General features: G+C 69.1%; 103 protein-coding genes and 1 pseudogene (1 of these 104 running past the window's edge). 54 read left to right on the plus strand and 50 right to left on the minus strand.

Features of this window, described 5'->3' with window-relative positions; genetic code table 11:
• Positions 1 to 8 precede the first annotated feature (8 nt).
• The 9 genes from OF380_RS03600 to OF380_RS03640 all read left to right on the plus strand — a co-directional run bounded on the left by OF380_RS03600 (position 9) and on the right by OF380_RS03640 (position 9,227).
• Positions 9 to 278 carry a YiaA/YiaB family inner membrane protein gene (locus OF380_RS03600; RefSeq protein WP_264049423.1) on the plus strand — a complete coding sequence of 90 codons (270 nt, stop codon included), beginning with the start codon at positions 9 to 11 and terminating at the stop codon, positions 276 to 278.
• A gap of 62 nt (positions 279 to 340) precedes the next feature.
• Entirely contained in the window at positions 341 to 1,267 is a 927-nt protein-coding gene (hemF, locus tag OF380_RS03605) for an oxygen-dependent coproporphyrinogen oxidase (protein WP_404810533.1), read from the plus strand.
• Entirely contained in the window at positions 1,264 to 1,851 is a 588-nt protein-coding gene (locus OF380_RS03610) for a suppressor of fused domain protein (RefSeq protein WP_264049425.1), read from the plus strand. Before hemF ends, OF380_RS03610 begins: the two co-directional genes overlap by 4 nt.
• Complete coding sequence (locus tag OF380_RS03615) at positions 1,851 to 2,975, plus strand: ATP-dependent DNA helicase (protein WP_264049426.1); 1,125 nt, start codon at positions 1,851 to 1,853, stop codon at positions 2,973 to 2,975. Before OF380_RS03610 ends, OF380_RS03615 begins: the two co-directional genes overlap by 1 nt.
• Before the next feature lie 28 nt (positions 2,976 to 3,003).
• Positions 3,004 to 3,399 (plus strand): GFA family protein, encoded by a 396-nt coding sequence (locus OF380_RS03620; RefSeq protein WP_264049427.1) that lies wholly within the window; start codon positions 3,004 to 3,006, stop codon positions 3,397 to 3,399.
• A gap of 100 nt (positions 3,400 to 3,499) precedes the next feature.
• Positions 3,500 to 4,036 carry an ATP-dependent protease subunit HslV gene (gene hslV, locus OF380_RS03625; protein ID WP_264051173.1) on the plus strand — a complete coding sequence of 179 codons (537 nt, stop codon included), beginning with the start codon at positions 3,500 to 3,502 and terminating at the stop codon, positions 4,034 to 4,036.
• A 79-nt stretch (positions 4,037 to 4,115) separates the two neighbouring features.
• Positions 4,116 to 5,786, plus strand: coding sequence for a methyl-accepting chemotaxis protein (locus OF380_RS03630; protein WP_264049428.1), 1,671 nt, complete (start codon positions 4,116 to 4,118; stop codon positions 5,784 to 5,786).
• Positions 5,787 to 6,146: 360 nt separating this feature from the next.
• On the plus strand, positions 6,147 to 7,460 hold the full coding sequence (hslU, locus tag OF380_RS03635) for an ATP-dependent protease ATPase subunit HslU (RefSeq protein WP_264049429.1): 1,314 nt from the start codon (positions 6,147 to 6,149) through the stop codon (positions 7,458 to 7,460).
• A 348-nt stretch (positions 7,461 to 7,808) separates the two neighbouring features.
• Positions 7,809 to 9,227 (plus strand): alpha/beta hydrolase family protein, encoded by a 1,419-nt coding sequence (locus OF380_RS03640; protein ID WP_264049430.1) that lies wholly within the window; start codon positions 7,809 to 7,811, stop codon positions 9,225 to 9,227.
• 6 nt (positions 9,228 to 9,233) lie between these two features.
• On the opposite strand, the gene OF380_RS03645 is transcribed toward OF380_RS03640, so the two are convergent.
• The 3 genes from OF380_RS03645 to OF380_RS03655 all read right to left on the minus strand — a co-directional run bounded on the left by OF380_RS03645 (position 9,234) and on the right by OF380_RS03655 (position 12,451).
• A complete protein-coding gene (locus tag OF380_RS03645; RefSeq protein WP_264049431.1) occupies positions 9,234 to 10,310 on the minus strand; it encodes an MBL fold metallo-hydrolase in 1,077 nt (358 codons plus the stop codon).
• A gap of 61 nt (positions 10,311 to 10,371) precedes the next feature.
• Positions 10,372 to 11,457 (minus strand): aromatic ring-hydroxylating oxygenase subunit alpha, encoded by a 1,086-nt coding sequence (locus OF380_RS03650; RefSeq protein ID WP_264049432.1) that lies wholly within the window; start codon positions 11,455 to 11,457, stop codon positions 10,372 to 10,374.
• Positions 11,458 to 11,869: 412 nt separating this feature from the next.
• Positions 11,870 to 12,451: a hypothetical protein gene (locus OF380_RS03655; RefSeq protein WP_264049433.1), complete on the minus strand. Its 582-nt coding sequence runs from the start codon at positions 12,449 to 12,451 to the stop codon at positions 11,870 to 11,872.
• A 144-nt stretch (positions 12,452 to 12,595) separates the two neighbouring features.
• On the opposite strand from OF380_RS03655, the gene pgeF reads away from it, so the two are divergent.
• From pgeF to OF380_RS03670, 3 genes are all read left to right on the plus strand, one after another.
• Positions 12,596 to 13,459 (plus strand): peptidoglycan editing factor PgeF, encoded by an 864-nt coding sequence (gene pgeF / locus OF380_RS03660; protein ID WP_264049434.1) that lies wholly within the window; start codon positions 12,596 to 12,598, stop codon positions 13,457 to 13,459.
• Between the two features lie 253 nt (positions 13,460 to 13,712).
• Positions 13,713 to 14,591 (plus strand): outer membrane protein, encoded by an 879-nt coding sequence (locus tag OF380_RS03665; RefSeq protein WP_264049435.1) that lies wholly within the window; start codon positions 13,713 to 13,715, stop codon positions 14,589 to 14,591.
• A 249-nt stretch (positions 14,592 to 14,840) separates the two neighbouring features.
• A complete protein-coding gene (locus tag OF380_RS03670; RefSeq protein WP_264049436.1) occupies positions 14,841 to 15,560 on the plus strand; it encodes a DUF2076 domain-containing protein in 720 nt (239 codons plus the stop codon).
• 77 nt (positions 15,561 to 15,637) lie between these two features.
• On the opposite strand, the pseudogene OF380_RS03675 reads toward OF380_RS03670, so the two are convergent.
• Together OF380_RS03675 and OF380_RS03680 are read right to left on the minus strand one after the other, a co-directional pair.
• Positions 15,638 to 16,337: pseudogene (locus OF380_RS03675) on the minus strand (IS5 family transposase); the annotation flags it as partial.
• Positions 16,338 to 16,402: 65 nt separating this feature from the next.
• Positions 16,403 to 16,594, minus strand: coding sequence for a hypothetical protein (locus OF380_RS03680; protein ID WP_264049437.1), 192 nt, complete (start codon positions 16,592 to 16,594; stop codon positions 16,403 to 16,405).
• 250 nt (positions 16,595 to 16,844) lie between these two features.
• On the opposite strand from OF380_RS03680, the gene OF380_RS03685 reads away from it, so the two are divergent.
• A complete protein-coding gene (locus tag OF380_RS03685) occupies positions 16,845 to 17,087 on the plus strand; it encodes a hypothetical protein (protein ID WP_264049438.1) in 243 nt (80 codons plus the stop codon).
• A gap of 234 nt (positions 17,088 to 17,321) precedes the next feature.
• On the opposite strand, the gene OF380_RS03690 is transcribed toward OF380_RS03685, so the two are convergent.
• Positions 17,322 to 17,504, minus strand: a complete 183-nt coding sequence (locus tag OF380_RS03690) for a hypothetical protein (RefSeq protein WP_264049439.1) — start codon at positions 17,502 to 17,504, stop codon at positions 17,322 to 17,324.
• A gap of 201 nt (positions 17,505 to 17,705) precedes the next feature.
• Here OF380_RS03690 and OF380_RS03695 point away from each other — a divergent pair, with 201 nt between their 5' ends.
• From OF380_RS03695 to OF380_RS03710, 4 genes are all read left to right on the plus strand, one after another.
• Complete coding sequence (locus tag OF380_RS03695) at positions 17,706 to 17,915, plus strand: hypothetical protein (protein WP_264049440.1); 210 nt, start codon at positions 17,706 to 17,708, stop codon at positions 17,913 to 17,915.
• A 1-nt stretch (position 17,916) separates the two neighbouring features.
• On the plus strand, positions 17,917 to 18,183 hold the full coding sequence (locus OF380_RS03700) for a hypothetical protein (RefSeq protein ID WP_264049441.1): 267 nt from the start codon (positions 17,917 to 17,919) through the stop codon (positions 18,181 to 18,183).
• 164 nt (positions 18,184 to 18,347) lie between these two features.
• Positions 18,348 to 18,602 (plus strand): hypothetical protein, encoded by a 255-nt coding sequence (locus tag OF380_RS03705; protein ID WP_264049442.1) that lies wholly within the window; start codon positions 18,348 to 18,350, stop codon positions 18,600 to 18,602.
• Between the two features lie 266 nt (positions 18,603 to 18,868).
• Entirely contained in the window at positions 18,869 to 19,321 is a 453-nt protein-coding gene (locus OF380_RS03710) for a BLUF domain-containing protein (RefSeq protein WP_264049443.1), read from the plus strand.
• A 542-nt stretch (positions 19,322 to 19,863) separates the two neighbouring features.
• Here OF380_RS03710 and OF380_RS03715 read toward each other — a convergent pair.
• From OF380_RS03715 to OF380_RS03755, 9 genes are all read right to left on the minus strand, one after another.
• Entirely contained in the window at positions 19,864 to 20,616 is a 753-nt protein-coding gene (locus tag OF380_RS03715) for a TerC family protein (RefSeq protein ID WP_264049444.1), read from the minus strand.
• Between the two features lie 149 nt (positions 20,617 to 20,765).
• Positions 20,766 to 21,737, minus strand: coding sequence for a tripartite tricarboxylate transporter substrate-binding protein (locus OF380_RS03720; protein ID WP_264049445.1), 972 nt, complete (start codon positions 21,735 to 21,737; stop codon positions 20,766 to 20,768).
• A gap of 66 nt (positions 21,738 to 21,803) precedes the next feature.
• Entirely contained in the window at positions 21,804 to 23,309 is a 1,506-nt protein-coding gene (locus tag OF380_RS03725; RefSeq protein ID WP_264049446.1) for a tripartite tricarboxylate transporter permease, read from the minus strand.
• Positions 23,310 to 23,324: 15 nt separating this feature from the next.
• The gene (locus OF380_RS03730) at positions 23,325 to 23,990 is read right to left on the minus strand and encodes a tripartite tricarboxylate transporter TctB family protein (RefSeq protein WP_264049447.1); all 666 of its coding nucleotides are present in this window, start codon (positions 23,988 to 23,990) and stop codon (positions 23,325 to 23,327) included.
• 648 nt (positions 23,991 to 24,638) lie between these two features.
• Positions 24,639 to 26,624 (minus strand): methyl-accepting chemotaxis protein, encoded by a 1,986-nt coding sequence (locus tag OF380_RS03735; protein WP_264049448.1) that lies wholly within the window; start codon positions 26,622 to 26,624, stop codon positions 24,639 to 24,641.
• Between the two features lie 20 nt (positions 26,625 to 26,644).
• A complete protein-coding gene (locus OF380_RS03740; RefSeq protein ID WP_264049449.1) occupies positions 26,645 to 27,628 on the minus strand; it encodes a DctP family TRAP transporter solute-binding subunit in 984 nt (327 codons plus the stop codon).
• Between the two features lie 254 nt (positions 27,629 to 27,882).
• Complete coding sequence (locus OF380_RS03745; protein WP_264049450.1) at positions 27,883 to 28,452, minus strand: c-type cytochrome; 570 nt, start codon at positions 28,450 to 28,452, stop codon at positions 27,883 to 27,885.
• Positions 28,449 to 29,696 (minus strand): PQQ-dependent sugar dehydrogenase, encoded by a 1,248-nt coding sequence (locus OF380_RS03750; RefSeq protein WP_264049451.1) that lies wholly within the window; start codon positions 29,694 to 29,696, stop codon positions 28,449 to 28,451. Before OF380_RS03750 ends, OF380_RS03745 begins: the two co-directional genes overlap by 4 nt.
• A 407-nt stretch (positions 29,697 to 30,103) precedes the next feature.
• Positions 30,104 to 30,811, minus strand: coding sequence for a TetR/AcrR family transcriptional regulator (locus OF380_RS03755; protein WP_264049452.1), 708 nt, complete (start codon positions 30,809 to 30,811; stop codon positions 30,104 to 30,106).
• Positions 30,812 to 30,926: 115 nt separating this feature from the next.
• Here OF380_RS03755 and OF380_RS03760 point away from each other — a divergent pair, with 115 nt between their 5' ends.
• The 12 genes from OF380_RS03760 (at position 30,927) to OF380_RS03815 (ending at position 48,375) form a co-directional block, all read left to right on the plus strand.
• Complete coding sequence (locus OF380_RS03760) at positions 30,927 to 31,805, plus strand: FAD binding domain-containing protein (RefSeq protein ID WP_264049453.1); 879 nt, start codon at positions 30,927 to 30,929, stop codon at positions 31,803 to 31,805.
• Entirely contained in the window at positions 31,802 to 32,305 is a 504-nt protein-coding gene (locus tag OF380_RS03765) for a (2Fe-2S)-binding protein (RefSeq protein ID WP_264049454.1), read from the plus strand. Before OF380_RS03760 ends, OF380_RS03765 begins: the two co-directional genes overlap by 4 nt.
• A complete protein-coding gene (locus OF380_RS03770) occupies positions 32,302 to 34,668 on the plus strand; it encodes a xanthine dehydrogenase family protein molybdopterin-binding subunit (RefSeq protein WP_264049455.1) in 2,367 nt (788 codons plus the stop codon). Before OF380_RS03765 ends, OF380_RS03770 begins: the two co-directional genes overlap by 4 nt.
• A gap of 66 nt (positions 34,669 to 34,734) precedes the next feature.
• On the plus strand, positions 34,735 to 35,982 hold the full coding sequence (locus OF380_RS03775) for an ABC transporter substrate-binding protein (protein ID WP_264049456.1): 1,248 nt from the start codon (positions 34,735 to 34,737) through the stop codon (positions 35,980 to 35,982).
• Between the two features lie 27 nt (positions 35,983 to 36,009).
• Positions 36,010 to 36,900, plus strand: a complete 891-nt coding sequence (locus OF380_RS03780; RefSeq protein WP_264049457.1) for a branched-chain amino acid ABC transporter permease — start codon at positions 36,010 to 36,012, stop codon at positions 36,898 to 36,900.
• A gap of 12 nt (positions 36,901 to 36,912) precedes the next feature.
• Positions 36,913 to 37,932: a branched-chain amino acid ABC transporter permease gene (locus tag OF380_RS03785; protein ID WP_264049458.1), complete on the plus strand. Its 1,020-nt coding sequence runs from the start codon at positions 36,913 to 36,915 to the stop codon at positions 37,930 to 37,932.
• Complete coding sequence (locus OF380_RS03790; protein ID WP_264049459.1) at positions 37,929 to 38,702, plus strand: ABC transporter ATP-binding protein; 774 nt, start codon at positions 37,929 to 37,931, stop codon at positions 38,700 to 38,702. The genes OF380_RS03785 and OF380_RS03790 overlap by 4 nt, the downstream gene beginning before the upstream one ends.
• Complete coding sequence (locus OF380_RS03795) at positions 38,695 to 39,399, plus strand: ABC transporter ATP-binding protein (RefSeq protein WP_264049460.1); 705 nt, start codon at positions 38,695 to 38,697, stop codon at positions 39,397 to 39,399. Before OF380_RS03790 ends, OF380_RS03795 begins: the two co-directional genes overlap by 8 nt.
• A gap of 75 nt (positions 39,400 to 39,474) precedes the next feature.
• Positions 39,475 to 39,948 (plus strand): SRPBCC family protein, encoded by a 474-nt coding sequence (locus OF380_RS03800; protein WP_264049461.1) that lies wholly within the window; start codon positions 39,475 to 39,477, stop codon positions 39,946 to 39,948.
• A gap of 93 nt (positions 39,949 to 40,041) precedes the next feature.
• Positions 40,042 to 40,206, plus strand: a complete 165-nt coding sequence (locus OF380_RS03805) for a hypothetical protein (protein ID WP_264049462.1) — start codon at positions 40,042 to 40,044, stop codon at positions 40,204 to 40,206.
• Between the two features lie 277 nt (positions 40,207 to 40,483).
• Positions 40,484 to 46,297: a HAMP domain-containing protein gene (locus OF380_RS03810; protein WP_264049463.1), complete on the plus strand. Its 5,814-nt coding sequence runs from the start codon at positions 40,484 to 40,486 to the stop codon at positions 46,295 to 46,297.
• Positions 46,298 to 46,344: 47 nt separating this feature from the next.
• Entirely contained in the window at positions 46,345 to 48,375 is a 2,031-nt protein-coding gene (locus tag OF380_RS03815; protein WP_318784663.1) for a response regulator, read from the plus strand.
• 350 nt (positions 48,376 to 48,725) lie between these two features.
• Here the strand turns inward: OF380_RS03815 and OF380_RS03820 are convergent, their stop codons facing one another.
• On the minus strand, positions 48,726 to 49,553 hold the full coding sequence (locus OF380_RS03820) for a L,D-transpeptidase (protein WP_264049465.1): 828 nt from the start codon (positions 49,551 to 49,553) through the stop codon (positions 48,726 to 48,728).
• A gap of 246 nt (positions 49,554 to 49,799) precedes the next feature.
• Here OF380_RS03820 and OF380_RS03825 point away from each other — a divergent pair, with 246 nt between their 5' ends.
• From OF380_RS03825 to moaD, 4 genes are read left to right on the plus strand one after another with little or no spacing between them, the layout of a single operon-like run.
• A complete protein-coding gene (locus tag OF380_RS03825) occupies positions 49,800 to 50,534 on the plus strand; it encodes a protein phosphatase CheZ (protein WP_264049466.1) in 735 nt (244 codons plus the stop codon).
• A gap of 56 nt (positions 50,535 to 50,590) precedes the next feature.
• Positions 50,591 to 52,732 (plus strand): excinuclease ABC subunit UvrC, encoded by a 2,142-nt coding sequence (gene uvrC, locus OF380_RS03830; protein ID WP_264049467.1) that lies wholly within the window; start codon positions 50,591 to 50,593, stop codon positions 52,730 to 52,732.
• Between the two features lie 58 nt (positions 52,733 to 52,790).
• On the plus strand, positions 52,791 to 53,390 hold the full coding sequence (gene pgsA / locus OF380_RS03835) for a CDP-diacylglycerol--glycerol-3-phosphate 3-phosphatidyltransferase (RefSeq protein WP_264051174.1): 600 nt from the start codon (positions 52,791 to 52,793) through the stop codon (positions 53,388 to 53,390).
• A gap of 14 nt (positions 53,391 to 53,404) precedes the next feature.
• Positions 53,405 to 53,656 carry a molybdopterin converting factor subunit 1 gene (moaD, locus tag OF380_RS03840; RefSeq protein ID WP_264049468.1) on the plus strand — a complete coding sequence of 84 codons (252 nt, stop codon included), beginning with the start codon at positions 53,405 to 53,407 and terminating at the stop codon, positions 53,654 to 53,656.
• A 24-nt stretch (positions 53,657 to 53,680) separates the two neighbouring features.
• Here moaD and OF380_RS03845 read toward each other — a convergent pair whose 3' ends face one another.
• The gene (locus OF380_RS03845; protein ID WP_264049469.1) at positions 53,681 to 54,607 is read right to left on the minus strand and encodes a metal ABC transporter substrate-binding protein; all 927 of its coding nucleotides are present in this window, start codon (positions 54,605 to 54,607) and stop codon (positions 53,681 to 53,683) included.
• A 234-nt stretch (positions 54,608 to 54,841) separates the two neighbouring features.
• On the opposite strand from OF380_RS03845, the gene OF380_RS03850 reads away from it, so the two are divergent.
• Complete coding sequence (locus OF380_RS03850) at positions 54,842 to 56,635, plus strand: ABC transporter ATP-binding protein (protein ID WP_264049470.1); 1,794 nt, start codon at positions 54,842 to 54,844, stop codon at positions 56,633 to 56,635.
• 71 nt (positions 56,636 to 56,706) lie between these two features.
• On the opposite strand, the gene OF380_RS03855 is transcribed toward OF380_RS03850, so the two are convergent.
• Positions 56,707 to 56,910: a hypothetical protein gene (locus tag OF380_RS03855; protein WP_264049471.1), complete on the minus strand. Its 204-nt coding sequence runs from the start codon at positions 56,908 to 56,910 to the stop codon at positions 56,707 to 56,709.
• Between the two features lie 382 nt (positions 56,911 to 57,292).
• On the opposite strand from OF380_RS03855, the gene OF380_RS03860 reads away from it, so the two are divergent.
• The gene (locus OF380_RS03860; RefSeq protein WP_264049472.1) at positions 57,293 to 58,372 is read left to right on the plus strand and encodes a helix-turn-helix transcriptional regulator; all 1,080 of its coding nucleotides are present in this window, start codon (positions 57,293 to 57,295) and stop codon (positions 58,370 to 58,372) included.
• A gap of 42 nt (positions 58,373 to 58,414) precedes the next feature.
• Here the strand turns inward: OF380_RS03860 and OF380_RS03865 are convergent, their stop codons facing one another.
• Complete coding sequence (locus tag OF380_RS03865; protein WP_264049473.1) at positions 58,415 to 59,350, minus strand: ribokinase; 936 nt, start codon at positions 59,348 to 59,350, stop codon at positions 58,415 to 58,417.
• A 158-nt stretch (positions 59,351 to 59,508) separates the two neighbouring features.
• Here OF380_RS03865 and OF380_RS03870 point away from each other — a divergent pair, with 158 nt between their 5' ends.
• The 3 genes from OF380_RS03870 to OF380_RS03880 all read left to right on the plus strand — a co-directional run bounded on the left by OF380_RS03870 (position 59,509) and on the right by OF380_RS03880 (position 61,671).
• Positions 59,509 to 60,213, plus strand: coding sequence for a GntR family transcriptional regulator (locus OF380_RS03870; RefSeq protein WP_264051175.1), 705 nt, complete (start codon positions 59,509 to 59,511; stop codon positions 60,211 to 60,213).
• Positions 60,214 to 60,313: 100 nt separating this feature from the next.
• On the plus strand, positions 60,314 to 61,354 hold the full coding sequence (locus OF380_RS03875) for an aldose epimerase family protein (protein ID WP_264049474.1): 1,041 nt from the start codon (positions 60,314 to 60,316) through the stop codon (positions 61,352 to 61,354).
• Positions 61,351 to 61,671: a YnfA family protein gene (locus OF380_RS03880; protein ID WP_264049475.1), complete on the plus strand. Its 321-nt coding sequence runs from the start codon at positions 61,351 to 61,353 to the stop codon at positions 61,669 to 61,671. Before OF380_RS03875 ends, OF380_RS03880 begins: the two co-directional genes overlap by 4 nt.
• 3 nt (positions 61,672 to 61,674) lie before the next feature.
• Here the strand turns inward: OF380_RS03880 and OF380_RS03885 are convergent, their stop codons facing one another.
• The 5 genes from OF380_RS03885 to OF380_RS03905 form a co-directional block, all read right to left on the minus strand.
• On the minus strand, positions 61,675 to 64,335 hold the full coding sequence (locus OF380_RS03885; RefSeq protein WP_264049476.1) for a DNA translocase FtsK: 2,661 nt from the start codon (positions 64,333 to 64,335) through the stop codon (positions 61,675 to 61,677).
• Between the two features lie 595 nt (positions 64,336 to 64,930).
• On the minus strand, positions 64,931 to 66,436 hold the full coding sequence (locus OF380_RS03890) for an ammonium transporter (RefSeq protein WP_264049477.1): 1,506 nt from the start codon (positions 66,434 to 66,436) through the stop codon (positions 64,931 to 64,933).
• Between the two features lie 83 nt (positions 66,437 to 66,519).
• A complete protein-coding gene (locus OF380_RS03895; RefSeq protein ID WP_056179837.1) occupies positions 66,520 to 66,858 on the minus strand; it encodes a P-II family nitrogen regulator in 339 nt (112 codons plus the stop codon).
• Positions 66,859 to 67,251: 393 nt separating this feature from the next.
• Positions 67,252 to 68,130 (minus strand): acyl-CoA thioesterase II, encoded by an 879-nt coding sequence (gene tesB, locus OF380_RS03900; protein WP_264049479.1) that lies wholly within the window; start codon positions 68,128 to 68,130, stop codon positions 67,252 to 67,254.
• A gap of 143 nt (positions 68,131 to 68,273) precedes the next feature.
• The gene (locus tag OF380_RS03905) at positions 68,274 to 68,879 is read right to left on the minus strand and encodes a pyridoxamine 5'-phosphate oxidase family protein (RefSeq protein WP_264049480.1); all 606 of its coding nucleotides are present in this window, start codon (positions 68,877 to 68,879) and stop codon (positions 68,274 to 68,276) included.
• Positions 68,880 to 69,071: 192 nt separating this feature from the next.
• Here OF380_RS03905 and OF380_RS03910 point away from each other — a divergent pair, with 192 nt between their 5' ends.
• Positions 69,072 to 70,349 carry an FAD-dependent monooxygenase gene (locus OF380_RS03910; RefSeq protein ID WP_264049481.1) on the plus strand — a complete coding sequence of 426 codons (1,278 nt, stop codon included), beginning with the start codon at positions 69,072 to 69,074 and terminating at the stop codon, positions 70,347 to 70,349.
• Between the two features lie 135 nt (positions 70,350 to 70,484).
• Here OF380_RS03910 and ppa read toward each other — a convergent pair whose 3' ends face one another.
• The 3 genes from ppa to OF380_RS03925 all read right to left on the minus strand — a co-directional run bounded on the left by ppa (position 70,485) and on the right by OF380_RS03925 (position 72,048).
• Positions 70,485 to 71,033, minus strand: coding sequence for an inorganic diphosphatase (gene ppa, locus OF380_RS03915; RefSeq protein ID WP_264049482.1), 549 nt, complete (start codon positions 71,031 to 71,033; stop codon positions 70,485 to 70,487).
• Between the two features lie 124 nt (positions 71,034 to 71,157).
• Positions 71,158 to 71,487 (minus strand): hypothetical protein, encoded by a 330-nt coding sequence (locus tag OF380_RS03920; protein WP_264049483.1) that lies wholly within the window; start codon positions 71,485 to 71,487, stop codon positions 71,158 to 71,160.
• 54 nt (positions 71,488 to 71,541) lie between these two features.
• A complete protein-coding gene (locus OF380_RS03925) occupies positions 71,542 to 72,048 on the minus strand; it encodes a GNAT family N-acetyltransferase (protein ID WP_264049484.1) in 507 nt (168 codons plus the stop codon).
• Positions 72,049 to 72,272: 224 nt separating this feature from the next.
• Between OF380_RS03925 and OF380_RS03930 the strand changes: the two genes are divergently transcribed.
• A complete protein-coding gene (locus tag OF380_RS03930) occupies positions 72,273 to 72,998 on the plus strand; it encodes a fused DSP-PTPase phosphatase/NAD kinase-like protein (RefSeq protein WP_264049485.1) in 726 nt (241 codons plus the stop codon).
• 102 nt (positions 72,999 to 73,100) lie between these two features.
• Here the strand turns inward: OF380_RS03930 and OF380_RS03935 are convergent, their stop codons facing one another.
• The 5 genes from OF380_RS03935 to OF380_RS03955 all read right to left on the minus strand — a co-directional run bounded on the left by OF380_RS03935 (position 73,101) and on the right by OF380_RS03955 (position 76,943).
• The gene (locus tag OF380_RS03935) at positions 73,101 to 73,259 is read right to left on the minus strand and encodes a hypothetical protein (RefSeq protein ID WP_264049486.1); all 159 of its coding nucleotides are present in this window, start codon (positions 73,257 to 73,259) and stop codon (positions 73,101 to 73,103) included.
• A gap of 224 nt (positions 73,260 to 73,483) precedes the next feature.
• Positions 73,484 to 73,684 (minus strand): hypothetical protein, encoded by a 201-nt coding sequence (locus OF380_RS03940; protein ID WP_264049487.1) that lies wholly within the window; start codon positions 73,682 to 73,684, stop codon positions 73,484 to 73,486.
• Between the two features lie 21 nt (positions 73,685 to 73,705).
• Positions 73,706 to 75,004, minus strand: a complete 1,299-nt coding sequence (gene oxlT / locus OF380_RS03945; protein WP_264049488.1) for an oxalate/formate MFS antiporter — start codon at positions 75,002 to 75,004, stop codon at positions 73,706 to 73,708.
• Positions 75,005 to 75,303: 299 nt separating this feature from the next.
• Positions 75,304 to 76,161, minus strand: a complete 858-nt coding sequence (locus OF380_RS03950) for a prephenate dehydratase (RefSeq protein ID WP_264051176.1) — start codon at positions 76,159 to 76,161, stop codon at positions 75,304 to 75,306.
• Positions 76,162 to 76,199: 38 nt separating this feature from the next.
• Entirely contained in the window at positions 76,200 to 76,943 is a 744-nt protein-coding gene (locus OF380_RS03955) for a 3-deoxy-manno-octulosonate cytidylyltransferase (RefSeq protein WP_264049489.1), read from the minus strand.
• A gap of 335 nt (positions 76,944 to 77,278) precedes the next feature.
• On the opposite strand from OF380_RS03955, the gene OF380_RS03960 reads away from it, so the two are divergent.
• The 8 genes from OF380_RS03960 to OF380_RS03995 all read left to right on the plus strand — a co-directional run bounded on the left by OF380_RS03960 (position 77,279) and on the right by OF380_RS03995 (position 87,613).
• Positions 77,279 to 78,154, plus strand: a complete 876-nt coding sequence (locus OF380_RS03960) for a c-type cytochrome (RefSeq protein ID WP_264049490.1) — start codon at positions 77,279 to 77,281, stop codon at positions 78,152 to 78,154.
• A 345-nt stretch (positions 78,155 to 78,499) separates the two neighbouring features.
• Positions 78,500 to 80,230 (plus strand): putative bifunctional diguanylate cyclase/phosphodiesterase, encoded by a 1,731-nt coding sequence (locus tag OF380_RS03965; RefSeq protein ID WP_404810534.1) that lies wholly within the window; start codon positions 78,500 to 78,502, stop codon positions 80,228 to 80,230.
• Between the two features lie 30 nt (positions 80,231 to 80,260).
• Positions 80,261 to 81,166, plus strand: coding sequence for a BLUF domain-containing protein (locus OF380_RS03970; protein ID WP_264049491.1), 906 nt, complete (start codon positions 80,261 to 80,263; stop codon positions 81,164 to 81,166).
• Positions 81,167 to 81,305: 139 nt separating this feature from the next.
• Entirely contained in the window at positions 81,306 to 83,177 is a 1,872-nt protein-coding gene (locus tag OF380_RS03975; protein WP_404810596.1) for an extracellular solute-binding protein, read from the plus strand.
• Positions 83,174 to 85,033, plus strand: coding sequence for an extracellular solute-binding protein (locus OF380_RS03980; RefSeq protein WP_264049493.1), 1,860 nt, complete (start codon positions 83,174 to 83,176; stop codon positions 85,031 to 85,033). The genes OF380_RS03975 and OF380_RS03980 overlap by 4 nt, the downstream gene beginning before the upstream one ends.
• 9 nt (positions 85,034 to 85,042) lie before the next feature.
• Positions 85,043 to 86,143 (plus strand): microcin C ABC transporter permease YejB, encoded by a 1,101-nt coding sequence (locus tag OF380_RS03985; protein ID WP_264049494.1) that lies wholly within the window; start codon positions 85,043 to 85,045, stop codon positions 86,141 to 86,143.
• Complete coding sequence (locus tag OF380_RS03990; RefSeq protein ID WP_264049495.1) at positions 86,140 to 86,643, plus strand: GNAT family N-acetyltransferase; 504 nt, start codon at positions 86,140 to 86,142, stop codon at positions 86,641 to 86,643. Before OF380_RS03985 ends, OF380_RS03990 begins: the two co-directional genes overlap by 4 nt.
• A gap of 37 nt (positions 86,644 to 86,680) precedes the next feature.
• Complete coding sequence (locus OF380_RS03995) at positions 86,681 to 87,613, plus strand: alpha/beta fold hydrolase (RefSeq protein ID WP_264049497.1); 933 nt, start codon at positions 86,681 to 86,683, stop codon at positions 87,611 to 87,613.
• 1,068 nt (positions 87,614 to 88,681) lie between these two features.
• Here OF380_RS03995 and OF380_RS04000 read toward each other — a convergent pair.
• From OF380_RS04000 to OF380_RS04025, 6 genes are all read right to left on the minus strand, one after another.
• The gene (locus OF380_RS04000) at positions 88,682 to 90,766 is read right to left on the minus strand and encodes a hypothetical protein (RefSeq protein WP_264049498.1); all 2,085 of its coding nucleotides are present in this window, start codon (positions 90,764 to 90,766) and stop codon (positions 88,682 to 88,684) included.
• Between the two features lie 25 nt (positions 90,767 to 90,791).
• A complete protein-coding gene (locus OF380_RS04005) occupies positions 90,792 to 91,121 on the minus strand; it encodes a type II toxin-antitoxin system HicB family antitoxin (RefSeq protein ID WP_264049499.1) in 330 nt (109 codons plus the stop codon).
• Positions 91,118 to 91,378, minus strand: a complete 261-nt coding sequence (locus tag OF380_RS04010) for a type II toxin-antitoxin system HicA family toxin (RefSeq protein WP_264049500.1) — start codon at positions 91,376 to 91,378, stop codon at positions 91,118 to 91,120. The genes OF380_RS04005 and OF380_RS04010 overlap by 4 nt, the downstream gene beginning before the upstream one ends.
• 73 nt (positions 91,379 to 91,451) lie before the next feature.
• Positions 91,452 to 94,271, minus strand: coding sequence for a DUF4159 domain-containing protein (locus tag OF380_RS04015; RefSeq protein ID WP_264049501.1), 2,820 nt, complete (start codon positions 94,269 to 94,271; stop codon positions 91,452 to 91,454).
• 10 nt (positions 94,272 to 94,281) lie between these two features.
• Positions 94,282 to 95,217 carry a DUF58 domain-containing protein gene (locus OF380_RS04020; RefSeq protein WP_264049502.1) on the minus strand — a complete coding sequence of 312 codons (936 nt, stop codon included), beginning with the start codon at positions 95,215 to 95,217 and terminating at the stop codon, positions 94,282 to 94,284.
• A gap of 3 nt (positions 95,218 to 95,220) precedes the next feature.
• On the minus strand, positions 95,221 to 96,225 hold the full coding sequence (locus OF380_RS04025) for an AAA family ATPase (RefSeq protein ID WP_264049503.1): 1,005 nt from the start codon (positions 96,223 to 96,225) through the stop codon (positions 95,221 to 95,223).
• Between the two features lie 1,268 nt (positions 96,226 to 97,493).
• On the opposite strand from OF380_RS04025, the gene OF380_RS04030 reads away from it, so the two are divergent.
• Genes OF380_RS04030 through OF380_RS04045 form a run of 4 tightly spaced genes read left to right on the plus strand, consistent with a single transcriptional unit; the run spans position 97,494 to position 100,258 of the window.
• A complete protein-coding gene (locus OF380_RS04030; protein ID WP_264049504.1) occupies positions 97,494 to 98,075 on the plus strand; it encodes a DUF1285 domain-containing protein in 582 nt (193 codons plus the stop codon).
• Positions 98,072 to 98,725 carry a CoA pyrophosphatase gene (locus tag OF380_RS04035; protein ID WP_264049505.1) on the plus strand — a complete coding sequence of 218 codons (654 nt, stop codon included), beginning with the start codon at positions 98,072 to 98,074 and terminating at the stop codon, positions 98,723 to 98,725. Before OF380_RS04030 ends, OF380_RS04035 begins: the two co-directional genes overlap by 4 nt.
• A 37-nt stretch (positions 98,726 to 98,762) precedes the next feature.
• Entirely contained in the window at positions 98,763 to 99,020 is a 258-nt protein-coding gene (locus tag OF380_RS04040; protein ID WP_264049506.1) for a DUF6111 family protein, read from the plus strand.
• A complete protein-coding gene (locus OF380_RS04045) occupies positions 99,017 to 100,258 on the plus strand; it encodes a CCA tRNA nucleotidyltransferase (protein WP_264049507.1) in 1,242 nt (413 codons plus the stop codon). The genes OF380_RS04040 and OF380_RS04045 overlap by 4 nt, the downstream gene beginning before the upstream one ends.
• A gap of 4 nt (positions 100,259 to 100,262) precedes the next feature.
• On the opposite strand, the gene atpC is transcribed toward OF380_RS04045, so the two are convergent.
• The 8 genes from atpC to OF380_RS04085 form a co-directional block, all read right to left on the minus strand.
• Positions 100,263 to 100,664, minus strand: a complete 402-nt coding sequence (gene atpC, locus OF380_RS04050; RefSeq protein WP_264049508.1) for an ATP synthase F1 subunit epsilon — start codon at positions 100,662 to 100,664, stop codon at positions 100,263 to 100,265.
• Positions 100,665 to 100,747: 83 nt separating this feature from the next.
• A complete protein-coding gene (locus OF380_RS04055; protein WP_264049509.1) occupies positions 100,748 to 100,996 on the minus strand; it encodes a hypothetical protein in 249 nt (82 codons plus the stop codon).
• Positions 100,997 to 101,000: 4 nt separating this feature from the next.
• The gene (gene atpD / locus OF380_RS04060) at positions 101,001 to 102,461 is read right to left on the minus strand and encodes a F0F1 ATP synthase subunit beta (protein WP_264049510.1); all 1,461 of its coding nucleotides are present in this window, start codon (positions 102,459 to 102,461) and stop codon (positions 101,001 to 101,003) included.
• Positions 102,462 to 102,507: 46 nt separating this feature from the next.
• The gene (locus OF380_RS04065; RefSeq protein WP_264049511.1) at positions 102,508 to 103,383 is read right to left on the minus strand and encodes a F0F1 ATP synthase subunit gamma; all 876 of its coding nucleotides are present in this window, start codon (positions 103,381 to 103,383) and stop codon (positions 102,508 to 102,510) included.
• A 118-nt stretch (positions 103,384 to 103,501) separates the two neighbouring features.
• A complete protein-coding gene (atpA, locus tag OF380_RS04070; protein ID WP_055948223.1) occupies positions 103,502 to 105,031 on the minus strand; it encodes a F0F1 ATP synthase subunit alpha in 1,530 nt (509 codons plus the stop codon).
• 69 nt (positions 105,032 to 105,100) lie between these two features.
• Entirely contained in the window at positions 105,101 to 105,673 is a 573-nt protein-coding gene (locus OF380_RS04075; protein WP_264049512.1) for a F0F1 ATP synthase subunit delta, read from the minus strand.
• A 287-nt stretch (positions 105,674 to 105,960) separates the two neighbouring features.
• Entirely contained in the window at positions 105,961 to 106,647 is a 687-nt protein-coding gene (locus OF380_RS04080; RefSeq protein WP_264051178.1) for a DsbA family protein, read from the minus strand.
• Between the two features lie 99 nt (positions 106,648 to 106,746).
• Positions 106,747 to 107,376 (minus strand): 2-hydroxychromene-2-carboxylate isomerase, encoded by a 630-nt coding sequence (locus OF380_RS04085; protein WP_264049513.1) that lies wholly within the window; start codon positions 107,374 to 107,376, stop codon positions 106,747 to 106,749.
• A 180-nt stretch (positions 107,377 to 107,556) separates the two neighbouring features.
• Here OF380_RS04085 and OF380_RS04090 point away from each other — a divergent pair, with 180 nt between their 5' ends.
• Entirely contained in the window at positions 107,557 to 108,798 is a 1,242-nt protein-coding gene (locus OF380_RS04090; protein ID WP_264049514.1) for an argininosuccinate synthase, read from the plus strand.
• Between the two features lie 54 nt (positions 108,799 to 108,852).
• Here OF380_RS04090 and OF380_RS04095 read toward each other — a convergent pair whose 3' ends face one another.
• The 4 genes from OF380_RS04095 to mtgA all read right to left on the minus strand — a co-directional run bounded on the left by OF380_RS04095 (position 108,853) and on the right by mtgA (position 111,920).
• Positions 108,853 to 109,743 carry an NAD(P)H-hydrate dehydratase gene (locus OF380_RS04095; protein WP_264049515.1) on the minus strand — a complete coding sequence of 297 codons (891 nt, stop codon included), beginning with the start codon at positions 109,741 to 109,743 and terminating at the stop codon, positions 108,853 to 108,855.
• Positions 109,740 to 110,504, minus strand: a complete 765-nt coding sequence (locus OF380_RS04100) for a histidine phosphatase family protein (RefSeq protein ID WP_264049516.1) — start codon at positions 110,502 to 110,504, stop codon at positions 109,740 to 109,742. Before OF380_RS04100 ends, OF380_RS04095 begins: the two co-directional genes overlap by 4 nt.
• A gap of 87 nt (positions 110,505 to 110,591) precedes the next feature.
• The gene (locus OF380_RS04105) at positions 110,592 to 111,158 is read right to left on the minus strand and encodes a hypothetical protein (RefSeq protein ID WP_264049517.1); all 567 of its coding nucleotides are present in this window, start codon (positions 111,156 to 111,158) and stop codon (positions 110,592 to 110,594) included.
• Positions 111,159 to 111,257: 99 nt separating this feature from the next.
• Complete coding sequence (gene mtgA, locus OF380_RS04110) at positions 111,258 to 111,920, minus strand: monofunctional biosynthetic peptidoglycan transglycosylase (protein WP_264049518.1); 663 nt, start codon at positions 111,918 to 111,920, stop codon at positions 111,258 to 111,260.
• Positions 111,921 to 112,072: 152 nt separating this feature from the next.
• On the opposite strand from mtgA, the gene OF380_RS04115 reads away from it, so the two are divergent.
• Positions 112,073 to 112,508: the 5' end (the start) of a polyprenyl synthetase family protein gene (locus OF380_RS04115; RefSeq protein WP_264049519.1), read on the plus strand. 527 nt of this gene lie beyond the right edge of the window; the window shows 436 of its 963 coding nt (coding positions 1–436); it begins with the start codon at positions 112,073 to 112,075; the stop codon falls past the right edge of the window.

Here is a 112,508-nt window from a genome sequence, read left to right on the forward strand (position 1 = left end):
GAACAGCCATGACCAACGAGACCACGCAGCATTCCGGCGCCTGGGTCGCCTTCACCTACGCCTCGTTCCTCGGCTCCGCCGCCATGGTAGCCCTGGGGATCCTGTTCATGCCGATGGACATCTGGATCAAGGGCTACCTCGCCATGGGCACGATCATGCTCGTGCAGTCCTGCATCACCGCCACCAAGACGATCCGCGACGTCCACGAGGGCCGGCGCATGGTCAACCGGATCGAGGACGCCAAGACCGAGCGCCTGCTCATGTCCGTCAAGGATTGAGGCGGGGCCGGCGGCCGGCTTGCCGAATTGACGGCCGGGCGGCGGGATGGGACATCCCCGGGATGACGATGCCCGAATCCGCCGTTCCCCCGCTGCCCGAGGCCGAGCGCGACGCCCTGAAGGCCGAGGCGACGGCGTGGTTCACGACCCTGCGCGACCGGATCGTGTCCGCCTTCGAGGCGATCGAGGCGGAGGCCACGGGCCCCTTCCATCCCGACACCCCGACCGCGCCGGGACGCTTCGAGAAGACGCCCTGGCAGCGCACCGACCATTCCGGCGCGCCGGGCGGCGGCGGCACGATGGCGATGATCAAGGGCCGGGTCTTCGAGAAGGCCGGCGTCCACGTCTCGGCGGTGCACGGCGAGTTCGCCCCGGAATTCCGCGCCCAGATGCCGGGCGCGGCCGAGGATCCGCGCTTCTTCGCCACCGGCATCTCGCTGATCGCGCATCCGTGGAATCCCAACGTGCCCACGGTGCACATGAACACCCGCTTCGTGGCGACCACGAAGACCTGGTTCGGCGGCGGCGCCGACCTGACGCCGGTGCTCGACCGCCGCCGCACGCAGGAGGACCCGGATTCGCAGGCCTTCCACGCCGCCATGAAGGCCGCCTGCGACGCGCACGCGCCGGCCGCCGATTACGGGCGCTACAAGGCCTGGTGCGAGGAGTATTTCCACCTCAAGCACCGCAACGAGCCGCGCGGCATCGGCGGCATCTTCTACGATTACCACTGGACCGGCGACCCGGCCGCCGACCTCGCTTTCACCCGCGACGTGGGCGGCGCCTTCCTGAAGGCGTATCCCGCCATCGTGCGGGCCAATCTCGAGACCCCCTGGACCGAGGCGGACCGGCTGGAGCAGCAGGTCCGGCGCGGGCGCTACGTGGAGTTCAACCTGCTCTACGATCGCGGCACGATCTTCGGGCTGAAGACCGGCGGCAACGTCGCCTCGATCCTGTCCTCGCTGCCGCCCACGGTGCGCTGGCCGTGAGCGCGCCCCCGACGGACATCACGCAGACCAACCGCGCGGTGGCGCGGATGCTGGCCGGCGCGTTCGGCGGCGCGCCCTCGGTCGCCCGCCACCGCGACGAGACGGGGCGCAGCCACGTCGACATCCTGACCTGCCGCGACGCGCCCCGGGCCGGCCTCACGGCCTACGCCACGGTGACGCTGGCCAACCACCCCCTCTACCAGGAGGGGATCGAATTCCCCGGGCGCTGCGAGATCCTCGGGGTCAGCGACGCGCCGGGCTTCGCGCAGGTCCTGGCGACCTGCGCCTTCCAGGTCATCGAGGCCCGCTGGTTCCTCGCCCCCGGCATCGTCTTTCCCGGCCTCCTCGCGGGTTCGGGCCTGTCGGAGACGCTGGCCCACGTCCTGTTCGTGCCGCCGGTCGCCTTCGAGGCCCGGCTGCAGACGATGCAGGCCCCCGACGCGAACCTCGCCTTTCTCCAGGCGGTGCCGATCTCGGAGGCCGAGTACGTCTTCGCGCAAGAGTCCGGCGGCGATGCCCTCGAAGACCTGTTCGCGGAGCGCGGCACCGACCTCTTCGCCAGCACCCGGCCCTCGGTGCTCTGATGGCCGAGACCGACCTTCCCACCCGCTTCGCCCCTCAGCAGGACGCGGCCCTGCAGGCCATCGCCGCGTGGCGCAAGGACGGCGGGGCCCAGGTGTTCCGGCTGTTCGGCTATGCCGGCACGGGCAAGACGACGCTCGCACGCCGCATCGCCGACGACGTCACCGAAGGCCCGGTGGTGTTCGGCGCCTTCACGGGCAAGGCGGCCTCCGTCATGCGCCAGAAGGGCTGCCACGACGCCGCGACCATCCACAGCCTGATCTACCGCACCAAGGAGACGGAGGACGGTGGCCCCGCCTTCACCCTGAACCGTACCGGCCCGGTCTCGAAGGCGGAACTCATCATCATCGACGAGTGCTCGATGGTGGATTCCGACCTCGGCAACGACCTCCTGTCCTTCGACAAGCCGGTCCTGGTGCTCGGCGACCCGGCGCAGCTGCCCCCCGTGCGCGGCGGCGGCTTCTTCACCGAGGCCGAGCCCGACGTGATGCTCACCGACGTCCACCGCCAGGCTGCCGACGACCCCATCGTGCGCATGGCGATGACCGTGCGCGAGGGCGGGCGCCTTGCCATCGGCGAGTACGGCGAAAGCCGCATCGTCTCGCGCCGCGCCATCGACCCCAACGTGGTGCTCCAGGCCGATCAGGTGCTGGTCGGCATGAACAAGACGCGCCGCCTCTACAACAACCGCCTGCGCGAGCTTGCCGGCCATACCGATCCGATGCCGGCGGTGGGCGAGAAGCTCGTCTGCCTGCGCAACGACCGCACCAAGGGGCTGCTCAACGGCTCCACCTGGACGGTGCACGCCCAGCGTTCCTCGCCGCGCTCCGACACGGTCCGCCTCGACGTGGTGCCCGAGGACGACCCGGCCCTGCGGCGGCGGCCCACGGACATCAAGGTCCTCAAGGCCGTGATGTCGGGCTCGGAGGAGGAGATCCCCGCCTTCCTCAAGCGCGAGACCGACGAGTTCACCTACGGCTACGCCCTCACCGTTCACAAGGCGCAGGGTTCGCAATGGGACGACGTGGTCCTGTTCGACGAATCCTTCGCGTTCCGCGAGCACCGGGCGCGCTGGCTCTATACGGGGCTGACACGCGCGGCCAAGCGCATCACCGTGGTGGTGTAGGACGACCTCAAACGAACGGAGTTTTCCCATGGCCCTGACCGGACGCTGCCGCTGCGGCGCGATCTCCTTCACCGCCGAGGGCGAGCCGAGCCACAGCGCCCTCTGCCACTGCGCGGATTGCCGGCGTTCCTCGGGCGCCCCCGTGGTGGGCTTCGCGCTGTTCCCGAACGAGCGGGTCGCGATCTCCGGCACCCCGAATGCCTACGAATCCTCGCCCGGTGTCATCCGGCAGTTCTGCGGCACCTGCGGGACCGGCCTGTTCTACCGCAACGAGGCGGTGTTTCCCGGTCAGGTCGACATCCACACGGCCGCCCTCGACGATCCCGACGCCCTGCCGCCCTCGATCCGCATCCAGGTCGCGGAGGCCCCAGCATGGTTCGGCGATTTCGCCGCGCTGCCGGCCTTTCCGCGCTATCCGGGATAGGCCGGCGCTTGGAGCGGGCCCGGCGAGCGACTACGTGACCCTCGCCAGAATCGAACCGGAGCCCGACGTGTCCCATTCCGAAGCCGGCGGTCCGCCGCAGATGCACGCCACCACGATCCTCATGGTCCGCAAGGGCGGCCGGGTGGTGATCGGCGGCGACGGGCAGGTCAGCCTCGGCCAGACCATCGTGAAGGGCAATGCCCGCAAGGTCCGGCGGCTGGCCAAGGGCTCGGTGATCGGCGGCTTCGCGGGCGCGACGGCGGACGCCTTCACGCTGTTCGAGCGGCTGGAGGCCAAGCTCGAGCAGTATCCGGGGCAGCTCACCCGCGCCTGCGTCGAACTCACCAAGGACTGGCGCACGGACCGCTACCTGCGGCGCCTCGAGGCCATGATGCTGGTGGCCGACAAGGAGGTCAGCCTGCTGCTCTCCGGCGCCGGCGACGTCCTGGAACCCGAGAGCGGCGTCATGGCCATCGGTTCGGGCGGTAATTACGCCTTCGCGGCGGCACGCGCCCTGGAAGACAGCAATCATGACGCAGAAGAAATGGTGCGCCGCGCCATGCGGATCGCGGCCGAGATCTGCGTATATACAAATGATAGTCTCGTGATCGAGAGCCTGGAAACGAGCGAAGACTGAGGCCACGCCGGGCCATTAACGAAAGTTTTCCAGAAATTGGCGACAACTCCGGGCTGCGCGCTCGGGGTTGGTTCGACACATGAAGATCAAGACGAAGATCCTGGCGTTGATCCTGGCCTGCGGGGCCATCACGCTCGGTGTCGCCGGGCTGGGGATCGCCACGCTGTCCCGCTTCAACGGCGCGATGGAGGAATCCCGCTACGCGGCACAGGGCGCCCTGGATGCCGCGAACCTCAACCGGCTGGTGACGAACGTCGTCCTCGAATCCCGGGGCGTCTACGCCGCCGCCGACACCGCCGACGCCCGGAAATACGCCGACCGGCTGCGCGGAAACCTCACCGCCATGAACGCGCTCCTGACCGCGTGGGGCCGGCGCATTCCCGCCGAAGAGCAGGCGATGTACGCGCGCGTGACGCAAGGAGCGGCCGCCTTCACGACCTTGCGCCAGGAGATCGCCCGGCTCGGGACCGAGGTGGCGCCGAAGGCCGCGGCCGAGCAGGGCTTCAACGAGACCAACCGGGCCAACCGGCAGGCCTTCCAGGATTCGATCGACGCGCTCGTCAGCAGCGGGCAGGCGCGAGTCGCCGCCATCGATGCCGCCGCCGACGCCCTCTACGCCGAGCGCCTGACGCTCCTCGTCGCCCTGGCGGTCGGCGGTACCCTCGGGTGCCTGCTCATCGGCGGCCTCGTCGGCCACCGGCAGGTCGCGGCGCCCCTCTCCGGGGTCACGGCGGCGATCCGGCGCCTGTCGCAGGGCGACCTCACCCTGCCGGCCCACGAGGCGCGCCGCGACGAGATCGGCGAGATCTGGCAGAGCATGGCGGTCTTCGCCCAGTCCATGCGCGAGACCGAGACCCTGCGGGCGAGCCAGGAAGCGGCGGCGGGCCTCGCCGGCACCCAGCGCCGCGCGGAGCGGGTCGAACTCGCGGACCGGTTCCAGGGCAGCGTCGGCGGCCTCATCGGCGATCTCTCGGGCGCCGCGACCGAACTGGAGCGCACGGCGCGCCAGATGTCCGAGCATGCCGAGCGGACCAGCCGGCAATCCGCCGCCGTGATGCGGGCCGCCAGCGAGACCGCGCAGAACGTCCAGGCGGTGGCCGCCGCCACCGAGGAACTCGCGGTCACCGCCAACGAGATCGGCCAGCAGGTCGGCCGGACCTCGGCCGCCGCCGCGAGCGCGGTCGAGAGCAGCCGCCGCACCCATGCCCGCGTCGAAGCGCTCGCCGACGGCGCCGCGCGGATCGGCGACGTCGTGGCGCTGATCTCCAGCATCGCCGGGCAGACCAACCTGCTGGCGCTGAACGCGACCATCGAGGCGGCCCGCGCCGGCGAGGCCGGCCGGGGCTTCGCCGTGGTCGCGGCCGAGGTGAAGGGCCTCGCCGCTCAGACCGCGCGGGCCACCGACGAGATCACCGCGCAGATCACCATGATCCAGGACGCTACCCGCGAGACCGTGGCGGCCATCAACGAGATCGGCTCCACCATCGGCAGCGTGCACAGCATCGCGCTCGGCGTCGCGGCGGCGGTCGAGGAGCAGCAGGTCGCCACCCAGGAGATCGCCCGCAGCGTCGCCGACGCCGCGCGCGGCACCCAGGCCGTCACCGGCACCATGGCGGAGGTCGAGGGCGGGGCGGTGAATGTCGGCGCGGGGGCCGCGCAGGTGCTGGCCTCCGCCACGGAGTTCGCCCGCCGCTCCGACGCCCTGCGGGGCGAGGTCACGCATTTCGTCGGTTCGATCCGCGCCGCCTGAGAGCGAGCGTCTGGCAAACCGGGTCCGGCGCGCCTAAATCCGGGGCGTGCGCCAGACCCCACCCCTTTCCGCCCCGAGGGCGTTCTCCGCCGAGGTGGCTGCGGGTTCGGCGAGCGCGCCGCGCCGCAACGCGGGCGAGGGCAGCCCGCGCGACATCCCTCCGACCCTCCGAAGCGGGATCCCGCGCGCCGCCAGCCCGATGCGGACGCGTGCGCATCCCCACAGGGGCGAGTTCCCGGAGCAGCCTCGGCACGGTCGCATCGCGGGTCCGGCCCGCTTCCTGCCTTTCCCGGGCGCGTCGCACCCGCGCGCCCTCCCCCGCATTCGGGCAGCCCGGCTGCCGCACCCGATCGGAGCGTGATGACAACCTTCTCTCCCCGCGAGATCGTCTCGGAACTCGACCGCTTCATCGTCGGACAGGCCGATGCCAAGCGGGCGGTCGCCATCGCGCTGCGCAACCGTTGGCGCCGGCAGCAGCTCAGCGGCCCCCTGCGCGAGGAGGTGGCCCCGAAGAACATCCTGATGATCGGCCCCACCGGCTGCGGCAAGACCGAGATCGCCCGCCGCCTCGCGCGCCTCGCCGGGGCGCCCTTCCTCAAGATCGAGGCCACGAAGTTCACCGAGGTCGGCTATGTCGGCCGCGACGTGGAGCAGATCGTGCGCGACCTCGTGGAGGTCGGCATCGGCCTCAAGCGCGAGGAGAAGCGCCGCTCGGTCAAGGCGAAGGCCGAGGCGGCGGCCGAGGCCCGCATCCTCGACGCCCTCGTCGGGCCGACCTCCAGCCAGGCGACCCGCGACAGCTTCCGAAAGAAGCTGCGCGCGAGCGAACTCGACGACAAGGAGGTGGAGATCGAACTGTCCGGCGGGCCGGCCGGCGGCCTGCCGATGTTCGAGATTCCCGGCATGCCCGGCGCCTCGATGGGCGCGGTCAATCTGGGCGACATGCTCGGCAAGGCCCTGGGCGGCCAGAAGGGCAAGCCGCGCCGGATGACGGTCAAGGACGCCTACGCGCCGCTGCTGGCGGAGGAATCCGACAAGCTCGTGGATGCCGAATCGCTGACCCAGGAGGCCATTCGCGAGGTGGAGGACAACGGCATCGTGTTCCTCGACGAGATCGACAAGATCTGCGCCCGCGAGGGGCGCTCCTCGGCCGACGTCTCCCGCGAGGGTGTGCAGCGCGACCTGCTTCCGCTGATCGAGGGCACCACGGTGGCGACCAAGCACGGGCCGGTGAAGACGGACCACATCCTGTTCATCGCGTCGGGCGCCTTCCACGTCTCGAAGCCCTCCGACCTCCTGCCCGAGCTGCAGGGCCGCCTGCCGATCCGCGTCGAACTGCAACCCCTCACGGTGGAGGATTTCCGCCAGATCCTGACCTCGACGGAGGCGAGCCTGCTGAAGCAGACCGTGGCGCTGATGCAGACCGAGGGCGTCACCCTGGAGTTCAGCGAGGACGCGGTGGACGCGCTGGCCCGCGTCGCCGTCGACGTGAACAACTCCGTGGAGAACATCGGCGCCCGCCGCCTGCAGACGGTGCTGGAGCGGGTGATCGACGAGATCTCCTTCACGGCGACCGACCGTTCCGGCGAGACCGTGCCGATCGATGCCGCCTACGTGCGGTCGCGGGTAGAAAGTCTGGCGGCCAATGCGGATCTGAGCCGATACATCCTGTAATTGGACAATCCGGGTGAAGGTCGGCGGCGGAGAAGGACGAGAATTCTCCGCCGTTGCCTCGAGAAACGAAGCAGCCGAAAGCGTGTTCGAATCGCGCGATCATTCGCGACGGCCTTGGAATGGCCGGCAGACGAAGCATCATTCGGCTGTGTGGCGCCACGAATTGCTCGTGATCTTTGAATTTATCCACGATATCTGAAGCATATCCGATAAAGCGAATGACGCAGCGAGGACCTCTGGTTCTTTACACTCTTTGACGGACGTCATCCTGGCCACTGGCTTGCGATACGGCGACGCTCTAGCCTGACCTCGAGCTTGGCTGGCATAGGCTTCTGGATCTCCCGTATCGTGTCTCTCCGAACTCTCCTCAGCGCGCTGTTCGTTCTCGCTGCGCTCCATCAGGCCGCCGGCGAGACGGCAGGACCGGCTTACTTCGGTCCGGACACGCCCATTGAGCGGCTGCGTCTCACGTATCGCGGCGACCCGAAACGGCCGGTTGCCATGAACATGACCCTGATTCTCCCGGAAGGACCAGGACCCTTCCCCCTGGTGGTCCTCAATCATGGATCAAGTTTAAAAAAGAGCGAGAACGATCTGAAGGATTTCGATCGTCACTTGCTGATCTATTACTTTTTGGGACGGGGCTATGCCGTCGCTCTTCCATTCATGAGAGGATACGGAGGCTCCAGCGGCAAGCTGACTCACCCAAATACCTGTCGGCTGGATGCGATGGCGCAGGACAATGCTCAAGATATCATGGCAGCCGTCGATCATCTCGCAAAGTTTCCGCGGGTCGATACAAGCCGCGTTATCATGGTGGGAGGCAGCTTGGGAGGCTGGAACGCGCTCGCCGTCGGCAGCTTGAACGATCCGCGCGTGAAGGTGATCGTCAATTTCTATGGCGGCATTCGCTATTCAGGTTGTCACGCGGGCGACGAAGCCTTGCGTCAGGGCGCGCGACAGTTCGGCAGGACAAGCCGAACACCCTCGATCTGGTTCTACGGGGACAACGATCAGATTTTCCCCAAACCCGTGTTCGAGGCGATGTACCGGGCTTACGTGGACGAAGGCGGTCAAGCTGAAAGGGTCGCGTACGGACCCTTCGGCGCCGATTCACACCTTCTGTTGAGCGATCCCGATGCGGCTCGGGTCTACGCGCCACGCCTTGAAGCCTTTCTCAGTCAGCGGGGACTTCCGACCCGAATCACCCACCCGCAATACGTGCCGCTCCCACCGCCCCCCGCCACGCACTATGCGGCGATTGAGGACGTGGACGCGGTACCCTTTCTGGATGCCAAGAACCGGGATGCCTACCGAGCGTTCCTGAAGGCGCCTCTGCCCCGTGCTTTCTTCATCATCGGACACAAAGGAAGCATCGCCTTGGATAAGGGCTACGACCCTTTGGCGCGGGGCTATAAGATCTGTCGAGAGAACGGCCTGGAATGCTGGCTCTATGCCGTCAACGACACCGTCGTCTGGTCCGATCCGAGACCGCGACTACCGGCAACGGCTTTTGCACACTACGATGACGCGTCGGCGATTCCCTATATCGATGGCAAGGGTCGGGCGGGATACGAAGCGTTCTTGAAACTGCCGCGTCCGAAAGCTTTTGTGATCGCGCCGAACGGGGCGTGGATGCTGGCATCAGGCGAAAGGGATGCGGTCGGCGTGGCGATGGAGCGCTGCAGCCGGGGACAATCCGGCTGCAAACCCTATGCGGTGGATGGCAGTGTCGTCTGGCCTGAGAAGGCCTCGACGCTGCATTGAGGCCCCTTACCCCTCCCAGACCTGCCCCGGCCGCATCGCGAGGAACCGCTCCGGCGGGATGCCGGCCTCGGCGCAGGCCCGCGCCAGGGCCTCGGGCGGCTCCTCGATACCCTCGTCGGTGAGCTGGAACGTGCCCCAATGGTGGCCGAGCATCTGGTCGGCCCCGAGCATCAGGGCGGCCTCCACCGCCTCGGCCGGGTTCATGTGCTGGTCGGTCATGAACCAGCGCGGCTCGTAGGCCCCGATCGGCAGGGTGGCGAGGCGGGGCGGCCCGAAGCGCGCGCGGGCCTCGCGGAAGATGGCGCCGTCGCGCAGGCCGGTATCGCCCGAATGGTAGTGGACGCCCACCGGCGTGGTCAGCACGAAGGAGCACCACAGGGCCATGCGCCGGTCGTTGAGCCCGCGCGCCGACCAGTGATTGGCGGGGGTGAGGTGCACCGTGAGGCCGCCGCCGAGGTCGACGGATTCGCCCCAGTCGCGCGTCTCCACGTGCATGGTGTCGTCGTAGGCGCGCAGGACCGCGTCGTTGCCCAGCGGCGCGACGACCAGGGGCTGCTGCGCCTGCCAGAGCCGCGCCACGGTCGGCCCGTCGAGGTGGTCGTAATGGTTGTGGGTGATCAGCACCACGTCGATGGGTGGCAGGTTCTCGTAGGCGATCCCCGGCGGGTTCACCCGCTTGGGACCGGCGAAGCGCACGGGACTGACCCGGCGGGCATAGACCGGATCGACCAGGATGTTGCGCCCCGCCACCTGGAACAGGTAGCTCGCATGGCCGATGAGGGTGACGCGCAGGCCGTCCACCCGCGCGGGCGGCACGGCACCGGCATAGGGGCTGGGGTGGAAGGCCGGCCAGGCCTGGCGCACGGGGGCATCGACCCCGCGCCGGGAGCGCCACCGGCGGATGTCGGCCAGCGTCTTGTCCGGCGGCTGATCGGGGCCGGAAAAGCGCAACCCGTCGAAGTGATCGTTCGGGAGCCCGCGATAATACGGGTTGCGCCCGCGCCGATGGGCGGCATAGCCGACGCCGCCGAGGGTCATCACCGTGGCGGCGCTCAGCGCCGCGATCAAACTGTGCCGTTTCATGCATCCGAGATGGCGGCGCGCCCGCCGCGATCAAGCGGCGCGACCACGCATCACGGCCGGTTCACGAACGCCAGCGCAGTTCCTGCGTCGCCAGCGGGTTCGCGAAGGGCCGCCCCTCGCGGGCTGCCTGCAGCGCCTCGCGCTTGAGGCGGAAATACCATTGCGAGGGGAGATCGCCCTGGCCGAACAGCACCATGGTGGGCTTGCGGTCGAGGCCCGCCTGGGCGTGCTGCAGCACCTGCTGGTCCTGGGTCAGGAACTGGCGCATCAGCGGGCGCGCCACCGGCTTGAGCAGGTTCAGGGCCGGCATGTTCCAGTAGAGCGCGTTGGTGAGCAGGGTGCGGTTCTGGGTCAGCGGCGTCGCGAAGGTGTAGTTCGCCACCCGCTTCGCCCCGGCCTCGATCCGCTCCAGGCGCACGCCGGGCAGGCGGAACTCGATCTCCACGGAGGGCACGCCGCCGAGCAGCCGGTAGACCGGCGAACTTGTGGTGGTGGCGTGGCTCGTCATGGTGAAGCCATGGGGCGTGGGCGTGAAGGTCTTCACCTTCTCGCGCAGCTCCTTGGAGGGCCGGAACCACCAGGAATCGTGGACGAAGGCCACGTGGCCGGGATCGACGAGGCTCAAGGTCGTGAGGTCGAACGAGGCCTCGACCACGAGTTCCACCACCAGGGAGCCCGCGGCGGCGAAGCCGAGTTCGGGCAGGGCCGGCGGGGGCGAGCCGGTCTCGGCCCCAAGATAGGAATTGACCCAGACGAAGCCCGCGCTCTCCCGGATGGGGAAGCGCTGGACGGCGATGCGCGAGAAATCGGCGGTGTCGGAGGACGACAGCGTCGGCACGTCGCGGCAGCGCCCGTCGGTGCCGAAGCGCCAGCCGTGGAAGGGACAGGTGAGCTCGGCCCCGTCGTAGCGCCCCTTCGACAGGGCCATGCCCCGGTGCGGGCAGCGGTCGCGCAGGGCGAAGGGCGCGCCCGAGGCCTCGCGCCCGAGCACGATCTGCTCGCCGTTGAGCTCGACGGCGCGCAGGGCACCGGACTTCAGGGTGTCCGAACGCCCGACGCAGTACCAGGCGTCGGGCAGCGGCTGGCGCATGGCATCCGGGTCGAGGGCGGCCTCGTCGGGCGCCGGCATGCGCTGGGCAATGGACATGGGGGTGTCGCGGGTCCGGGCCGAGGAGTGAACCACGGGGCGCCCGTGGGCCTCACAGAGGATGAGGCCCCGCCCCTTTAGACCCCACGGGATAGCGTGGCCAGCCGAACCCGGGCGGCGGTGGGGGAGTCGAGAACGGGCGCGGCGGATGGGCGCGGCGGAGGCCCTTTTCAAAGCCGTTCGGGCTGCCTAACTTTGGTTCACCCGCAACGAACGAAAGGAGGTGATCCAGTGTCTCATTGTCAACAGCCGCTTACCCCGGCCTCCCGGACCTGGACCGTCGCCTCCGGCGCAGCCTTCTAGCGCTAGACGCGTACGCAACAGTTTCGGCCGGACATCAAGCGGTTCGGCAATGGAAGGGTCGCCCCATCGGGGCGGCCCTTCGTCGTTTCAGCATGCGTGGCGGGTCGAATCAGACGGTGCCGCGCTTCTGGAAGATCGGCTGGGCCAGCGCCTCGGCGCGGGCCGCCCAGAGGTCGCGCTCGCCGCGCATCTCGTTCAGGACGACGGCGTCGGCGGCGATCTTGCCGCGCAGGTCGCGCAGGTCCTGTTCGAGGCCGGCCTGGGACGCGAGCAGGCTGTCCCGCTCCGCCCGCACGGTGTCCAGCTCCTGCATCTCCTCTTCCACGTGAGCGCGCAGGTTGCGCAGCTCGCGGGCGATGACGCCCTGCAGGGCGTCGTAGCGGTCGTTCTCGACCTTGAGCTTGGCCTTGAGCATGATGTTCTCGGCCATGAGGTCGGAGACATCGGACAGCTCGGCCCCGGCCGGGACCGGCTCCGGTGCGACGACGCGCGGCACCCAGGTGCCGGCCGGCTCGGCGACGCGTGCTTCCACCGATTCGGCGACCCGCGTGCGGACGGGGCCCGCCTCGGCGGCCTCGGGCGCGGACGGCGTCGTCGCCGCCTTCATCGCCGCCAGCCAATCGCGCAGCGGCCCGGGCTGAGGCCGGGACGCGGGTTCCGGCTGGGCATAATGACGGGCGGGATCGGACATGGGTGAATCCTCGACTCTTCCGAGCATCCGAACAAAACATGCTTAATGAAGCGTAAAGATCCGCGGCGTCAGGGTTCGCTGCACGCGGTTCCCGCCACCCCACGGCAGGGGTGAGGCCGCCCTTTTTCCAGGATGACGAGTGCCATGCCTCCTGACTCGACCCCTCCCGACGGCTTGCCCCCGGACACCTTGCCCCCGGACGCCGTGACGCAGAGCACCCTGCATCGTGACGCGCCCGCGTTCCTCGAAGCCCCCGACCTCGCCGGCCTCGCCGGCATCCGGCACGCCTTCTTCACCCGACGCGGCGGGGTTTCGGAGGGGATCTACGCCGCCCTCAACGGCGGGCTCGGCTCGGGCGACGCCGCGGAGCGGGTCGCGGAGAACCGGCGCCGGATGTGCGGGCATCTCGGCATCGCGGAGGGGCACCTCGTCAGCCTGTATCAGGTGCACTCGCCCGAGGTCGTCGTGGTGGAGGCCCCCTTCCCCATGGCGGAGCGCCCGAAGGCCGACGCCATGGTGACGCGCGTGCCCGGTCTGGCGCTCGGGATCGCCACGGCCGATTGCGGCCCGATCCTGTTCGCGGATCCCGAGAACCGCGTGGTCGGCGCAGCGCATGCGGGCTGGAAGGGCGCCCTCACGGGCGTGATCGCGGCGACGATCGGCGCGATGGAGCGCCTCGGTGCCAGGCGCGACCGCATCGTCGCGGTGCTTGGGCCGACCATCGCCCAGCCGGCCTACGAGGTCGGGCCGGATTTCATCGCCCGGTTCCGGGCGGAGGCCCCCGGCTTCGAGCGCTTCCTCGGGCCCGGCACGCGGGCGGACCACGCCCAGTTCGACCTGCCGGGCTTCATCCTGGCGCGCCTCGGCGACGCGGGACTCGCGGGCGCCACGCAGCTCGGACGCTGCACCTATGCGGAGGCCGATTTGTTCTACAGCTATCGCCGCACGACCCACCGGGCGGAGCCGGATTATGGCCGCCTCATCTCGGCCATCGGGCTCACGGCCTGAGCCGTCCAGACCCATGCGACATTTCGCACATAAAAAAATGCGCGCCTGAGCGAACCTTGGCCGTTCGCGCGCGTTTGAGGTGCAAGTAGCCGAAATGGCCGACCGAGTATCGCCACAAAGGGGCCGCCTTCGATGCGGCTGGCGTGATCGCAAGGCCACAGCTTCTTGCGCTCGGCTGACTTAAAGACGGGGAACTGCAGCGGATGACTCCAGCTAACGGAGCGGCGCTGCCTGTATGTGAGAGGACCAGATCATGAAATCCTTCCTTCGCAGCGCCACCGCGCTCGCCGGCATCGCCTTGGCCGGTTCCGCTTTCGCCGCCGACCTTCCGCGCCGCGCCGCGCCGCCGCCGGTCTTCGTGCCGGTGCCGGTCTTCACCTGGACGGGCTTCTACGCCGGTATCAACGCCGGCTACGGCTTCGGCACGGGCAGCGACAACAACCGCACCACCACGGTGCTGGCCACGTCCCCCGTGTTCGCGCCCGGCGCCGTCGGCGCCGTCGCCTTCAACAACCGCGACAGCAACGAAGGCTTCGTCGGCGGTGGTCAGATCGGCTACAACTACCAGTTCACCCCGGGCTCCGGTGTCGTGATCGGTGTCGAGGCCGACGCCCAGTACGTCGACTTCGGTTCGCAGCGTAACAACGCCGTGCTTATCGGCGCTGCCAACGTCAACAACCTCACCTTCGTGAACCCGAACGGCCTGTCGGGCCTCGACTACTTCGGCACCGTCCGTGGTCGCCTCGGCTACGCCTTCGACCGCACCCTCGTGTACGGCACCGGCGGCTTCGCCTACGGCGGCGGCGGCGGCAACGATTTCGGCCTGCCCAACAGCAGCCGCAACGACTTCCGCACCGGCTGGACCGCCGGCGGCGGCATCGAGTACGCCCTGCCGACCGACTCGTTCCTGAACTTCTTCAAGTCCTCGGCCGTTACCCTGAAGGTCGAAGGCCTGTACGTGAACCTCGACCGCGACAACGCCAACAACGGCGTGTTCGCCTACTCGGCCGCCACCGGCTCGACCTTCAACGTCAACACCGCCGGCGTCGTCGCCACGGGCTACAACAACCGTCGCTCCGACGAGTTCGTCGTCGTCCGCGCCGGCCTGAACTACAAGTTCGGCTCGTACTAAGCCGACCGCTCCGGCACTTCGCGCGATCCCTCGGGTCGCGCGAGGGCCTGTTCGACCCTGAAAAAGCCCGGCCTCGCAGCCGGGCTTTTTTTCGTTTCCGGGTGGCATCCGACGCCTTCTCGTCCCCCGGAGATGCATCCGGAACGGCAAAGTTTGCGTTGGACCCCTGACAAAGGCCGGCGGCACCCCCATCTTTCAGCCGCCAACGCGGGTGGTTCACCCGCCGGCTTGCCCCAGGAGGACAACTCCATGAACAGCGAAGAACGCGACGTCATCGGCGGCATTTTCCAGCGCCTGGAGCAGGCTTCGAGCCAGCCCAGGGACGCGGAAGCCGAGCGCTTCATTGCCGACAAGATCCGGGCCCAGCCCTACGCGCCCTACGCCATGGCGCAGCTCATCTACGTGCAGGAAGAGGCGATCAAGAGCCTGAACGAGCAGCTCGAGCAGCTGCGCAGCGCCAGCCAGCAACAGCCCCAGGGCGGCGGCGGGTTCCTGTCGAGCATCTTCGGCGGCGGCGCCTCCCGCCAGCCCGAGCCGCAGCGGCAGGGTGGAGCCTGGGGCAACCAGGGCGGTCCGCAGCCGGGCTACGGCCAGCAGCAGCCCGGTTACGGCCAGCAACCGGGTTACGGCGGTCCCCAGCAGGGCGGCCCCTGGGCTGGCCAGCAGGCGGCGCCGGCACGTGGCGGCGGCTTCCTCGCCACCGCCCTGCCGATGGCGGCGGGTGCGGCGGGCGGCATGCTCCTCGGTAGCGCTCTCTCCAACGCCTTTGCGGGCGGTCACTCGGCGCTGGGCAGCGCTGCCGCGGCGGGCCTTGGCGGCGCAACGGGCGCCGGCGCGCTCGGCGGCAACGACGACCTCGGCGCGGCCCTCGGCGGCGGCAACGACTTCCAGGACGCCTCGTTCACGGAAGATTCCGGCGGCGATTTCGGGGGTGACCTCGGCGGCGGCGGCGACGACGACTGGGTCTGAGCGTCGGATCGGGGCGCCGTCGCTCGCGGCGGCGCCCTCCCCTGACCCGGCGCGTGCGGATATGCGAGCGCGGGAAGCGTGTCGGCCCAGTCTCCGCTAAGCGATCGATATTGCTTGGTACGGCTTTTCCAGAGCCGCTCGACTGGGTTGCGGTTGTTGTCGATCCAGGCCGCGCAGGTGACAGGCGCCTCGTGGCGCTGAAGTGGGCTCGCTGGCCGCGCACCGATGTCCGGAATGTGCTCGGAGGAGACGTGGCTGGTGTCGCCGCGATCGCCGAAAATCCACTCGGGCCCACGCGGAAGCTGCTCGACGAGTCACACCGCGTGCGGCAGTTCCTGGGCGGGACCAGGTGCCAGCCGGAAGGCAACGGGGCGGCCCAAGTCTATGCGCGATCACGCCAGCCTTGGTGCCATAGCCACCACGTGAGCGGCCAAGAGCTTCACGAGGATCTTGCTCGGCCGCGGGTCGGTCATCGCGGCATCCTCTGCCGCCTTTTGGTGCGCCCGCAGTTCGTGCCGTCGAGGAACACCATGCCGCGTTGAACAGCTCGCTCCGGCACGTGGCCGAGCAGGCGCTCTCAGACGCCGGCACGGGACCAGCGGATGCCCCGAAGGACCGCGCCAGCGAACATCTGCGGGGCGCGCCACCTGAACCCTTCTGGTTCCGGCAGAGGATGCCTGAGAGCGTGCGCCTGAGATCCTATGGTGGTGTCTCGGCCTTGCGTCGGCACGCCACGACCCGCGGCTCCGGTTCGAACCATTGCGCGTCGTTCAGCATCGACCCGCCTGCCTCAGGCGAGACAGAGCGCAAGACAAGCCAATCCGTTCAGGCGACGAGGGGCCCTAGTCCCAGTCAATCTCCAGAGACCGCTCGAAGGCAACAGCTCCGAGCTCTCGGCCCTTCGGGTCGAGGACCATGATGTCCCGGAAGCCACGCCGCTTCAGTTCCCACGTCTTTTCCATCGCCTGCTCGTCCGTCCCGCAGGCGAAGGTCATGGCCCTGCCGGTCGGATCAATCCCCTTCACTGTGAACACGACATGCTCTCCACTCTTGGCAGAGATATGGGAATGACGGCTGAGTGGCCGTACCCCTGCGCGGCTCGTGGATCAATCGGAACACCCAGACCCGCGAACGATTGCTCACATGCGCTCGCCGGGTGGATGCCTTCGAGGATCACGCGGGGAGCGGGTTCCTGCAAGGTCTCAGCTTCGATGAGAACGACCGCCCTTGCTGTTCGTTTCTCCCGCCCTCGATGAGGACAGAGATCATCCAAGGAGGCTGGAAATGACGAAGCTGTTCATCGCCAACATCAGAACGACCACGGGACCAAAGCCGCTAGTGACCGTGCGGGCTGCGGGTGAAGGCGAGGCGCGCTTGTTCCTTGAGGCGGCCTATCCGGAAGACGAGATTGTGGACGTCACGGAGCCCAGTGGTTGGACGAGCGATGCTGACACAGGGAGCAAGGCCGGGGACATCCGCGAACATGCGGGCGTGGACTGGCAGGCTCCGTCCAGCCACGCCGGTTGACACCCGTTCAGATCAAAGGGGCAGGACGCAGTAGAAGCTGCGTCTTCGGTTTATGCCGACTTGTAAACGTGTAGGATCACCGACGGACAGACGGCTCGGAGTACGGCTCCGAGCCCCAGAGTGACGACCTCCGATCATAAGGCTTACTCTTGTCTACTGAGGGGTCTGCTTGGCAACCGCCTTCGTGATCGCGATGTGTCGGCAGGTGTTGGCATTCCGCTCGGTCATACGGGGCTACATGTTTTCCCCGGGTTCGGAGCTGGCCACGAGTTGCTCGGCCTCAATGGTCGTGTACCCCTCCAGCCAGTCCGCGCTTTCCTGCGATCCCGCCGGATAGGGGTTGGCGGTGACAGGCTGTCCCTCGCTCCGTGCGGTACTTCCCTCAAGCCAGATCTTGTTCGAGACGACGACGGTCATGAGTGCACCTCCTATCGCGTGAAACCCGCTCTCGGCGCGATGGTTCACGCCAAGTCGCGGCCCCGCGCTGCGAGGCAGCGTCACGCTCCCCCCGGCAAAAGATTTCTGCCGCCTGTCCCCGGTCTACACAGGTCATCCACAAAGCGTTTGACCCTCGGCGACGAACGTTGTTCCTCGTTTGTACTCACGGGGGCTTAAGCCATGACCGCAGCACAGACCGCCGAGATGGCGTCCATGAGCGAGGCCGAAACGATCGCCCTGGCCTACGAAGAAGCAGCGGGTGGTGACGCGCGCCGTGCGCTCCAGCAGGCCATCGAAGACGTCTTGATCCTCGAAGCAAAACTCGCAATCGCCGAGCGGATGGTCTCACATGGCTATACCCGCGGAGGCCTATCCGGCGGAGGCGCCTGACATGGAGCGCTTATGCGATCTCCGGGCGGACCGCCTCCTGATCCTGTGCAGCTCCTGCGAGCGACGCGGGTCCTACCGGATCGATCGGCTGCGTCAGCGCTTCGGAGCGCATGCCTCGGTCCTGGACGTGTACCTGGCCCTCACACAGACCTGCCGCTTCCAGCGGGAGGTCGGGAGCCGGACGCCCAACGTCTACGGCATGATGTGCCGGGCCAAGCTCGACACAACGGGTGGCCCCACCATGGCGGGCCTGCCGTCGAAGACCTGAGCCAAGTGCGACCTCTACAGGCTCGTGACGCCCCGGGCCGAAATCCGCGCCTCGTTTAGGGTGTTGGCGAACCTCATAGGCAACCTGACATCGCTGCCGGCATCCTCCCCGATCAGCGCGCACCCATCGTGCGCGTGACCACGGACGGTGAGCGCGTCCGGAAGATGCTCCGCTGGGACATCCCGAGCCCCAAACAGGTCGGCGAGCGCCCGGTCATCAACGTCCGCACCGTGCAGAGTCCGCACTGGCGGCCCTGGGCGGAGGTGCGCGGCACGGAAGCCGAGAACCCCGACCGCATCGCGGAGGAGCACCGGCTGTTCTCATTTCTTACCTGCGAGGGAAACGACATGGTCGGCCCGGTTCGCCCGAAAGCCATGCCGGTCCTGCTCATATCCTCGAGGATTGGAGCGCACGGCTGAGCGGCCCGACTGAGATCGCACCGGAGCTTCAACGACCCCTGCCGATGCGTTGGCGGGGATCGTAGTGGGAGCGAATCGAAAAGACTCATCGGTGTAAACGCTCAGACAGCGCATCATATTCGCAGCTTATGGTTTGATTAACTCAGCAATCAAACAGGCAACCCGACCGACAAACAAAAGCCCACGCGCCGCGTTACATATCCGCCCAGCCGTGAGAGATAGGAATCTACTCGCGCTCCGCTTGTTGGTAGAAGTGAAAATCTGTGATGATCCACCAGCTTGTTTACTACAGCCGCAACGTCGTCCTTGGTAACGACCGCGCAATGCTCACAAATTTGCGAGAGATCGTCTCAGCCTCACAGCGCAACAACAGCCGAGACGGGATCACCGGATTTCTTATTTTCGACAAGACCTGGTTCATCCAGATCCTGGAGGGTGAGCAAGCTCAGGTGAGCTCCACTTACACCCGTATTGCCCGTGATCCGCGACACACGACGGCAACGATCATGGATGCACGCAATGCCCAGAGCCGTTCCTTCCCCAACTGGACGATGGGCGGCGCGATGCGGACGCCCGAGGTGGAAGAGGTCTATCTGCAGCATGGCATCGGCAGCGCGATCGAGCCTGCACGCCTGAAGAGCGCGCAGATCATCAGTCTCGCCCTCGATCTCCAGGCCTTCGATGCGGCCAAGCGTCAGGCGCAGCGTCTCGCCAGCTAGGCGCGGCGGATCGCTATCCCGCCACTTGCGCATCGACCATGGAGACGGCGTTGTGTCCAAAGGTCACGACGCCGTTCGTTTAATCCGCCTGCGGGCGTCAGCAACTGCTTTCGCGATGCGCCATGTCCAACCCGAAGGATGCGGGTCGCCGTGGTGTTGACGAGCCATGGGTCCGACAGCCTCGGCAACCATCTGCACCGCACGCTCAGGGTCTTCGGGCTCCGCAGCAGCGATCGGCTGGTGAAGGGCGTGAACGCAAGGACAGTCGAAGCACGGGGACCCCGGCGTCGAGATCTCGCACGAGGATGTCGCCTCTATGGGGTGGAAGCCGACAGACCGATCTTGACCCAACGTAGTCGTAGAAGCTTCGACCGCACCGTGCCCAGGAGAAGATGCCGGGCACGCCGCAGAGGACCGATCGGTCCGACGACGCCGACGTTCAGGCGCTGTCCCGGCCAATGGTTTCAGACGGCTCGGCAAAGCGGCCCCGCCTTTCCGGGTGGGGCTTTCCTTTCGTCTGAGCCTGCATCCACGAAGCCGGATCAGCCGCCGAGCACGTCGGCCTCGGCCCTGCTCACCGCATCGGCCTGCTGATGTGCGACCGCCTTGTCCGATCGGCGCTTGAGAAAGCTCCCGATGCCGACGACGAGGGCGGCGCAGAGGGCGCCGATCGCGTGGGGTACGCTGCCTTGCAGGCTCGTGGGCAGCACCTCGATCATCTGCTGCAGCACGAGGCGATCCGTGGCGATCATCTCGCCGGCCACCCAGCCCAGCAGCCCGCCGCCGAACCAGATCAGGATCGGGAACCGGTCGATCAGCCGGGTGATCAGGCTGGCGCCGACCACGAGCAGCGGAACCGACAGGGCGAGGCCGATGATGAAGAGCTCATCATGTCCCTTCGCGGCGCCCGCCACCGCGACCACATTGTCGAAGCTCATGACGGCGTCGGCCACCACGATGGTCCAGATGGCCTTGGGCAGGCTGGAATGCTCCTTGATCGCGCTTTCGTCCTCCTCCTCGCCGCGCACGAGCTTGACGGCGATGTGCAGGAGGATGAGCCCTCCGGCCACCTTGAGCAGCGGCACCGCCAGCAATTGCGAGATGATGACGGCGAAGAAGATCCGCAGCAGGGCCGCCACGAAGGCGCCCGCGAAGACGCCGATCCTCCGCTGCCGCTCGGGCAGACCTCGGCAGGCCATGGCGATGACCACCGCATTGTCGCCCGACAGGATGATGTCGATCCAGACGATCTGCAGGAGCGACAGCAGGAAGGAAGAGGTGAGGTAGGATTCCACGTGCAAACGCCTCCGCTGCTCCGGCTCGGCGAAGCGCTCGACCACTTGGCAGGTGCCGGTCGCCCTGTCTGCACCTGCGCGGACAGGGACCTTGGATTGTCGTCAGAGCCGGCACGCTCCTCGGGGAGATGCCGGCACTGAACCCGGGGTCAGGGATTGGCTTCGACGGCGGAGCGAAGCACCGGCGTCCACCGCGCGACCTCGCGCTCGACGAGGGCCTGCAGGGCAGCCGGCCCGGCTTCGGCCTCCTTCGGCACCGTGCCGCCGAGCTCCAGAATGCGCTTCGTCGTACCCGGATCCTTGAGCGCCGTGTCGAGGGCCGCGACGAGCTTGGCCCGGACATCCGCCGGCAGGCCCTTCGGCGCGAACACGGCGTTCCAGGCGCTGACCTCGTAGCCGGGCAGGCCGGCCTCCTTCGTCGTCGGCACGTCGGGTAGGCTCGGAGAGCGCTCGGGCGTCGCGACGGCGTAGGCCTTGATCGTGCCGCCGGCGATCTGCGGAGCGACGTTGACGATCTGGTCGGTCATGAAGTCGACCTGGTCCGCCATCAGGTCGTTCAGCGCAGGCCCCGTGCCGCGGTAGACGACGAGCGTGGGCTTGGCGCCGGTCAGTGAATTGAACAGCACCCCGGTCGAATGCGAGACGGACCCGACGCCGGCATGGGCCTGGTTGATGGCGGGGCCACGCGCCTTCAGCGCCTCGATGAACCCCTTGAGATCCTGGGCCGGAAAGCTCTTCTTGGCGACGATGACGATCGGCGTGCCGGCGGCGAGGCCGATGGGGTCGAAGCTCTTGGCCGGATCGTATTTCAGGCCCTTGAACAGGGCCGGTGCCGCGCCGTGCGTGCCCATGTGGCCCATCATGATGGTGTAGCCGTCGGGTGAGGCCTGCGAGGCGCGGGTGATGCCAGTGGTTCCGCCCGCCCCGGTGACGTTCTCGATGACGACCTGCTGGCCCAGCGCGCGTGACATGGGTTCGGCGACGATCCGCGCCACCACGTCGGTCGGACCGCCGGCCGCGAAGGGCACCACCATGGTGATCGGACGCTGGGGGTAGGTGTCGGCTGCAGCACCGACGGCGGCGAGCGCCGACAGGAGGCCGATGGCGAGAGCCCTTCTCATGTTCCTCATCCTCTTCGTTTCTGGTTTTCGTGTCCGCTGCCGCAGGACGCCGGGGCGCGTGCGCCTTCAGGCTTCCGTGAACACCTCGTCGCGACTTCGCCGCAGCGACGGCAGCAACGCCGCCGCCAGGATCGTGAAGGCGACGAGGAACAGCACCGCGCTCACCGGACGCTCGAGGAAGACCAGTGCGTCGCCGCGCGACAGGGTGAGCGCACGGCGCAGGTATTCCTCCATCAGCTTGCCCAGCACGAAGCCCAGCAGGAGCGGCGCGGGCTCGAAGCCGAACTTGATCAGTCCGTATCCGAACACCCCGAAGGCGGCGATCAGCATGACGTCGGTGGGCAGCGAATTGATCGAGTAGATCCCGATCGAGCAGAACATCAGGATCGCGGGAAACATCAGCCGGTAAGGTACCTTCAGCAGGCGCACCCAGATGCCGACGAGCGGCAGGTTGATGACGAGCAGCATGAGGTTGCCGATCCACATCGACGCGATCATGCCCCAGAACAGATTGGGGTTCTTGGTCATCACGCCGGGGCCCGGAACGATGCCGTGGATCGTCATCGCGCCGACCATCAGCGCCATCACGGCGTTCGGCGGAATGCCGAGGGTGAGGAGCGGGATGAAGGCCGTCTGCGCGCCGGCATTGTTGGCGCTCTCCGGCCCGGCGACCCCCTCGATGGCGCCGCGTCCGAAGCGGCTCGGATCGCGGGCGAGCCGCTTCTCGATCGTATAGGCGGCGAAGGGGCCGAGCACGGCGCCGTTGCCGGGCAGGATGCCCAGGATGGACCCGATCGCCGTCCCGCGCAGGGCAGAGGGTGCCGCCTGCCGAAGATCCGCGAGACTGGGAAGCAGGCGGCCGATCCGCGCCCGGGCGATCTCACGGGTCTCGGTCTGATCGAGGTTGCGCAGGATCTCGGCGACCCCGAACAGACCCATCGCCAGGACCGAGAAATCGACGCCGTCGGTAAGGAAGGCGAGGCCGAAGGTCATGCGCTCCTGGCCGGTCTCGAGGTCGGTGCCCACGGTGGCGAGCAGGATGCCGACCAGGATCATGGCCACGGCCTTGAGCACGGAGCCGTGCGCGAGGACGACGGCGAAGGCGAGCCCCATCACCATCAGGGCGAAATACTCCGCAGGCCCGAAGATCAGCGCAAGGCGCGTCAGCGGTGCGCCGAGCGCCGCGATCAGCAGCGTGGCGACGGTACCGGCAAAGAACGAGCCGATGGCGGCGATGCCGAGCGCCACCCCGGCCCGGCCCTGGCGGGCCATCTGGTGACCGTCGAGGGTGGTGACGACCGAGGTCGCCTCGCCTGGGATGTTGACGAGGATCGCCGTGGTGGAGCCACCATACTGCGCCCCGTAATAGATCCCCGCGAGCATGATCAGGGCGCCGACGGGATCGAGCCCGAAGGTGATCGGCAGGAGCATGGCGATGGTGGCGATCGGCCCGACGCCGGGCAGCACGCCGATCAGGGTGCCGACGAGGCAGCCCAGGAAGCAGAGCGTCACGTTCTGCAGGCTCAGCGCGACGGCAAAGCCGAGGCCGAGATTGGCGAGGAGATCCGTCACGTGCCGCGCTCCCGATCAGGTCGTCATCGCGTGCGGCGCGACGTCGGTCCGGCCCCGGCGTGTGGAGCGGCGCTCCAGGGCGAGCAGGCCCAGGCCCGCCAGGGCGAGCGCACCGGCCGCGAGCCGCAGCAGCACGCGCGACGGAATCGTGCCGCTCGCCGCCTCGATCAGGGCGGTGGGGAAGATCGGGATGGGCAGGTTGAGCAGGTCGCCGAACAGCAGCATGCATCCGGCGGTGAGGAGCAGGGCCAGGATCAGGAGTTCACGGAAGCGCGCCTCGGGCGTCGCATAGCCTCCGATGATCACCGCGAGCGGTCCCGCGACGATGAGGCCGAGGCCCGGACTGGCGAAGGGGCCGAGGGCGAAGGGCCGGATCGTCACCGCGAAGGCCAGGATCGCCAGCACGACGATGAGCGGGCCGCGCAGGCCGGAGGTCTGAAGGCCTGCCTCTTCGCGGACGAGGCCCGTCACGGCGAGCACGCCACCGCAGGCCGCGACACCGATCGCCACCCAGTGCGGCAGCATGCCCGGCCCCATGGACCCCAGTGTCCCCCGCGGCAGGTCGCTCGCGGCCCACATCCCGAACATCCCGAGCAGGACCAGCACGATGCCGGCCACGAAGCTCTGCGGCGCGCGCACGATGGACCGTGTCCGCCGCGCGCCGTCGGATGCGTCGCTCATCGTTTCCCCCTACGAGCCCCGCCTTCGTTTCTCGGGCGTTTGGCACGGCGATGTTCAGTTTCAGATTCGTTCCGACGGAACGAATCTCTCAGGATGGCCTAAGCGCTGCCTTGGCCGTCAGCGCCTCTGTCCACCCGGACGGATGCAGCCTGATGGATGAAGTTCGTCCTAGGTTGTTACTGAGAACCTATGCCGTAAATCGAAGTCTCTACAAGAGCCTGCATGCGCGCAGTCAACCGATTTCAAGTTCGGATCCGGGGATGCACAGATACGTGGCACGGCACGCTTTAATCCTTGTCCTCCGAAGGATCTTGCGTGCGCAGGTTTTCCTCGAAAGCAGCCGCTTCCCGCCGTGATTGCTTGACGAAGACCACGCTGCGTCCAGATTGCTGGAAGCCATCGTCGGGTTGCCCAGAAACCAAGGTGGCAGTTCTCGCTCCCCCGCCCGCCCGACGGGATCCGCACGGCCCCGCCTCGTCCCACTGTTCAGCATGATCATGCCGTGTCGGACCGAGCCGGGTCATGCGCCTTCCGGATGGACCATACCGGCGAACCAGGTTGCTTGCGGAAGGCGATGGACCGATCGTCGACGCCCGGATGCGCGCGATGACCGTCGTTCTCCCGGACGTCCGACGCTGTCCGGTCGTCTCAGGCGGCCTTCACAGCCATCAGGAACGTGCCGACTTCGCGACGAAGGCTCTCCGAGTGGTGTGAGAGCTCCTGTGCCGCGCCCAGCACCTGGGTCGCAGCATTGCCGGTGGAATCGGCGCCCAGGCGCACATCATCGATGCTGCCGACGACCTGCCCGGTTCCATTCGCCGCCTGCTGCACGTTTCGGGCGATCTCCTGTGTCGCGGCGCCCTGCTGCTCCATGGCGGCTGCGATGGCGTTCGAGGCCGCCGCCATCTGCCCGATCGTGCTGCCGATGGCCTGGATGGCCGTGACGGAGGCCTGCGTGACGTCCTGGATGGACGCGATATGCCCAGCGATCTCCTCGGTCGCCCGCGTGGTCTGACCCGCGAGTTCCTTCACCTCGGAGGCCACGACGGCAAAGCCCCGTCCGGCCTCGCCCGCCCGGGCCGCTTCGATGGTCGCATTCAGCGCCAGGAGATTCGTGTGCCCGGCAATCTTGTTGATCATCGCCACGACGGTATCGATCCGCTCGGCAGCGCTGGCGAGTTGCCGGACCAGCCCATCCGTCCGGCGGGCCTCGTCGGCCGCCTGTTGCGCGATGCGGGCCGACTGGCCGGCCTGCTGCGTGATCTCCTGAATGGACGCGGACATCTCCTCGGTCGCCGCAGCGACCGTCTGCACATTTGCCGAGGTGTGTTCGGCCGCCCGCATCGCACTGGTGGATTGGCGGGTCGTCTGCTCCGCGGTGCCTGCCATACCCTGGGCCGTGGCCTCCATCTCGGTGGCGGCGCCGGCCAGACCCTGCGTGAGGACGGAGACATTCGATTCGAACGCCTTCGTCAGGGCGTCGAGCTGGTCGGCACGCCGCATCTTCGCGTCCGCCTCCTCGGCCGCCGCGGCGTCCGCCTGCGCCTTGGCGATGAGCGCATCCTTGAAGACCTGCACCGCCCGCGCCATGGCGCCGAGTTCGTCGGACCTCCGGGCACCCGGGACCGCGACCCCATGGTCGCCTGCGGCGAGGCGCTGCATCGCCCCGGTCATCGCCGTCACCGGTTGGGAAACGCCGCGGCCGACGCGCCAGGCGAGGAGCCCACCGATGACAAGAGCGACGCCACCGATCCCGATGACGCGTTGCCTCAGTGCGCCCGCATCCTCGGTCATCTCGGCCATGATCTGCCGCTGTTCCCGGACCGCCCGCTCGCGGGTCTCCTTGCCCAGGCCGATCAGGACGTCGCCCGTCTGCTTCAAGCTCTGATACGCGGTCTCGATCTCGGAAGCCCCCTTCAGGACCCCGTCGAGGGCTGTCCGGAAGGCGGCGACCTTCGCGTTCGCCACCTTCAGGGAGGCCTGGAGCAGGCCTGCCTCGTCGAGCCGCGACAGGGCCAGGAGTTCCCGGGTGTAGCGCCCGAACTCGACCGTGGCGGTGCTGGCATCCGCCGGGTTGTTGCTGAATCGGAACAGGTAGACCGCGCTCATGCTGGCTTGAAGCGCCCGGTCGGCCCGGAAGGCCGCGGCCGCGAGCGCCGGCTCCTGTGCGGCGAGCTGGGCCATCGCGTAGCCCGCGTTCGAGAGCGCGGCACCGAGCTTCACCAGATCGCCGAGGGCGGCTTTCCGCTTCTGCATCACGCCGATGAGCGCATCGGTGCCGGTGACGTAGTCGAGCGCCCGGCTTCTGACCGCCGCGTCCTGACCGTCCGATGCCTGGCCGGCGCTCTCCGCCTTGAGGGCGGCGAGGCCTGTCCTGAGGTCGCTCAGCATCTCGCCCTGTTCGGTGCGCATGTAGTTGAGCACGAGGCGCCGCGTTCCGTTGAAGAGCAGTTCGAGGGCGCTTGCCTCCTCGGCTGCCTGCATGCGGGTGCCGGTGTTCTCGATCTCGGCGTTCAGCATGCTGACGCTTCGGAATGTGACGAGTGCGGATACGGTGAGGAGAAGCAGCACCACGCCGAAGCCGGCCAGAATGCGCTGGGAGACCGAAAGGCGGTCGAGACGGAGGGTGGACATGGGCGGGAGCCTCGAAGACCTTAGCGGACGGACTTGATCTGGCGGATCGTCTCGGCGCCGAATCGGGCGCTGAATCCGGCGGTCGCGGATTGCAGGCTCTGTTCGAAGGCCGTGCGATCGACCGAGGCGACCACCTTCATCCCGGCCTTGCGCAGTTCGTCCACGCCCTCGCGTTCGGCGCGTCCGGCCGCCTCGCGGGAGACCTGACCCGCCGCCCGAGCAGCCTCGGTGAAGGCCTTCTGTTCAGCAGGACCCAGGGCGTCCCAGGCCGGCTTCGACATGACCATGACGGCCCAGGAATAGACGTGACCACTGAGGGTCAGGTGCCGCTGGACCTTCTCGAAACGCGAGGCTGAGATCACCGCGATCGGGTTCTCCTGGCCGTCGAACTGCCCGGATTGCAGTGCGCCGTAGAGTGCCGGGAAGGCCAGGGGCTCCGCCTTCACGCCGAGGCTTCGAAAGCCCGTGAGCATGATGTCCGATTGCGGCACACGCATCGAAAGACCCTTGAGATCCTCCGGTTTCGTGACCGGATGCTTGGAGTTGGTGATGTGGCGCATGCCGTTCTCGCCCCAGGCGAGCGCGATCATGCCTTTCTGCTGGAACTTCTTCAGGTAATCCTGCCCGACCGCGCCGTCGAAGACGCCGTGCGCGTGGCTCGCGTCGCGGAACAGGAACGGAATGTCGAAGACCCCGAATTCGGGGATGATGCTGGAGAAGGGCGCACTCGTGATGAAGGCGATGTCGAGGTGCCCGAGGCGAAGTTCCTCCGCCATCTCGACCTCACCACCGACGGCGCCGTTCGGATACAGTTCGACGCGATACGCATTGCCGGTGCGCTTGGCGACGTCCTTGGCGAAGCGCTCTGCCCCTGCCCCGAGCTGCGAATTCTCGGCGAAGAGGTAGCCGAGCCTGAGGACGCGCTCCTGTGCCTGCGCGTGCGTGATGGCTAAAATCGAGCATAGCCCGACGATCGTCGCTGCAACTCTGAGACGTCCAAGCACCGAAGTATCCTATGCGATAGTCGCACGGTGTTTAGACGCATGTACTTAAAAGAGCCTTGACGGCTCAGGAGGCGAGCCTTGGCTCTCGTGCACTCTCAGACATCTCGGGGCGCGAGCGATCCGCTACTTTCGAAGCCCATCCCTGGGACAACTGCTCTTGCCGAAAGCCTCGGAGGGCTGGCGCGGCGCAAGACACATGCGGCGAGACACTCTGGGCATGTCGGCATACCCGGCATGTCGTGAGGCGCCTCCGCTCAGAGGCGCGAGATGTAGGCTGCGAGATCGCGGATCTCATCGTCCTTCAGGCCCTGCGCCGCCTCGTTCATGGCCGGGTCGTAGCCGGGCCGGGCGTTCGACCGATAGCCGGTGAGAGCGGCGGCCAGGTATTCCTCGCGCTGGCCGCGGATGCGCGGGATGCTGTCGCGCCCCGTCAGATCCGCCGTGTGGCAGGAATTGCATTGGTGCTTCGCGATCAGTGCCTGCGCGCGCGTCGTCAGTGCCGCGTCCGGCGCTCCACCCGTGGCGACCGGCGCGGGCAGCGCCCCGAGTGCGTCCGAGTAGCTGCGCAGATCGTCGTCGGAGAGGCCGGCGGCCATCTCGTTCATCGGCGGAGCCTGGCGCTGCCCCTCCCGGAACTGGAAGAGCTGCGTGACGATGTAGTCGGGCATCTGGGCGCCGAGCGAGGGCACCCCCGCCGTCTCCGAGGTGCCACCCGCGCCGTGACAGGCGAGGCACGGGGCGAGCCGCTCCCCTAGCGGGGCGGCCGACGCCGTCCCGATGAGGAGGGTTGCGAGCAGGGCGCCGAGGTTGTGACGCGGTCTCATTTCGTGGTGCTGATCCGGTAGATCGCGCCGTTGTAATCGTCCGACACGAGTAGCGCACCGTCGTTGGCGACGAGCACGTCGACGGGGCGGCCGGCATACTTGTTGTCCTGCAGGAAGCCGGTCAGGAAAGGTTCGAGCGAGGACACCTTTCCATCGGGCCCGAGCTTGGCCACCACCACGTCGCCCCCGAGCTTCGTCGTGCGGTTCCAGGAGCCGTGATGCGCGATGAACATGGCGTTCCGGTACGCGGCCGGAAACATCGCGCCGGTGTAGAAGCGCAGGCCCAGCGCGGCGGTGTGCGCGCCGAGGAGTGCGGCCGGCCCCGAGAACTCGGTGCAGGAACGGCCCCATCCGTATTCTGGGTCGGTGAATGTGCCCTGGTGACAGAACGGGAAACCGAAATGTTGTTTGCCGGGCTCGGCGAGGACGTTGAGCTCGTCGTTCGGGATGTCCTCGGACACCCAGTCGCGGCCGTTATCCGTGAACCAGAGCTGCTTCGTCGTCGGGTTCCAGTCGAAGCCGACGGTGTTGCGGACGCCCCGGGCGATCACCTCGACATTCTTACCGTCGAGGTCCATCCGCCGGATCTGGGCGTGGGTCTCGGGTGGCATGGTGATGTTGCCGGGCGCGCCGATCGGTACGTAGAGCTTGTCGTCGGGCCCGATGGCGATGAACTTCCAGCCATGCGCCTCGTCCTTGGGGAGGTCGTCGTAGACCAGCGTCGGCTTCGGAACGTCGTCGAGATGCTTCTCGATGCCGTCGTAGCGCCAGATCTTCGACAGTTCGGCGACGTAGAGCGACCCATCGTGGAACGCGAGCCCGTTGGGCCGATGCAGGCCGGTGGCGATGGTCTTGACCTGACGCTTCCCGTCCGCGTCGCGCTTCTCGGGGATCGCATAGACCTTGCCGACCGTCCGGGTGCCGACGAAGAGCGTGCCGTCCGGGCCCTGGCGCATGGACCGACCGTTCGCGAGTCCGCTGGCATAGACTTCGATCTCGAAGCCGTCCGGCACCTTGAGCTTGTCGAGCGGCAGCTTTGCCAGCGGCGTCGCGAGAGGGGGGCCGGCGATGGGTGCGAGTTTGGCGGCGTCCCCGCCCTCCGGACGACCATACAGCGCAGAGCCCCGATCGACAGGTTGCGCTGCCCCCGCGGGTAAGCTCGCGGGCTGCTGCGCAGCAACACCCTGCAGCGTGAGCGAGCCGAGTAGGATCACAGCGAGACTTCGTGTCAGGGCAACACTCACGAGCGCTCTCTCCGGTGGACATGCCGAGCGCGGACACCGTTCATCCGGCTCTTTGTTGGATACGTTATTCACTGTCACGGCGCGGAACGCGAGCGGCATCTTCGCGCCTGCCCCAACGAGAGGTGCGCTTTGTCAGGCGCGCTACGACCAGGAAGATCTCAAACCTGCAGGGTGTCGCCATCGCTTTCGCGCTAGGCGTGGCAACACTGCAGGATCTCCTGCGCCCTTATGTTCTTGAAGCGGCCCGTCCCAGAGCCACTCAACCGAACCGGAGAGCGCACGGCCGGATCGTGTCCCAGCCGTGTCGTAGGACTTCCTCGACGTCCTCTGCCGTGGACGCCGTTCATTACGGCCAGGACCCCGCATAGAGTCCAAACTTGTGCTTACAGACCTATACTCCGTAGAATTCAAGATTTTGCGGCATCCTTGACACTATCGATGAAGATCGGCGCCGCGCCCTTCAAGAATGCCCCGACGTCGTCGGCGATGACCTGTGAGAGGTCATCGGGGATTGGCCAGCCATAGACGAACTTACGGATGGCCAGGTAGAAGATTTTCCCGTGCAGTGCCCAGGCGGCCTCGGTCTCGCGCTCGGTCAGGGGCACGATCTCGGGAGTGGGAAGGTTCAAGTCTTCCCGCATCTCCGCGCAGATGGGGTGGATCACCCGGTCGCGGATGATGGCGAGGTAGCGGGGGGCGATGTCGTAGCCCTTCAGGCCCGAGAACACGAAGATCCGCACCCAGACGTAATCGAAGATCTTCTCGGCGTATTCTCGATAGAACCGCAGGATGCGCGTCTCGAGCGCCTGCGACCGGTCCTGCACCAAGCCGCCCCAGGCCGGGTTCCAGCGCTGGACGTAGACATGCTCGTAGACCCGATCGAGCAACGCTTCCTTCGTGGGGAAGTAGCGAAAGATCGCCGAATGCGTGATGCCGATCTCACGGGCCAGTTCGCGCGTCTGCCCGGCTAGGCCGTGCTCCGCGAAGAACTGTGCCGCCGCCTCGACGATCTGCTGCTCGCGCTGCGCGGCGGGCAAGCGTCGCCTGACGGCGGGCGCGGCCGCCTTCGCTTCATCGACGAACACTTCCGAGGCGCGGGCATCGGGAAGATCCATGCTTCGTGACCGCTTGGTTATTTCGCTTGACGACACCTTGGAACCCTGGATAGCTTGTAACCAACTGGTCAACAACGAGTGACCGGACCAAGATGCGGCCTTTGGGAGGACGCTGATGAAGGCTCGTGCCTTCGATTACCGCCGCGTGGCAAGCGTGGCGGAGGCGCTCGACGCCTATGCGGCCTGTTCCGGCGAGGCGCGCTACCTCGCCGGCGGCCAAAGCCTGCTGCCGGCTCTGAACCTGCGCCTCGACGCCCCGGATCTCCTCATCGACATCGGACGGATCGAGGCGTTGCGCGGCATCGCCATCGACGGGGAATCCCTGCGGATCGGCGCCCTGACCCGCCATGCGGAGACCCTGGCATCCCCCCTCATCGGCGCCCACGCACCAATCCTGACCCAGGCCGCTGCCTACATGGCGCACCCGGCGATCCGTAATCTCGGCACGATGGGCGGCAGCCTCTCGCTGGCCGATCCCGCCTCCGAACTGCCGGCCTGCATGCGCGCCCTCGGTGCCACCCTGGAGATCACCGGGCCCGACGGTGTTCGCGCCGTGGCGGCAGACGACTTCTTCCGGGATCTGTACGAGACGGCCCTGGTTCCGGGCGAACTTCTGACGGCGGTCCGTGTGCCGCTCGCCGCACCCGGGTCGCGGATGCACTTCTCCGAGATCGCCCGCCGTCGCGGCGACTACGCCATGGTGGGGCTCGCGGCGAACCTCGTGCTGGCGGACGGGATCGTGACCTCGGCCCGGTTCGGTTTCTGCTCGGTGGGGCCGACCCCCATGCGGGCCCCCGCGACGGAGGCGATGCTCACGGGACGCCCGCTCGACCCCGACGCCATCGCGGCGGCCCGCGCGGCCCTGGCGGAAGACCTCTCGCCGGACGACGACGACAGTCTCTCGGGAGCGGCCCGGATGCATCTCGCCCGCGTCCTGCTCGGCCGGGTTCTGGCGACCCTCGGTGACGGCCGCGTCGAGGCGGTGGCCGCATGATCGCGCCGCAGCCCCTCGCCGTGACCGTCAACGGATCCCCGGTCCGGCGCTTCGTGGAGCCGCGCCTGTCACTGGCCGATTTCCTGCGGGGCGACCTCGGCCTCACCGGCACACATCTCGGCTGCGAGAGCGGCGCCTGCGGCGCCTGCATCGTCAACCTCGACGGGCAGCCGGTCCATGCCTGCCTCATGCTCGCGGTGCAGGTGGATGGGATGCGGGTCGATACCATCGAGGGCCTGTCGGATGCCGGCGTCCTCGCCGATCTGCAGGCCGCGTTCCATGCGCGCAACGCACTGCAATGTGGGTTCTGCAGCCCCGGCATCCTGGTGGTCGCGCACGATTGCCTCGCGAGCTGGGACGCATCCGGCACGGTCCCGTCCCGGGAGGCGATCCGCGACGCGCTGTCGGGGAATTACTGCCGGTGCACCGGCTACGAGGCCATCGTCGACGCCATCGAGAGTACGGCCAGGGCCCGCCGCAACAGGGGGGTGGCGGCATGAGTGCCGTGGCCGACAGCCCGGGTGCGGGCCGCTACATCGGGCGTGGCCTGCCGCGCCCCGGCGCGAAACGTCTGCTCGCTGGACGGGGCCGCTACACGGACGACGTGGTGCTGCCCCGCATGCTCCACGCAGCCTTCCTGCGCAGCCCCTACGCTCATGCCCGGCTCGGTGCCATCGACGTGTCCGCCGCAGCCGTGATGCCGGGTGTCCACCGGGTGCTGACCGGTGCGGACTTCGCGCTCCTCTGCACACCCTGGGTCGGCACGCTCAGCCACTTCAAGGGACTGCGCTCGGCGCCCCAGCGCCCCCTGCCCACCGACAAGGTGGTCTGGGCCGGCCAGCCGGTGGTGATGGTCATCGCCGAGACCCGCGCCGAGGCCGAGGATGCCCTTGAGGTGATCGAGATCGACTTCGAGGAACGCGAGCCGATCGTGGACCTCGACGCCGCCCGCGCACCCGATGCCCCCCGCATCGACGCGGACGCACCCGACAACGTCCTGTTCCGCACCCGCATCGAGGCTGGCTCGGTCGCCGACGCCTTTGCGGAGGCTGAGATCGTCTCCGTGGACCTACGCTTCGGCCGTCACACCGCGGTGACGATGGAGCCGCGCGCGGTGCTCGCCGATTTCGACCCGAGCGAGCAGCGTCTCACGGTTCATCAATCGACGCAGACGCCCTACCAGTTCCAGGATCTCTACGCCCGCCATTTCGGCCTCTCGGAGGCCCGCGTGCGGGTGATCGCCCCGGATGTCGGCGGCTCCTTCGGGATGAAGCTGCACCTCTACCACGAGGACATGGCGGTGGTGGGCGCGAGCCTGCTCCTGAAGCGGCCGGTGAAGTTCACCGCAGACCGGATGGAGGCCTTCGCCAGCGACATCCACGCCCGCGACCACCGCGTGCGCGCCCGGCTCGCGGTGGGGCCGGACGGCATCCTCAGGGCGATCGAAGTGGACGACGTGACGGGCGTCGGCCCGTTCTCGGCCTATCCGCGCACGAGCGCGGTGGAGGGCAATCAGGTCGTGCGCCTGATCGGCGCGCCGTATCGGCTGACCGAATACCGCGCCGACCTGACGGTGGTGGCCCAGAACAAGGTGCAGATGAGCCAGTACCGGGCGGTCGGCCATCCGATCGCCTGCGCGGTGACGGAACGCCTCGTGGACCTCGCGGCCGACCGGCTCGGCCTCGATCCGTTCGAGATCCGGCGGCGCAACTACGTGACCGACGACATGTACCCGCACACCACCCCGAGCGGGTACCGGTTCGAGAAGCTCTCCCTCGCCACCTGCCTGGAGAAGCTCCACGACCTGATGGACTATCCGGGCCTGCGTGCGGAGCAGGCCGCGTTACGCGAACGGGGTATCCACCGCGGCATCGGCATCGCCACCTACGTGGAGATCACCAACCCGACGCCGGCGTTCTACGGGGTCGGGGGGGCCCACATCTCGGCGCAGGACGGATGCGTCCTTAAGCTGACGCCCGCCGGCGAGGTGAGTTGCGCGATCAGCATCACCGAACAGGGCCAGGGCAGCGAGGCGATCATCGGCCAGATCGTCGCCGAAGGCCTCGGCGTCGACCGCGATCACGTCCGGGTTCTGACCGGCGACACCGAAACCACGCCCTCCGGCGGGGCGACCTGGGCCTGCCGGGGCGCCGGTATCGGCGGCGAGACGGCCCTCCAGGCGAGCCGCAAGCTGAAGGGTCGTATCCTGGAGATCGCCGCCGCGATCCTGCAGGCGGAGCCCGGCACCCTCGACATCCGCGACGACGCGGTGACGGACGCGGACGGCACGCCCCGCATGACCCTGCGGGAGGTCGCCAACCTCGCCTATTACCGCTCGGACCTGCTGCCGCCGGACGTCTCCCCGGCCCTGACGGTGGCGCACCACTTCGCGCCGCGCGGCTATCCGTTCGCCTTCACCAACGGCATCCATGGCAGCCTCGTCGAGGTCGACGTCGAGACCGGCTTCGTGACGATCCTGAAGCACTGGGTCGTGGAGGATTGCGGGCGCGTCATCAACCCGCTCCTCGTCGACGAGCAGATCCGCGGTGGCGTGGTGCAGGGGCTCGGGGCGGCCTTCTACGAGGAGTGCCGCTACAGCGAAACGGGCCAGCTCCTGAATGGGTCGATGGGCGATTACCTCGTGCCGATGGCCTGCGAGATGCCCGACATCGTGATCGCCCATGTGGAGACGCCGACCCTCGACACCGAACTGGGTGCCAAGGGCTGCGGCGAGGCGGGCACCGCCGCCTCCAGCGGCGCGGCCCTGAACGCGGTCAACGACGCCCTTCGTCCCCTCGGCGCCGGCATCTCACAGCTTCCCATGACGCCCGAACGCATCCTGAGGGCGCTCGACGTGATCTGATCCATCCCACCCGGATTTCGCGACGCGGGCCACCTTCACGAGCCCGCGCGACGACAGGAGGAAACCATGATCGAACAGGGATCGCGACACGGCTCCGTCTCCCGCCGGACGCTGGTGCGTGGGCTGGCCGCCACGGGCACGCTCGCGGGCATCGGGATGCCCTTCGTCGCGCGCGCCGCTGAGGCGATCCGGATCGGTTTCCCGACGCCGGTCACCGGCCCGTTCGGCGCCGAGGCCAAAGATCAGATCCGCTCGGCCGAACTCGCCGTGAAGCAGTTCAACGAGGCCGGCGGCTTGAACGGCCGGATGGCCGAACTCCTGGTCCGTGACGACAAGCTCAACCCCGGCGAGGCCGCGACCCGGACGCTGGAACTCATCGAAAAAGACAAAGCACACTTCATCGTCGGTGCCTTGTCGAGCGCGGTTCAGCTCTCGGTCAACGAGATCACCCGTTCGCGAAAGGTCCTCTACGTGTCGATCAGCCAGTCCGACACGATCAACGAGGCCAGGGATTTCAGCCGCTACACCTTCCACGAGGCGCTGAACCCGCACATGACCACGGCGGCCGTGGCGAAACATGCCTTCAAGAAGGGGACCCGGGTGGCGTACCTCGCCGCCGACTACGCCTATGGCCACGAGATGCTGCGCGGATTCAAGCGCGCGGCGGCCGCCATCGGCGCCGAGACGGCGGGCGAGATCCTGCACCCGTTCGGCGCGCCCGATTACTCGACCTTCATGCCGCGCCTGCGCTCCATGCGCCCCGACATCCTGTGCATCTGCAATTTCGGGCGCGACCAGGCCAACAGCATCAAGCAGGCGAATGATTTCGGGCTGAAGAAGGCAGCCCGGATCGTGGTGCCGGTGCTGCTGCACAACCAGCGCCTCGCGGGCGGGGCCGACGCCTTCGAGGGCGTGGTGGGCGCGAGCAACTATTACTGGCGCCTCGAGGAGACCGTTCCCTCGGCGAAAGCCTTCAACGACGCGTTCCGGGCGGCCTACGCCAACGCGGTCCCGACGGATTACGGCGCCTACGGCTACACGGCCGTCCGCTCCCTGCTGATGGCCGTGAAGGCGGCCGGCGACACCGATACGGACAAGGTCGTCGCGGCCCTCGAAGGCCTGACCTACGACGTGGCCAAGGGGCCGGAGCGCTACCGCGCCTGCGACCACCAGGCGATCCAGTCCGTGCTCATCACGGAATCGAAGAAGAAGTCGGAGATGCAGGGCGAGGCGGACCTGTTCCGCATCCTGGAGGCCGAGGCCGGCTCCGAGGCCGCGCTGCGCACCTGCGACGAACTCGGCCACCGCGCCTGACCGGGTGCCCATGAGCAGGATCCGGCCATGACCCTCGCCTCCCTGGACCTCGAACTGATCGCGATGCAGCTGTTCTCGGGCGTGGCGCTCGGCGCCGTGTTCGTGATGCTGGCGCTCGGCCTGTCGATCATCTTCGGCATGCTCGGCATCGTGAACTTCGCCCACGGCAACTTCTTCATGGTCGGCGCCTACGCGGGCGTCTTCGTCATGGAGCGCACGGGCAGCTTCTGGGCGGCCCTGCTGGTCGGCCCGCTGATGGTCGGGGCGCTCGGCCTCCTGATCCAGCGGTATCTGATCCGCCCGCTGGCCGGCCGCTCGCCGGACGATCCCCTGCTGCTCACCTTCGGCCTCGGCTACGTGCTGGTGGAGGGCGTGCGCATCCTGTTCGGCTCGGACGGCCTGCCCTTCGCGACCCCGGAGGAACTGTCCGGCGTGGCCGATCTCGGGATCGGCTACTTCCCGATCTACCGGCTCTTCGTCGTGGGGGTGGTGGCGCTGGTGCTCGCGGCTCTCTGGTACGGGCTGGAGCGGACGCGGCTCGGGCTGATCGTGCGGGCCGGGGCCCGCGACCCGGAAATCCTGCGGGTCCTCGGCGTCGACATCCAGCGGCTCTGGCTCTGGGTCTTCGGCCTCGGGATCGCCCTCGCGGCCCTCGGCGGCGTCCTCGCCGCGCCGATGCGCTCCGTCAATCCGGAGATGGGCACCCTGGTGCTCGGCGAAGCCTTCGCCGTCACGGTGATCGGCGGGATGGGCTCGCTGATGGGATCGGTCGTCGCCGGCCTCCTTGTCGGAATCGTGGTCTCCATGACCGCGCTGGTCGCCCCCGAGATGGCCAGCATCGCGATGTTCGCCTTCATGGCCCTGGTTCTGCTGATCCGGCCGCAAGGCCTGTTCGGCAAGCCCGGCCTCGGCGTCTGAGGGAGGCCGGACATGCAGACCCTCGACCAGACCGTCGTCGTTGCATCCCCGGGCGCGGCCGAGCCGCGCCGCACGCCCCTCGCCCTCGAGGGCGCCTCGCGCTGGCGGGCACCGCTCTCGATCCTCGCGCTCGTGACCCTGCCGTTCCTGCTCCCCTCGCAGGCGCTCGCCGTCAACGTGCTGATCTACGGGCTCTACGCCGTCGGCTACAACCTGCTCTACGGCTATACCGGCCTGCTCTCCTTCGGACACGCGGCCTTCTTCGGCACCGGCGCCTACGTCACCGGGATCGCCATCGGCGCCTACGGCCTGCATCCGCTCCTGGCGATGGGTCTCGGCATCGTCACGGCCAGCGGATTGGCCCTGGCGGTCGGAACGGTCTCGATCCGCTCGCGCGGCATCTACTTCGCCATGGTGACCCTGGCGCTCGCCCAGCTTGTCTACTACGCGGCGCTCCAGGCCTCGTCGTGGACCGGCGGCGAGAACGGCCTGCGCGGCTTCACGGTCTCGACCATCGGCCTCGGCCCCGTCTCGCTCGACATCCTCGACCCGCAGGTCAAATACCTCTTCGTCCTCGCCTTCGTGGGCGTGGCCTTGGCGCTGATCTCGCGCATCCTGGCCTCGCCCTTCGGCGCGGCCATCGAGGCGATCCGGGAGAACGAGACCCGCGCCCGCGCCTGCGGCTTCGACGTGGAGCGCTCGAAGCTCCTGGCCTTCGTGCTCTCCGGCCTCTTCTGTGGCCTGAGCGGCGCGCTCTCGGCGATCCACCTCTCGATCGTGCCCCTCGACAGCCTCGCCTATCACACCTCCGGCATGGCGGTGGTGATGACGCTGGTCGGCGGCGCCGGGACCTTTTTCGGGCCCTTCGTCGGTGCCCTGGTGGTGCTCGTGCTGGAGGATGTGTTCAGCCTCTGGACGCCACACTGGCAGCTCGCCCTCGGGACCGTGTTCATCCTGTTCGTGCTCTTCCTGCCCCGTGGCCTCTGGGGCTCGGCCCTGGCGCGGCTCTCCTCCCGCCGGGGGCACTCATGAATCCGGGTCCGCAAGCTCCGATCCTCGAAGTCGAGGCGCTCGGTCGACGCTTCGGCGCCTTCACCGCCCTCGAGGATGTCAGCGCCGTCTTCGGCAAGGAGCGCATCACCGCCATCATCGGCCCGAACGGGGCCGGCAAGAGCACCCTGTTCAACCTGCTCTCGGGCGCCCTTGCGCCGACGGCGGGCCGCCTCCGCTTCGGCGGCCGCGACATGACGCGGGTGCCCCAGGCCCGCTTCGCCCATCTCGGCATCGCGCGTTCCTACCAGATCACCAACGTCTTCCCGCGCCTCACCGCGCACGAGAACCTGCGCACGGCAATGCAGGCGCGGACGCGCCGCTACGATTTCTGGAGCCGGCGCGACGCCCTCGCGGGCCTGGCCGAACGGGCGGACGCGCTGCTCGCCGATATCGGCCTCGCGAACCGCCGCGACCGCCCCGCCGCCGCCCTCGCCCATGGCGAGCAGCGCGCCCTGGAGATCGGCATCGCGCTGGCGAGCGACCCGAAGCTCCTGCTCCTCGACGAGCCCACCGCCGGGATGGGCCCCGAGGAGACGAAGGAGATGGTCGCCCTCCTGCGGCGCCTGGGCGAGACGCGCACGATCCTGCTCGTGGAGCACAAGATGAAGATGATCCTCGGTCTCTCCGAGCGGATCCTCGTGCTGCATCACGGCCGGCTCATCGCCGACGGCAGCCCCGCCGAGATCCAGGCCGACCGCGAGGTACGCCGCGTCTATCTCGGCCAGAGCAGCGGGTACGGGCATGCTTGAGATCCGGGGCCTCGACGCGTGGTACGGCCCGAGCCACGTCCTGCACGGCCTCTCCCTCGATGTCCGCGCGGGAGAGATCCTGGCCCTGGTCGGCCGCAACGGCGCGGGCAAGACCACGACCATGAAGGCCGTGATGGGCCTGATCCCGAAGGTCGGGGGCAGCGTGCGCTTCCTCGGCACGGAGCTGCTCGGCCGCCCGGCCCATGCGCGCTTTCCCTCGGGCCTCGCCTACGTTCCGGAGGACCGGCGCATCGTCCCGGGGCTGACCGTGCGGGAGAACCTGAAGCTCGGCCTCCTGCGGGCCCCGAAGACGATCAAGGAGGGCGTGGCGATCGCCGAGATCGCCGAGACCTTCCCGCGGCTGGCCGAGCGCCTCGACCAGGTCGCGGTGACGATGTCGGGCGGCGAGCAGCAGATGCTCGCCATCGCGCGCGCGATGATCGCGCGCCCCAAGCTCATCCTGCTCGACGAGCCCTCGGAGGGCATCATGCCGGTGCTGGTCGAGGAGATGGGCCGCCTGTTCGTATCCCTGCGCGCCCGGGGCGTCACGCTGCTCCTCGTCGAGCAGAACGTCGAGTGGGCCCTCAACCTCGCCGACCGCGCCGTCATCATCGACCAGGGCGCGGTCGTGCACGAGAGTTCGGCCGCCGCCCTGCGCGCCGACACCGAGATTCAGGATCGCTACTGCGCGGTCTGAGCGACCGTGCGGCACATCGCAGAGGCCGGAGCGCGCGGACCGCGGGCGCGACGTGTGCCAGCAGGGGAGGAACACATGGACATCACCGGCGAGTACAGGATCACGGCGCCCCGCGAGGCCGTCTGGGCCGCTCTCAACGACCCGGCGGTGCTGGCGCTCTGCATTCCCGGGTGCAAGGAACTCACCCGGGCCTCGCCCGAGGAACTCGCAGCCAAGGTCGCCCTGAAGGTCGGCCCGGTCTCGGCCACCTTCGCCGGCACGGTCCGCCTGGAGGATATCCGGGCCCCCGAGGGCTACACCCTAGTCGGCCAGGGCAATGGCGGCATGGCCGGCTTCGCCAAGGGGCGCGCCGTGGTGAACCTCGCGGAGGATGGCCCGGACACCATCCTGCGCTACGAGGCGAAGGCCGAGATCGGGGGCAAGATCGCGTCCCTCGGCGGTCGCCTGATCCAGGCCACCTCCCGCAAGCTCGCCGACGAATTCTTCGGCAAGTTCGCCAACCGCCTCGGCGTGCCCGACCCCGAGCCCGTAGCCCCTGCCCTTTCCTGATACGGGTGTGGCGACGACCCGTCGAAGGCGCGTCGCCGTCGATTCGCCGGTTCGCGGATTCGCGGATTTGGTGGAGCGGGACACGAAACAGCCGTGCCCACCGCAATCCACCAACTCATCGGCGGGCCGGTGCCAGGCACCGGCCTGCGCACCGCCCTCGCCGAGAACCCCGCCACCAGCAAGGAGACCGGCCGGAGCCGCCGTGCCGACGGCACGCATTCCCCGGCCTGGACTTCGAGCCAGGACCGAGCCCCATAAGTTGCTGTTCACGGAATCGTGCCAAAAAATAGAACTTAGAGTAGTTTTCTCTTTTTGCGTCGCAAAATTTTTTGACCAAGATATCCGTGAGTAGCGGTGGCTGTTCTCGGTACCCCTAATTCGCTCGCTTTTGCCCGTTCAAGCGATTATGTCGCGGCTCAACCTGAGGCCCGGTTCGGAGGTAGTTCAAAATCCGATGCCGTCTTGAGGTTGCAGAGTTACGGGGCCGCCAGCCGGATTGTCCGGTCTCAGGCCCTTGCGCCGAAGGTATTCCCGAATGACGCTGACCACGTCGCAGCTCGAGCCGAAACTCCTCCTCAAAAGCCTGCGGGCCTTCCGCAAGGGCGATTTCACAACCCGCCTTCCGCTGGACCTGACCGGAATCGACGGCGAGATCGCGGAGGCCTTCAACGACATCGTCGACTTGAACCAGGGTCTGTCGCGCGAACTCGACCGGGTCGCACGGGCCGTCGGTAAGGATGGTCGAATCGGGGAGCGCGGCAAGCTGCCGGCCGCGACGGGCGGCTGGAACGATTGCGTGGACTCGGTCAACACGATGATCGGCGACCTCGTCCAGCCCACGACCGAGGTCGCGCGCGTGATCGGCGCCGTCGCCAAGGGCGATCTCAACCAGACCATGCAGCTCGAGATCGAGGGGCGCCCCCTGCGGGGTGAGTTCCTGCGCATCGGCAAGGTGGTCAACACCATGGTGGACCAGCTCAACTCCTTCGCATCCGAAGTGACCCGCGTGGCGCGCGAGGTCGGCTCGGAGGGCAAGCTCGGCGGTCAGGCCCAGGTCAAGGGTGTCGGTGGCACCTGGAAGGACCTCACCGACAACGTGAACCTCATGGCGGCCAACCTCACCGGTCAGGTCCGCAACATCGCCGAAGTCACCACGGCAGTGGCAAATGGCGATCTCTCCAAGAAGATCACCGTCGACGTTAAGGGCGAGATCCTCGACCTCAAATCCACCTTCAACACCATGGTGGACCAGCTCAACTCCTTCGCGTCCGAAGTGACCCGCGTGGCCAAGGAGGTGGGCTCCGAGGGCAAGCTCGGCGGTCAGGCCCAGGTCAAGGGTGTCGGTGGTGTCTGGAAGGATCTCACCGACAACGTCAACATGATGGCCGAGAACCTCACCGGCCAGGTCCGCAACATCGCCGAGGTGACCACGGCCGTGGCGCGAGGCGACCTCTCGAAGAAGATCACGGTGGACGTGAAGGGGGAGATTCTCGCCCTGAAGCTGACCATCAACACCATGGTGGACCAGCTGAACTCCTTCGCGTCCGAAGTGACCCGCGTCGCGCGCGAGGTGGGCACGGAAGGCAAGCTCGGCGGTCAGGCGCAGGTCGAAGGGGTCGGCGGCACCTGGAAGGACCTCACCGACAACGTGAACATGATGGCGGCCAACCTCACCGGTCAGGTCCGCAACATCGCCGACGTCACCACCGCGGTGGCGAACGGCGATCTCTCCAAGAAGATCACCGTGGACGTGCGGGGCGAGATCCTGGAGCTGAAGATTACCATCAACACCATGGTGGACCAGCTCAACTCCTTCGCGTCCGAAGTGACCCGCGTGGCGCGCGAGGTGGGCTCCGAGGGCAAGCTCGGGGGTCAGGCGCAGGTTCGCGGCGTGGCCGGCACCTGGGCCGATCTCACCGACAACGTGAACCTCATGGCGGCCAACCTCACGGGCCAGGTCCGCAACATCGCGGACGTCACCACGGCGGTGGCGAATGGTGATCTCTCCAAGAAGATCACCGTGGATGTGCGGGGCGAGATCCTGGAGTTGAAGAATACCATCAACACCATGGTGGACCAGCTCAACTCCTTTGCCTCGGAAGTCACGCGCGTCGCCAAGGAAGTGGGTTCGGAGGGCAAGCTCGGAGGTCAGGCGCGGGTGGAAGGCGTCGCCGGCACCTGGGCCGATCTCACCAACAACGTGAACCTGATGGCGGAGAACCTGACCGGTCAGGTCCGCAACATCGCCGACGTCACGACGGCGGTGGCGAACGGCGATCTCTCGAAGAAGATCACCGTCGACGTGAAGGGCGAGATCCTCGAGCTCAAATCCACCATCAACACGATGGTGGACCAGCTGAACTCCTTCGCGTCCGAAGTGACGCGCGTGGCGCGCGAAGTGGGCACCGAGGGCAAGCTCGGCGGACAAGCCGAGGTGAAGGGCGTCGGTGGTGTCTGGAAGGGGCTGACCGACAATGTGAACATGATGGCGGCCAACCTCACGGGTCAGGTCCGCAACATCGCCGAGGTCACCACGGCGGTGGCGAACGGCGATCTGTCCAAGAAGATCACCGTGGCGGTCGAGGGTGAGATCCTGGAGCTCAAATCCACCATCAACACCATGGTGGACCAGCTCAACTCCTTTGCCTCGGAGGTCGTGCGGGTGGCGCGCGAGGTGGGCATCGAGGGCAAGCTCGGCGGTCAGGCGCAGGTTCGCGGCGTCGGCGGCACCTGGAAGGATCTCACCGACAACGTGAACATGATGGCGGCCAACCTCACCGGCCAGGTCCGCAACATCGCCGACGTCACCACCGCGGTGGCGAACGGCGATCTCTCCAAGAAGATCACCGTGGATGTCAGCGGCGAGATCCTGGAGCTCAAATCCACCATCAACACCATGGTGGACCAGCTCAACTCCTTCGCCTCCGAAGTGACCCGCGTGGCGCGCGAGGTCGGCTCCGAGGGCAAGCTCGGCGGTCAGGCGCAGGTTCGCGGCGTCGGCGGCACCTGGAAGGACCTCACCGACAACGTGAACATGATGGCGGCCAACCTCACCGGCCAGGTGCGCGGCATCGCTGACGTGGTGACGGCGGTGGCTCAGGGCGATCTCAAGCGCAAGCTTTCGGTCGATGCCAAGGGCGAGATCGCGGCCCTCGCGGACACCGTGAACAAGATGATCGAGACCCTGGCCACCTTCGCAGACCAGGTCACCAACGTCGCACGCGAAGTGGGTGTCGAGGGCAAGCTCGGTGGGCAAGCCCGGGTCCCAGGCGCGGCCGGCCTCTGGCGCGACCTGACCGACAACGTGAACCAGCTTGCCGCGAATCTGACGACCCAGGTGCGCGCCATCGCCGAGGTGGCCACCGCGGTGACCAAGGGCGATCTCGCCCGCTCGATCTCGGTGGAAGCCTCGGGCGAAGTGGCCTCCCTGAAGGACAACATCAACGAGATGATCCGCAACCTGCGGGACACGACCCTGAAGAACGCGGAACAGGATTGGCTGAAGACGAACCTGGCGAAGTTCACGCGGATGCTGCAGGGCGAGCGCGACCTCGCCACCGTCTCGAACCTGATCCTGTCCGAGATCGCGTCCCTGGTGAACGCCCAGCGCGGCGTCTTCTACATGGTGGAGAACGACGCCGGAGAGCCCGTCCTCGACCTGATGGCGAGCTACGCCTTCACCGAGCGCAAGAATCTCTCGAATCGCTACCGCATGCGGCAGGGCCTCGTCGGCCAGTGCGCCTTCGAGAAGAAGCGCATCCTGCTCACTAACGTGCCCGGCGACTACATCACCATCGGCTCCGCCCTCGGCGAGGCCGCGCCCCTCAACATCATCGTGCTGCCGGTGCTCTTCGAGCAGGAGGTCAAGGCGGTGATCGAGCTCGCCTCGTTCAGCCGCTTCAGCGAGACCCACCAATCCTTCCTCGACCAGCTCACCGAGTCGATCGGCATCGTGCTGAACACTATCGCCGCCAACATGCAGACCGAGGGCCTGCTCAAGCAGTCGCAGCTGCTGACCGGAGAGCTGCAGAGCCGGCAGGACGAGCTCAAGAAGACCAACGACCGGCTCGAACTGCAGGCCGCCTCCCTGCAGCAATCTGAGGACCTCCTCAAGAATCAGCGTGAGCGCCTGCAGACGACGAACGAGGAGCTGGAGGAGAAGGCCCGCCTGCTCGAGATCCAGAAGAAGGAAGTCGAGGGCAAGAACCGCGAGGTTTCCATCGCCAAGACGGCGCTCGAGGAGAAAGCCGAGCAGCTCTCGCTCACGTCGCGCTACAAGTCGCAGTTCCTCGCCAACATGAGCCACGAGCTGCGCACGCCGCTCAACAGCCTGCTGATCCTGTCGAAGCTCCTCTCCGAGAACAAGGACGGGAACCTGAGCGACAAGCAGCGCGAATTCGCCAAGACCATCAACGCGGCCGGCTCAGACCTGCTGTCCCTCATCAACGACATCCTCGACCTCTCCAAGATCGAGTCGGGGACCGTATCCCTCGAGCTCGGCAACGTCGCCGTGCAGGATCTCGTCGATCACCTCGACCGCACCTTCCGGCAGGTCGCCGAGGAGCGCGGGCTCGGCTTCACGATTCAGGTCGCGCCGGGCCTGCCGACGACGGTGCGCACCGATTCCAAGCGCCTGCAGCAGGTGCTGCGCAACCTGCTCTCGAACGCCTTCAAGTTCACCGAGGCCGGCAGCGTGACCCTCCAGATCGGATCGGCCGAGGGCTCGCCGCTGCGCGCCGGCAGCCAGTGGATGGCGTTCTCGGTGCGCGATACGGGGATTGGCATCCCGGAGGAGAAGCAGCGCATCGTCTTCGAGGCGTTTCAGCAGGCGGATGGAACCACCAGCCGGAAATACGGCGGAACGGGCCTCGGACTGGCGATCAGCCGCGAGATCGCCCGGCTGCTGGGAGGCGAAATCGTCCTGGAAAGCCGCCCTGGACAGGGCAGCACCTTCACCCTGTTCCTACCCTTCGAACCCCCGGCTTCCACCGGCGCGAACGCCCCGGTGGAAGCGGGCGAAGCCAGCGCGTCGCTGCCTCCGCACAACCGTCAGCCCTCCGCCGCGATGGCGCTGTCGGCCTCGGCCGACGACCGGCACATCATCTACCAGGGAGATCACATCGTCCTGATCGTGGAAGACGACGCGATGTTCGCCTCGGTCCTCCTCGAACTCGCCCGCGAGCGGGGCTTCAAGGGCCTGATCGCCCAGGACGGGGCCGGGGCCCTGGCCCTCGCCCACCGCTACAAGCCGCACGCCATCACCCTCGACATCGGATTGCCCGACATGGATGGCTGGGCCCTGCTCGACCTCCTCAAGAACGATCCCCGCACGCGACACATTCCGATCCACGTCATCTCGGTGAACGACGAGAAGAAGCGCGGGCTCAAGGCGGGCGCCTTCGGCTTCCTCGAGAAGCCGGTGGACCGCGAAGGCCTGCTCAAGGCCTTGGAGCGCTCGAAGGAGTTCATCACCCGCCCGGTCCGGAACCTCCTTCTCGTGGAGGACGACGATAACCAGCGCGCCAGCATCACGGCCCTGCTCGGCGTGGAGGACGTGAAGGTTTTCGGGGTCGGCACCGCGGCGGCCGCCCTCGAGGCGGTGAATGGCGGTCGCTTCGATTGCGCGATCGTCGATCTCGGCCTGCCCGACATGAACGGCTCGGATCTCATCCAGCGGATCCGCGAACTGCAGGGTGGCGATGAGCTTCCGATCATCGTCTATACGGGCCGGGAACTGACCGCCGCGGAGGAGCACCAGCTCAAGCAGACCGCCTCGACCATCATCCTGAAGGACACCCTTTCGTCCGAGAGGCTCCTGGACGAGACGGCCCTGTTCCTGCACCGCGCCATCGGCAACGTCCCCGTCCACGACCCCATCGTCGTGGAGCGGCGCGAGCCGGCCTCGCTGGAAGGATGCCGGGTCATCCTCGTCGACGACGACCTGCGCAACATCTTCTCGCTGACCAGTGCCCTCGAGGAGTATGGTCTGACCGTCCTGTTCGCAGAGAACGGCCGCGATGGCATCGAACTCCTGAAGGCGCATCCCAACGTCGACGCGATGCTGGTCGACATCATGATGCCGGGCATGGACGGCTACGAGACGATGCGCGCGGTTCGCAGCCACCATGCCTTCCGGGCCCTGCCGCTGATCGCCGTCACGGCGAAGGCCATGAAGGGCGACCGGGAGAAGTGCCTGGAGGCCGGTGCCTCGGACTACGTGTCGAAGCCCATCGACATGGACCAGCTCCTCGCCGTGCTGCGGGTCCAGCTGGAACAGCGCGCCTCTGCGGCTGAGCGGGACGGATCCGGTCTGAACGGAGCGGCGCCGGTGCCGGGACCCTCCCGATGATGGATCTCCCCCAGCATCCTCTGCCGGGCTCCGAGCCCCCGGACGGGATGGCGGAGATCGGGAACCTGCCCCTCATCCGCGCGAAGATCCTCATCGTCGACGATGACCGGCGCAACCTGCTCGCCGCCTCGGAGGTGCTCGACGAGGCGGGCCTCGACCTCGTCCTCGTGGATTCGCCGGAGGAGGCCCTGCGGCGGAGCCTGCGCGAGGACTTCGCCCTGATTCTCCTCGACGTGCAGATGCCCCGCATGGACGGTTACGAGGTCGCGGCGTTGATCCGGAGCCGCCCGAGGACGTCCGGGGTCCCGATCCTGTTCCTGACCGCCCACAACAAGGACGACATCCACATCTTCCGGGGCTACTCGGCGGGCGCGGTCGATTACGTCTTCAAGCCGATCCAGCCCCTGATCCTGAAATCGAAGGTCGGCGTCTTCGTCGACCTGTACCGAAAGACCGAGGAGATCCGTCAGAAGGCCGCCGCCGAGAAGCAGCTGCTCCTCGACAATCTGCGGGTGCGCGGCGAAAAGCTCGAGGCCGAGCGGGCCCTGCGCCGGGGCGAACAGCATCAGGCCGCCGTCCTCCGCAGCCTCCCCATCGCGCTCTACACGGCCTCCCTGGACGACATCGACCGAAGCCTGCAGTTTACGAGCGACAGCATCGAGCGCATCACCGGCTTTCCCCGGCAGGCGTTTCGGGAGCCGGGCCACTGGCAGGCGCAGCTGAATGCGGAGGACCGGGGCCACGTCCTCGACGCGCTCCGGTCGGTCGCCGAGACCGGCACGGCGGCGCTGGAATACCGCTGGCGTCATGCCGACGGGACCGAGCGGCACATCCTCGATCAGATCGTCGTCAACCGCAGCGACGACGGCACGGCCTCGGACGTGTTCGGGATGTGGTTCGATGTGACCGAACGCAAGGAGCTGGAACTCAGCCTGCTCCATGCCTCGAAGCTGGAGGCCGTCGGGCGGCTCACGGGCGGCATCGCGCACGACTTCAACAACATGCTGAGCATCGTCATCGGCAACCTGGATCTGCTGCAGGGCTCCGTCCGTGCCGACGAGAAGGCCCATCGGCGCGTCCAGAACGCGATCGAGGGCGCGCAGCGCTGCGTCGAACTCACGAGCCGGCTGCTGACCTTCTCGCGGCGTTCGCCCCTGCAGCCCACCGCCCTGGATTTCACCGTCTTCATGCCGGGGCTGATCAAGCTTCTGAACCGGACGTTGGGTGAGCGTGTCAGCCTGTCCCTGACGATGGACGAGGCGCTGCCGACGATCTGCGTCGACCATGCGCAGCTGGAAGCGGCCCTGATCAACCTCGCCGTCAATGCCCGCGATGCCATGCCGGAGGGCGGCAGCCTGACCATAGCGGTCCGGCTCCGGGACGACGTCGGACACCAGGACGACACCTCTGGAGAACGTTCGGAGGGCAGGCTTGTCGCGATCACGGTCTCGGATACGGGAACCGGAATGTCGCCCTCGATCCTGGCTCGGGTCTTCGAGCCCTTCTTCACCACCAAGGAGGCAGGCAAGGGTACGGGCCTCGGCCTCAGCATGGTGCATGGCTTCGTTCAACAGAGCGGAGGTTCGATCGCGGCCGAGAGCGTGATTGGGCAGGGCACCAGCATCACGCTCTCCTTGCCGGCGGCCGACAACCAAGACCGGGATCGAGGCGAACCGCCGCTCACGGATCCTTTCGAAACCCTGGAGGGTGGTGGCCGGCTGGTCCTCGTCGTCGAGGATGACGAGCATGTGCGACGGACCGCGGTCGCGGCCCTGGAAGCCCTCGCCTTCGAAGTGCGCGAAGCCGGAACCGGGGATGAAGCCCTTCGCCTCCTGGAGCAGGAGCCGGGGATCAGCCTGGTGTTCAGTGACGTGAACATGCCAGGTTCGCTGAACGGCCTGGATTTAGGAAATCTCGTTCGAAAGAAATGGCCCCATATCCATGTGCTTCTTACCTCTGGGTATCTGAGGGCGGAGCAGGATGCGAGCGCGTTCGAGCTTCTGCAGAAGCCCTATCGTGTCACGGAACTCGTCTCCAAGTTGAGAGAAAATCTACTTTCTCACTCTGAAGCTCAGTAAGCAGCCGCTTGCCTGTATAACAGATGAAAAATCGCGGTCGCATTGTTGATTGCGAAATGGAAATTCGCAGCCGTGAGCTGCGGGTATTCAATCCTGACCGATGCAGTAACGTGACGTCCGAGCTCATTGCCTGATCGCGGCCTTGGCGATTCGCAGGCGCCACGCTGCCGCACCTGACGAACGCCGTTCCAAGACTCGTCGATGGCTTTGGCGACCGACATTTCTCCGCCGGCTTGGCCCCCACTCTGCCCCGATCAGGATGGCTCGGCGACCACCGAACCATCCATCACCCTTCGTGTCTCCCGAGGCTTTCGACCGAACCGACAAACGACCCGCTCTCGCAGACGCGTTCAGAGCACCTCGACGCGCGTGCCCACCGGCGTGCGCTCGTAGAGATCGATGACATCCTCGTTCATCATCCGGATGCATCCGGACGAGACGTTCTGGCCGATCGTGTGCGGTTCGTTCGTCCCGTGGATCCGGTAGAGCGACGAGCCGAGATAGAGCGCGCGGGCGCCGAGCGGGTTGCCGGGTCCGCCCGCCATGTGGCGCGGCAGGTCCGGGCGACGCCGGATCATCTCGGCCGGCGGCGTCCAGTCCGGCCATTCGCGCTTCTGGCTGATCGACTTCAGGCCCGACCAGGCGAAGCCCGGGCGCCCGACGCCGATCCCGTAGCGGATCGCCTGTCCGCCCGGCTGGACGAGGTAGAGGAACTTCGCGGGCGTATCGACCACGATGGTGCCGGGCCGCTGCGGCCCGTCATAGGCCACCACCTGGCGGCCGTAGCGGGGATCGGGGGCCCGCGCGATCGTCTCCACGGCCGGTTCGACGGCGCGGGACTGCGGGAGGGCCGCGAGCCGCACCGGCACCCGGACGGGCTCTTCGACGAAGCGGGCCTCGGGCTCCGCCGGCACGCGATCGCCGGAATGGAGGGCGCGCGAACTTACCGCGCCGCCGTAAACGGAGGCGGCGACCTGGCGCGGCACGACGCCGTCATCGTAGAGCGGCGCGCGCACGGCCCGCGCCGGCATTGCCCCGCGCGGCGGCGAATCGCTCATCAGGAACTCGATGAAGCCGCCGCCATACGCGCCCGCGCGGGCCGGGGATTGCGCCTGCGCCGCCTGTCCCCACGACCCCGCCGCCAGGCAGGCGACCGCCACGCACCAATCGAACCGCATGCCCGTCAACGCTCCAGTCCCGTTCGATCCCGTCCGGGGATCGACGCCCGACAAGGATCGGGGACGGCAGCAAGGACGCGGTGAAGGAACGTGGTGAATCGTTCGCGATCGCGCGCCTTGGAGGCCCTCGAACGAAGTCAGCGTGAACGGGCGGTAAAGGTTGGCGAACCGTGCCGGCGTTGAAGAAATTGCAATCAGTTCGGCACATCCTCAGGGGGCTTCCCTCCTGACGGCTGATCACAACCGATGACCACGAAACGTTACCGCATCGAGGACAGCCTCGGACTCGCGAGCGCACCGATCGCGGCCCCGGCCGTCGTTTCGGCCGAAGCCGCGAACCTCAACGAGAAGCGCCTGGACGAGATCCTGGCGGCGATCCAGACCCTTCAGAAGGTCACGCAGTCGAGCACCCTCGAGACCATCGATGCCTGCCGGCGCGAGTTAAACGAAGCGTTCGCCATGCGCTCCGAACTCGACGTGATGAAGGAGGCCATCACCCGCACCAAGCAGGAGATCGCGACGCTCTACCGCTCCGAGAACACCGGCAAGGGCATGCGCCGGGTGGCGGGCGAGCTCGATGCGGTGGTCGATTCCACCGAGCGGGCCACCAGCACGATCCTCGGCGCGATCGAGGAGATCGAGACCAATGCCAGCATGCTGCGCGCCATGACCACCACCATGGCCGGCCGCGAGAACATCGATGCGATCCTGGAGCGCGTGGTCATCGCCTTCGAGGCCTGCAACTTCCAGGACCTCACCGGTCAGCGCATCAACAAGATCGTCGGCGTGCTGAAGTTCATCGAGGAGCACCTCGACCGGATGATCGAGGCCTGGGGCGGCCTCGACAACTTCAGTGAGATCCTCGGCGTCACCCAGGCCAAGGTCGACATCGACGACGAGAGCTCGCTCCTCAACGGGCCCAAGCTCGCCGACGACATCGGCCACGTGGACCAGGGCGACATCGACGCGCTGTTCGACTGACCGGAGGCCGCCGCCCGCCCCTTCCCTCTCCGATCCCCGAGGCTTAAGTCAGCGGCATGAGCCGCCCGCCCGCGAAAGACCGATCGCCTCGAGGGGGATCCTCGGGAGACCTGCGCCGATCCTCCGGAGACCTGCCCCCGGACGGGTTCGATGACGGCGGCGCGTTCCGGGAGGAGGCCTCGGTCGGGCCCGAGGACGCCGACGAGGAGCCGTCGCAGGCCGACGACGCCCCCGAGATCGACTTCGATTTCGAGGATGGCGCGGTCAAGGCCGGCACCGAGGTGATCCGGCGGTTCTGGACCACCCTGCCGACCTCGCCGGGCGTCTACCGGATGTTCGACGACAAGGGCGACGTGCTCTATGTCGGCAAGGCCAAGAACCTGAAGGCGCGGGTCGGCTCCTACGCGCGCGGACAGGCGCATTCCAACCGTATCGCCCGCATGATCTCGCAGACGGCGGCGATGGAGTTCGTCACCACCGCCACCGAGACCGAGGCGCTGCTCCTCGAAGCCAACCTGATCAAGCAGTTGAAGCCGCGCTTCAACGTGCTGATGCGGGACGACAAGTCGTTTCCCTACATCCTGGTCACGGCCGATTCGGAAGCGCCGCAAATCATCAAGCACCGCGGTGCCCGCCGCCGCAAGGGCAGCTATTACGGCCCCTTCGCCAGCGTCTGGGCGGTGAACCGCACCGTGAACGCCCTGCAGCGCGCCTTCCTGCTGCGCACCTGCACGGACAGCTATTACGAGAACCGCACGCGGCCCTGCCTGCTCTTCCAGATCAAGCGCTGCTCGGGCCCCTGCACCGGCGAGATCGACCTCGACGATTACCGGGGCCTCGCCGAGAGCGCGAAGAGCTTCCTCGCGGGCAAGTCGAACGCGGTGAAGGACCGCATGCGCGAGGAGATGCAGGACGCCTCGGAAAAGATGGAGTTCGAGCGCGCGGCGCGCTTCCGCGACCGCATCGCGGCGCTCTCGGCGATCCAGGGCACGCAAGGGGTGAACACCCAGGGCGTGGAGGAGGCCGACGTCTTCGCCCTCGACGAGCAGGCGGGCCAGTTCTGCATCGAGGTGTTCTTCTTCCGCAACTTCCAGAACTGGGGCAACCGCGCCTACTTCCCCAAGGCCGACCGCACCATGACGCCGGACGAGGTGCTGGCCTCGTTCATCGGCCAGTTCTACGACGACAAGCCGGCCCCGCGCCTCGTCCTGGTCTCGCACGTCATCGAGGATGCCGAATTGCTGGCCGCAGCCCTGTCGAGCCGCACCGAGTACCGCGTCGACATCCACCAGCCCCAGCGCGGCGAGCGCAAGAACCTCGTGGACTACGCCCAGCGCAACGCGAAGGAGGCCCTCGGCCGGCGCCTCGCCGACACCGCCTCGCAGGGCAAGCTCCTCGTGGCGCTGGGGCAGTCCTTCGGCCTGCCGGCCGCGCCCCGGCGCATCGAGGTCTACGACAACTCGCACATCATGGGCACGAACGCGGTGGGCGGCATGATCGTGGCCGGCCCGGCCGGGTTCGCCAAGACGCATTACCGGACCTTCAACATCAAGTCGGAGGAGCTGACGCCGGGCGACGATTACGGGATGATGCGCGAGGTGCTGCAGCGGCGCTTCAAGCGCCTCGTCAAGGAGAACCCGCGCACGCCGCGCGAGGCCGCCCTGGCGGCGCGCGAGGGCGGCGCGTCCGAACCCGTGCCCGAGGCGCCGCCGGAGAGCGACACCCTGCCGAGCGATACCCTGCCGGCTTGGCCGGACCTCGTGCTCATCGACGGCGGCAAGGGGCAGCTCGACGCTGCCCGCACGGCCCTGGAGGAGATCGGCGTCACCGACGTGGCGCTGGTGGGCATCGCCAAGGGCCGGGACCGCGACGCGGGCCGCGAGACCTTCTTCGTGCCGGGCCGCCCGCCCTTCAAGCTGCCGCCGCGCGACCCCACCCTCTACTTCGTGCAGCGCCTGCGCGACGAGGCCCACCGCTTCGCGATCGGCACGCACCGGGCCAAGCGCAAGCGCGAGATGATCAAGAACCCCCTCGACGAGATCGTGGGAATCGGCCCGAGCCGGAAGCGGGCCCTGCTTCACCATTTCGGGACCGTGAAGGCGATCCAGCGCGCCGCCTTCGAGGATCTGGCCAAGACGCCGGGGGTCAACGCCGCCACCGCGCGGGCCGTCTATGACTTCTTCCACACCCATGCATGAGGACGACGCGGCTTCGGGACGGTTGACCCCCACCACCGCGCATGGTTTCACGCCTGCGATGAATCCCGCCCTGCCCCGACGCCGCTCGCCCGCCTGGACGCTGGCGAATTGCCTGACCTACGGGCGCCTCGTGGCGGTCCCCGTGGTGGTGGCCCTGCTGTTCTGGCCGAACGAGGCCGGCGCGCGCTTCGGCGCCCTCGGCGTCTACATCCTGGCCGCCATCACCGATTACCTCGATGGCTACGTGGCCCGAACCTACGACCAGAGTTCGGCGCTGGGGCGAATGCTCGATCCCATCGCCGACAAGCTGCTGGTCGCCGCCTGCCTGCTGATGCTGTCGGCGGACAACACCATCCACGGCTGGACCCTCTGGGCCGCCATCGTGATCCTGTGCCGGGAGATCCTGGTCTCGGGCTTGCGGGAATATCTCGCCGAGTTGAAGGTCGGCGTCCCCGTGAGCAAGGTCGCCAAATGGAAGACCACGCTTCAGCTCGTGGCCATCGGCTTCCTGGTGGCGGGCTCGGCCGGCGAGGCGGTCCTGCCGGGGACGATCTGGACGGGCAGCGCGCTCCTGTGGGTCGCGGCCGCGCTCACGCTCTATACCGGCTGGGACTACATGCGGGCGGGTATCAAGCACGTCATCGACGACCCGCGCTGAAGGACGCACACGCGATGAAGCTCGTCTATTTCGCCTGGGTGCGCGAGCGCATCGGCAAGGCCGAGGAGACCGTCGAGCTGCCCGCCGGCCTCGTCAGCGTGGCGGACCTCGTGGACTGGCTGCGCGGGCGCGGCGAGGAATACGCCTACGCCTTCGAGACGGACGCCATCGTCCGGGCCGCCATCGACCGGGTCCACGCCAAGCCCGACGCCCCCATCGCGGGCGCCTCGGAGATCGCGTTCTTCCCGCCCATGACGGGGGGATAATATGACCGGTGGCGTGGGCGCGCTTCAGCGCGCCTGCAGGGCCGCCGTGAAGGCCGCGAGGTTGTTGCGCATCATCGCCACGTAGGTCGGCGCCGGGCCGTCCGGACCCGAGAGCGCGTCGGAGAAGACCTTGCCGCCGATCGCCGCGCCGCTCTCGCGGGCGATCTGCTGCATCAGGCGCGGATCGGCGATGTTTTCCAGGAACACGGCCGGGATCGTCTCCTGGCGGATCTGGCGGATGATCCGGCCGACGTCGCGGGGGCTCGCCTCACTGTCCGTAGAGACGCCCTGCGGCGCGATGAAGGCCATCCCGTAGGCGGCGGTGAAGTAGCCGAAGGCATCGTGCGTGGTGATCACCCGGCGCCGGGCCTTCGGGATCGCGGAGATCGCCGTGCGCACCTCCCCGTCGAGGGCGTCCAGGGTGGCGAGGTAGGCCTTGGCGTTCTCGGCATAGGTCGCCGCATGGTCGGGATCGATCCGCGCGAGGGCGTCGCGGATATTGGACACATAGACCTTCGCGTTGGCGACGTTCTGCCAGGCATGGGGATCGGCGTGGTGGCCATGCGCGTGCCCGTGGCCGTGATCGTCCACCTCGGCCTCGATCGCCTTGACCCCGGTGGCGGCGACGACGACTGGCGCCTTGGTCCCGGATGCCTTGATCAGCCGGTCGATCCAGCCCTCCAGCCCCAGCCCGTTGACGACGACGAGCCGTGCATCGGCCAGGGTGCGGGCATCGCTCGGGACGGGCGTGTAGCCGTGCGCGTCGGCGTTCGGCTGCACCAGTGTGGTGACGGCGACCCGGTCCCCGCCGACCTGCGCCACGAGGTCGCCCAGGATCGAGAAGGTCGCCACCGCGCGCAGCTTCGCGTCCGCCGCACGCACAGGTCCCGCGAGGGTGAAAACGAGCGCGAGGGCGAGCGGCAGGGACGAGGACAGGCGCCAGGACGGCATCGGGCAGGATCCTTTCGAAGGGCCCGCCAGCCCATACTGTAACATTATCACATTTCCAAGTCTTACAACCATGGCTCGCGGCCAAGGCTCGCGTCCGAGGCTCGGGTTTGCGTGTGGTGGCTGTACCTTGGCGGCTTTCGCTTGATCTCGCGTCGGCGGGGACGCAAACACCCTGACCGTCGCGGCCCGGGGCCGTTCGGCGGTTCACACGGCACGGAAAGAACGGGCGAGACGATGGCGCGACGGGCGCTTCCCAAGGGCGACATGCTCCCCCTCCTGCGCCGGGTCTGGCAGATCTGGCTGCGGCCGCACCGGGCGACGCTGGCGCTGGTGCTGGTGCTCATCACCATCGTGGGGGCGGCCACCGGCCTCTACCCGACCCTGATCAAGCTCGCCTTCGACGCCTTCGAGCGCAAGGATCTCGGCGCCCTCGCCTACGCGCCCCTCGTCGTCATCGCCGTCACCTCGGTCCGGGGCTTCGCGCTGTTCGGCCAGACGGTGCTGACCAACCGGGTCGTCACCCGGGTCGAGGCCGACATGCAGGCCGCACTCTACGGGCACCTCATCGAATCCGACCTCGCCCAGCTCGGGCGTGAGAGCCCGGCGGCGTTCACGCAGCGCTTCACCACGGACTTCGCCTTCATCAAGGAGGGGCTGACCCGCATCTCCACGGTGCTCCTGCGCGACGTGGTCATGCTGATCGCCCTGGTGGCCGCCCTGCTCTGGATGGACCCGATCCTCACCCTGGTGGCGGGCGTGGTGGTGCCCTTCGTCGCCGGCCCCATCGGGCGGGTCGGCAAGAAGCTGCGCCGGGTCTCCACGAGCACGCAGGAGCGCATGGGCCTGACCGCGAGCCTCATCACGGAGAGCCTGCAGGGCGCGCGCATCGCCAAGACCTACGCGCTGGAGGGCTACCTCAAGGGCCGGGCCGAGGGCGCCTTCGAGGAGGTGCGGCGCCTCAAGATGAAGGCCGCCAACGCGCGCGGGCGCCTCGATCCGCTCCTGGAGATCGGCGGCGGCTTCGCGGTGGCCGCCGTGCTGGCGCTCGTCGGGCAGCGGGTGACCTCCGGCGACCGCACGGTGGGCGACTTCACCGGCTACGTCACCGCCCTGCTGCTGGCCTCGCAGCCGATCCGCACCCTCGGCTCCCTCAACGCGATCCTGCAGGAGGCGGGCTCCGCGCTCCAGCGCTACTTCGCCCTGATGGACGAGGCCGCGGAAATCCGCCAGCGCCCGGACGCGGCGCCGCTCCGGGTGACGGGGGGCGAGATCCGCTTCACCGACGTACGGTTCCGCTACCGCGCCGACGCGCCCGCCCTGGAGGGCATCGACCTCACCGTCCGGGCCGGGACGACGGTGGCGCTGGTCGGGCGCTCGGGCTCCGGCAAGTCCTCGCTCCTCAACCTCGTGCCGCGCCTCTACGACGTGACCGGGGGCGCGGTCAGCATCGACGGGCAGGACATCCGCGCGGTCACCCTGGCGTCGCTGCGCGCCGCCGTGGCGGTGGTCTCGCAGGACGTGGTGCTGTTCGACGACACGATCGCGGCCAATATCGGCTTCGGACGCCCGGGAGCGACCCGCGCCGAGATCGAGGCGGCGGCCGAGGCGGCCGCCGCGCACGGCTTCATCAGCCGCCTGCCCGAGGGCTACGACTTCGCCGTCGGACCCTCCGGCGGACGCCTCTCGGGGGGCGAGCGCCAGCGCATCTCGCTCGCCCGCGCGTTCCTCAAGGACGCGCCCATCCTCCTCCTCGACGAGGCGACGAGCGCCCTCGATTCCGAATCCGAGCGCCTGGTCCAGGCGGCGCTGCTCCGCCTGATGGCGGGGCGCACCACCCTGGTGATCGCCCACCGCCTTTCGACCGTGCGCGACGCCGATTGCATCGTCGTGATGGAGGGCGGCCGGATCGTCGAGACCGGCACCCACGACGCGCTCCTGGCCTCGGGGGCGGCCTATGCCCGCCTGCACCGGATGCAGGGATCCGGCGATTTCGCGGAGGCTGAATCCGCACCCGAGGCCCGCGCCTGACGCCGGGCCATCGCGGAGGCCAGGAGCGTGCCCCTGGCCGATTCGCAGCTCATGCCGCCGCCGGCCGCTCCCTAATCGTCCTCGGACCGGTCGAGGGGTGAGGTCTCCTGCCGGCTCCGCATCGGGGTGAGGTTCGTCTCGGCGCAGCCGAGCTGCACCCGCTCCAGCTCCGAGGATGCCCGGGCGCAGGCAAGATCCGGCATGTCGTTCAGTTCGTCCGCGCGAGACGAAACACAGGTTATCATCAACATCATTCCGGCGATCACTGTTTTCATGGACCTGTCCTCCCAACGAAAGACAGTCTAGAAGGGAGGCGGATTCCGGCATCCATCAACCGTCGGAGGTTGCGGCGAGCGCCGTCCGGCGGGGGATTCACCGGTATCGCCCACCCGCCGGCGGCTGGGCCGGGATCCGGATCGGATCGGGAAAGCTGCGGATCGTCAGGCACTTGCGCCGAATCCGGCGACGGGCGGTGCGGACGACCCGCCGGAACGGCAGCCGCGATGTCCCCGGGCGTCGGCGGCCCGACGCAGCGGCGGCGACCCTCTGAAAGTCCGCCGTCGCGACCGCATCCCTCATATGGCGGATGCGCCTGCCGCGTTTGGACTGATATTGGTCTTATCAGAATCGGCCGGTCAAATATTCAGGAGCAGGACGTTGCTCGAATCCCTCATCGACCGGATCTACGAGGCCGCGGGGACGCCCGAACTCTGGCCGAACGTGCTCGATTGCTTGGGCGATTACGCGGCGTCGGACGGGTCGGTACTCATGGTGCTGCCGCCGACCGGGACACCGCGCTGGATCGCTTCACCCGGCCTCGAAGAGCGCCTGGCCCATTACACGGCCTCGTCCTCCTGGCGGAGCAGCGGACGCACGGCGCAGTGGCGCACGCTGGCCCATACCGGCTTCGTCCGCGACGTCGACCTTCTGTCGGCGTCCCGGGGGATCCCTCCCTGCCGTATCGACGAGCCCTTCTGGCAGGTCGGGACGACGATCCCGCTTCCGACGGGCGATGTCGCGATCGTCACCGCCGAGCGCCGCGCGGATCACGGCCCGCACGATCCGGGGATCCTGCCGAGGCTCGATGCCCTGAGACCGCACCTCGTGCGAGCCTGCCAGCTCAGCGCCCGGTTCGGCGCCGAGCGCGCGCGAGTCACGACGGCGGCGCTGAACCGCATCGGGCTTCCGGCCGCCGTGCTGACGGCCTCGGGGCGCGTGCTGACCATGAACAGCCACCTGCAGGAGCGCGACGAGATCCTGCCCTGCGGCACGCAGAGCGGCCACATGTTCAAGAACCTCGTCAACGTGAAGCTGCTGCAGGACGCGATCGGCAACGTGATCGGCGGGCGCAGCGCGGCGCAGACCATGCCGGTGCGCACGTTCACCGATCACCGCGCCCTGATCGCCCACGTGCTGCGCTTCGGCGGAGGCGCCGACGATGTCTTCGACGCGGCCGCGATCCTGCTCATCCTGGCGCAGGTCGGCGCGCCGGCGGCACCGGACAACGGCCTCCTGCACGTCCTGTTCGACCTGACTCCGGCGGAGGCGCGGCTGCTGCGGGCGCTCGCGGGCGGATCGCGCCTGCAATCCTACGCGGCGAGCGTCGGCGTCCAGCCCAGTACCGTGCGCACCCAGCTCACATCGATCTTCAACAAGACCGGTACGAAGCGCCAGGCGGAGCTTCTCAGCATCGTCGCGTCGATCTCGATGTTCAACGGGCAGGCCGCGCCCTGCTGAGGATCGCGGCGCCGAAACGTGAGGCAGGGGTGGCCGGACGCCTCAGCGCAACGCAGGATTTTCGGCCAGGAACGCCGCGAGCGCCGCCGCGGTCGGGAAAGCCTCGAACGCGCCGAACCGGCAGGTGGTGAGGCCCCCGCAGGCGGCCGCCTCGCGTAGGGCATCCGCGAACGGACGGCCCTTCAGGAGGCCCGCGATCAGCCCCGCCGCGAAGGCGTCCCCCGCCCCCACCGTGTCGATCGCCGCGACCGCGAAGGCCGGCTGGCGCTGCGGCGCGCCCGCGCGGCGGAACGCCACCGCGCCGCGTTCTCCGAGGGTCACCACGAGGCATTCGAGGCCGTCGTCGAGCAGCCGGCGGATCGCGGGCGTGGCGATGGTTGCCTCGGTGATCGCGCGCAGTGTGCCGAGGCCGAGGGCATCGGCCTCCACCGCGTTGACGACGAGGATCGCGGTGTCCGCCAGGAGGGCCGGGTCGAGGGGGCGCACGGGGGACGGGTTCAGCAGCGTTGGGATGCCGCGCGCCCGGGCCAGGGCGAAGGCCTCGCGGATGGGGGCGTCCGGCGATTCGAAGGTCGCGGCCACGAGGTCCGACCGGCGCAGGCGGTCCGCGAAGGGGCCGAGATCCTGCGCGCCGAGGGCGAGGTTGGCGCCGAGGCAGACCGCGAGGCAGTTCTCCCCGGCCGGATCGACGAAGGCGACCCCGGCCCCCGTCGAGCCGGCATGGTGCACCAGCATCTCGGGCGAGAACCCGACCTGCGCGAAGGTCGAGTGGACCACCGGGGAGAACACGTCCTCCCCCACCGCGAAGATCCCGTCGACGCCGATTCCGAGCCGGCTCGCGGCCAGCGCCAGGTTGAAGCCCTTTCCGCCGGGCTCCGCCAGGAAGGCGGAGCCGCTCAACGACTCTCCCGCCTGCGGTAACCGTGCTACCTTGACGGAGCAGGCGATGACGAAGCTCCCGACAACGAAGACCTGCATGGGATATCCCGGCTTGGTTCGGTTCGCGGAATAGTACCGGAGGTCGGGTGGACGCGCGCTCGGGAAATCGGACGGGACACGACAATCGCGAGGCGGGGTCCGCGCTGGGCGACCGCCCCTCCGTGCTGTCCCTGCTGCGGCTGCGCGGCGATACCGCGATGCCGCTCTATCGTCAGATCGAGGAGCAACTGCGCGCGCTGATCCTGTCGGGCTCGCTGCCGCCCGGGGTCATCCTGCCGGCGGAGCGCCAGCTGGCCGATCGCCTCGGCGTCAGCCGCGTCACGGTCCAGCGCGCCTACGCGGAACTGCGCGACGACGACCTGCTGGTGCCCCGGGGGCGTTCGGGGTTCCTGGTCCGCCGCCACCCCGAGCCGGTGCGGCCGGGCATGGATCGCCTGAAGGGGTTCACGGAGGAGATGCGGGAACTGGGAAAGATCCCGTCCTCGCGCATTCTGGAGCGGGTGGTGGCGCAGGACCGCTCGATCGCCTCGATCTTCGGAATGCCCTCGACGGCGCCGTTCCTGCGGCTGACGCGCGTGCGCTCCGGTGACGGCGTCCCGATGTCCCGCGAGGTCGCCTGGTACAACATCCGGGCCGTCCCGGCCCTGGAGACCGGCGACCTCTCGGGCTCCGTCTACGCCTTCCTCGCCCAGCAGGAGGGCGGTCGGCTGGTGCGCTGCGACCAGACCGTGGAGGCGACCCTGCCGACCACGGCGGAATGCGAGATCTTCGGTTTCGAGACGCCGCTTCCCTGCCTGCTGATCAAGCGGCACAGCTACAACCAGAACGGCGCCATGATCGAGTACGTGGAAGGCCTGTTCCGGGGGGACGCCTACCGGTACAGGCTGAACCTCAGCACCTGACGGCGACCGGGCGGGCGCGAGGAGACGCGGCCATCGGCCCGAGGGGACCGAGCCTCGCCCCGCGCGTTGGTGCGGCGCGACGCTCAGGAGAATCGGACCCATGCAGGCTGCGCCCTTCGGCCGGACCCGGACGGGGGAGGCCGTGACCGCCTACACCCTCGCGCACGGCACCCTGCGGGTCGAGATCCTCGATTACGGCGGGATCGTCCGGCGGATCGAGGCGCCGGACCGGGCGGGCCGGGTCGCGAACGTCGTGCTCGGCGCGGCGGATCTCCCCGGCTACGAGGCCAGCGACGCGCATTTCGGCGCGATCATCGGGCGCTACGCCAACCGCATCGCCGGCGGACGCTTCCACCTCGACGGCCGGGATTTCCAATTGCCGGCGAACGAGGGCCGCAACACCATGCATGGCGGTCCGGAGGGCTTCGACCGCCGGGTCTGGCGGGTGGCGGAGGCCGGGGCCGACCGCCTCGTGCTCGCCTACCGCTCCCCGGACGGGGAGCAGGGTTTCCCGGGCAACCTCGACGTCACCGTCACCTACCGCCTGGAGGCGGAGGGTACGCTCGCCATCGACTACGCCGCCGTCACCGACCGGCCGACTCCCCTCAACCTGACCAACCACAGCTACGTCAATCTCGCCGGCGAGGACGCGGGCGACGTGCTCGGCCACGTGGTCCGCATCGCGGCCGATGCCGTGCTGGCGACCGATGCCGAGCAGATCCCGACCGGCGCGCTCGCGCCCGTGGCCGGCACGCCCTTCGACTTCCGAAACCCGACCGCCCTCGGGGCGCGCATCCGCGCGGCGCACCCGCAGCTCGCCCTGGCGCATGGCTACGACCACACCTACGTGCTCGGCGGCGACGGGACCCTGCGGGCGGTGGCCTGGGCCCGCGACCCGACGAGCGGACGCTGCCTCACCGTGGCGACGACGCAGCCCGGGCTGCAGCTCTACACCGCCAATATGCTCGACGGGACGGTGACGGGATCGGGCGGCGGGCTCTACCGGGCGGGCGATGCGGTCTGCTTCGAGGCGCAGGGCTTCCCGGACGCGCCGAACCATCTGGGATTCCCCAACACGGTGCTGCGCCCGGACGAGGCGTTCCGGGCCACCACCACCTACCGGTTCTCGGTCGAACCATGACGCTCGCCGTCTACGCCGCCGCCGCGCTGGCGGAGATCGGCGGCTGCTTCGCCTTCTGGGCCTGGGCGCGCCTCGGGCGCTCGGCCTTGTGGCTCCTGCCGGGCCTCGTGGCGCTCGCCCTCTTCGCCGGCCTCCTCACCCGCGTCGAGAGCGCGGCGGCGGGCCGGGCCTACGCGGCCTATGGCGGGGTCTACATCGCCGCGTCGCTGCTCTGGCTCTGGCTGGTGGAGGGCGCGCGACCCGACCGCTGGGACCTGAGCGGCGCCGCGATCTGCCTCGCCGGCGCGGCCCTCATCCTGTATGGGCCGCGCGGCTGATCCTCAGGCCTGGTCCGCCTCGATCAGGATCTCGCGCTTGCCGGCATGGTTGGCCGGGCCGACGATGCCCTCGATCTCCATCTTCTCCATCAGCGAGGCGGCGCGGTTGTAGCCGATCTGGAGCCGGCGCTGGATGTAGGAAGTCGAGGCCTTCTTGTCGCGCAGCACCACCTGGACGGCCTGGTTGTAGAGGTCGCCCCCGGCCTCGCCGAACTGGCCCTGGTCGAAGACCGCGCCGTCCACCTCGATCTCGTCCGACGCGCCCTTGCCCGGCGAACCGCCCTCCTCGTCGGCCGTGACGGCCTCGAGATAGGAGGGCCGGCCCTGGCGCTTGAGGTGGGCGACCACGCTTTCCACCTCGGTATCGGAGCAGAACGGCCCGTGCACGCGGGTGGTGCGCCCGCCGCCGGCCATGAACAGCATGTCGCCCTGGCCCAGCAGCTGCTCGGCGCCCATCTCGCCGAGGATCGTGCGGCTGTCGATCTTGCTCGTCACCTGGAAGGAGATCCGGGTCGGGAAGTTCGCCTTGATCGTGCCCGTGATGACGTCGACGGACGGGCGCTGCGTCGCCATGATCAGGTGGATGCCGGCCGCGCGCGCCATCTGGGCCAGACGCTGGATCGCGCCCTCGATGTCCTTGCCCGCCACCATCATCAGGTCGGCCATCTCGTCGACCACGATCACGATGTAGGGGAGCGGGGACAGGTCCATCTCCTCGGTCTCGTAGACCGCCTCGCCGGTCTCGCGGTCGAAGCCCGTCTGCACGGTCCGGGTCAGGATCTCGCCGCGCCCGCGCGCTTCCGCCAGCCGCGCGTTGAAGCCGTCGATGTTGCGCACACCGACCTTCGACATCTTCTTGTAGCGCTCCTCCATCTCGCGCACGGCCCATTTCAGGGCGATGACCGCCTTCTTGGGGTCCGTGACCACGGGCGAGAGCAGGTGCGGGATGCCGTCGTAGACGGAGAGCTCCAGCATCTTCGGGTCCACCATGATCAGGCGGCACTCCTCCGGCTTCATCCGGTAGAGCAGCGACAGGATCATGGTGTTGATCGCCACCGACTTGCCCGAGCCCGTGGTGCCGGCGACCAGCAGGTGGGGCATCTTGGCGAGATCGGCGATGATCGGCTCGCCACCGATGTTCTTGCCGAGACACAGGGCGAGGCTCTGCTTCGTCTCGGCGAAGTCGGCGGACGCCAGCAACTCGCGGAGATACACGGTTTCGCGCCGGGCGTTGGGCAGCTCGATGCCGATGGCGTTGCGGCCGGGCACCACGGCGACGCGGGCCGAGACCGCCGACATCGAGCGGGCGATGTCGTCGGCGAGGGAGATCACGCGGCTCGACTTGGTGCCGGGGGCCGGCTCCAGTTCGTAGAGGGTGACCACGGGGCCCGGGCGCACCGCGAGGATGTCGCCGCGCACGCCGAAATCGCTGAGCGTGGCTTCGAGCAGGGTGGCGTTCTGCTCCAGGGCCTCCGACGAGATCTGGGCGGAGGCCGGCAGGCGCGGGGCGTCGGCGAGCAGTTCCAGGGCGGGGTGGCGGTAATCCGTCCGGTCCTGCGGCGGGGGCGGCGCCGCCCGGCGGGTCGCGGCGGGCGCCGGGGGGGCCGGCGGCGGCGCGACGCGCGAGCGCGCAGGCGCCGGGGCCTCGCTCGGCATCGGCCCGCCATGCCCGTCCGCGTCGTCGGCATCCTCGTCGTCATGCACGACGGGCGCGGGGCGGCGCGGCTGCGCCGAGGGCGCGGCCTCGAAGACCGGCTCGCGCCGGCCATCGGACGGGCCGGCGCCGGCGGCGGGGCTCTGCGTCGCCCAGGGAGCATCCTCGGGGGCCGCGAAGGCGCGCTGCGCGGCGAGCGCCGGCGAGGCGCCGGAATAAGCGAGCGCGGTCGCGGCGGCGGCCCGGTCGGCGCGCCAATCGTCGATGCGGGCGGCGAGCGCGGCACGGCCGCCCATCACCGCCTGCGCCATGGCGCCGAGGGAGACGATGCCGAGGCTCGGCTCGTCGTCCTCCTCGCGCCCGTCCCGGTTGTCGGGGCGTCCGCGTCCGCTGGGGCGGACCGGCACGGGCGGCGCGTCGTAGCTCTCCATCTCCTCATCGGCCTCGCCGACGCGGCAGGCCCCGGTGAGGCACAGGATGGCGACGCCCGCGAACAGGAAGCCCGCGAAGGCGAGGAGCGGCGTGGCGACGATGCCGAGCATCGTGCGGGCGGCGTGCATCAGGGCATCGCCCGCGACCCCGCCGAGCCCGGTGGGCAGGGGCCAGCGCGCCGTGGAGGGCAGCGCGCTCGCCACCGCGCTCGCGGCGAAGAAGCCGATGATCCACAGGGTCAGGCGCAGGCCCCCGCGCGGCAGGGCCCGCGAGCGCATCAGCTGGATGCCCCAGAGGGCGGGCGGCAGCACGAAGGCCAGGGATCCGAGCCCGAGGAGTTGCATCGCCAGGTCGGAGACCACGGCCCCGCCGGTGCCGAGCACGTTGTGGGCCGCGTGGTCGGTGGCGTGGTTGAGGCTCGGGTCGTCGATCGACCACGTCGCCAGGGCGACCGTCAGCGCGGTGGCACCGGCAAACAGCACGAGACCGCCCAACTCCGTCATCCGCTTGGCCAGGAACGGGCGAAAGCTGTCGACGAAGGTGTCGTAGGGCGATGCAGAACGGCGAAGCGAGCGCATGCGGAACCAGACGCAATAAGGAACTGTCCGGTAACGCTAACGTCCGTGAAGTTAACGGCTGGCTAAGGTTGATACGGCGTCGGGTTGATCACCTCGGTCGTCGCGCTCGCTGTCTGCTGCCTCTCCTTCGGGAGAGACTTCGTGGTGGGGTGTTGTCCATCTCCGGAAAACGCACGCACCTCACCCTGTCCCTCTCCTTCCAGGAGAGGGGACCCGCGGGCCCCCCGAGCGGTGGGGCCGGCGAGAGCCCTCCGGGAGAACTATGGGATGCGCGCCATCCCGGTTCGGTCGTGCAGCGCCAACGCGCTCCCTCTCCTGAAAGGAGAGGGTTGGGGTGAGGTGTGGTCCACTCGCGGAGAATCCGCATACCTCACCGTCTCCTGAAGAGGACGGAACCCGCACCACCACCCGAGCGATTCGGTTCGAAACCGAATGAGACTTTGCGCATCCGCGCGAAGCCCACCGGGCCGCCACCGCGGGCGGGCTTCTGGCCGGAACGACGGCGCCAGCGCCATGACCGAGCGGCGCGCAAGAAAAAGGCCCCGGTCGTGGACCGGGGCCTTCCTTCAGGACATCCGACTGCGTGTCGCGGGTGTCAGTAGTTGTAGGCGCGCTCGCCGTGATCGGCGATGTCGAGGCCCTCGCGCTCCTCGTCCTGGGTCACGCGCAGGCCGATGGCGAGATCGACGAGCTTGTACAGGATGGCGGAGCCGATGCCGGACCACAGGATGGTGAAGCCGACCGCCTTGAGCTGGCTCAGCACGGCAGCGGACGTCTCGTAGGCACCCACCGCGAGTTCGCCGGGCTTCGAGGTGTAGTCGGGCAGGCCGACGCCGCCGAAGTCGGGGTTCACGAGGAGACCGGTGCCGATGGCACCCAGGATGCCGCCGATGCAGTGCACGCCGAAGACGTCGAGGGAGTCGTCGTAGCCGAGCGCGTTCTTCACCGTGGAGCACATGATGAAGCAGACGGCGCCGGCGACGAGGCCGAGGACGATCGAGCCCATCGGGCCGGCGAAACCGGCGGCCGGGGTGACGGCCACGAGGCCCGCGATGGCGCCCGAGAGCATGCCGAGCAGCGAGGGCTTGCCCTTCAGCATCCACTCCACGAACAGCCAGGAGAGGGCGGCGGCGGCGGTGGCGACGAAGGTGTTGAGCATCGCCATGGCGGCGGTGCCGTTGGACTCGAGGTTCGAGCCGGCGTTGAAGCCGAACCAGCCGACCCAGAGCAGCGAGGCGCCGATCGAGGTCATGGTCAGGGAGTGCGGGGCGAGCAGGTCACGGCCGTAGCCGATGCGCTTGCCGAGCATGAGGCAGCCGACGAAGCCGGCGATGCCCGCATTGATGTGCACCACGGTGCCGCCGGCGAAGTCGAGGGCGCCCCACTTGAAGAGCAGGCCGGCATCGGCGTTCACCGCGTCGAGGGCCGCCTGCGCGGTCGCCTTCGAGGCATCGTCGGTGGCGGCGGCCAGCGCCTTGGCGGCGTCGCCGACCACGTCCGGGCCGCCCCAGTACCAGACCATGTGCGCCATCGGGAAGTAGATCAGCGTGGTCCAGAGGATCATGAACACGACCAGCGCCGAGAACTTCATCCGCTCGGCGAAGGCGCCGACGATGAGGGCCGGGGTGATCATCGCGAACGTCATCTGGAAGCAGATGTAGACGTATTCGGGGATCACGACGCCGTTCGAGAAGGTGGCGACGGTGGAGTTCGCGTCGATGCCCTTGAGGAAGGCCTTCGAGAAGCCGCCGACGAAGTCGTTGAGGCCGCCGCCGTTGGTGAAGGCGAGGCTGTAGCCGAAGATCACGAACAGCAGGGAGGAGATGCAGGCGATGGCGAAGACCTGCGTCAGCACCGAGAGCATGTTCTTGGTGCGCACGAGACCGCCGTAGAACAGGGCGAGGCCGGGCACGACCATCAGCAGCACCAGGGCGCTGGAGATGAGCATCCAGGCGGTATCGCCCTTGTTCGGGACGGGCGCGGCGCTGGCGGCCGCAGGCACGGCCTGGGTCGTCGGCGTCTGCGCGAGGGATGGCTCGATGAACAGGAGCGCCAGCGCGGCGCCTCCCAGCCCGAGCGCCAGGGCATTGCGAAGCTTCATGGAAACGGGACTCCCGGTCGCGGTGGGATGCTGATGTGGAAGGAGGGTGTGCTGGGGTCGGACTCGTGCGGGCGGGGATCGCCTCAGAGGGCGTCCACGTCGGTCTCGCCCGTGCGGATGCGGACGGCCTTCTCCAGGGGGACGACGAAGATCTTGCCGTCGCCGATCTGGCCGGTGCGCGCGGCGGCGGCGATGGCGTCGATGACGCTGCCGGTCAGGTCGGAGGCGACAGCGACCTCGATCTTCAGCTTGGGCAGGAAGCTGACGGCGTACTCGGCGCCGCGATAGATCTCGGTATGGCCCTTCTGGCGGCCGTAGCCCTTGACCTCGGTGACGGTGAGGCCGTGAACGCCGATGCCGGTGAGCGCGTCGCGGACCTCCTCCAGCTTGAACGGCTTGATGATGGCCATCACGATTTTCATGGGCGACGCCCCCTTCGGCTGACGGGTGAACTGGCTTTGGACGAACTGGGCTCGGGGACCCGAGCGGGACGAACGGCCCCCGTCCGGTGCGCTCTGCGTCGCGACACGGTCGATGGCCGGTGCACCCGGATCCCTTCGGACCCGTGCGCTCGGCCTCGTTATTCAAGGACTATGCCAGCAGGAACTTTCTTGCGTCCCGGCGTTCTGCCCAAGAAATGTCCCGGGCCTGTCGCGCGACGCGGCGGTTTTGCCGCCAAGTTTGCCGTCCAGACGAGCATATTGTCCATAAGTTGGGCAAAATGCCTGGACGAACGCGGGTCGAGGCCCGTTCGCGCATGTCATTCGACGTCCGCGCACAGTCGCGCGGCGGGCCGAGATCGGCGACGCGCCGGCTCAGCCCTCGGCGCGCCGGGGACGGATCATGCCTTCCTGGGCGACCGAGGCGACGAGACGACCGTCCCGCGTGAAGATCTGGCCGCGCGCGAAGCCGCGTGCGCCCTCCGCGCTCGGACTGTCCTGGGCGTAGAGCAGCCACTCGTCGGCCCGGAACGGGCGGTGGAACCAGAGGGCGTGGTCGAGGCTGGCGGACTGGATCTCGGGATCGAACACGGTCTGCCCGTGCGGGACCAGGGTGGCGTCCAGCAGCGTCATGTCGGAGGCATAGGCCAACACCGTCCGGTGGATCGCCGGATCGTCCGGCAGGCGGTCCACGGCGCGCATCCAGACGTGGAAGCGCGGCTCGCGCGGGGCGCGCCGGAGGTAGCGCTCGATCTCGACGGGGCGCAGCTCGATGGGCCGGGTCCGGCCGAAATAGGACAGGATCGGCGCGGGAACGCTGAGTCCGAGCCGCGCGGCCTCGGCGGTGGCGGCGGGCGCCTCGGGGACGTCCTCGGGGGGCGGCACCACGGGCATCGCCGCCGCATGCGAGGCCCCGTCTTCCGCGTCGTGATAGGAGACCGACATCGCGAAGATGGGCCGGTCGTGCTGGTGCGCCACCACCCGGCGGGTGCTGAAGCTGCGCCCGTCGCGGATGCGCTCCACCACGTAGTCGATGGGCGCCTTGGGGTCGCCGCCGAGGAGGAAATAGGCGTGCAGGGAATGCGGCGGACGGGTCTCCGGCACCGTGCGCGAGGCCGCCACCAGGGCCTGCGCCACCACCTGACCGCCGAACACCCGGAACCAGCCCGTCTGCAGGCTCGTCCCCCGGAACCGGTCCGCCTCGAGGGGTTCGAGGTCGAGGATGTCGAGGAGTTCGGTGACGATGCCTGCCATGCGGACTTCCTGCCAGATCGGGTGCCGACGGGCGGCGCGTGGGATCCTTCACATGTGAACCATCGCGAAGGCAAGGTGGCGGCGATGCCCCCTCGGGGCCCGGTTTCCGCCGCCGGCTGAGGGCCGTGAGGCCGAGAACTCCGTCAGTACAGCGTGGCCTTGATGTGCTCCGGCAGCACCCGGTCGTAGGCGTCGCCGTCGAAGCTGCCGTCGCTCAGGCGCTGGTGCATCGCCCCCGGGCTGGGGAGCGCCGCCCGCTCGACGTGGCGCGCCGGATCCCAGAGTCCGGACCGGATGGCGGCCTTGGCGCAGTGGAAGTACACGGACTCGATATCGACCCGGATGACGGATCGCGGCGGCTTCCCCTCGACCGCGAAGGACGCGAGCAGGTCGGGCTCGAGGGAGATCGAGGCCCGGCCATTGACCCGCAGGGTCTCGCCGATCCCGGGCACCAGGAACAGGAGCGAGACCCGAGGATCGGTGACGATGTTCCTCAGGTTGTCGATGCGGTTGTTGCCGCGCCGGTCTGGAATCGCGAGGGTTCGCGGATCGAGGATCCGGACGAATCCCGGCGCATCGCCCTTCGGCGAGCAATCCGTCCCGTCCGGGCCCACGGACGACATGACGACGAAGGGCGATGCCGTGACGAAGGCCTGGTAATCCGCGTTCAGGTACGTGATTTCCTTGCGCATGGCGCGCTCCGGGGGCTGTCCGTAGACCGCCTCCAGCTCGTCGATCGTCGTCGGCATCGGCCTCTCCACAATCCAGGCGTGCACCCGTAGGCCTTGGATGCGGTCCTTGTAAATCGCCACACCCGCGCGCGGAAGCGCCGCCGCACCCGCGCGGAAGCGCCGCCGGACCGGAAGCGGGGCTGACGCGTTGCTCCCGCGCGCCGGGAGTGGCACTCCGGCGCCGACAGCGGAAGCGGCGGGATTCGGGTCATGAGCGAAGCAGTGCGGCGGGCGAGCCAGCGCAACGTGGTCGTGGCCGGGGCGGGCATTCCCGGCCTGACCCTCGCCCTCGCGCTGGCCCAGGCGAACGGACCCGCCCTGCGGGTGACCCTGTGCGATCCGGGCCTCGCGGCCGGGGCGGCCCGCCATGCCGGGCGCGCCTACGCGGTAGCCGCCGGGGGCCGGCGCATGTTCGAGCGCCTCGGCATCTGGGAGGCCGTACGCGGGGCCGCCCAGCCCATCCGCGACATGGTTGTGAGCGACAGCCGCCTCGCCGACCCGGTGCGCCCGGTCTTCCTCACCTTCGCGCAGGATTCGGATTCGGACGCGACGGCGGACCGGGACGACGCCCCCTTCGCCCATATGGTGGAGGCGGAACCCCTGGTCGCCGCCCTGCTGGCGGCGGCGCGGGCCGCCGGCATCGTGTTCGAGGCCCACGGCATCGTCGAGGCGGTGCCGGAGGCGCGGGCGACCCGCATCGTCCTCGACGACCGGCGATCTTTCGATGCGGCGCTCCTCGTGGCCGCCGACGGTGCACGCTCGCGCCTGCGCGAGGCCGCCAAGATCGGTTGGGTCGGCTGGTCCTATCCGCAGATGGGGCTGGTCGCCACGATCGGGCACGCGCGCGACCATGGTGGCCGGGCCTACGAGCACTTCCTGCCGAGCGGCCCCTTCGCGATCCTGCCGCTGGTGGATGGGGGCGCCCTCGGCCACCGCTCCTCCATCGTCTGGACGGAGCGGGCGGCCGACGTGCCGGCCCTGACCGGCGGAGGTCCGGAGGAGACGCTGAGGGAGATCGAGCGGCGCTTCGGCCTCAACCTCGGGGAGCTCGTCCTGGAGCGGGGGCCGAGCGCGCATCCCCTCGCCTTCGGGCTCGCCCGCAGCTATTGCGCCGAGCGCCTGGCCCTGCTCGGCGACGCGGCGCACGTGATCCATCCCATCGCCGGCCAGGGCCTGAACCTCGGCCTGGCGGGAGCCGCCGCCCTGGCGGAGGCGGTGACGGACGCCCTGCGCCTCGGCCTCGATCCGGGCAGCCGCGACGTGCTGCTTCGCTACGAGCGCGCGCGCCGGTTCGACACCCTGGCGATGGGCGCGATGACGGACGGGCTGAACCGCCTGTTCTCCAACGACGTGCTGCCCCTGCGGCTCGCCCGCGACCTCGGCCTCGGCCTCGTGGACCGGCTGCCCGCCCTCAAGCGCCTGTTCATCGGCGAAGCGGCGGCCGCGCGCGGTTCGCTGCCCCGCCTCCTGCGGGGCGAGGCGCTCTGAAACGATGCGGCGAACCCGCCCGTCCGGGAAGGTTCGCCGCCGCATGAGCCCCGGTGAGGGGATCGCCGGATCGGTCGTGAAGGCTGACTCGGCCCTGTGGGCCGACTCGGCCGGTGGGCTGTCTCGGCCTTGTGCTTACTTGCCCTTGCTGGCCTTGTGAGCCTTCTCGCGCTCGATGCCTTCGAGGATCAGGCGGTGGGCCTCGTCCTTGCCGCCCCAGCGCTTGATCTTGACCCACTTGCCGGGCTCCAGATCCTTGTAGTGCTCGAAGAAGTGCTGGATCTGGTGGATCGTGATGTCGGGCAGGTCGGTGTAGTCCTCGATGCGGTCGTAGCGCATCGTGAGGTGGCGCGAGGGCACCGCGATGATCTTCTCGTCCTCGCCGGAATTGTCCTCCATCACGAGGACGCCGATCGGACGGGCGCTGATGATCGCGCCGGGCGCGATGGCGCGGGTGTTGGCCACCAGCACGTCGCAGGGGTCGCCGTCGCCCGACAGGGTGTGCGGGATGAAGCCGTAATTGCCCGGATAATGCATCGCGGTGTAGAGGAAACGGTCGACCACGAGGGCGCCGGCTTCCTTGTCCATCTCGTACTTGATCGGGTCGCCGCCGATCGGCACCTCGATGATGACGTTGACGTCGTCCGGCGGGTTCTTGCCGATCGAGACAGCATCGATGATCATGTCTTAAGCTCCGGAGGTCTGGGCGCTACAGTCCCGCTGTGGCGTCTCTTACGGCCCTTCCGCCCGGAAGGGAATCGCCCCCTCGGTGGGGGCGCTACGTATGCACGGAAATGTCGGGGTCGCCCTAAGCGTCGTTGCCGGGTCCGAAGCGCCGGCGCCATGCCGCGACAACCTTCGCCCAGGTCCGCTCGACCCAGCGCGCCGCGTGCTCCAGGGGCACCTTCAGGGCCGGCACGTCCTGGCTCAGCAGCGCGAGCCCCACCGGCAGCATCCACAGGCCGAGCACGGGCAGGATCGCGAAGACGCCGCCGAGGATGAACAGCAGCGCGGCGCCGAGGCGGACCCAGAACCGCGAGGGCTCGCGCAGCCAGTCGAGCGCCCGCCGCAGCCCGTCCGGCAGCTTCGCGCTGAGCGCGTCGACGCGTCTGTCCCAATCCTGCGCGGTGACATTCATGGTGGCGTCAATGCCGAACCGACGGCCGGGGTTCCCCCGCCCCGTCGGCGGGGATCAGCCGAACCGGTAGCCGACCTTCGGCAGGACCGCCCCGGTCCAGCGATCCACCGAGCGCGCGGCCTCGACCCCGCCGAGTCCCGTATAGAAGGCGCGGGCCCGCTCGTTCTCCTCCAGCGCCCAGACGCCGATGACGGGCAGGCCGTGGTCGGCGAGGTCGTTGCGCAGGGCCCGGAACAGGCGCCGGCCGAGGCCCAGCCCCTGGTGGTCCGGACGGATGTAGAGTTCGTCGATCTCGCCCGAGGTCTGGAGCAGGCCGCCGCGGGTGGGCCCGTAGACCGCGTAGCCCACCACGGCGTCACCGGTCTCGACCACCACGAGGGGCCGGCTGCGCTGGGTGGCGCCGAGCCACCATTGCGGGCTGCGCTGCGAGATCGCCCGCTCGAGGGCGACGCCCGGGATGATCCCGCGATAGGCCTCGCGCCAGGTCTCGTCGAACAGGTCGGCCAGGGGGTCCGCGTCGTCCGCTCGGGCGCGGCGGATGCTGATGGTGCTCGTACGCATGACGGATCCCCGCGCTGGAAGAAACGAATGACGGCTCGCATCGATGTCGGGCCGGATCGGACGATACGATCCGGGCGAAGACAAGGCGGAGAGCCAACGCAAGGTCGGTGCCGAAGGGTCCGTGACGCGGGAGACGTGGCGTGTCCGACGCCTCCGGTTTGCCGCGACGGCGGCCCGCTGGTAGAGGCGGACCCATCCTCACGAGCCCCGGTTCCGACGCCCCCGTGTTCAAGCGCCACCTCACCTCCGAGATCCGCGACGCGCGCCGCATGGCGCGGATCGCCCTCTTCGAGCGGCCGATCGCCGGTCCGGTCTCGCGGGTGCGGGCCTGGGCCAACATGCTGCTGGTGGATCACGGGGTGTTCCGCCTCGCCTACCTGAACCGCCACCGGGTCGGTCAGGGCAAGATCTGGCGCTCGGCCCAGCCGACGCCGCACCAGCTGGCCTGGTTCAAGCGGCAGGGCGTGCGCACGGTGATCTCCCTGCGCGGCGGGCGCGAGCACGGCTCCTGGCCCCTGCAGCGCGAGGCCTGCGAACGGCAGGGCCTGACCCTGGTGGAATTCGTGCTGCGCTCGCGGGAGGCGCCCTCGCGGGAGACGATCCTAGCGGCGCGGGACTTCTTCGCGGGCATCGCCTACCCGGCGATGATGCATTGCAAGTCGGGGGCGGACCGGGCCGGGCTCGCCGCCGCGCTCTACCTGATCCTGCACGAGAACCGGCCGGTGGCCGAGGCGATGGGCCAGCTCTCGGCGCGCTACGGCCATTTCCGGTTCGCCAAGACCGGCATCCTCGACGCGTTCTTCGCGCTCTACCTGCGCGAGGGCGAGGCGAAGGGCCTCGACTTCCTGACCTGGGTGGAGACCGAGTACGACCCGGAGGCGCTCAAGCGCGGGTTCCGCGCCGGCTTCTGGTCGGACCTCGTGGTGGACCGGCTGATCCGGCGGGAATAGCGCACGGAAAAGCCCGCCTCGGCGGGAACCGGGCGGGCGGATCGGGACGGGCCAGGGGCGGAGGAGCCAGGTTCGAACGAGCCAGGCCCCTGCCGAGAGGCGTCAGGCGGCGATGCGTGCGGCCGACGGGGCGTTCTCGTTGCCTGCGATGAAGCGGCCGGAGCTCGAGAGCGGGCCGTTCTTCGGCGTCAGCGCGTTCGCGGCGACGAAGACCAGCGAGACGTTCAGGGCGACGGCGGCAAGGACGAGAAGAGCGATCATCGGACGGTGTCCCGGTGCAAGTGCGATGACCCGGATATGGCACCGCACCATTGTCATTGGTATACCAAATTCTACACACCAGTCATGCGGCGGCGTCGGGTCTCGTGCCGTCGCGGGCCGTATTCGCCCGACCGCCCGGCGATGCCGGAGTGGCTCGGGCGCGCCGGGGACATGGGGAATGCGGCCCCCTCTCCCACCCACCGCACCGCACCGCAGGGCACGGATCAGTCCAGCGTCAGCGCCTCGGTGATCGCGCGGAGGTCGGCGGGCGCCATGGCGGCGTCCCCCACCACGGCGATCAGGGTCAGCACGAGACCGAGGGCACTGAGGTAGAGGACCGCGAAGAGGTCGCGGTTCTCGCTCCGGGCGAAGACGAGCCCGGCGAAGGGCAGGCTCTGCAGGGCGAGTGTGGTGGAGAGGATCATGGGGGCCTCGAACCGGTTCGGTCAGGCGAGCTGGGCCGGGCGGACCACGGCGGGCTCGGCCTCCCTGTCCTCCGCCAAGTCCTCTGCGAGGTAGCGCCCGCGCAGGGGTTTGAGCACGAACAGCGCCAGGATCGCCGCCACCACGTTCAGGACGATGATGATCGTGAACACGGCCGACCAGCCGTAGGCCGCCGAGATCATGCTGGCGATGGGGACGAGGAACGAGGCGGTGCCCTTCGCGGTATAGAGGAGCCCGGCATTGGTGGTGGCGAACTTCGAGCCGAAGGTGTCGCCGCAGGTGGCCGGGAACAGCGAGTAGATCTCGCCGAACACCCCGAAATAGATCGCCGTGGCGAAGACGAAGACCAGCGGATGCGTGCCGTAGGTCAGCAGCAGGACGATCGCCGCCGCTGCGATCGAGAAGGCGAGGAACATGGTGTTCTCGCGGCCGAGATTGTCCGAGACGTAGCCGAAGAAGGGCCGGCCGAAGCCGTCGAAGATCCGGTCCAGCGAGATCGCGAAGGTGAGTGCGGCCATCTGCAGGCCGAACAGGCTCACGGGTACGTCCGCCACCTTGAAGTCGTGGGCGATGGGGGCGATCTGCGCCGCCGCCATGAGGCCGCCCGAGGCGACCATCACGAAGATCGCGTACATCAGCCAGAACACGGGGGTGCGCACCACCTCGCGGGGCGTGCGGTCGACCTTGGCCTGGGGCAGGCGCAGGGTCTTGCGCTGCACCGGCACCGCCCGCGAAGGCTTGCGCAGCAGGAAGGAGAGCGCGACCACGACCGCGCCCTGGCCGAGACCGAAGACCAGGAAGGCGTCCTGGTAGCCGCTGGTGGCGATCATCTTCGCGATCGGGATGACGGTGACGGCGGCGCCCGCCCCGAAGCCCGCCGCCGTGGCGCCGGCGGCGAGACCGCGCCGGTCCGGGAACCACTTCAGGGCGTTGCCGACGCAGGTGCCGTAGACCGAACCGGCACCGATGCCGCCGACGACGGCGGCGCCGTAGAGCAGCGCCAGGGAATCGGCATGCGCGTTGATGAACCAGGCGAGCGCGATCATCACGCCGCCGAAGCAGACCACGATGCGCGGGCCGTAGCGGTCCACGAACCAGGCCTCCACCGGGACGAGCCAGGTCTCGGTGGCGACGAAGATGGTGAAGGCGAACTGGATCGCCGCGCGGCCCCAGTGATACCGCGCGTCGATGGGGTCGACGAAGAGGGTCCAGCCGTATTGGAGGTTGGCGATCATGGCCATGCAGAGCACGCCGAAGCCGAGCTGCCACCATTTGGCGGACGGTGAGTCCTGACGTTCCATCCCGGTATCCTTCTCGATCGGTTGTTCGGCACCGACCGGGACAGCATGCATCAAATTTCTTTGTATGCAATATACCAGGGATGAGAATGCGCCCCCGGACGTGCAGGCCGCGAACATGGCACCAGCTGGGGTCCGGACCCGGCACGATGGTGCAACGCCCGCGCGGGCGTTCGGGCTCACGCTGACCTCGGAATTTCCGGTCGGACCCCGGCGCCCGGACGGACGGACGCTCTCGACCGCGCACGCGAAGGCGCCCGCGGGCGCCGGAATCCGAAGACGGGAGGGCCGACGCCCCGGGCCTACTCGGCCGCGACGCGGCTCGCCTCGCGGTAGGGATGCGCCGGGTAGGTGCCGATGATGCGGACCTCCCGCGAGAAGAAGCCGAGTTCGGCGAGCGCGCGGGCGAGGCCCGGCTCCTCGGGATGGCCGTCGACCTCCGCGTAGAACTGGGTCGCGGAGAACTGGCCCTCGACCATGTAGCTCTCGAGCTTCGACATGTTCACGCCGTTGGTGGCAAAGCCCCCCAGCGCCTTGTAGAGGGCCGCCGGGATGTTGCGGACCCGGAAGATGAAGCTCGTGACGACGGCGGCCGCATCCGGCCGGACCGGTTCGGGCTCGGGCGCGAACACCACGAAGCGCGTGGTGTTGTGGCTCTCGTCCTCGACGTCGCGGGCGAGGATCTCAAGGCCGTAGACCTCGGCCGCCAGGGCGGGCGCCAGGGCGCCCCGGCTCGGGTCGCCGGCCTCCGCCACCTCGCGGGCGGCCCCGGCGGTGTCGCCCGCCACCACGGCCCGCAAGCCGAGGCGCCGGATGATCTTGCGGCACTGCCCCAGCGCGTGGACGTGGCTGTGCACGCTGGTCAGGGCCTGAACGGGGGTGCCCGGCAGGGCCATGAGCTGGAAATGGATCGGCAGGAAGTGCTCGGCCACGATGTGCAGGCCCGAGGTCGGGATGAGGTGGTGGATGTCCGCGACGCGGCCGGCGATCGAGTTCTCGATGGGGATCATCGCGCGGTCGGCGCGCCCCTCCTTCACCGCCGCGAAGGCGTCCTCGAAGGTCGGGCAGGGCAGCGAGGTCCAGTCCGGATAGGCCTGGGCGCAGAGGATGTGGGAATTCGCGCCGGGCTCGCCCTGATAGGAGATGGTGCGCGGGGACAGGCTGCCCTGGGACATGGACGATCGGTCTTTCCGGGAACTCAGTTCAGGCGGCGGGCCGTCAGGATGGCGCGGGCGCGCTCGAGGTCGGCGGGGGTGTCGACGCCGAGGGGCAGGTCGTCCACCACGATCGCGTCGATGCGCATGCCGGCCTCCAGGGCGCGCAGCTGCTCCAGCTTCTCGCGGGTCTCCAGCTCGCCCGGCGGCAGGGCCATGAAGCGCGCCAGCGACTTCCGGCGATACGCGTAGAGGCCGATGTGGTGGTAGAGCGGCCCCTCCCCCCAGGGCGCCTCGGCCCGGGTGAAGTAGAGGGCGCGCAGGCGCCGGGTGCCGACGCTGTGGCCGACGAGCTTGACCACGTTGGGGTCGCGCCGCTCGGCCTCGTGGGTGATGACGGCGCAGAGTGTGGCGATGTCCACCGTCCGGTCGGCCAGCGGCAGGATCGCGGCGCCGATGATGCCCGGATCGATGGTGGGCAGGTCCCCCTGGACGTTCACGACGACGTCGTGCTTGCCCTGCGGGTCGATGATCTCCAGGGCTTCGGCGAGGCGGTCGGAGCCCGAGGGGTGGTCGACCCGGGTCAGCACCGCGAGGCCGCCCACGGCCTCCACGGCCTCCACGATGGCGGGCGTGTCGGTGGCCACCACCACCGGTCCGATGCCGGCCTCGACGGCGCGGCGCCAGACATGGACGATCATGGGTTCGCCGGCCAGATCCGCCATCGGCTTGTTCGGCAGCCGAGTCGCGGCCATGCGGGCGGGGATGAGGACGAGGGGATCGGACATCGCTCTGGGGCCCTGCTCCGGTTTGGCCGGTGCTTAACAGCCGCGATCCGGGTTGTCATGCCGGCTCGTCTCGCCGGCTCGTCTGGCGGGGTCGGCTCGCGACGCGTGAGGGCGCCGCCTGGAACCCGATCGCGGCGCGCGCGTCGAAGGGAAGTGAGGGAACGCGGCGACACCCGCCGCTCTGTGACGACGCGACCCCCCACTCCGCCATTGTCAAGGTCGGGCTCCGGCGGCTATGCACCCTCGACCGTTTCCAAAGTCCGGCCGGATTCAGGCGCCGGACTTCGCCCTGAACCCCTTCCCCCCTCAGGCCGGCCGCACCGGAGTTGTCGAGAATGGACTCTTTCGAGCTGAACAAGGTCGCGGGTGCCGCGCTCGGCGCGCTGCTGTTCGCCGTGGGGTCGGGCTTCGTCGCCGAGCTGATCTACCATCCCAAACCGCCGGGCAAGGCGGGCTATGCCCTGCCGGAGCCGCAGGCCAAGGCCGGCGCCGCCGCCGCGCCGGTGGCCGAGGCGGAGCCCCTGCCGATCCGGCTGGCCAGCGCCACGGTCGACAAGGGCCAGGCGGCCGCCAAGAAGTGCACCTCCTGCCACAGCTTCGAGAAGGGCGGCCCGAACAAGGTCGGCCCGCACCTCTGGGGCGTCGTGGAGCGCCAGAAGGCCCATGAGAGCGGCTTCGAGTATTCGGCGGCCCTGAAGGAGAAGGGCGGCACCTGGACCTACGACGATCTCGACCACTTCCTGACCAGCCCCAAGGGCTACGCGGCGGGCACCAAGATGGCCTTCGCCGGCATCTCCTCGCCGGCCGAGCGCGCCGACGTGATCCTGTATCTCCACAGCCTCGCCGACACCCCGGCCCCGCTCCCGGCCGCCGAGAAGAAGGCCGAGGCCAAGCCTGCAGATGCCAAGCCTGCGGAGAACAAGCCCGCCGCCGAGAAGCCCGCCGACGCCAAGCCGAAGCCGGATTCGAAGCCCGCCGCCGAGGTCCGGCGCGAGGAGACGCCGAAGGGCGGCAACGCCGACAAGCCCGTCGAGGACCAGAAGCCCGAGGTCAACGTGCCCGGCACGGCGGCCAAGCCCACGGTCGCGGGCGAGGAGGCCAACAAGCCGGCGTCCGTGAAGCCGGCCGACGACACCCCGATCCAGGCCGCCCCGTCCGCGCCCGCCGCCCCGGCCACCACCGTGCCGGCCGAGAAGCCCGCGCAGCCGTAAGCTTCAATTCCCTGACGAGAACACGAGGCCGGGCATTGCCCGGCCTCTTTTCGTTCGGGCCCGCCGAGACGAGGCCGGGAGCCGGGGCAGAGGTTTGAGCCCGGGCAGGCTATGGACCCGGACGCGCTTCGGGGCAGGCCGGGAAACCCTCACCGCCCGGATTAACATAGGACAGGGAAAGCTCCGCGAAACACCAAGAAATCTTCGACGGCAGGCACGACATCCTGCGACCGAGATTCAAATGCTTTCCGGGGTGCAGCGCTTAGTAGAAATTTAGTTGTTGCGAGGCACAAACTCCCGAACTCGGCTAAGGCGATTTTGGCCAGGGCAGTGGATGTCTTCGAAATGGCCGCACCCCTCCGCAATCAGCTTGAGACGTCCCTCCGGGAGGCCATCGAGATCGATGCCGGACCGATGGCGGGCATTCCGGTCCGCGGCGCCGGCCTGCTGCCCTACCTCGACGAGATGCGCCACGGCCTCCTGCTGATCGACGAGCGCGGGCGCGTCGTTCTCGCCTCCGGGCAGACCCTGCGCCTCATCGGCCGCGAGGCCGTCCCGATCGCGGAAGGCTCCTCCCTGCGGCAGGTCCTGAAGGTCATCCGGAACCACGCCGGGGACAGGTGGATGGAGGTGCGGGCCCGGCTCCCGCGCTCCTTCACCCAGCAGGCCTCCAGCACGTTCGAGGTGGCGCTGCCGGGGCACCTCCTGGAGGTCCACCTGCAACCGGTGGCGGGCGGCCGCTGGGCCATCGCGTTCGAGGACGTCACCGTGCGCCGGGCCGCCGAGGTCCAGGCCGAGGAGATGGCCCGCCAGGATCCGCTCACCGGCCTGCCCAACCGCCTCCTGCTGCACGAGCGTCTTCGGGAAGCCCTGAGCCGTCTGCACCGGACGAACGAGGGCTGCGCGATCCTGCTGATCGATCTCGATCGCTTCAAGCCGATCAACGATACCCTGGGCCACCCCATGGGGGACGCCCTCCTGAAGAAGGTCGCGGACCGCCTCCGCTCGACCGTGCGGCTCACCGACACGGTGGCGCGGATCGGGGGCGACGAGTTCGTCATCCTGCAGACCGGGATTCGCGGGGGCGCCGATACGCAGGTGCTGGCCCGCCGCATCGTCGACCTCGTCGGCCGGACCTACATGGTCGAGGGGCAGCTCCTCACCATCGGCGCCAGCGTCGGGGTGGCGCTCGCGCCGACCGACGGCGACGATGCCGACCGGCTCCTCAAGAACGCCGACCTCGCGCTCTACCGCTCCAAGCTCGACGGACGGGGCACCTATCGCTTCTTCGAGCCGGAGATGGACGCGCGCATGCAGGCGCGGCGCCGGCTCGAACTCGACATGCGCCAGGCCCTGGCCCGCCGCGAGTTCTCCCTGCACTACCAGCCGCAGCTGCAGCTGGAGGGCAATCGCCTCGTCGGCTGCGAGGCGCTGATCCGCTGGCAGCACCCGACGCGCGGGATGGTCTCGCCCCTCGACTTCATCCCGCTGGCCGAAGAGATCGGCCTCATCGTGCCCATCGGCGAATGGGTGATGCGCCAGGCCTGCCGCGACGCGGCGACCTGGCCCGACCCGCTCTCCGTCGCGGTGAACGTCTCGCCCGCGCAGTTCAAGAGCGAGCGCCTGGTCGAGATGGTGATGTCGGCCCTCGCCGCCTCCGGCCTCGCCGCCACCCGCCTCGAGGTGGAGATCACCGAAGGTGTCCTCCTGAACGAGAGCGAGAAGACCCTGCAGACCCTGCACCGCCTGCGCGAGCTCGGCGTGCGGGTGTCGATGGACGATTTCGGGACCGGCTACTCGTCCCTCAGCTACCTGCGCTCGTTCCCCTTCGACAAGATCAAGATCGACCGTTCCTTCGTGAACGACCTCTCGGGCAAGCGGGACGGCGAGGCGATCATCCGCGCCATCGCGGGCCTCGGCCGCAGCCTCGGCATGACCACGGTCGCGGAGGGCGTCGAGACGGCCGACCAGCTGGACCGGATCCGGGCGGAGGGCTGCACCGACGTGCAGGGCTACCTCATCAGCAAACCCATCCCGGCCTCGGACGTCCTGGCCTTCCTGACCGCCGACCGCTGACCCGTATCGCGCTTCCCCGGAGCATCCGTCGTGAGTGACCTGTACCGCCTCGTCTACGCGAGCAAGAACCTCCTCCAGGGATCGGAGGCCGAGATCGCCCATGCGGTCTCGCAGATCCTCGCCGCGTCCCAGCGCAACAACACCCGGGTCGACGTGACCGGCGCCCTGATGTTCAACGCGGGCGCGTTCGCGCAGGTGCTGGAAGGCCCCCAGCAGGGGGTCGAGAGCACCTTCGAGCGCATCCAGTGCGATCCGCGCCACGGCGACGTGACGGTCCTGCAATGCGGCCCGGCCGAGGGCCGGAGCTTCACGAACTGGTCCATGGCCTTCGTCGGGCAATCCGATGCCGGCCGCACGCGCTGGGAGGGGATCGCGTCCGAGAGCGGTTTCGACCTGACGCGCCTCGACGGCGACGCCGTGTTCGCCATGCTGCACGAACTCGTGCTCGACGAGGAAGGCCTCCCCGCCCCCGCGGCCGTCGCCGTGGATCTTCCCGCGAAGGCCGACACGGCGGGCGCCGGGATGGACGTGGCGCGCGTTCGCGCGGAGCTGCCGCAACCCGGCCAGGTCCTGCAGGCGCGGCACGGCGCGGAAGCCAAGCCGGCCCCCGCGCCGGCACCCGCCCCCGAGACATCCCGGAACGACGCCGCCCCCGCGCCGAGGCCCGATGCGGTGCTCGGCGTCCTGCGGACCGCCCTCGCCCAGGAACGCCAACTGACGACCGACCTGCGCAACGCGCTGGATGAGCTGCGCATCACGCTCGCCGTCCAGGAGGAACGCCTCGAGACCATGCAGCACGAGCGCGACCTCTGGGCGAAGCGCGCGCAGTTGCTGGCGACCGCCATGAGCCAGGAGGCGAGCGCGCTTCCGGTCCGCGCCCCGGAGCGGGACGCCACCCCGAGCCACCCGGCCGGCTCCATCCGAGCCGTCGCCTGAGGCGGGTTCGGAACCGCCCGGCTGCGCCCATGCGCCCGGTTGGCGTTCGCCGCCGGTCCGTCCTAGAACGTCGGCCGGCCCTCGCCGGTGAGGCGGGCCCCCGGAATCCGGAGACCGCCTGCCCGTGAAGCGAACAGCCCTGATCGGCCGCCTTCTTGCCGCCCTCGTGGTCCTGGCCCCGGCCCTGCCCGCCCGGGCCGCGCCCGATCCGGCCTCCACCGCGCCCAAGGGCGCCTGGATGCACGCCGTCACGCTGATGGGCGAGCCGAAATACGGCCCCGACTTCAAGCATTTCGAGTATGCCGACCCGAACGCCCCGAAGGGCGGGCTCCTGCGCCTCGGCGCGCAGGGCGGCTTCGACAACTTCAACTACGTCGTGTCGGGCCTGAAGGGCGACCTCGAGGGGGGGATCGTCCAGATCTACGATACGCTGATGACGGAATCGGCCGACGAGCCCTTCACCTCCTACGGCCTCCTGGCCGAGGGCATGCGGCTGGCCGACGACCTCTCGGCGGTGTCCTACCGCCTGCGCGAGGGCGCCCGCTGGCACGACGGCAAGCCGGTGACGCCCGAGGACGTGGTCTGGTCCTTCGACGTCCTGAAGGCCAACAGCCCGTTCTACGCCGCCTATTACCAGACCGTGGCCAAGGCCGCCGTCACCGGCCCGCGCGAGGTGACCTTCACCTTCTCGGAGGCCGGCAACCGCGAGCTGCCCCAGGTGCTCGGCCAGTTGCGCGTGCTCCCCAAGCACTGGTGGACGGGCACCGACGCGCAGGGCAAGCCCCGCGACCCGACCCAGACCACCCTGGAAATCCCGCTGGGTTCCGGCCCCTATCGCCTCGCGAAGTTCGAGCCCGGGCGCAGCGCCACCTACGAGCGGGTGGCCGATTACTGGGGCAAGGACCTGCCGGTGAACGCGGGGCGCAACAATTTCGGCACGATGCGCAACGAGTACTTCCGCGATGCCACCGTGCTGATCGAGGCGCTGAAGGGCGACCTCTTCGACTTCCGGGCCGAGAACGTGGCCCGCAACTGGGCCACCGCCTACGACAGCTTCCCCGCCGTGAAGGAGGGCCGCCTGATCAAGGAGGAGTTCCCGGATCGCGGCAACGGCAACATGCAGGCCTTCGTCTTCAACACCCGCCGGGGGAAGTTCGCCGATCCGCGCGTGCGCCGGGCCTTCAACCTCGCGATGAACTTCGAGGAGATGAACCGGGCGCTGTTCTTCGGCCTCTACAAGCGGATCGACTCCTACTATTTCGGCTCGGAGCTGGCATCGTCCGGGCTGCCGCAAGGGGACGAACTGGCGATCCTGGAGACGGTGCGGGACAAGGTTCCGCCGCGTGTCTTCACCGCCCCCTACGCCAATCCCGTCAACGGCAACCCCGACGCCGTCCGGGCGAACCTGCGCGAGGCCGTCGGCCTCCTGAAGCAGGCGGGCTACGAACTCCGCAACGGGCGCATGACCGACGTGAAGAGCGGCGAGCCGCTGACCGTCGAATTCCTCGAGTTCCAGAGCGTGTTCGAGCGGGTGGTGCTGCCCTTCGCGGCGCAATTGAAGCTCATCGGCATCGACAGCAGCCTGCGGATGATCGACCAGGCCCAGTACCAGAACCGCATCCGGTCCTTCGACTTCGACGTCACCACGAGCTCCTGGCCGGAATCCCTCTCCCCGGGCAACGAGCAGCGCGAGTACTGGGGCTCGGCCGCCGCCGACAAGCCCGGCTCGCGCAACCTCATCGGTATCAAGGACCCCGCCATCGACGCGCTCATCGAGCGGGTGATCTACGCGCGGGACCGTCCGGGCGTGCTGGCGGCGACGCGGGCCCTCGACCGGGTGCTGCTGGCCCACGATTTCGTGGTGCCGCAATGGGGCTCGAACGTCTCGCGCACCCTGCGCTGGAACCGGTTCAGCCGCCCCGAGGTGCTGCCGAAATACGGCAGCTCGGGCTTCCCCACCACCTGGTGGTACGACGAGGCGCTCGCGGCCAAGACCGGGGCGCCCCGGTGAGCGCCGGCCCCACCCGCCGCGCCGTCGTCGCCGGCGCCGGCGCGCTGGGCGCCACACTGGTCCTGCCGGCCCCGGCCCGCGCGGCGGGCCGCACCAGCCACGGCCTGTCGAGCTTCGGCGACCTCAAGTACCCGCCCGATTTCCCGAACTTCGACTACGTGAACCCGGACGCGCCCCGGGGCGGGCGCTTCTCGGCGCAGCTCGCCGCCACCTTCGGCAACCAGGCCTCCGACACCTTCAACACCCTGAACGTCTACGTGCTGCGCGGCGACGGCGCCGCCGGCATGAACCTGACCTTCGATTCGCTGATGGTGCGGGCGCTCGACGAGCCGGACGCCCTCTACGGGCTGCTCGCCCGCAGCGTGGAGGTGTCCGAGGACGGCCTGAGCTACCGCTTCGCCTTGCGGCCCCAGGCGCGCTTCCACGACGGGTCGCGCCTTACCGCCCGCGATGTCGCGGCCTCGCTGACCCTCCTGAAGGAGAAGGGCCACCCCGAGATCTCGCAGGTGATCCGCGACCTCGCCGAGGTCGTGCCGGAGGGCGACGCCGCGGTGACGCTGCGCTTCGCCCCCGGCCGCAGCCGCGACCTGCCGCTCTTCGTGGCCACCCTGCCGGTGTTCTCGGCCCGCTACTACGCGAGCCGTGACTTCGAGGCCTCGTCGCTGGAGCCGCCGCTGGGCTCCGGCCCCTACCAGGTCGGGCGCCTGGAGCCCGGGCGCTTCATCGAGTTCGAGCGGGTCAAGGATTACTGGGCGGCCGAACTGCCGGTCATGATCGGCCAGAACAACTTCGACGCCATCCGCTACGAGTATTTTCGCGATCGGCAGGTGGCCTTCGAGGCGTTCAAGGGCGGGGCCTTCACCTTCCGCGAGGAGTTCACGGCCCGGGTCTGGGCCACGGGCTACGACTTTCCCGCCGCGCAGGAGGGCCGGGTCCGCAAGGAGACCGTGCCGGATGCCCGCCCCTCGGGCACGCAGGGCTGGTGGATGAACACCCGCCGCGAGGCGTTGCGCGATCCCCGCGTCCGCGAGGCCATCGGCCTGTGCTTCGACTTCGACTGGTCGAACGCCAACCTGATGTACGGCGCCTACCTGCGCACCGCCTCCTTCTTCGAGAACTCGGACCTCAAGGCCAGCGGCCGGCCGAGCCCCGAGGAACTCGCCCTCCTCGACCCCATGCGCGGCGACCTCGCCGCGGAGGTCTTCGGCGAGGCCTGGAGCCCGCCGGCCTCGGACGGCTCGGGCCAGGACCGGGCGCTCCTCAGCCGCGCGGTCGCGCTCCTGCGGGAGGCCGGCTGCACCCGCGACGGCGGCGTGATCCGCCTGCCCTCCGGCAAGCCCCTGGAGATCGAGTTCCTCGACAACGACCCGGTGTTCCAGCCGGTGACGCAGCCCTTCATCCGCAACCTCGGGCTCATCGGCATCCGCGCCAGCATCCGGCTGGTGGACGCGTCGCAGTACCAGGCCCGGGTCAAGGAGTTCGACTTCGACCTCACCGCCCGCCGGTTCGCCAGCGGCCTCACCCCCGGCCCCGAACTGCGCGAGGCCTACGGCTCGCGCGCCGCCGGCACCCAGGGCTCGAACAACCTCGCGGGCATCGCCAGCCCCGCCATCGACGCCCTGATCGAGCGGGTCACCGAGGCGACCTCCCGCGCCGACATGCGCCACGCGGCCCGCGCCCTCGACCGGGTGCTGCGGGCCGGGCGCTACTGGGTGCCGATGTGGTACAAGGCCGATCACCGGCTGGCGCTCTGGGACGTCTACGGACGTCCGGCCAAGGGACCGACCTACGATCTCGGCGTGCCGAACGTCTGGTGGTACGATGCCGCCAGGGCCCGGCGCATCGGCCGGACCTGAGGAGCGCCCGTGCTCGGCTACATCCTGCGCCGCCTCGCCCTGATGATCCCGACCCTGTTCGGGATCATGCTCATCACCTTCGCCATCGTGCAGTTCGCCCCCGGCGGGCCGGTGGAGCGCGTGCTCGCGCAGTTGCAGGGCCAGAACGAGGGCAGCCTCTCGCGGATCACCGGCGGGGCCGGCGATTTCGGGGGCGCGCGCAGCAGCGGGAGCGGTGAGGCCAACGCGCGCTATCGCGGCGCGCAGGGCCTCGACCCGGCCTTCATCAAGAAGCTCGAACAGCAGTTCGGCTTCGACAAGCCGGCCCCCGAACGCTTCGCCAAGATGATCTGGGACTACGTCCGCTTCGATTTCGGCAACAGCTATTTTCGCGACGTGTCGGTGCTGCAGTTGATCCGCGAGCGCCTGCCCGTGTCGATCTCGCTGGGCCTCTGGATGACGCTGATCTCCTACGCGATCTCGATCCCGCTGGGCATCCGCAAGGCGGTGCGGGACGGCTCGCGCTTCGACCTTTGGACCTCCACCATCGTCATCGTCGGCTACGCGATCCCGAGCTTCCTGTTCGGCATCGCCCTGATCATCCTGTTCGCCGGCGGCTCCTTCGTGCAGATCTTCCCGATCCGGGGCCTGACCAGCGAGAACTTCGAATCCCTGAGTCTCTGGGGCAAGGCGGTCGACTACGCCTGGCACATGGCCCTGCCGCTCACCGCCCTGGTGCTCGGCGCCTTCGCGACCTCGACGCTGCTGACCAAGAACTCCTTCCTCGACGAGATCCGCAAGCAATACGTGCTCACCGCCCGCATGAAGGGCCTGTCCGAGCGCCGGGTGCTCTACGGGCACGTCTTCCGCAACGCCATGCTCATCGTCATCGCGGGCTTCCCGGCGGCCTTCATCTCGGCCTTCTTCACGGGCTCGCTGCTGATCGAGACGATCTTCTCCCTCGACGGGCTCGGGCTCCTGTCCTTCACCTCCATCGTCGGGCGCGACTACCCCGTGGTCTTCGCGACCCTGTACATCTTCTCCCTGCTCGGGCTGGCGGTGAACCTGCTCTCCGACCTGATCTACACCTGGATCGACCCGCGCATCGATTTCTCGGCCCGGGCCACGTGACCGCGCTACCCCTGGTCATCCGGCACGAGCACGCGGGCGACGCCGAGGCGATCGAACGGCTCCATGCCCGCGCCTTCGGGCCCGGCCGCTTCGCCCGCACCGCCTACCGCCTGCGCGAGGGCACGCGGCCGGTGCCGGACCTCTGCTTCACCGCCCTGGTGGCGACCTACCTCGTGGGTTCGGTGCGGATCGGCCCCGCCGAGGCGGGCGGGCCGCTCCTCGTGCTCGGGCCGCTCACCGTCGATCCGAGCTTCGAGGGGCGCGGCATCGGCGCGGCCCTGATGGCGGCGGGCCTCGACGCCGCGACCGCCGCCGGACACGGCCTCGTGATCCTGATCGGCGACGCGCCGTACTACCGGCGCTTCGGCTTCTCGCCGATTCCGCCCGGCCGCCTCCTGCCGCCCTCCCCCGTCGATCCCGCCCGCTTCCTCTGGCGCGAACTCGCCCCCGGGGCGGCTGCGACGGTCTCGGGGAACGTCACGGCCCTGCGCGTGCGTTGACCCCCCAGCGCGGGACGCCGCTGCGGGGATCGACGCGATGGACGAGACGGCAATCCGACACGAGACCATCGCGGCCAACGGCGTCACGCTGCATGTCGCCCGCCTCGGGCGCGGGCGGCCCCTGGTGCTGCTTCATGGCTGGCCGGAATTCTGGCTGACCTGGGAGCCGGTGATGCGGCGCCTCGCCGACCGCTTCGAACTCATCGCCCCGGACCTGCGCGGCTTCGGCGCCAGCGAGAAACCGGATGCGGACCCCTCCGACAAGGCGGGCGCGGAGGTCCATGCCGCCGACATCCTCGCCCTGCTCGATGCTCTCGGCCTCGCGCGCGCCGGTCTCGTCGGGCACGATGTCGGGGCCTCCGTGCTCCAGGCCCTTGCCCGGGCCGCGCCGGAGCGCCTGACCGGCCTCTTCACCTTCAACTGCCCCTATCCCGGCATCGGCCCGCGCCTGGCCGCCCCCGACAGGCTCGCCGAGATCTGGTACCAGTCCTATCACGTGACGCCGTTCGCGGCGGCGCAGGTCGGCGCATCGCGCGAGGGCTGCCGGCTCTATATCGGCCACTTCCTGCGCCACTGGGCCGGCGGCAACCCGGCCGCCTTCGACGCCGACCTCGACGCCTTCGTGGACAATTTCCTGGCCCCCGGAAACCTCCAGGGCGGGTTCAACTGGTACGTCAGTTCACAGGCGGGACGCCTCGCGATGATCCGAGGCGAGGCGCCGCGCCTGCCCCCCATCGCCGTCCCGGCCTGCGTGCGCTGGGGCGATTCCGACCCGCTGTTCCCCTACGCCTGGACCGACCGCCTCGGCGAAACCTTCTCGGACCTCGACCTCGCCCCGTTGGCGGGCGTCGGCCACTTCCCGCATCGGGAGGATCCGGACCACGCGGCGGCCGAGATCGCGCGGTTCTTCGAGCGATTGCCGGGGTCAGGCGGCTTCGGGGTGATGGGTTCGCATTGGCGAGACGACTGACGGCGGTTGCCATCTGCGATCGTCCTGCCCTTGCGGGGCGGGCCGGGGTGGGGGTGCCGGCGCCCTGGTCCTGATTTTCTGCGAACCGGATTGCCAAGGGTGCGCTAGCCTTCCAAGCGAGGCTCCGGCACCCCCACCTCCGGCTCCTCCCCGCAAGGGGGAGGAGAGCGGTGCTGGATGGATTTGGGTTCGTGCTGGGGAGATCGGTTTTTTCTCCCCGAACGCGGCTGTGAAAGCTGGCGACATCCGGCATTCGAACCACAACCGCGTCCCCTCCCCCTTGCGGGGAGGGCCAGGGTGGGGGTGCCGGCACGCGGGTCCTGAGTTCCCGCGAACCGGATCGCCAGGAGCGTCTCAACGTCCGAAGTCAGGCGCCGGCACCCCCACCTCCGGCTCCTCCCCGCAAGGGGGAGGAGAGCAGCGCCAGGTCGATGCAGGTTGACGCTCGCGCAATCGATCGCTTCTCCCCGAACGCGAATATGAAGGCCGGCGAGATCCGGCGTTCGACACACAACGGCCTTCCCTCCCCCTTGCGGGGAGGGCCAGGGTGGGGGTGCCAGCACGCCGGTTCTGAGTTCCCCCGAACCGGATCGCCAAGAGCGCCTCAACGTCCGAAGTCAGGCGCTGGCACCCCCACCTCCGGCTCCTCCCCGCAAGGGGGAGGAGAGCAGCGCTAGGTCGATGCAGGTTGACGCTCGCGCAATCGATCTCTTCTCCCCGAACGCGGCTGTGACGGCTGGCGATATCCGGCATTCGAACCACAACGGCGTCCCCTCCCCCTTGCGGAAGGACGATCGCCGACGGCGCCCGGAGGCATCGAAGCCCCGCGACGCGACGTCATCCCGGAGCTATGCAGCAGAGCCCGGGACCCAGAAACGCAGGGTCTGCAAGAGTCTGCGCCGACGGCGGCTCCGAATTGCCTGCCGCTGGCGCCCCCCTTCGGGTCCGGGCTCGCCTCCGGTGCCCCGGAACGACATCGGTTGCCAGATGCGATCCTCCTCCCTGGACAGAGAAGGAACGCGTTGCGAGGACTGCGCCGAAGCGATCGACCGGAGCCGGTCTCAGGCCTCACGCCGCGCGGCCGCGGCGTCCCTCCACCAGCCACATCGCCAGGACGGCGCCTGCCAGCGCTGCCAGGGCCCACAGGCCCAGCGCCAGGGGATAGACCTCGACGCCCCGGATGTTGGCGCTGTCGCTCGGGCGGAAGCCGATCCAGTCGGCGCCGCTGAGACGCCCGCCGCGGACCGCTTGCAGGCGGGGCACGGCGAGGCCGCCACCGGATTCCGCGAGCCGGCGGATCGAGCCGCCGGTGCCCTCGGCCAGCGCCTTGAGGCGCTCGGTGTCGCTGAACACGTCGGCGAGCTCGCGCGGGTTCGGCGGACCGACGCTCACGAAGGCGACCAGGGCGCCCGAGCGCAGGGTGTGCAGCCCGAGTTCGGTGGCCTCGAAGGTCGTCGCGAACAGGCCGGGCTCGCCCTGCGTCAGGGTCAGCGTGCGCTGCGCGCCGGTGGGCCCGGTGACGGTGACGGGCTCGGCCGTGTCCGCCATGGTCTGGCGCTCGACGCGGACCTCGCGGCCATGGCCCGTGGTCTGGGCGCGCAGGGCCTCCTCCTCCAGGGCGGGCTCCTTCATCAGCCAGTGACCGAGGCGGCGCAGCAGGTCGAGATAGGGGCCGCCCTCGCCGTATCCCCGCGCCCAGAGCCAGGCGTGGTCCGAAGTCAGCAGGGCCACGCGCCCCTTCTCCTCGCGCGAGAGGGCCAGCAACGGCAGGGCGCCCGGCCCCTGCAGGATGGGCTGGATGCCGGGCCGCACCTGGGTCGAGACGATGCGCAGCCAGTCGCCCCAGGCCGGCGGCGACGCCTCCGAGCCCGGCAGGGCCCGGGTCACCGGGTGGCGGTTGCCGGTCCCGGTGAGCGCGGCCTTGTAGGGCTCCTCGACCACGCGCCCGTTGGGCTCGCCGGGCAGGATCGCGGCGAGCCGCGTGCGGGCGAGGCTGGCGGAGGAGGCGAATTCCGGTCCCGCCGCGATGAGCAGCGCGCCGCCGTCGCGGACGTAGCGGACGATGTTGTCGAAGTAGGCCGAGGGCAGCACGCTCTGGTTGGCGTAGCGGTCGAAGATGATGAGGTCGAATTCCTTGATCTTCTGCACGAACAATTCGCGCGTCGGGAAGGCGATCAGGGACAGTTCGGAGATGGGCGTGCCGTCCTGCTTCTCGGGCGGGCGCAGGATGGTGAAGTGGACGAGGTCGACGTTGGCGTCGGATTTCAGGAGGTTGCGCCAGGTGCGCTCGCCCTGGTGCGGCTCGCCCGAGACGAGGAGCACCCGCAGCTTCTCGCGGATGCCCTCGATGGGCAGGACCGCGCGGTTGTTGACCGTGGTGAGTTCGCCGGGCAGCGGCTCCACCTCGATCTCGACCACGTTCGGGCCGCCATGCTCGATCCGCATGGTCAGCGAGAAGGGCTGTCCGGTGGGGAAGGTGCGGCGCCCGACCTCCTCGCCGTCGCGGCGCACGGTGACGGTGGCGGAGCCGGTGCCGCCGCGCTCCATCACCTCGGCGCGGACGGTGAGGTCGCGCCCGACGATGCCGAAGCGCGGCGCCTCGATGAGCTTGATCTGCCGGTCGCGCTCGTCCGGATGCCCGGTGACGAGGACGTGGAGGGGCCCCTTCAGGCCGAGCGCGGCCACGGAGGCCGGGATGTCGTGCACCACGCCGTCCGTGAGCATGACGACGCCCGCCAGCCGCTCGGCCGGCACGTCGGCCAGGGCCTGGGACAGGGCCGTGAACAGCCGCGTGCCCTCGTCGCCGTCCTTGGAGTCGGGCACGTCGATGAAGCGCGGTTCGATGTTGGTCAGCGCGCCGAAGCGGCGCTGCAGCTCGGCCCGCACCGCGTCCGTCATGGCCGGGCGGTCGCCCAGCCCCTGCGAGCCCGAGCGGTCGACCACGATGGCGGCGATGTCCTTGACCGGCTCTCGGTCCTCGCGGACCAGGGCGGGGTTGGCGAGCGCGAGCAGGACCAGCGCCAGCGCCAGCGCACGCAGGAGCGCGGTCCGCCCCCGCGCCAGGAACGCCAGGACGACGAACACCGCCACGAGAATGCCGAAGCCGACGAGCAGCGGCCAGGGCACGAGGGGGGTGAAGCTGAGGCTCAGCATGGGCGGATGGCCTCCCGAGCCAACATCATATCGTCGCCCGTTCCAGCGTCCGGGCGACCCACTTGTTCAGGCTGATCCCGGCCCGCTTGGCCGCCGAGACCACGGCGCGGTGCAGGACCGGCTCCACCCGCACGACGAACTGGCCCGAATAGGGTTTCTCGGGTTCTTCGCCGCGCTCGGCGCAGAACGCCAGGTAATCGTCGATGCTGTCGGAGAACGCCTGCTTGAGTTCATCGACGGATCGGCCCTGAAAGGTCACGACGTCGCGCATGTCGATGACTTCGCCGTGAAAGAGGTCGGCGTCCGCGTCGTATTCGACGACGGCTTCGTAGCCCTTGCAATGCATGGTCGTCATGGCGTCGCCTCGGCTTCGGTCAGAAATCGCCTCATGGACTTCACCGCGCCCTTGTCGGTCTCCTTCTGCGGATGCGGACGGTGAAACACCGCCCGGACACCGTTCAGCGCGATCCGGACCCGCGATCCGCGCCCTTCCGAGATTTCGGCGCCGAAGGCCGTCAGCATCGCCTCGATGTCGCTCCAGGCAATGCCGGCCCGGACCGGTTCGGCGAAGATCGCCTCCAGGGTCGAGCGGTGTCGTCCACTGAGCTTCATATAGTATCGATTCTCAGTATCACAATCCAGGTCTCGGGACGCATCCTCGGGCGTTCGTCGAAGCGGCCGGCCATCACTGGCCCAACCGCTCCAGCAGCGCGGGCACGTGGACCTGGTCGGCCTTGTAGTTGCCGGTCAGCGTGTAGATCACGAAGTTGATGCCGCCCCGGAACGCCATCTCGCGCTGGCGCTGGTCGCCGCCGACGATGGGGTAGAGCGGTTCGCCGCGCTTGCCCACGGCCCAGGCGGCGGCGAGGTCGTTGCTCGTGATGACGAGGGGCGAGACGCCGTCGCCGGCCCGCGCGGGGCGGCGCTCGCTGCCCTCCCCGGCCGGGGGCAGGGTCTCGACCCAGGTCTGGCCGGTGGCGTAGCGGCCGGGGAAGGTGTCCACGAGGTAGAAGGCCTTGGTCAGCACGTGGTCGGCCGGCACCGGCTCCAGTTCCGGCACCTCCAGGGTGGCGAGCATCTTGCGCAGGTAGGCCGCCTCCTGGGTCGGCGGGCCGCCGGGGCGCGCGGTCAGCGCGTCGCGGGTGTCGAAGATCACGGTGCCGCCGTTGCGCATGAAGGCGTCGATGCGGCGGATCGCGGCCTCGCCGGGCTGCGGCCGCCCCGCGACGATGGGCCAGTAGATCAGCGGGTAGAAGGCGAGTTCGTCCTTGCCCGGGTCGATGCCGATCGGGTCGCCCGGCTCCAGGGCGGTGCGGCTCGCCAGCATCTGGGTCAGGCCGGTGAGCCCGGCGCGGCTCGCGGTGTCGGCGGCCTCGTCGCCGGTGATCACGTAGGCGAGCCGGGTGGCGAGGGCGGAATCGAACGCGCTCCCGCGCGCCGGCGCGGCCGTCTGGGCCTGCGCCGGCACGGGCGCGCCGACGAGGGCGCCGAGGGCGATGCCGGCGAGGAGGAGCGCGGCCGGGCGCGAGACGAGCCCGCGTCCGCGCCGCAGGAAGCCGCCGAGCCAGAGGCCCGCGAGGGTGTCAAGGATGAGGAGCATCAGGGCCAGGGTGAAGAGGGTGGCGCGCAGGTCGAGGGTCTCGGCCCCCGCCAGGGAGCCGATCCGGGCGCCGGACAGGGGCGTGAGGTCGAGGGGCTTCAGGCGGTCCTCCACGCGCAGGGCGTTGACCGCGATGCCGCCATCGGCCGGGCCGTAGAAGCCCGGCGGGTGCTCCAGGGTCGCGCGCTCGGCCGTCTCGGCCGGAACGGCGGTGGCGCCGGCCGGCGGCGCGCCGAGCGCTCCGAACCCGTCGAGGGTGAGGCGCGGCGCCAGCACCGCGGTGGCCCGCGCGCCGGCGTCGCCCGCTGGGAGCGCCTTGACCCCGGAGAGGTTCACCACCCGGCGCAGCATGTCGATGAACAGGCCGGACAGCGGCAGGTTCGACCACGTGGTGTCGGCGGTGACGTGGAACAGCACCACGAGGCCCTGCCCCCGCTTCTGCGCGGTGACGATGGGCGTGCCGTCCTGGAGCGAGGCCCAGGTCCGGCCGGGCAGGTCGCCGTCCGGCTCGGCCAGGATCTGGCGACGCACGCCGATATCCGCCGGGGGCGCCAGGCCCGCGAAGGGACTCTCGGGCGGGAAGGCGGCCAGCGTACGCGGGCTGTCCCAGGAGAGGGTGCCGCCGAGCGTCCGCCCGCCCCGGCGCAGGCGCACGGGCACCAGGGGATCGTTGCCGGCCGCCAGGCGCGGACCGGCGAAGCGCAGGAGCAGGCCGCCGGCATCGACGAAGGCCTCGACCCGGTCCAGCGTCGGTCCGTCGAGGGCGCCGACATCGGCGAGCACGAGGACGGAGACCTGCCCGTCGAGCATCTGGGCGATGGATTCGGCGACACCCTTGGCCCCGCGCGGCTCCTGCACGTCGGCGTAGGGGCCGAGCGCCCGGGACAGGTAATAGGTCGGCGCCAGGAGGGGCTGGGCCTGGTCGCTGGTGCCGCCGAAGACGAGGCCGACGCGACGGCGCTTGCCGCGCTCGTCCACCAGGGTCACGGCCCCGGCGGAGCGCTCGGCGGCGATCTCCAGGCGGCTGATGCCGTTGCGCAGCTCGACCGGCAGGTCGAAGCCGATCTCGGTCTCGGTGCCGTCGGGCGCGAAGGTGAAGGCCTGTTCGGCGAGCGGCAGGCCCTTCGCGTCGAGGGCGCGGACCACGCCGGTGTCGCGGCCGTTGGCGCTCGCGCGCAGCACGTGCGCGGTGAGCCGCCCGCCGGCCTCCGCCGCCGAGAGGGCCAGGGCCGGCGGACGGTCCGCCCGCAGGATGGTGAGGGCGGCCCCGTGCCGGGTCACGAGCTCCGCGAGCCGCTGGCCGAAGGCGTCCGTACCGGGTCCGGCGACACCGTCGCTGATCCAGAGGATCGCGCTGCCGGGGCTGCGCTCCAGGAAGGCGCCGAGGCTCGGCAGGGCGGCGTCGCGCTCGGCGAGATGCGGACGCGGCGCGATGGCGCGCAGGCGCTCGAGGGCGGCGGCCGGCACCTTGGCGTCCAGGGGGGCGGCGGGCTCGGCGAGCGCCGCCACCGCCACGGGCCGTCCGTCGCGGGCCGCCGCCTCGATGGCGTCGGTGGCGACGCGCAGGCGCTCGCGCCAGTCGTGGGCCGAGGAGAATCCGTTGTCGAGGAGCACGAGGAGCGGCGTGCGGCCCGCTCCCGCCCCGGTGCCGGACGGGTTCCAGACGGGGCCCGACACCGCCAGGATCAGGCAGGCGGCGGCGAGCAGGCGCAGGATCAGCAGCCAGGGCGGGGTACGGGCGGGCGTCTCGCGCCGGGGCAGGAGGTCGGCCATGATCGCCAGCGGCGGAAAGTCGATCCGGCGCGGGCGCGGCGGCGTCACCCGCAGCAGGAACCACAGGGCGGGCAGCGCGAGGAGCGCGGCGAGCGCCAGGGGCGCGGCGAAGGTCAGGGGCAATCCGAGCATGCGGCGGTCCTCAGCCCGTCCCGCGCGCGGCGGCCAGGAGGGTCAGGAGGCGAAGGGCCGCTTCGCTGGCGGGGCGGTCCGTGCGGTGGATCGTCAGGGTCCAGCCCTGCGCGCGGGCGATCTCGGCGAGGCGGTCGCGGTGGGCGGCGATCCGCACCCGGTAGGCCTCGCCCCAGGCCCCCGCATCGCCGACATGCAGGCGCAGGGCCGACCCGACATCGTGCAGCACCGCCTGGCCCTGGAACGGGAAAGTCTCCTCCACGGGGTCGACGATCATGACGAGGTGCCCGCGCGTGCCCCGGCCGGCGAGCCGGTCCACCGACGCCTTCACGGCCTCGGGGGGGGACAGGAAGTCGCCGATCAGCACGGCCTCGTCGAACCGGCCCGGCGTGGCGGCGGGCGGGGCGTCGTCGTCCTGTCCGGCCGCGTCCGCCACCAGGGCCTGGGCCATGGTCTCGACGATGCGGCGCGAGGCGGTGGCGCGGGTGAGCCCAAGGAGGCCGGCCCGCTCGCCACCCTCCACCAGGGCATCGGCGAGGGCGAAGCCCAGCACCAGGGCCCGCTCCACCTTCGGCGCCTGCGCCAGATGCGAGGCGAAGCCCATGGAAGCGGAGCGGTCGATCCAGAACCAGATGTTGTGGGTGGCTTCCCACTCGCGCTCGCGCACGTAGAGCCGGTCGTCGCGGGCCGAGCGACGCCAGTCGATCCGCGCGGCGGCCTCGCCGGCCACGAAGGGCCGGAACTGCCAGAAGCTCTCGCCCGGCCCGGCGCGCCGGCGCCCATGGATGCCGTGCGCCAGGGTGGAGGAGACGCGGCGGGATTCGAGGATCAGGCGCGGCATCCGCTCGGCCAGGGCCAGGGCGCCCTCGGTCTCGCGGCGTCCCGGATTGCGGGCGTGCCGGTCGAGGACCTGGGTGGCGGCGCCGCCGGGCCGGGGGATCGCCATGCCCTAGAGCTTGCCGGCGAGCTGGGCGATCAGGCCCGAGACCGTCTCGCCGTCGGCCCGCGCGGAGAAGCTCAGCGCCATGCGGTGCTTCAGCACGGGCTCGGCCAGCGCCTTCACGTCGGCGATGGAGGGCGCGACCCGGCCCTCGATCAGCGCGCGGGCGCGCACCGCCAGGGTGAGGGCCTGGCTGGCGCGGGGCCCCGGGCCCCAGAGCAGCTTGTCCTTCAGCGCCGGGTCGCCCCCCTCGGGCCGGGCCGAGCGCACGAGGTCGAGGATCGCATCCACCACCGCGTCGCCCACCGGCAGCCGGCGCACGAGGCGCTGGGCGGAGAGCAGCGCCTCGGTGGACATCACCGCCACAGGCCGGTGCTCGTCCACGCCGGTGGTCTCGATGAGGATGCGCCGCTCGGCGGCGCGATCCGGATAGCCGACGTCGATCTCCAGGAGGAAGCGGTCGAGCTGCGCCTCGGGCAGGGGGTAGGTGCCCTCCTGCTCGATGGGGTTCTGGGTCGCCAGCACGTGGAAGGGGCGCGGCAGGTCGTGGCGCTCCCCCGCCACCGAGACGAAGTGCTCCTGCATGGCCTGGAGCAGGGCCGACTGGGTGCGCGGGCTGGCGCGGTTGATCTCGTCCGCCATGAGGAGCTGGGTGAAGACCGGCCCCTTCACGAAGCGGAAGGAGCGGTGTCGCTCGGCGTCCTCGTCGAGGATCTCGGTGCCGAGGATGTCGGAGGGCATCAGGTCCGGCGTGAACTGCACGCGGCGGGCATCGAGGCCGAGCACGGTCCCCAGCGTCTCCACCAGCTTGGTCTTGGCGAGCCCCGGCAGGCCCACGAGCAGCCCGTGGCCGCCGGCCAGGATCGTCACCAGGGCGAGGTCGACCACCGCCTCCTGGCCGAAGATGACCCGGTGGATCGCCTCGCGGGCCTGCCCGACGGCGCCGAGACAGGCTTCCGCCGCGGCGACGATGCCGTCATCGAGGGTCGTGGCCGGCTGCGAGCCCTGCGTCATGCGTGTCCGTCCTGGCGTGTTGCGTGTGGCGTCGACCCGAGGGGTCGCGCGCGGCGATGCGGGGTCCGGTCTCGCGGTGAACCCGGCCCCCGCCTACAGCCCGTGAGTGTGGCGCCCTTTGAGGCACGCTGGCAAGGTCGGCGCGACGCCGCAGGGTTCGGAGCCGGTGGCGCCGGTTCGAGGCGGGCTTCCAGGGCCAGGCCCCGTGAGGCTTTGGCGGGTGCTGATGCGTCCCGTCGATCACGTCGCGGATCCGGTGTGGTTGATTTCCGGTTTTCGGGGAGGGCCAGGGTGGGGGTGCCGGCACGCGGGTTCTGAGTTTCCGCGGACCGGATCGCCAAGGACGCCTCACCGTCCGAAGTAAGGCGCCGACACCCCCACCTCCGGCTCCTCCCCGCAAGGGGGAGGAGAGCAGTGCTGGACGGTCTTGGGTTCGTGCTGGGGGATCGGTTTCCCTGCTCCGAACGCGGACGTGAAGGCTGGCGATGTCCCGACGACCGAACCACAACGGCCTCCCCTCCCCCTTGCGGGGAGGGCCAGGGTGGGGGTGCCGGCACGCGGGTCCTGATTTCCCGCACACCGGATCGCCAAAACCACCTCAACGTCCGAAGTCAGGCGCCGGCACCCCCACCTCCGGCTCCTCCCCGCAAGGGGGAGGAGAGCGGTGCTCGACGGACTCGGGTTCGTGCTTGGGCCGATCGGCCTCTTCTGCCCGGGCGCGGATGCGAAGGCTGGCGACACCCGGTGTTCGAACCACAACGGCCTCCCCTCCCCCTTGCGGGGAGGGTCAAGGTGGGGGTGCCGGCACACCGATCCTGAGTTCCCCCGAACCGGATCGCCAGGAATGCCTCAACGTCCGAAGTAAGGCGCCGGCACCCCCACCTCCGGCTCCTCCCCGCAAGGGGGAGGAGAGCGGCGCCAAGCCGATGCAGGTTGACGCTCGTGCAATCGTCCTCTTCTGCCCGAGCGGGGACCTGAAAGCTGGCGACATCCGGCGTTCGAACCACAACAACCTCCCCTCCCCCTCGCGGCAGGGCGACCGCAAAGGACGTCCGGCAGCATCGAAAGCCCCGCCACACTGTGTCATCCCGAACCGACGCAGCGGAACCCGAGCCCCAGAAACACAGGTTCGGCAAGGTCCCGCCCCGGCGGCGGCGCGAAACACCGACTTCGCCTCCGGTGCCCCGGAATGACACCGGTGGCCATCGGTTCGAGAGCGATGACGGGCCGTGTTCCCTCACGCACCGGATGCGCTATCTTTCCCGCCCATGACCCGACCCGATCCCGCCCCCTCCGGCGATCCGACGATCGACCGCCTCAGCGCCGCCCTCGGGGACGTGGACCGCCGCGGCCCGCCGCCGGTGGAGCGCTGGAACCCGCCCGATTGCGGGGACATCGACATGCGGATCGCCGCCGACGGGACCTGGTTCCACGACGGCAGCCCGATCCGGCGCCCGGCCCTGGTGAAGCTCTTCGCCTCGATCCTCCGGCGGGAGGCCGATGGCCGCATCGTCCTCGTCACCCCCGTGGAACGCGTCGGCATCACGGTGGAGGACGCACCCTTCATCGCCGTGGAGATGGCGGTCGAGGGGGATGGGCCCACGCGGCGGATCGCCTTCCGGACCAACGTGGACGATCTCGTCCCCGTCGATGCGGAGCACACCCTGCGCTTCGCCGAGGACGCGGCCGGGGGCCTGCGGCCCTACCTTCATGTCCGGGGTGACCTCTGGGCGCTCCTGACCCGCGCGCTCACCCACGACCTCCTGGCGCTGGCCGAGACGCGCGACGGCTGGCTCGGACTCGAGGCCGGCGGCCTCTTCCACCGGATCGCGCCCGCCGAGAGCGCATGAGAGCGGCGAGAACGCGGGACGACGCGCTGGCCGACCTCCTCGACCGGGCCGCCCGCTTCCTCTCGGCGGAGCCCCCCGGCCCCGGCGACCCGACCGCGAATCCGCGCGGGGATCACGAGCTCGACGGGACTGAGGCGGAGACCGTCCCGGACCGTCCGCACCGGCGCGCGGCCGTGCTGGTGCCGGTGCTGCCGCGCGAGGACGGCCTGCGGGTCCTCTTCACGGTGCGGGCCGCACATCTGCGCGACCATTCCGGGCAGATCGCGTTTCCCGGCGGCAAGATCGACCCCGGCGACCCGACCCCCGCCGACGCGGCCCTGCGGGAGGCCCGGGAGGAGGTCGGGCTGGCGCCGGACGCGGTACGGGTGCTCGGCTACCTCGACCCCTACCTCTCGGCCACCGGCTTCCTCGTCCTGCCGGTGCTGGGCCTCGTGGACCCTCGCGCCCGGCTCACCCTGAACCCCGACGAGGTCGCGGCAACCTTCGAGGTCCCCCTTCCCCACCTCCTTGACCGCGCCGAGCGCCGGATCGAGCGCGGGATCTGGCGCGGACGGGTGCGGCATACCTATGTGATCCGCTACGGTGACTTCCGGATCTGGGGCGTCACCGCCGGCATCGTGAACAACCTGGACGCGCGCCTCTATCCATGAGGCGCCGCGACCGGCCCCTCCGCCTCCCGGAACCCGCATGATTCGTCGTCTCGTCGAGGAAGTCCTGATCTTCCTCCTGCCCTTCCTGCTGTTCTTCCTCTACCTCGCAATCAGCGGCCGCCGGCCGCACGACCGCACGCATTGGGACGGGCAGGTCTTCCGCCTGACCCTGGCGGGGCTCGGCCTCGTGATCCTGTCGCTGGTTGCCACCGGCCTGTTCGGCGAACGCCACCGCGGCGGCTACATACCGCCCCATCTCGAGAACGGGCAGGTGGTGCCCGGCCGGTTCCAGTGAGCGGCCATACCCTCGACCCGGAGGGTCCGGCGCGGCTCCTCGCGCAGCCCGACGTGGTCCGGGTCCTCGCGGCCCTGGCGGTCCCGGGCGAGGAAACCCGCCTCGTCGGCGGCTGCGTCCGCGACGCCCTGCTCGGCCGGACAGGCGACGATATCGATCTTGCAACGACTCTGCAGCCTGATGCAGTGATCGCCTTCGCCGCGCGCAGCATGATGCGCTTTGTACCGACCGGAATCGAGCACGGGACCGTTACGCTGCTTGCCGGCCGGACGGCCTTCGAAGTCACCACCCTACGCGAGGATATCGAGACCGACGGGCGCCACGCCGTCGTCCGCTTCGGGCGCGATTTCCCCCGCGACGCCGAGCGCCGGGACTTCACCCTCAACGCCCTCTCCCTCGACCCGGACGGACGGCTCCACGACACCACCGGTGGCGTGGCGGACCTGCGCGCCGGTCGCGTCCGCTTCATCGGGGACGCCCGCACACGCATCCGAGAGGACGCCCTGCGCATCCTGCGCTTCTTCCGCTTCCATGCCCGCTACGGCATCGGCCGCCCGGACGAACCGGGTTTTGCCGCCTGCATCCAAGCACGCGACGCCCTGGACGGCCTCTCGCGCGAGCGCGTCCGGGCAGAATTTCTCAAGCTTTTACAAGCCCCTCGGGCCTGCGAGGGCTTGGCGGACCTGAGCGAGTCGGGACTTCTGGCGCGCCTGATCGGCGGGATCGGTGATCTCGGCCGGTTCGCCCGCTGCGTCGCGAACACGCCCGGACAAGCCTCCGAGATCGACCGGCTCGCCGCCCTCGCGGTGTTTTCGGAAGCGGATGTCGAGCGTCTGCGACTGGCGCTCAGGCTGTCCAACACGGAGCAGACGGCCCTGCTCGGATACGCCCGGGCGGTGACGGCGCTTCGCAGTCGCGCCCGGATCGACGGCCCCGAACTGCGCCGCCTCGCTGCCACACACACCGTGGCGGGCCTCAGCCTCGCAGCGCGGACGATCCGAGGCGAAGGACGCCCGGACTGGTCTCCGGACGCGGCCGCCGATCTCAACGACCTCGACGCCGGGCTTTTCGCGAAGCCGTCCTTCCCGATCGCGGGCGCCGATCTCATCGCTCTCGGAGTTCGACCGGGCCCGGAAATCGGACGACGCCTGGCCGACGCACGCCGGCTCTGGCTGGAACAGGGATGTCCGGAAGGTGATGCAGCGCGCGACGCTCTTCTGCGTCACGCGACGATGTAGACCATCAGAAGTTGAGCGCGACCTTCGCGTCGCGCAACTGCACGATCTGGCCGGTGAGCTCGTCCTTCTTGGCAAAGTCTTCGGTGGCGTCGCGCTGCAGCTCTACCGCCGCGATATCGCGATCGATGGATTCCGGCGTGATCTCTTCGAACGGGTTCGCCCGCTCCGCGATCACGGTCACGGAGGTGGGGCCGATATCGGCGAAACCGCCGCGCACCAGCACGCGCTTGCCCGCGTGACCCGCCTCGTTGATCACGATGACGCCGACCTTTAGCGCCGTGAGCACGGGGGCATGCCCGGGGAGCACCGTCATTTCGCCCTCGATACCCGGGAGCTGAACGGCCTCGATCTGACCGGAATACACCGTCCGCTCGGGGCCGACGAAATCGAACTGGAAGGTGGCCATGAGGTCGAGGATCCCGGCTCGGGTTGTCTTGTCGATGGAACGACGCGCCGTCCTTCAGGAAGGGGCGCGCCGTGCGATTCCGGTCAGGCCCGGCGGCGGTCGGCGACGAATCCGATGCCGAGGCCCAGCACTGCGCCGATGACGGCGAAGATGCCGATGTGCTGCATCTGGCCCGTGGTCAGGGAGCCGCCACGCGTACCCGCCGGCGAATCTCCCTGAATCTCGAGGCTGAACGAGCCCACCTTGATCTCGGCGGCCTCGGGCCGGGTGAGATACCCGGCCAGACCGCCGACAACAAGACCGACGAGGAGGAGAACGGCCTTCGCGTTCAACGCCTTAGGCCGCTGCGGCGATCTTCTTCGCCTTCTCCTTGGCGTCCTCGATCGTGCCGACCATGTAGAACGCCGCCTCCGGCAGGTCGTCGTACTCGCCGTTCACGAGGCCCTTGAAGCCCTTGATCGTGTCGGCCAGCGGGACTTGGATGCCCGGCGAGCCGGTGAAGATCTCGGCCACCGAGAAGGGCTGCGAGAAGAAGCGCTCGATCTTGCGGGCGCGGGCGACGGTCAGCTTGTCCTCTTCCGAGAGCTCGTCCATGCCCAGGATTGCGATGATGTCCTGCAGGGCCTTGTAGCGCTGCAGGGTCTGCTGGACACGGCGGGCCACGTCGTAGTGCTCCTCGCCGAGGACGGCGGGGTTCAGCATGCGCGAGGTGGAGTCCAGCGGATCAACGGCCGGGTAGATGCCCTTCTCGGCGATCGAGCGCGACAGCACGGTCGTGGCGTCGAGGTGGGCGAACGAGGCGGCGGGCGCCGGATCGGTCAGATCGTCGGCCGGCACGTAGATGGCCTGCACCGAGGTGATCGAGCCCTTGGTTGTGGTGGTGATGCGCTCCTGCAGGGCGCCCATGTCGGTGGCGAGCGTCGGCTGGTAGCCCACCGCCGACGGGATGCGGCCGAGCAGCGCCGACACTTCCGAACCGGCCTGGGTGAAGCGGAAGATGTTGTCCACGAAGAACAGCACGTCCTGGCCCTGATCGCGGAAGTCCTCGGCGATGGTCAGGCCGGTCAGCGCGACGCGCGAGCGGGCACCGGGGGACTCGTTCATCTGGCCGTAGACCAGGGCGCACTTGGAGCCCTCGGCGGAGCCGTTATGCTCCTTGGGGTCCATGTTCACCTTGGACTCGATCATCTCGTGGTAGAGATCGTTGCCCTCGCGGGTGCGCTCACCGACGCCGGCGAACACCGAGTAGCCGGAGTGCACCTTCGCGATGTTGTTGATGAGCTCCATGATCAGCACGGTCTTGCCCACGCCGGCACCGCCGAACAGGCCGATCTTGCCGCCCTTGGCATAGGGGGCGAGGAGGTCGACGACCTTGATGCCGGTGACCAGGATCTGTGACTCGGTGGACTGCTCGGAATAGGCGGGGGCCGGCTGGTGGATGGCGCGCAGCGTCTCCGACTGGATCGGGCCGGCTTCGTCGATCGGCTCGCCGATGACGTTCATGATGCGGCCGAGGGTGTTGAAGCCGACCGGGACCTTGATGGCCTCGCCGGTGTCGGTGACCTCCTGGCCGCGGACAAGACCTTCCGAGGTGTCCATGGCGATGCAGCGCACGGTGCTCTCGCCGAGCTGCATAGCGACTTCGAGGACGAGACGGCTGCCGTTGTTCTTGGTCTCGAGGGCGTTCAGGATCTCAGGCAGATGGCCCTCGAAGTGAACGTCGACCACCGGGCCGATGACCTGGGTGATCTTGCCGACCTTGTTCGAGCCGGCGCCGGGGAGAGCGGTGTTCGCCATGTTACGGGTCCTTTGGGAATGTTGCGGTCAGGGCGTCGGAGAGCGCTCAGAGCGCTTCGGCACCCGAGATGATCTCGATGAGTTCCTTGGTGATCATGGCCTGACGCGTGCGGTTGTAGATCTGCGTCTGCTTCTTGATCATTTCGCCGGCGTTGCGCGTGGCGGAATCCATGGCACCCGTGCGGGCGCCCTGCTCGGAGGCAGCGTTCTCGAGGAGCGCGCGGAACACCTGGACGGTGAGGTTGCGCGGGAGGAGCGTATCGAGGATCGCCTCCTCGCTCGGCTCGAACTGGAGCGCCGCGTCGGGGGCCGTGGCGCCGGTCTCCGGCAACTCGGCCGGAATCAGCTTCTGAGCGGTCGGGATCTGCGAGATCACCGAACGGAAGCGCGAGTAGAACAGCGTCGCCACGTCGAACTCGCCGGCATCGAAGCGGGCGATGATGCTCTCGGCAATCTCAGCGGCGAACTCGTAATCGACCGCCTTGTTGCCACGCAGGTCACGGTTCTCGATGATCTCGTCGCGAAACTGGCGACGAAGCAGGTCGTAGCCCTTCTTGCCGACAGTGATGATCTTCACCGTCTTGCCCTCGGCCGCCAGCTTGCGAGCGTGCTCGCGGGCCAGACGCGCGATCGACGAGTTGAAGCCGCCGCACAGGCCGCGGTCGGCGGTGCAGACGATGAGCAGGTGGGTCTTCTCCGCGCCGGTGCCGGAGAGGAGCTTCGGACCCTGGACGCCGCCGACGAGATTCGCCGCGAGGTTGCCGAGTACCTGCGACATCTTCTCGGCGTAGGGGCGCGCGCTCTCAGCGGCCATCTGGGCGCGCCGCAGCTTGGCGGCAGCGACCATCTGCATCGCCTTGGTGATTTTCTGCGTGCCCTTCACCGAGGTGATGCGGTTCCGCAGATCCTTCAAACTCGCCATGGGGTGACTTCCAGATCCATCCGCTGCCGCTCAAGGCGAGGCGCCCGAACGGACCGGGCGCCTGCTCTCACTGAGGTCCGGCCACCGGGAGGCGGCCGGTTTCACTGTTGACGTCAGCTCAGGCGAGCGACTTGGCGACGCTCTCGACAACGCCCTTCAGGGTCTTGGCGCTGTCGTCGGACAGGTCCTTCGAGTCGCGGATCTTGGTCAGCAGGTCAGCGTGCTTGGTGCGCAGGGCCGAGAGCAGGGCGTCCTCAAAGGGACGAACCTTGTTCAGCGGAAGGCTGTCCAGGTAGCCGTTCACGCCGGCATAGATCACCGCGACCTGCTCTTCCATCTTCAGCGGCGAGAACTGCGGCTGCTTCAGGAGTTCGGTGAGGCGCGAGCCGCGATTCAGGAGCTTCTGGGTCGAGGCGTCGAGATCTGAGCCGAACTGCGCGAAGGCGGCCATCTCGCGGTACTGCGCGAGCTCGCCCTTGATCTTGCCGGCGACCTTCTTCATCGCCTTCGTCTGAGCCGAGGAGCCCACGCGAGACACCGAGAGGCCGACGTTCACCGCCGGGCGGATGCCCTGGTAGAACAGGTCGGTCTCGAGGAAGATCTGGCCGTCGGTGATCGAGATCACGTTGGTGGGAATGTAGGCCGAGACGTCGTTCGCCTGGGTCTCGATGACCGGGAGCGCGGTCAGCGAGCCGTTGCCGGCGGCGTCGCCCATCTTGGCGGCGCGCTCGAGCAGCCGCGAGTGCAGGTAGAACACGTCGCCGGGATATGCCTCGCGGCCCGGCGGACGGCGCAGCAGCAGCGACATCTGGCGGTAGGCGACGGCCTGCTTGGAAAGATCGTCATACACGATCACGGCGTGCATGCCGTTATCGCGGAAGTACTCGCCCATGGCGCAGCCCGCGAAGGGCGCAATGAACTGCATCGGCGCGGCGTCGGAAGCGGTCGCCGCGATGACGATCGAGTATTCCAGAGCGCCATTGTCCTCGAGGGACTTTACGAACTGGGCGACGGTGGAGCGCTTCTGGCCAATGGCGACGTAGACGCAATAGAGCTTGGCGTTCTCGTCAGTGCCCGCATGGGCCGGCTTCTGGTTCAGGATGGTGTCGAGGGCGATGGCGGTCTTGCCGGTCTGGCGATCGCCGATGATGAGCTCGCGCTGGCCGCGACCGACGGGGATGAGCGCGTCGATGGCCTTGAGGCCGGTTGCCATCGGCTCGTGCACCGACTTGCGCGGGATGATGCCCGGCGCCTTCACGTCGACGCGGCGACGCTCGGTGGTGGCGATGGGACCCTTGCCGTCGATGGGGTTGCCGAGGGCGTCAACGACGCGGCCGAGCAGCGCCTTGCCGACCGGCACGTCCACGATGGCGCCGGTGCGTTTGACGGTCTGGCCTTCCTTGATGTCGCGATCGGACCCGAAGATCACGATGCCGACGTTGTCCTGCTCGAGGTTGAGGGCCATGCCGCGCACGCCCGACTCGAACTCGACCATCTCGCCAGCCTGAACGCTGTCGAGGCCGTAGGCGCGGGCAATGCCGTCACCAACGGACAGGACCTGGCCGACCTCGGTCACTTCGGCTTCCTGGCCGAAATTCTTGATCTGGTCCTTCAGGATCGCGGAGATCTCGGCGGCGCGGATGTCCATCGTCGGGCCTCTTATCGTTGATTGAATGAATGGGGTTGGGAACGGGAAGCGGTCGGGCCTCGGAGGCCCTTACCGGGCTTCCCGCATCGCGAGCCGAATTCCGTTGAGCTTGGTGCGAAGCGACGCGTCCACCATGCGGCTGCCGATCTTGACCACGAGGCCCCCGATCAGGCTGGGGTCGATCCGGAGGTCGAGGTCGATCTCGGACTTGGCGACGTCGCGCAGGGAAGCCTTGATCTCCTCGACGACGGCATCCGAGGGACGCTCGGCGACGGTGACTTCGGCGCGGACGATGCCCTTCGACTCCCGCACCAGGGCACGGAAGGCGCGGATCATGTCGGGGAGTGCGAACAGGCGGCGGTTAGCGGCGGCGAGGCGGATGAAGTTGCCGCCTATGCCACCGATGCCGGACTTCTCCAGGAGGGCCAGGATGGCGGCTTCCTGCTCGGCGCCCGAGAAGATCGGGCTGCGCACGAAGCGGCGCAGGTCCGCACTCTCCTTGAGCATCCCGTCGAACCGATCGAGGTTCGCCGCGACGCCATCGATGTCACGCTCGTCGCGCGCCAGCTCGAACAAAGCCGACGCGTAACGCGCCGCTACGCCTGCAACCGGGGAACCCGCCTCGGAACCGTTCTGCGCCACGCGCCGCTCTCTCTTCAATCCTGCCTGAGGGCTCCGCCCGTTTCACACCGTGTTCGGCGGGGGCTCAAGAACCGTCAGGATTGGGAACGTGCCGGTCTGCGCGAGCTGTAGAAGCCTGCCCTTCCGGCGCGGCGAGGGCCTAGCATGCGTGTAGAGGGGGCGCAAGACGAGGGAACTTGCGCCGAGGCCTTGCTGAACGTGGAAACCCCGACCCGGTTCGGTGCGCGGAAACGGTGGCGAAGGTGAGGCATCCCCTTCGTTCAGATCGGTCGGCGGAGAACCGGACTTCAGCAGGCGACCTGATCGCAGCGTCGGGACGCGGCGATCATTCGGGCGAGGGCCTTCGGTCCCGGATGACCGAGAAGACCTGTATTGCCAAGGACGTAGGAGGGGGTCGCGGACAGGCCGAGATCCGCGGCCATGCGCATCTGGGCCTTCAGGGCGAGGCGAACGTCCTCGCTGTCTGCGATCGTCTCGATCTCGCCCGAGGTCACGCCGAGCTTGGTCGCGGCCTGCAATGCGCCCGGACCGTCGATCCTGCCGGGCTTCGCCAGCAGCGTGCGATAGAGGCTCCAGGCGGCCGCCGAACCGAGCTTGCGCTGAACCGCGAGCGCGACCTTCGCGGCCTGGGCGGATTGAACCGCGAGAATTGGGTTGTTGATGAGCCCGATTCGCAGGGCCGGGTCACTCTCGCTCAACGAAGCCATGTCCGCCGCCGCCTTCCGGCAGTACGGGCAGTTGTAGTCGAAGAACTCGTAGAGGGTGGTGCCGGCATCCGCCGGACCGATATACGTCACCCCGCGCAAGGCCGGTATTTCGCCAACGATCTCGCCGGGCAGGCGCATGTTCGCGACCGGACGGCCCTCGTCATTCTCGACCTTGTAGGCCTGGCCATAGCCCTGCGCCAGGACGGGCCCCAGGCTCGAGGCGAGGCCGGCGGATGCCAGGAGGAAGCGCCGACGGTCGAGGCGCAGCGAAGCGAGGCTCATGGGGCAGCCCGGAATACGAGGGAAAGCGGTCAGGCTTCTAGACCGGGCGTAGCCGCGCCGCCAGCATCACCCTCCGGCGACGCTCTATTCGCGCATGGCACCTGGCCGGTCGCCCGCAGCCCAGGCCAGGGCCTGCTCCAACCGGTCGTTGCCCCAGAACAGCTCGCCATCATCGGTCAGGAAGGTCGGCGCGCCGAAGATGCCGCGGGAGCGAGCCTCCTCGCCGTTGACCCGCAGGCGCCCCTTGTTGGCCTCGGTCGCAGCCTGCTTGAGGATGATGGTCCCGTCGAGCCCGAGCCCGTTGAGAAGCGCTACGACGGCGGGGGGCTCGGCGATCGACTGTCCCCGCGCGAAGGCACTCTCGTAGACGGCCTTGGAGAAGGGCACGAGCCAATCGTGGTCCATGCCGTACGTGGCGGCGCGCGTGGCACTCAGGCTGTTTTGCGGGAAGGGATCGGGGCGCTTCACGGGTGGCAGCCCGAAGCGTGCGGCCTCGCGCTCCACGTCGCGCCACATGTGCCGGCCCTTGGCGGGATAAAGGTTGAAGGGCGAGGAATTCCACCCTTGCGCGGCGAAGATGGGCCCAACGAGGAACGGCCTCCAGCGCACCTCGACCCCACTTGCCTGCGCCAGTGCCTCGATCCGCATGGCAGCGAGATAGGAATAGCTGGACGCGAACTCGTACCAGAATTCGATTGTCGGCCTACGCGGCATGCGTCGAATCTCCGGGTCCAAGGTCGGCCGCAAGTGTCACCTGCAGGCGTGGCTGCGACAAGGCGGTTTCGTGCCACGGTCATGCTGGGCGAACGCCGCCGGCGGCATGGCGGTTGCACGGTCCCGCGCTCCGCTGATAAGCCGCCGCCATCTCGAAGTCCCGAACCTGAAGCGAGCCCCATGTCCGACGCGAATCCGAAGCCCGTCAACAAGGTCGTGCTCGCCTATTCGGGCGGCCTCGACACCTCGATCATCCTGAAGTGGCTGCAGACCACCTATGGCTGCGAGGTCATCACCTTCACCGCCGATCTCGGCCAGGGCGAGGAGTTGGAGCCGGCGCGTCGCAAGGCCGAACTCCTCGGCATCAAGCCCGAGAACATCTTCATCGAGGACCTGCGCGAGGAATTCGTGCGCGACTACGTGTTCCCGATGTTCCGGGCCAACGCAGTCTACGAGGGCGTCTACCTCCTCGGTACCTCGATCGCCCGCCCGCTGATCGCGAAGAAGCAGATCGAGATCGCCGAGCGCCTCGGGGCCGATGCGGTCTGCCACGGGGCCACCGGCAAGGGCAACGATCAGGTCCGGTTCGAGCTCGGCTATTACGCACTGAAGCCGGACGTGACCGTCATCGCGCCCTGGCGCGAGTGGGACCTGAAGAGCCGCGAGCAGCTCATCGCCTTCGCCGAGCAGCACCAGATTCCGATCTCGAAGGACAAGCGCGGCGAGAGCCCGTTCTCGGTGGACGCCAACCTCCTGCACGCCTCCTCTGAGGGCAAGGTTCTGGAGGATCCCGCCGACGAGGTGCCGGACTACGTCTACTCACGTACCATCTCGCCGGAGGAAGCTCCCGAGACGCCGACCATCGTCACCATCGGCTTCGAGAAGGGCGACGCGGTCTCCATCGACGGCGAGGCGCTCTCCCCCGCGAGCCTGCTGGCCAAGCTCAACCAGCTCGGGCACGACAACGGCATCGGCCGGCTCGACCTCGTCGAGAACCGCTTCGTCGGCATGAAGAGCCGCGGCATGTACGAGACGCCGGGCGGCACCATCCTGCTGCCGGCCCACCGCGCGATCGAGTCGATCACCCTGGACCGGGGTGCGGCGCATCTGAAGGACCAGCTCATGCCGCAATACGCGGAGCTGATCTACAACGGATTCTGGTTCTCGCCGGAGCGCGAAATGCTTCAGGCGCTCATCGACAAGAGCCAGGAGATGGTCACCGGCGAGGTCCGGCTGAAGCTCTACAAGGGCGGTGTGCATGTGATCGGCCGCACCAGCCCGAACTCGCTCTACGATCAGGACCTGGTCACCTTCGAGGAAGGTGCAGTCGCCTACGACCACCGCGACGCAGCTGGCTTCATCAAGCTGAACGCCCTACGCCTGCGTACGCTCGCCCAGCGCAAGAAGAAGCTCGGCGCCTGATCCGCGACGATTGCCCCTTCTACGCGAGGGGGGGCGATCACAGCGGCGGAGGACTCAAGCATCGGCATCCACGGCGCGAATCAGCGCCGGAACCTCGCCCGAGATCTCCCGGGCCAGGAAGCCGACGGGGCCAACGGATGCGGCAAGGCGTGCACCGGCCTCGCCGTGCAGGTAGACGCCCCAGAGCGCCGCCCGAACCGGTTCGACGCCGCGCGCCAGGATGCCGGTGATGATTCCGGCGAGCGCGTCGCCGGATCCGGATGTGGCCAGACCGACACCACCACCGGCGTAGTGCCAGCACGCGCCATCGGGCGCGACGATCCAGCTCTCGGCGCCTTTCATGATCACCACCGCCTGAAACAGCTCGGCCGCGCTTTGCGCAGCCCTGAGGGGCTCGGCTTCTACGGCTTCCCGCTTCCAGTCGAGAACCTGCGCCATCTCGCCCGCATGCGGTGTGAGAATGGGCCGTCGCCCAAGAGCGCGCACGGTCGCAGCATGCTGGTTCAGTTCGCAGATCGCCCCCGCATCGAGGACATAGGCGGTGTCCGTATGCTTCGTCAGCAGCGCCTCGACGAGCGCCGTCGTGGGGCCGCAAGTGCTCATACCGGGCCCAATGAGAACGGCGTCGCATCGATCGGCCGCCTTGGAGACCTGCTCAAGCGCTCCCTCCGGGTCGATCTCGCCGGCATTGGTCTCTGGCAGGCCAATCACCATCGCCTCGGGCACGGCGAGCGCCATCGCCACGGCGACGCTGCGGACGGACGCGATCTTCAGCTTACCGGCCCCCGCACGAAGTGCCGCGACGCCGGCGAGGAAGACGGCGCCGGGGACTTCAGCGCAGCCACCGAGGACGAGGACGCTGCCACGGTCGTCCTTGCTGCCGGCCTCCGGTGTCGGCAGGGGGAGAGCACGCAAACCCTCGCGTGTCAGTTGGTTGTGCTTCATCGGACGTCCTCCTTCGGCGAGGGCTCGGCCGTGATCGGCGCGCCGGCTCGCTCCATCGGTGCGACGAAATTGTAGCGCTCGAGCCTGACCCCGCCCGTGGTTCCGGCTTCCGCGCGGTACGCGTATTCGGTGACCGAGCAATTCAGGACATCGCCTTCCGCATCGATGCCCAGGATCTCCGCCTCGGTCATCTGCTCTAGAAGGTAGCGCAGGCAGAGGACGACGACCTGATGGGCGACGATGAGCACCCGCTTCTCGCCGTGATGCAGGGAAATGGTATCCATGGCTCCGCGCAGGCGCAGAATCACGTCGCACCAGCTCTCGCCGCAGGTCGGACGGTAGTAGAACTTTCCGAGCTGAGCTCGGAGAGCGGCCTGTTCGGGATAGAGTTCCTCGATGCCCGTGCGGGTCAGGCGATCGAGCAACCCGAGCTCCTTCTCCCGAAGGCGCTCGTCGACGAAGTCGTCGGAAGCCTCGGCGGCCACGCCTCCCGCCTGCCGGATGCCCGCAACGGTCTGTCGTGCTCGGCGATAGGGGGAGGTGAGGACCACGTTCGGGCGCTCGGACTCGGGCATCGCCGCGAACCACGCGCCGAGGGCCTCGGCCTGCGATTGGCCCCGCTCGCTCAACGGGACGTCGACGTCACGCTCCGTGATGTCGATACGCGAGAGCCCCGCATCGACGGCCGCATCCCGGGCGACATTCCCGGCGCTCTCGCCGTGACGGACAATCCAGATCCGGCTCGGCCAGCGTTGCAGCATTCATAGGGTCCTCGGCTTGATCGTCCTCCCCAACGCTCGCGAGGGCCGGACGTTCGATCCTGCGCGGCTTTGACCCTGGAACCGGCGTCAGGCCGGAAGCCAACGCGCTCCATCCCGGCGAAAATCACCGGGACCCAGATCGGCATAGCGCAGGAAGATCTGGAGCGCCGGCTGCATTTCGTGGTGCTGGTCTGGCAGGTCGGCCACAGCGCCGTAGGGCGCCTGCGTATCGACCGCCGGGACGTCGCGAGCGGCGTCCCACAGGATCGCGAGGGTGCGGACCAAGGCGATATGGTGTTCGGTCACGTCGAAGGTGACGTGCTCGGGCGTCTCGCCGGTGGATTCGTCGCGAAACACGTCGCCGACATCGTCCGAATCGAGCTTGGCCAGGGTGTTGTGGTAGGCATAGCGTCCCGGCTTCAGAACCGCATTGTCCGTGAATACCGCGAGCGCGTCCCCCAGCGCTCGATGCTCCTCGTCCGCCCCGTCGTCGTCACCGGTCACGTTGAAGATGTCGCCATCGCGATCGGTGCTGCCGTAGGGCGCATCCGGATGGACAATGGGAGCACCGGCGCCGTCGCGGTTCCAGGCCACCACCATCCGGCGGATCAGGGCGATACGCTCCAGCGTGAGTTCGAAGGTCGGCTCGGTCATCGTCGGGTCTTTCGCGCGTGTCGCCGCGAGGGCGCCCGTCTCGGCCGATGGGGGCCGCCGGGAGGTTGGGCGGCAGGTACCCGATCCGGCGGTTGCGGGCTACCGCTTCAGGCAGCCCATCAGCCCCGAGACGCCGTTCATGCGCGCCTGGATCCGGGCGGCCTGGGCCCGCACGCCCCGCGACGGCAGGGCAGGATTGCGCAGGATCGGGTTCGGCAGCACGGCAGCGAGCAGGGCCGCCTCGCCGCGCGTGAGCGCGCGGGCGGGCTTGCCGAACCAACGCTGCGCCGCAGCTTCCGCCCCGAACACCCCTTCTCCCCACTCCGCGATGTTCAGGTAGATTTCCATCGTGCGCGGCTTCCCCCAGAGAGCATCGGCGAGGAGCGCCAGGGGAATCTCCAGGCCCTTGCGGATCACGGACCGGCCCGGCCACAGGAAGACGTTCTTCACGGTTTGCATCGGGATCGTCGAGGCGCCCCGGCTCGGCCCCTCCTCGTCATCGACCACGTCCCGCAGCGCGCCCCAATCGACGCCACCGTGCAGGCAGTAGCGCTGGTCTTCCGACGCCACGACCGCCTGGACGAGGTACGGCGAGATCGCGTCCAGGCTCACCGCCTGACGATCCACGGATCGCAGCGTCAACCAACGTCCGAGCATCAGGGTTGAGGGCGGCGTCAGCGCGCTATAGACGAGCGCGAGGCACAATAAGAGAGCGAACGCGAGAATGGGGAGGAGCAGGATGAGATTGACGACCCGCCGCATCACCCCGCCCCTGCGCGTGCCGAAGGCCCTGCGCGATGCCCCAGGGCGCGCCGCGACCGTCCGCAGCGGCCTCTCCGCGCTCTCCCCAGCGTCCTGAATCCGAACCTCCCCCGCCCGCGACACGACATCCCCGACCGAAGGCCCGACCGAACATGACGTCAACGCAAGGATCCCACGCTTCGGTCAAGGCGGATGCCCCGATGGATGCGTTTTCCCACAGGCTTGCGACGGTCGCCGACACGGTCGAAGCCTACCTCGCCGAGCGGCTGGCGCCCGAGACGCAGGCCGGGGAGATCACCCGGCCCGTGCGCTTGATGGAGGCCATGCGGCACGCGGTGCTGGGCGGCGGCAAGCGCCTGCGTCCGTTCCTGGCCATCGAGACCGCGCGGATGCTCGGCGGCTCCGAGACCGGCGCCCTCGCTGCCGGTTCGGGCATCGAGCTCGTCCACTGCTATTCCCTCGTCCACGACGACATGCCGGCCATGGACGATGATGACATGCGGCGCGGCAAGCCGACCGTGCACAAGGCCTATGACGAGGCCACCGCCATCCTGGTCGGCGACGCGCTTCAGACCCTGGCCTTCGAGA

Source organism: Methylobacterium sp. FF17 (assembly GCF_025813715.1).
GTDB lineage: Bacteria > Pseudomonadota > Alphaproteobacteria > Rhizobiales > Beijerinckiaceae > Methylobacterium > Methylobacterium flocculans.

What these genes read in the sequence shown, in the direction of transcription:
- OF380_RS03600 (WP_264049423.1), top strand. Translation starts at nt 9, where the DNA reads ATGACCAACGAGACCACGCAGCATTCCGGCGCCTGGGTCGCCTTCACC.
- hemF (WP_404810533.1), top strand. Translation starts at nt 341, where the DNA reads ATGACGATGCCCGAATCCGCCGTTCCCCCGCTGCCCGAGGCCGAGCGC.
- OF380_RS03615 (WP_264049426.1), top strand. Translation starts at nt 1,851, where the DNA reads ATGGCCGAGACCGACCTTCCCACCCGCTTCGCCCCTCAGCAGGACGCG.
- OF380_RS03620 (WP_264049427.1), top strand. Translation starts at nt 3,004, where the DNA reads ATGGCCCTGACCGGACGCTGCCGCTGCGGCGCGATCTCCTTCACCGCC.
- hslV (WP_264051173.1), top strand. Translation starts at nt 3,500, where the DNA reads ATGCACGCCACCACGATCCTCATGGTCCGCAAGGGCGGCCGGGTGGTG.
- OF380_RS03630 (WP_264049428.1), top strand. Translation starts at nt 4,116, where the DNA reads ATGAAGATCAAGACGAAGATCCTGGCGTTGATCCTGGCCTGCGGGGCC.
- hslU (WP_264049429.1), top strand. Translation starts at nt 6,147, where the DNA reads ATGACAACCTTCTCTCCCCGCGAGATCGTCTCGGAACTCGACCGCTTC.
- OF380_RS03645 (WP_264049431.1), bottom strand. Translation starts at nt 10,310, where the DNA reads ATGAAACGGCACAGTTTGATCGCGGCGCTGAGCGCCGCCACGGTGATG.
- OF380_RS03650 (WP_264049432.1), bottom strand. Translation starts at nt 11,457, where the DNA reads ATGTCCATTGCCCAGCGCATGCCGGCGCCCGACGAGGCCGCCCTCGAC.
- OF380_RS03655 (WP_264049433.1), bottom strand. Translation starts at nt 12,451, where the DNA reads ATGTCCGATCCCGCCCGTCATTATGCCCAGCCGGAACCCGCGTCCCGG.
- pgeF (WP_264049434.1), top strand. Translation starts at nt 12,596, where the DNA reads ATGCCTCCTGACTCGACCCCTCCCGACGGCTTGCCCCCGGACACCTTG.
- OF380_RS03665 (WP_264049435.1), top strand. Translation starts at nt 13,713, where the DNA reads ATGAAATCCTTCCTTCGCAGCGCCACCGCGCTCGCCGGCATCGCCTTG.
- OF380_RS03670 (WP_264049436.1), top strand. Translation starts at nt 14,841, where the DNA reads ATGAACAGCGAAGAACGCGACGTCATCGGCGGCATTTTCCAGCGCCTG.
- OF380_RS03685 (WP_264049438.1), top strand. Translation starts at nt 16,845, where the DNA reads ATGACGAAGCTGTTCATCGCCAACATCAGAACGACCACGGGACCAAAG.
- OF380_RS03690 (WP_264049439.1), bottom strand. Translation starts at nt 17,504, where the DNA reads ATGACCGTCGTCGTCTCGAACAAGATCTGGCTTGAGGGAAGTACCGCA.
- OF380_RS03695 (WP_264049440.1), top strand. Translation starts at nt 17,706, where the DNA reads ATGACCGCAGCACAGACCGCCGAGATGGCGTCCATGAGCGAGGCCGAA.
- OF380_RS03700 (WP_264049441.1), top strand. Translation starts at nt 17,917, where the DNA reads ATGGAGCGCTTATGCGATCTCCGGGCGGACCGCCTCCTGATCCTGTGC.
- OF380_RS03705 (WP_264049442.1), top strand. Translation starts at nt 18,348, where the DNA reads ATGCTCCGCTGGGACATCCCGAGCCCCAAACAGGTCGGCGAGCGCCCG.
- OF380_RS03710 (WP_264049443.1), top strand. Translation starts at nt 18,869, where the DNA reads ATGATCCACCAGCTTGTTTACTACAGCCGCAACGTCGTCCTTGGTAAC.
- OF380_RS03720 (WP_264049445.1), bottom strand. Translation starts at nt 21,737, where the DNA reads ATGAGAAGGGCTCTCGCCATCGGCCTCCTGTCGGCGCTCGCCGCCGTC.
- OF380_RS03730 (WP_264049447.1), bottom strand. Translation starts at nt 23,990, where the DNA reads ATGAGCGACGCATCCGACGGCGCGCGGCGGACACGGTCCATCGTGCGC.
- OF380_RS03735 (WP_264049448.1), bottom strand. Translation starts at nt 26,624, where the DNA reads ATGTCCACCCTCCGTCTCGACCGCCTTTCGGTCTCCCAGCGCATTCTG.
- OF380_RS03745 (WP_264049450.1), bottom strand. Translation starts at nt 28,452, where the DNA reads ATGAGACCGCGTCACAACCTCGGCGCCCTGCTCGCAACCCTCCTCATC.
- OF380_RS03755 (WP_264049452.1), bottom strand. Translation starts at nt 30,811, where the DNA reads ATGGATCTTCCCGATGCCCGCGCCTCGGAAGTGTTCGTCGATGAAGCG.
- OF380_RS03760 (WP_264049453.1), top strand. Translation starts at nt 30,927, where the DNA reads ATGAAGGCTCGTGCCTTCGATTACCGCCGCGTGGCAAGCGTGGCGGAG.
- OF380_RS03765 (WP_264049454.1), top strand. Translation starts at nt 31,802, where the DNA reads ATGATCGCGCCGCAGCCCCTCGCCGTGACCGTCAACGGATCCCCGGTC.
- OF380_RS03770 (WP_264049455.1), top strand. Translation starts at nt 32,302, where the DNA reads ATGAGTGCCGTGGCCGACAGCCCGGGTGCGGGCCGCTACATCGGGCGT.
- OF380_RS03775 (WP_264049456.1), top strand. Translation starts at nt 34,735, where the DNA reads ATGATCGAACAGGGATCGCGACACGGCTCCGTCTCCCGCCGGACGCTG.
- OF380_RS03780 (WP_264049457.1), top strand. Translation starts at nt 36,010, where the DNA reads ATGACCCTCGCCTCCCTGGACCTCGAACTGATCGCGATGCAGCTGTTC.
- OF380_RS03785 (WP_264049458.1), top strand. Translation starts at nt 36,913, where the DNA reads ATGCAGACCCTCGACCAGACCGTCGTCGTTGCATCCCCGGGCGCGGCC.
- OF380_RS03790 (WP_264049459.1), top strand. Translation starts at nt 37,929, where the DNA reads ATGAATCCGGGTCCGCAAGCTCCGATCCTCGAAGTCGAGGCGCTCGGT.
- OF380_RS03795 (WP_264049460.1), top strand. Translation starts at nt 38,695, where the DNA reads ATGCTTGAGATCCGGGGCCTCGACGCGTGGTACGGCCCGAGCCACGTC.
- OF380_RS03800 (WP_264049461.1), top strand. Translation starts at nt 39,475, where the DNA reads ATGGACATCACCGGCGAGTACAGGATCACGGCGCCCCGCGAGGCCGTC.
- OF380_RS03810 (WP_264049463.1), top strand. Translation starts at nt 40,484, where the DNA reads ATGACGCTGACCACGTCGCAGCTCGAGCCGAAACTCCTCCTCAAAAGC.
- OF380_RS03815 (WP_318784663.1), top strand. Translation starts at nt 46,345, where the DNA reads ATGGCGGAGATCGGGAACCTGCCCCTCATCCGCGCGAAGATCCTCATC.
- OF380_RS03820 (WP_264049465.1), bottom strand. Translation starts at nt 49,553, where the DNA reads ATGCGGTTCGATTGGTGCGTGGCGGTCGCCTGCCTGGCGGCGGGGTCG.
- OF380_RS03825 (WP_264049466.1), top strand. Translation starts at nt 49,800, where the DNA reads ATGACCACGAAACGTTACCGCATCGAGGACAGCCTCGGACTCGCGAGC.
- uvrC (WP_264049467.1), top strand. Translation starts at nt 50,591, where the DNA reads ATGAGCCGCCCGCCCGCGAAAGACCGATCGCCTCGAGGGGGATCCTCG.
- pgsA (WP_264051174.1), top strand. Translation starts at nt 52,791, where the DNA reads ATGAATCCCGCCCTGCCCCGACGCCGCTCGCCCGCCTGGACGCTGGCG.
- moaD (WP_264049468.1), top strand. Translation starts at nt 53,405, where the DNA reads ATGAAGCTCGTCTATTTCGCCTGGGTGCGCGAGCGCATCGGCAAGGCC.
- OF380_RS03845 (WP_264049469.1), bottom strand. Translation starts at nt 54,607, where the DNA reads ATGCCGTCCTGGCGCCTGTCCTCGTCCCTGCCGCTCGCCCTCGCGCTC.
- OF380_RS03850 (WP_264049470.1), top strand. Translation starts at nt 54,842, where the DNA reads ATGGCGCGACGGGCGCTTCCCAAGGGCGACATGCTCCCCCTCCTGCGC.
- OF380_RS03855 (WP_264049471.1), bottom strand. Translation starts at nt 56,910, where the DNA reads ATGAAAACAGTGATCGCCGGAATGATGTTGATGATAACCTGTGTTTCG.
- OF380_RS03865 (WP_264049473.1), bottom strand. Translation starts at nt 59,350, where the DNA reads ATGCAGGTCTTCGTTGTCGGGAGCTTCGTCATCGCCTGCTCCGTCAAG.
- OF380_RS03870 (WP_264051175.1), top strand. Translation starts at nt 59,509, where the DNA reads ATGCCGCTCTATCGTCAGATCGAGGAGCAACTGCGCGCGCTGATCCTG.
- OF380_RS03875 (WP_264049474.1), top strand. Translation starts at nt 60,314, where the DNA reads ATGCAGGCTGCGCCCTTCGGCCGGACCCGGACGGGGGAGGCCGTGACC.
- OF380_RS03880 (WP_264049475.1), top strand. Translation starts at nt 61,351, where the DNA reads ATGACGCTCGCCGTCTACGCCGCCGCCGCGCTGGCGGAGATCGGCGGC.
- OF380_RS03885 (WP_264049476.1), bottom strand. Translation starts at nt 64,335, where the DNA reads ATGCGCTCGCTTCGCCGTTCTGCATCGCCCTACGACACCTTCGTCGAC.
- OF380_RS03890 (WP_264049477.1), bottom strand. Translation starts at nt 66,436, where the DNA reads ATGAAGCTTCGCAATGCCCTGGCGCTCGGGCTGGGAGGCGCCGCGCTG.
- OF380_RS03895 (WP_056179837.1), bottom strand. Translation starts at nt 66,858, where the DNA reads ATGAAAATCGTGATGGCCATCATCAAGCCGTTCAAGCTGGAGGAGGTC.
- tesB (WP_264049479.1), bottom strand. Translation starts at nt 68,130, where the DNA reads ATGGCAGGCATCGTCACCGAACTCCTCGACATCCTCGACCTCGAACCC.
- OF380_RS03905 (WP_264049480.1), bottom strand. Translation starts at nt 68,879, where the DNA reads ATGCCGACGACGATCGACGAGCTGGAGGCGGTCTACGGACAGCCCCCG.
- OF380_RS03910 (WP_264049481.1), top strand. Translation starts at nt 69,072, where the DNA reads ATGAGCGAAGCAGTGCGGCGGGCGAGCCAGCGCAACGTGGTCGTGGCC.
- ppa (WP_264049482.1), bottom strand. Translation starts at nt 71,033, where the DNA reads ATGATCATCGATGCTGTCTCGATCGGCAAGAACCCGCCGGACGACGTC.
- OF380_RS03920 (WP_264049483.1), bottom strand. Translation starts at nt 71,487, where the DNA reads ATGAATGTCACCGCGCAGGATTGGGACAGACGCGTCGACGCGCTCAGC.
- OF380_RS03925 (WP_264049484.1), bottom strand. Translation starts at nt 72,048, where the DNA reads ATGCGTACGAGCACCATCAGCATCCGCCGCGCCCGAGCGGACGACGCG.
- OF380_RS03935 (WP_264049486.1), bottom strand. Translation starts at nt 73,259, where the DNA reads ATGATCGCTCTTCTCGTCCTTGCCGCCGTCGCCCTGAACGTCTCGCTG.
- OF380_RS03940 (WP_264049487.1), bottom strand. Translation starts at nt 73,684, where the DNA reads ATGATCCTCTCCACCACACTCGCCCTGCAGAGCCTGCCCTTCGCCGGG.
- oxlT (WP_264049488.1), bottom strand. Translation starts at nt 75,004, where the DNA reads ATGGAACGTCAGGACTCACCGTCCGCCAAATGGTGGCAGCTCGGCTTC.
- OF380_RS03955 (WP_264049489.1), bottom strand. Translation starts at nt 76,943, where the DNA reads ATGTCCGATCCCCTCGTCCTCATCCCCGCCCGCATGGCCGCGACTCGG.
- OF380_RS03960 (WP_264049490.1), top strand. Translation starts at nt 77,279, where the DNA reads ATGGACTCTTTCGAGCTGAACAAGGTCGCGGGTGCCGCGCTCGGCGCG.
- OF380_RS03965 (WP_404810534.1), top strand. Translation starts at nt 78,500, where the DNA reads ATGGCCGCACCCCTCCGCAATCAGCTTGAGACGTCCCTCCGGGAGGCC.
- OF380_RS03995 (WP_264049497.1), top strand. Translation starts at nt 86,681, where the DNA reads ATGGACGAGACGGCAATCCGACACGAGACCATCGCGGCCAACGGCGTC.
- OF380_RS04000 (WP_264049498.1), bottom strand. Translation starts at nt 90,766, where the DNA reads ATGCTGAGCCTCAGCTTCACCCCCCTCGTGCCCTGGCCGCTGCTCGTC.
- OF380_RS04005 (WP_264049499.1), bottom strand. Translation starts at nt 91,121, where the DNA reads ATGACGACCATGCATTGCAAGGGCTACGAAGCCGTCGTCGAATACGAC.
- OF380_RS04010 (WP_264049500.1), bottom strand. Translation starts at nt 91,378, where the DNA reads ATGAAGCTCAGTGGACGACACCGCTCGACCCTGGAGGCGATCTTCGCC.
- OF380_RS04015 (WP_264049501.1), bottom strand. Translation starts at nt 94,271, where the DNA reads ATGCTCGGATTGCCCCTGACCTTCGCCGCGCCCCTGGCGCTCGCCGCG.
- OF380_RS04020 (WP_264049502.1), bottom strand. Translation starts at nt 95,217, where the DNA reads ATGGCGATCCCCCGGCCCGGCGGCGCCGCCACCCAGGTCCTCGACCGG.
- OF380_RS04025 (WP_264049503.1), bottom strand. Translation starts at nt 96,225, where the DNA reads ATGACGCAGGGCTCGCAGCCGGCCACGACCCTCGATGACGGCATCGTC.
- OF380_RS04030 (WP_264049504.1), top strand. Translation starts at nt 97,494, where the DNA reads ATGACCCGACCCGATCCCGCCCCCTCCGGCGATCCGACGATCGACCGC.
- OF380_RS04035 (WP_264049505.1), top strand. Translation starts at nt 98,072, where the DNA reads ATGAGAGCGGCGAGAACGCGGGACGACGCGCTGGCCGACCTCCTCGAC.
- OF380_RS04040 (WP_264049506.1), top strand. Translation starts at nt 98,763, where the DNA reads ATGATTCGTCGTCTCGTCGAGGAAGTCCTGATCTTCCTCCTGCCCTTC.
- atpC (WP_264049508.1), bottom strand. Translation starts at nt 100,664, where the DNA reads ATGGCCACCTTCCAGTTCGATTTCGTCGGCCCCGAGCGGACGGTGTAT.
- atpD (WP_264049510.1), bottom strand. Translation starts at nt 102,461, where the DNA reads ATGGCGAACACCGCTCTCCCCGGCGCCGGCTCGAACAAGGTCGGCAAG.
- OF380_RS04065 (WP_264049511.1), bottom strand. Translation starts at nt 103,383, where the DNA reads ATGGCGAGTTTGAAGGATCTGCGGAACCGCATCACCTCGGTGAAGGGC.
- atpA (WP_055948223.1), bottom strand. Translation starts at nt 105,031, where the DNA reads ATGGACATCCGCGCCGCCGAGATCTCCGCGATCCTGAAGGACCAGATC.
- OF380_RS04085 (WP_264049513.1), bottom strand. Translation starts at nt 107,376, where the DNA reads ATGCCGCGTAGGCCGACAATCGAATTCTGGTACGAGTTCGCGTCCAGC.
- OF380_RS04090 (WP_264049514.1), top strand. Translation starts at nt 107,557, where the DNA reads ATGTCCGACGCGAATCCGAAGCCCGTCAACAAGGTCGTGCTCGCCTAT.
- OF380_RS04095 (WP_264049515.1), bottom strand. Translation starts at nt 109,743, where the DNA reads ATGAAGCACAACCAACTGACACGCGAGGGTTTGCGTGCTCTCCCCCTG.
- OF380_RS04100 (WP_264049516.1), bottom strand. Translation starts at nt 110,504, where the DNA reads ATGCTGCAACGCTGGCCGAGCCGGATCTGGATTGTCCGTCACGGCGAG.
- OF380_RS04105 (WP_264049517.1), bottom strand. Translation starts at nt 111,158, where the DNA reads ATGACCGAGCCGACCTTCGAACTCACGCTGGAGCGTATCGCCCTGATC.
- mtgA (WP_264049518.1), bottom strand. Translation starts at nt 111,920, where the DNA reads ATGCGGCGGGTCGTCAATCTCATCCTGCTCCTCCCCATTCTCGCGTTC.